117 protein-coding genes, 1 pseudogene and 3 riboswitches (1 of these 121 running past the window's edge) are annotated in these 115343 nt (G+C 36.1%); of the genes and pseudogenes, 34 read left to right on the top strand and 84 right to left on the bottom strand.

What is annotated here, in order from left to right; genetic code table 11:
• The 12 genes from H0173_RS00580 to H0173_RS00525 form a co-directional block, all read right to left on the bottom strand.
• Positions 1–80: the start of a Ger(x)C family spore germination protein gene (locus H0173_RS00580; protein WP_221843981.1), read on the bottom strand. The gene continues 1030 nt to the left of window position 1, outside the view; 80 of the gene's 1110 nt are visible here — the first part of the coding sequence; it begins with the start codon at positions 78–80; the stop codon falls past the left edge of the window.
• Positions 70–1170 (bottom strand): GerAB/ArcD/ProY family transporter, encoded by a 1101-nt coding sequence (locus tag H0173_RS00575; protein WP_221843980.1) that lies wholly within the window; start codon positions 1168–1170, stop codon positions 70–72. Before H0173_RS00575 ends, H0173_RS00580 begins: the two co-directional genes overlap by 11 nt.
• Positions 1160–2614, bottom strand: a complete 1455-nt coding sequence (locus H0173_RS00570) for a spore germination protein (protein WP_221843979.1) — start codon at positions 2612–2614, stop codon at positions 1160–1162. Before H0173_RS00570 ends, H0173_RS00575 begins: the two co-directional genes overlap by 11 nt.
• A 167-nt stretch (positions 2615–2781) precedes the next feature.
• Positions 2782–3258: a (2Fe-2S)-binding protein gene (locus H0173_RS00565; protein WP_313770586.1), complete on the bottom strand. Its 477-nt coding sequence runs from the start codon at positions 3256–3258 to the stop codon at positions 2782–2784.
• Complete coding sequence (locus tag H0173_RS00560) at positions 3259–4092, bottom strand: FAD binding domain-containing protein (protein ID WP_221843978.1); 834 nt, start codon at positions 4090–4092, stop codon at positions 3259–3261.
• A complete protein-coding gene (locus H0173_RS00555; RefSeq protein ID WP_221843977.1) occupies positions 4089–6413 on the bottom strand; it encodes a xanthine dehydrogenase family protein molybdopterin-binding subunit in 2325 nt (774 codons plus the stop codon). Before H0173_RS00555 ends, H0173_RS00560 begins: the two co-directional genes overlap by 4 nt.
• A 175-nt stretch (positions 6414–6588) precedes the next feature.
• A complete protein-coding gene (locus tag H0173_RS00550; RefSeq protein ID WP_221843976.1) occupies positions 6589–7299 on the bottom strand; it encodes an ABC transporter ATP-binding protein in 711 nt (236 codons plus the stop codon).
• Complete coding sequence (locus H0173_RS00545) at positions 7292–8065, bottom strand: ABC transporter ATP-binding protein (protein ID WP_221843975.1); 774 nt, start codon at positions 8063–8065, stop codon at positions 7292–7294. Before H0173_RS00545 ends, H0173_RS00550 begins: the two co-directional genes overlap by 8 nt.
• The gene (locus tag H0173_RS00540) at positions 8037–9017 is read right to left on the bottom strand and encodes a branched-chain amino acid ABC transporter permease (protein ID WP_221843974.1); all 981 of its coding nucleotides are present in this window, start codon (positions 9015–9017) and stop codon (positions 8037–8039) included. The genes H0173_RS00545 and H0173_RS00540 overlap by 29 nt, the downstream gene beginning before the upstream one ends.
• A gap of 4 nt (positions 9018–9021) precedes the next feature.
• Positions 9022–9906, bottom strand: coding sequence for a branched-chain amino acid ABC transporter permease (locus tag H0173_RS00535; RefSeq protein ID WP_221843973.1), 885 nt, complete (start codon positions 9904–9906; stop codon positions 9022–9024).
• Positions 9907–9928: 22 nt separating this feature from the next.
• Positions 9929–11089: an ABC transporter substrate-binding protein gene (locus H0173_RS00530; protein WP_221843972.1), complete on the bottom strand. Its 1161-nt coding sequence runs from the start codon at positions 11087–11089 to the stop codon at positions 9929–9931.
• A gap of 176 nt (positions 11090–11265) precedes the next feature.
• A complete protein-coding gene (locus H0173_RS00525; RefSeq protein ID WP_221843971.1) occupies positions 11266–11901 on the bottom strand; it encodes a spore coat protein in 636 nt (211 codons plus the stop codon).
• Between the two features lie 204 nt (positions 11902–12105).
• Here H0173_RS00525 and H0173_RS00520 point away from each other — a divergent pair, with 204 nt between their 5' ends.
• Positions 12106–13239: a zinc-dependent alcohol dehydrogenase gene (locus H0173_RS00520; protein WP_221843970.1), complete on the top strand. Its 1134-nt coding sequence runs from the start codon at positions 12106–12108 to the stop codon at positions 13237–13239.
• 51 nt (positions 13240–13290) lie between these two features.
• On the opposite strand, the gene H0173_RS00515 is transcribed toward H0173_RS00520, so the two are convergent.
• Positions 13291–15849 carry a DEAD/DEAH box helicase gene (locus H0173_RS00515; protein WP_221843969.1) on the bottom strand — a complete coding sequence of 853 codons (2559 nt, stop codon included), beginning with the start codon at positions 15847–15849 and terminating at the stop codon, positions 13291–13293.
• 189 nt (positions 15850–16038) lie between these two features.
• Between H0173_RS00515 and H0173_RS00510 the strand changes: the two genes are divergently transcribed.
• Positions 16039–16569 (top strand): YceI family protein, encoded by a 531-nt coding sequence (locus tag H0173_RS00510; RefSeq protein ID WP_221843968.1) that lies wholly within the window; start codon positions 16039–16041, stop codon positions 16567–16569.
• 50 nt (positions 16570–16619) lie between these two features.
• On the opposite strand, the gene dacB is transcribed toward H0173_RS00510, so the two are convergent.
• The 11 genes from dacB to H0173_RS00455 all read right to left on the bottom strand — a co-directional run bounded on the left by dacB (position 16620) and on the right by H0173_RS00455 (position 26787).
• Positions 16620–18104, bottom strand: coding sequence for a D-alanyl-D-alanine carboxypeptidase/D-alanyl-D-alanine endopeptidase (dacB, locus tag H0173_RS00505; RefSeq protein ID WP_221843967.1), 1485 nt, complete (start codon positions 18102–18104; stop codon positions 16620–16622).
• A 214-nt stretch (positions 18105–18318) separates the two neighbouring features.
• Positions 18319–18630 carry an MGMT family protein gene (locus H0173_RS00500; protein WP_221843966.1) on the bottom strand — a complete coding sequence of 104 codons (312 nt, stop codon included), beginning with the start codon at positions 18628–18630 and terminating at the stop codon, positions 18319–18321.
• A gap of 97 nt (positions 18631–18727) precedes the next feature.
• Positions 18728–19687, bottom strand: a complete 960-nt coding sequence (locus H0173_RS00495; RefSeq protein ID WP_221843965.1) for a S8 family peptidase — start codon at positions 19685–19687, stop codon at positions 18728–18730.
• Between the two features lie 128 nt (positions 19688–19815).
• Positions 19816–20337, bottom strand: a complete 522-nt coding sequence (gene mug, locus H0173_RS00490) for a G/U mismatch-specific DNA glycosylase (protein WP_221843964.1) — start codon at positions 20335–20337, stop codon at positions 19816–19818.
• Positions 20338–20389: 52 nt separating this feature from the next.
• Positions 20390–20581, bottom strand: coding sequence for a YbxH family protein (locus H0173_RS00485; RefSeq protein ID WP_221843963.1), 192 nt, complete (start codon positions 20579–20581; stop codon positions 20390–20392).
• A gap of 111 nt (positions 20582–20692) precedes the next feature.
• Positions 20693–21130 (bottom strand): peptidylprolyl isomerase, encoded by a 438-nt coding sequence (locus tag H0173_RS00480; RefSeq protein ID WP_221843962.1) that lies wholly within the window; start codon positions 21128–21130, stop codon positions 20693–20695.
• Between the two features lie 310 nt (positions 21131–21440).
• On the bottom strand, positions 21441–21635 hold the full coding sequence (locus tag H0173_RS00475; protein ID WP_221843961.1) for a hypothetical protein: 195 nt from the start codon (positions 21633–21635) through the stop codon (positions 21441–21443).
• Positions 21636–21812: 177 nt separating this feature from the next.
• Complete coding sequence (locus tag H0173_RS00470; RefSeq protein WP_221843960.1) at positions 21813–23903, bottom strand: transglycosylase domain-containing protein; 2091 nt, start codon at positions 23901–23903, stop codon at positions 21813–21815.
• Between the two features lie 253 nt (positions 23904–24156).
• Entirely contained in the window at positions 24157–25419 is a 1263-nt protein-coding gene (locus tag H0173_RS00465) for a glycosyl hydrolase family 18 protein (RefSeq protein ID WP_221843959.1), read from the bottom strand.
• A gap of 149 nt (positions 25420–25568) precedes the next feature.
• Positions 25569–26147, bottom strand: a complete 579-nt coding sequence (locus H0173_RS00460) for a TerD family protein (protein ID WP_221843958.1) — start codon at positions 26145–26147, stop codon at positions 25569–25571.
• A 58-nt stretch (positions 26148–26205) separates the two neighbouring features.
• A complete protein-coding gene (locus H0173_RS00455) occupies positions 26206–26787 on the bottom strand; it encodes a TerD family protein (RefSeq protein WP_221843957.1) in 582 nt (193 codons plus the stop codon).
• A gap of 359 nt (positions 26788–27146) precedes the next feature.
• On the opposite strand from H0173_RS00455, the gene H0173_RS00450 reads away from it, so the two are divergent.
• Positions 27147–27920, top strand: a complete 774-nt coding sequence (locus tag H0173_RS00450) for a hypothetical protein (RefSeq protein WP_221843956.1) — start codon at positions 27147–27149, stop codon at positions 27918–27920.
• A 38-nt stretch (positions 27921–27958) separates the two neighbouring features.
• On the opposite strand, the gene H0173_RS00445 is transcribed toward H0173_RS00450, so the two are convergent.
• On the bottom strand, positions 27959–30115 hold the full coding sequence (locus H0173_RS00445) for a PAS domain S-box protein (RefSeq protein WP_221843955.1): 2157 nt from the start codon (positions 30113–30115) through the stop codon (positions 27959–27961).
• 258 nt (positions 30116–30373) lie between these two features.
• Here H0173_RS00445 and yhfH point away from each other — a divergent pair, with 258 nt between their 5' ends.
• Positions 30374–30508: a protein YhfH gene (yhfH, locus tag H0173_RS00440; RefSeq protein ID WP_221843954.1), complete on the top strand. Its 135-nt coding sequence runs from the start codon at positions 30374–30376 to the stop codon at positions 30506–30508.
• A gap of 123 nt (positions 30509–30631) precedes the next feature.
• Positions 30632–30796, top strand: coding sequence for a hypothetical protein (locus tag H0173_RS00435; RefSeq protein ID WP_221843953.1), 165 nt, complete (start codon positions 30632–30634; stop codon positions 30794–30796).
• A 64-nt stretch (positions 30797–30860) separates the two neighbouring features.
• On the opposite strand, the gene H0173_RS00430 is transcribed toward H0173_RS00435, so the two are convergent.
• Positions 30861–31076, bottom strand: coding sequence for a cold-inducible protein YdjO-related protein (locus tag H0173_RS00430; protein ID WP_260630956.1), 216 nt, complete (start codon positions 31074–31076; stop codon positions 30861–30863).
• A 68-nt stretch (positions 31077–31144) separates the two neighbouring features.
• Between H0173_RS00430 and H0173_RS00425 the strand changes: the two genes are divergently transcribed.
• The 3 genes from H0173_RS00425 (at position 31145) to H0173_RS00415 (ending at position 33892) form a co-directional block, all read left to right on the top strand.
• Positions 31145–31291 (top strand): hypothetical protein, encoded by a 147-nt coding sequence (locus H0173_RS00425; protein ID WP_221844841.1) that lies wholly within the window; start codon positions 31145–31147, stop codon positions 31289–31291.
• A 371-nt stretch (positions 31292–31662) separates the two neighbouring features.
• The gene (locus tag H0173_RS00420) at positions 31663–33147 is read left to right on the top strand and encodes an aldehyde dehydrogenase family protein (protein ID WP_221843952.1); all 1485 of its coding nucleotides are present in this window, start codon (positions 31663–31665) and stop codon (positions 33145–33147) included.
• 145 nt (positions 33148–33292) lie between these two features.
• On the top strand, positions 33293–33892 hold the full coding sequence (locus H0173_RS00415; RefSeq protein ID WP_221843951.1) for an SCO family protein: 600 nt from the start codon (positions 33293–33295) through the stop codon (positions 33890–33892).
• A gap of 67 nt (positions 33893–33959) precedes the next feature.
• On the opposite strand, the gene H0173_RS22105 is transcribed toward H0173_RS00415, so the two are convergent.
• Complete coding sequence (locus H0173_RS22105) at positions 33960–34094, bottom strand: hypothetical protein (protein ID WP_260630955.1); 135 nt, start codon at positions 34092–34094, stop codon at positions 33960–33962.
• A 297-nt stretch (positions 34095–34391) separates the two neighbouring features.
• Here H0173_RS22105 and H0173_RS00410 point away from each other — a divergent pair, with 297 nt between their 5' ends.
• A complete protein-coding gene (locus tag H0173_RS00410) occupies positions 34392–36011 on the top strand; it encodes an ABC-F family ATP-binding cassette domain-containing protein (RefSeq protein ID WP_221843950.1) in 1620 nt (539 codons plus the stop codon).
• Between the two features lie 66 nt (positions 36012–36077).
• Here H0173_RS00410 and H0173_RS00405 read toward each other — a convergent pair whose 3' ends face one another.
• Positions 36078–36206, bottom strand: a complete 129-nt coding sequence (locus H0173_RS00405; RefSeq protein ID WP_221843949.1) for a YuzL family protein — start codon at positions 36204–36206, stop codon at positions 36078–36080.
• 112 nt (positions 36207–36318) lie between these two features.
• On the opposite strand from H0173_RS00405, the gene H0173_RS00400 reads away from it, so the two are divergent.
• Positions 36319–36561 carry a YkuS family protein gene (locus H0173_RS00400; RefSeq protein ID WP_221843948.1) on the top strand — a complete coding sequence of 81 codons (243 nt, stop codon included), beginning with the start codon at positions 36319–36321 and terminating at the stop codon, positions 36559–36561.
• An 80-nt stretch (positions 36562–36641) separates the two neighbouring features.
• Here H0173_RS00400 and H0173_RS00395 read toward each other — a convergent pair whose 3' ends face one another.
• Genes H0173_RS00395 through H0173_RS00365 form a run of 7 tightly spaced genes read right to left on the bottom strand, consistent with a single transcriptional unit; the run spans position 36642 to position 41620 of the window.
• Positions 36642–37466: an urease accessory protein UreD gene (locus tag H0173_RS00395; protein WP_221843947.1), complete on the bottom strand. Its 825-nt coding sequence runs from the start codon at positions 37464–37466 to the stop codon at positions 36642–36644.
• 1 nt (position 37467) lies between these two features.
• Positions 37468–38079, bottom strand: a complete 612-nt coding sequence (gene ureG / locus H0173_RS00390) for an urease accessory protein UreG (protein ID WP_221843946.1) — start codon at positions 38077–38079, stop codon at positions 37468–37470.
• Between the two features lie 24 nt (positions 38080–38103).
• On the bottom strand, positions 38104–38790 hold the full coding sequence (locus tag H0173_RS00385) for an urease accessory protein UreF (RefSeq protein ID WP_221843945.1): 687 nt from the start codon (positions 38788–38790) through the stop codon (positions 38104–38106).
• Positions 38783–39238 (bottom strand): urease accessory protein UreE, encoded by a 456-nt coding sequence (ureE, locus tag H0173_RS00380; protein ID WP_221843944.1) that lies wholly within the window; start codon positions 39236–39238, stop codon positions 38783–38785. The genes H0173_RS00385 and ureE overlap by 8 nt, the downstream gene beginning before the upstream one ends.
• Before the next feature lie 9 nt (positions 39239–39247).
• A complete protein-coding gene (ureC, locus tag H0173_RS00375) occupies positions 39248–40960 on the bottom strand; it encodes an urease subunit alpha (RefSeq protein WP_221843943.1) in 1713 nt (570 codons plus the stop codon).
• Complete coding sequence (gene ureB, locus H0173_RS00370; protein WP_221843942.1) at positions 40957–41280, bottom strand: urease subunit beta; 324 nt, start codon at positions 41278–41280, stop codon at positions 40957–40959. Before ureB ends, ureC begins: the two co-directional genes overlap by 4 nt.
• Before the next feature lie 37 nt (positions 41281–41317).
• Complete coding sequence (locus H0173_RS00365; RefSeq protein WP_221843941.1) at positions 41318–41620, bottom strand: urease subunit gamma; 303 nt, start codon at positions 41618–41620, stop codon at positions 41318–41320.
• 201 nt (positions 41621–41821) lie between these two features.
• Between H0173_RS00365 and H0173_RS00360 the strand changes: the two genes are divergently transcribed.
• Entirely contained in the window at positions 41822–42787 is a 966-nt protein-coding gene (locus H0173_RS00360) for an urea transporter (RefSeq protein WP_221843940.1), read from the top strand.
• A gap of 48 nt (positions 42788–42835) precedes the next feature.
• On the opposite strand, the gene H0173_RS00355 is transcribed toward H0173_RS00360, so the two are convergent.
• Together H0173_RS00355 and H0173_RS00350 are read right to left on the bottom strand one after the other, a co-directional pair.
• Positions 42836–43051, bottom strand: a complete 216-nt coding sequence (locus H0173_RS00355) for a DUF5342 family protein (RefSeq protein ID WP_221843939.1) — start codon at positions 43049–43051, stop codon at positions 42836–42838.
• A 77-nt stretch (positions 43052–43128) separates the two neighbouring features.
• The gene (locus H0173_RS00350; RefSeq protein ID WP_221843938.1) at positions 43129–44064 is read right to left on the bottom strand and encodes a helix-turn-helix transcriptional regulator; all 936 of its coding nucleotides are present in this window, start codon (positions 44062–44064) and stop codon (positions 43129–43131) included.
• 117 nt (positions 44065–44181) lie between these two features.
• Here H0173_RS00350 and modA point away from each other — a divergent pair, with 117 nt between their 5' ends.
• Together modA and modB are read left to right on the top strand one after the other, a co-directional pair.
• On the top strand, positions 44182–45006 hold the full coding sequence (gene modA / locus H0173_RS00345) for a molybdate ABC transporter substrate-binding protein (RefSeq protein WP_221844743.1): 825 nt from the start codon (positions 44182–44184) through the stop codon (positions 45004–45006).
• A gap of 5 nt (positions 45007–45011) precedes the next feature.
• A complete protein-coding gene (gene modB, locus H0173_RS00340) occupies positions 45012–45665 on the top strand; it encodes a molybdate ABC transporter permease subunit (protein WP_221843937.1) in 654 nt (217 codons plus the stop codon).
• Positions 45666–45692: 27 nt separating this feature from the next.
• Here modB and H0173_RS00335 read toward each other — a convergent pair whose 3' ends face one another.
• The gene (locus tag H0173_RS00335) at positions 45693–46841 is read right to left on the bottom strand and encodes a D-alanyl-D-alanine carboxypeptidase family protein (RefSeq protein WP_221843936.1); all 1149 of its coding nucleotides are present in this window, start codon (positions 46839–46841) and stop codon (positions 45693–45695) included.
• A 163-nt stretch (positions 46842–47004) separates the two neighbouring features.
• Complete coding sequence (locus H0173_RS00330; RefSeq protein WP_221843935.1) at positions 47005–47166, bottom strand: hypothetical protein; 162 nt, start codon at positions 47164–47166, stop codon at positions 47005–47007.
• Between the two features lie 178 nt (positions 47167–47344).
• Here H0173_RS00330 and H0173_RS00325 point away from each other — a divergent pair, with 178 nt between their 5' ends.
• On the top strand, positions 47345–47797 hold the full coding sequence (locus tag H0173_RS00325) for a cupredoxin domain-containing protein (protein ID WP_221843934.1): 453 nt from the start codon (positions 47345–47347) through the stop codon (positions 47795–47797).
• Between the two features lie 39 nt (positions 47798–47836).
• Here H0173_RS00325 and nadE read toward each other — a convergent pair whose 3' ends face one another.
• The 3 genes from nadE to H0173_RS00310 all read right to left on the bottom strand — a co-directional run bounded on the left by nadE (position 47837) and on the right by H0173_RS00310 (position 51238).
• The gene (gene nadE / locus H0173_RS00320; RefSeq protein WP_221843933.1) at positions 47837–48658 is read right to left on the bottom strand and encodes an ammonia-dependent NAD(+) synthetase; all 822 of its coding nucleotides are present in this window, start codon (positions 48656–48658) and stop codon (positions 47837–47839) included.
• Between the two features lie 42 nt (positions 48659–48700).
• Complete coding sequence (locus H0173_RS00315) at positions 48701–50161, bottom strand: nicotinate phosphoribosyltransferase (protein ID WP_221843932.1); 1461 nt, start codon at positions 50159–50161, stop codon at positions 48701–48703.
• A gap of 129 nt (positions 50162–50290) precedes the next feature.
• Positions 50291–51238, bottom strand: a complete 948-nt coding sequence (locus H0173_RS00310; protein WP_260630954.1) for a lysylphosphatidylglycerol synthase domain-containing protein — start codon at positions 51236–51238, stop codon at positions 50291–50293.
• A 465-nt stretch (positions 51239–51703) separates the two neighbouring features.
• Here H0173_RS00310 and yidC point away from each other — a divergent pair, with 465 nt between their 5' ends.
• Positions 51704–52495 (top strand): membrane protein insertase YidC, encoded by a 792-nt coding sequence (gene yidC / locus H0173_RS00305; RefSeq protein ID WP_221843931.1) that lies wholly within the window; start codon positions 51704–51706, stop codon positions 52493–52495.
• Positions 52496–52826: 331 nt separating this feature from the next.
• On the opposite strand, the gene crcB (H0173_RS00300) is transcribed toward yidC, so the two are convergent.
• Together crcB (H0173_RS00300) and crcB (H0173_RS00295) are read right to left on the bottom strand one after the other, a co-directional pair.
• Positions 52827–53189, bottom strand: a complete 363-nt coding sequence (crcB, locus tag H0173_RS00300) for a fluoride efflux transporter CrcB (RefSeq protein ID WP_221843930.1) — start codon at positions 53187–53189, stop codon at positions 52827–52829.
• Positions 53186–53575, bottom strand: a complete 390-nt coding sequence (gene crcB / locus H0173_RS00295; protein ID WP_221843929.1) for a fluoride efflux transporter CrcB — start codon at positions 53573–53575, stop codon at positions 53186–53188. The genes crcB (H0173_RS00300) and crcB (H0173_RS00295) overlap by 4 nt, the downstream gene beginning before the upstream one ends.
• A 175-nt stretch (positions 53576–53750) precedes the next feature.
• Between crcB (H0173_RS00295) and H0173_RS00290 the strand changes: the two genes are divergently transcribed.
• Positions 53751–54359: a YhcN/YlaJ family sporulation lipoprotein gene (locus tag H0173_RS00290; RefSeq protein ID WP_221843928.1), complete on the top strand. Its 609-nt coding sequence runs from the start codon at positions 53751–53753 to the stop codon at positions 54357–54359.
• A gap of 86 nt (positions 54360–54445) precedes the next feature.
• Here the strand turns inward: H0173_RS00290 and H0173_RS00285 are convergent, their stop codons facing one another.
• The 4 genes from H0173_RS00285 to H0173_RS00270 form a co-directional block, all read right to left on the bottom strand.
• Positions 54446–54649, bottom strand: coding sequence for a DUF6501 family protein (locus H0173_RS00285; protein ID WP_221843927.1), 204 nt, complete (start codon positions 54647–54649; stop codon positions 54446–54448).
• 43 nt (positions 54650–54692) lie between these two features.
• Positions 54693–54932 (bottom strand): hypothetical protein, encoded by a 240-nt coding sequence (locus H0173_RS00280; protein WP_221843926.1) that lies wholly within the window; start codon positions 54930–54932, stop codon positions 54693–54695.
• Positions 54933–55105: 173 nt separating this feature from the next.
• Positions 55106–55279 carry a hypothetical protein gene (locus tag H0173_RS00275; protein WP_221843925.1) on the bottom strand — a complete coding sequence of 58 codons (174 nt, stop codon included), beginning with the start codon at positions 55277–55279 and terminating at the stop codon, positions 55106–55108.
• Between the two features lie 405 nt (positions 55280–55684).
• Positions 55685–56482: a VOC family protein gene (locus H0173_RS00270; RefSeq protein WP_221843924.1), complete on the bottom strand. Its 798-nt coding sequence runs from the start codon at positions 56480–56482 to the stop codon at positions 55685–55687.
• Between the two features lie 193 nt (positions 56483–56675).
• Here H0173_RS00270 and sda point away from each other — a divergent pair, with 193 nt between their 5' ends.
• Positions 56676–56807: a sporulation histidine kinase inhibitor Sda gene (gene sda / locus H0173_RS00265; protein WP_221843923.1), complete on the top strand. Its 132-nt coding sequence runs from the start codon at positions 56676–56678 to the stop codon at positions 56805–56807.
• 88 nt (positions 56808–56895) lie between these two features.
• Here the strand turns inward: sda and odhB are convergent, their stop codons facing one another.
• Positions 56896–58152, bottom strand: a complete 1257-nt coding sequence (gene odhB, locus H0173_RS00260) for a 2-oxoglutarate dehydrogenase complex dihydrolipoyllysine-residue succinyltransferase (RefSeq protein WP_221843922.1) — start codon at positions 58150–58152, stop codon at positions 56896–56898.
• Position 58153: 1 nt separating this feature from the next.
• The gene (locus H0173_RS00255; RefSeq protein ID WP_221843921.1) at positions 58154–60997 is read right to left on the bottom strand and encodes a 2-oxoglutarate dehydrogenase E1 component; all 2844 of its coding nucleotides are present in this window, start codon (positions 60995–60997) and stop codon (positions 58154–58156) included.
• Between the two features lie 528 nt (positions 60998–61525).
• Positions 61526–61639: riboswitch (SAM riboswitch) on the top strand.
• A 105-nt stretch (positions 61640–61744) separates the two neighbouring features.
• Between H0173_RS00255 and H0173_RS00250 the strand changes: the two genes are divergently transcribed.
• From H0173_RS00250 to metH, 4 genes are read left to right on the top strand one after another with little or no spacing between them, the layout of a single operon-like run.
• The gene (locus H0173_RS00250; protein WP_221843920.1) at positions 61745–62857 is read left to right on the top strand and encodes a methionine biosynthesis PLP-dependent protein; all 1113 of its coding nucleotides are present in this window, start codon (positions 61745–61747) and stop codon (positions 62855–62857) included.
• Positions 62854–64038, top strand: a complete 1185-nt coding sequence (gene metC / locus H0173_RS00245) for a cystathionine beta-lyase (protein ID WP_221843919.1) — start codon at positions 62854–62856, stop codon at positions 64036–64038. Before H0173_RS00250 ends, metC begins: the two co-directional genes overlap by 4 nt.
• Positions 64039–64049: 11 nt before the next feature.
• The gene (locus tag H0173_RS00240) at positions 64050–65915 is read left to right on the top strand and encodes a bifunctional homocysteine S-methyltransferase/methylenetetrahydrofolate reductase (RefSeq protein ID WP_221843918.1); all 1866 of its coding nucleotides are present in this window, start codon (positions 64050–64052) and stop codon (positions 65913–65915) included.
• Positions 65893–69345 carry a methionine synthase gene (gene metH / locus H0173_RS00235; protein ID WP_221843917.1) on the top strand — a complete coding sequence of 1151 codons (3453 nt, stop codon included), beginning with the start codon at positions 65893–65895 and terminating at the stop codon, positions 69343–69345. Before H0173_RS00240 ends, metH begins: the two co-directional genes overlap by 23 nt.
• Before the next feature lie 48 nt (positions 69346–69393).
• On the opposite strand, the gene H0173_RS00230 is transcribed toward metH, so the two are convergent.
• Both H0173_RS00230 and H0173_RS00225 read right to left on the bottom strand, forming a co-directional pair.
• A complete protein-coding gene (locus tag H0173_RS00230; RefSeq protein WP_260630952.1) occupies positions 69394–69717 on the bottom strand; it encodes a YqzG/YhdC family protein in 324 nt (107 codons plus the stop codon).
• Complete coding sequence (locus tag H0173_RS00225; RefSeq protein WP_221843916.1) at positions 69717–69857, bottom strand: hypothetical protein; 141 nt, start codon at positions 69855–69857, stop codon at positions 69717–69719. The genes H0173_RS00230 and H0173_RS00225 overlap by 1 nt, the downstream gene beginning before the upstream one ends.
• Positions 69858–69987: 130 nt before the next feature.
• Here H0173_RS00225 and H0173_RS00220 point away from each other — a divergent pair, with 130 nt between their 5' ends.
• Positions 69988–70158, top strand: coding sequence for a hypothetical protein (locus tag H0173_RS00220; RefSeq protein WP_221843915.1), 171 nt, complete (start codon positions 69988–69990; stop codon positions 70156–70158).
• 130 nt (positions 70159–70288) lie between these two features.
• Here the strand turns inward: H0173_RS00220 and H0173_RS00215 are convergent, their stop codons facing one another.
• The 3 genes from H0173_RS00215 to H0173_RS22100 form a co-directional block, all read right to left on the bottom strand.
• The gene (locus H0173_RS00215) at positions 70289–70855 is read right to left on the bottom strand and encodes a glycerol-3-phosphate acyltransferase (protein WP_221843914.1); all 567 of its coding nucleotides are present in this window, start codon (positions 70853–70855) and stop codon (positions 70289–70291) included.
• A gap of 158 nt (positions 70856–71013) precedes the next feature.
• On the bottom strand, positions 71014–72909 hold the full coding sequence (locus tag H0173_RS00210) for a beta-propeller domain-containing protein (protein WP_313770594.1): 1896 nt from the start codon (positions 72907–72909) through the stop codon (positions 71014–71016).
• Positions 72910–73049: 140 nt separating this feature from the next.
• The gene (locus tag H0173_RS22100) at positions 73050–73175 is read right to left on the bottom strand and encodes a hypothetical protein (protein ID WP_260630951.1); all 126 of its coding nucleotides are present in this window, start codon (positions 73173–73175) and stop codon (positions 73050–73052) included.
• A 253-nt stretch (positions 73176–73428) separates the two neighbouring features.
• Between H0173_RS22100 and H0173_RS00205 the strand changes: the two genes are divergently transcribed.
• From H0173_RS00205 to qoxD, 6 genes and pseudogenes are all read left to right on the top strand, one after another.
• The gene (locus H0173_RS00205) at positions 73429–73575 is read left to right on the top strand and encodes a YwzD family small protein (RefSeq protein ID WP_221843912.1); all 147 of its coding nucleotides are present in this window, start codon (positions 73429–73431) and stop codon (positions 73573–73575) included.
• Positions 73576–73748: 173 nt separating this feature from the next.
• Positions 73749–74516: a thermonuclease family protein gene (locus H0173_RS00200; RefSeq protein WP_221843911.1), complete on the top strand. Its 768-nt coding sequence runs from the start codon at positions 73749–73751 to the stop codon at positions 74514–74516.
• A 356-nt stretch (positions 74517–74872) separates the two neighbouring features.
• Positions 74873–75862, top strand: a complete 990-nt coding sequence (qoxA, locus tag H0173_RS00195) for a cytochrome aa3 quinol oxidase subunit II (protein ID WP_221843910.1) — start codon at positions 74873–74875, stop codon at positions 75860–75862.
• The gene (gene qoxB, locus H0173_RS00190) at positions 75852–77828 is read left to right on the top strand and encodes a cytochrome aa3 quinol oxidase subunit I (RefSeq protein ID WP_221843909.1); all 1977 of its coding nucleotides are present in this window, start codon (positions 75852–75854) and stop codon (positions 77826–77828) included. The genes qoxA and qoxB overlap by 11 nt, the downstream gene beginning before the upstream one ends.
• Positions 77818–78423 carry a cytochrome aa3 quinol oxidase subunit III gene (gene qoxC, locus H0173_RS00185; protein WP_221843908.1) on the top strand — a complete coding sequence of 202 codons (606 nt, stop codon included), beginning with the start codon at positions 77818–77820 and terminating at the stop codon, positions 78421–78423. The genes qoxB and qoxC overlap by 11 nt, the downstream gene beginning before the upstream one ends.
• A pseudogene (qoxD, locus tag H0173_RS00180) lies at positions 78424–78723 on the top strand (cytochrome aa3 quinol oxidase subunit IV); the annotation flags it as partial.
• Between the two features lie 148 nt (positions 78724–78871).
• Here qoxD and H0173_RS00175 read toward each other — a convergent pair.
• The 7 genes from H0173_RS00175 to thiT form a co-directional block, all read right to left on the bottom strand.
• On the bottom strand, positions 78872–79102 hold the full coding sequence (locus H0173_RS00175) for a hypothetical protein (protein ID WP_221843906.1): 231 nt from the start codon (positions 79100–79102) through the stop codon (positions 78872–78874).
• A 130-nt stretch (positions 79103–79232) separates the two neighbouring features.
• Entirely contained in the window at positions 79233–80714 is a 1482-nt protein-coding gene (locus tag H0173_RS00170) for an APC family permease (protein WP_221843905.1), read from the bottom strand.
• 178 nt (positions 80715–80892) lie between these two features.
• Positions 80893–82665, bottom strand: coding sequence for a sulfoacetaldehyde acetyltransferase (gene xsc, locus H0173_RS00165; protein ID WP_221843904.1), 1773 nt, complete (start codon positions 82663–82665; stop codon positions 80893–80895).
• 35 nt (positions 82666–82700) lie between these two features.
• Positions 82701–84071 carry an aminotransferase gene (locus tag H0173_RS00160; protein ID WP_396021172.1) on the bottom strand — a complete coding sequence of 457 codons (1371 nt, stop codon included), beginning with the start codon at positions 84069–84071 and terminating at the stop codon, positions 82701–82703.
• 7 nt (positions 84072–84078) lie between these two features.
• A complete protein-coding gene (ald, locus tag H0173_RS00155; RefSeq protein WP_221843902.1) occupies positions 84079–85209 on the bottom strand; it encodes an alanine dehydrogenase in 1131 nt (376 codons plus the stop codon).
• 232 nt (positions 85210–85441) lie between these two features.
• Positions 85442–86164: a GntR family transcriptional regulator gene (locus H0173_RS00150; protein ID WP_221843901.1), complete on the bottom strand. Its 723-nt coding sequence runs from the start codon at positions 86162–86164 to the stop codon at positions 85442–85444.
• A 216-nt stretch (positions 86165–86380) separates the two neighbouring features.
• Complete coding sequence (gene thiT / locus H0173_RS00145) at positions 86381–86980, bottom strand: energy-coupled thiamine transporter ThiT (protein ID WP_221843900.1); 600 nt, start codon at positions 86978–86980, stop codon at positions 86381–86383.
• Positions 86981–87046: 66 nt separating this feature from the next.
• Positions 87047–87149, bottom strand: a riboswitch (TPP riboswitch).
• A 269-nt stretch (positions 87150–87418) separates the two neighbouring features.
• Between thiT and H0173_RS00140 the strand changes: the two genes are divergently transcribed.
• Positions 87419–89140, top strand: coding sequence for an AAA family ATPase (locus tag H0173_RS00140; protein ID WP_221843899.1), 1722 nt, complete (start codon positions 87419–87421; stop codon positions 89138–89140).
• 423 nt (positions 89141–89563) lie between these two features.
• Here the strand turns inward: H0173_RS00140 and H0173_RS00135 are convergent, their stop codons facing one another.
• The 11 genes from H0173_RS00135 to H0173_RS00085 all read right to left on the bottom strand — a co-directional run bounded on the left by H0173_RS00135 (position 89564) and on the right by H0173_RS00085 (position 99429).
• Positions 89564–90271, bottom strand: coding sequence for a cytoplasmic protein (locus H0173_RS00135; protein ID WP_221843898.1), 708 nt, complete (start codon positions 90269–90271; stop codon positions 89564–89566).
• An 18-nt stretch (positions 90272–90289) separates the two neighbouring features.
• The gene (locus H0173_RS00130; RefSeq protein WP_221843897.1) at positions 90290–91009 is read right to left on the bottom strand and encodes a polymer-forming cytoskeletal protein; all 720 of its coding nucleotides are present in this window, start codon (positions 91007–91009) and stop codon (positions 90290–90292) included.
• A 15-nt stretch (positions 91010–91024) separates the two neighbouring features.
• Positions 91025–91651 carry a YhbD family protein gene (locus H0173_RS00125; RefSeq protein WP_221843896.1) on the bottom strand — a complete coding sequence of 209 codons (627 nt, stop codon included), beginning with the start codon at positions 91649–91651 and terminating at the stop codon, positions 91025–91027.
• A gap of 139 nt (positions 91652–91790) precedes the next feature.
• Complete coding sequence (locus H0173_RS00120; RefSeq protein WP_221843895.1) at positions 91791–92561, bottom strand: divergent polysaccharide deacetylase family protein; 771 nt, start codon at positions 92559–92561, stop codon at positions 91791–91793.
• A 97-nt stretch (positions 92562–92658) separates the two neighbouring features.
• Positions 92659–93732 carry an ABC transporter substrate-binding protein gene (locus H0173_RS00115; protein ID WP_221843894.1) on the bottom strand — a complete coding sequence of 358 codons (1074 nt, stop codon included), beginning with the start codon at positions 93730–93732 and terminating at the stop codon, positions 92659–92661.
• A complete protein-coding gene (locus tag H0173_RS00110; RefSeq protein ID WP_221843893.1) occupies positions 93729–94532 on the bottom strand; it encodes an ABC transporter permease in 804 nt (267 codons plus the stop codon). Before H0173_RS00110 ends, H0173_RS00115 begins: the two co-directional genes overlap by 4 nt.
• Entirely contained in the window at positions 94529–95332 is an 804-nt protein-coding gene (locus tag H0173_RS00105) for an ABC transporter permease (RefSeq protein ID WP_221843892.1), read from the bottom strand. The genes H0173_RS00110 and H0173_RS00105 overlap by 4 nt, the downstream gene beginning before the upstream one ends.
• On the bottom strand, positions 95322–96428 hold the full coding sequence (locus H0173_RS00100; protein ID WP_221843891.1) for an ABC transporter ATP-binding protein: 1107 nt from the start codon (positions 96426–96428) through the stop codon (positions 95322–95324). Before H0173_RS00100 ends, H0173_RS00105 begins: the two co-directional genes overlap by 11 nt.
• Positions 96429–96629: 201 nt before the next feature.
• Positions 96630–97760 carry a metallophosphoesterase gene (locus tag H0173_RS00095; RefSeq protein WP_221843890.1) on the bottom strand — a complete coding sequence of 377 codons (1131 nt, stop codon included), beginning with the start codon at positions 97758–97760 and terminating at the stop codon, positions 96630–96632.
• A gap of 126 nt (positions 97761–97886) precedes the next feature.
• The gene (locus H0173_RS00090; RefSeq protein WP_221843889.1) at positions 97887–98729 is read right to left on the bottom strand and encodes an oxidoreductase; all 843 of its coding nucleotides are present in this window, start codon (positions 98727–98729) and stop codon (positions 97887–97889) included.
• A 16-nt stretch (positions 98730–98745) separates the two neighbouring features.
• Complete coding sequence (locus tag H0173_RS00085; RefSeq protein ID WP_260630950.1) at positions 98746–99429, bottom strand: M50 family metallopeptidase; 684 nt, start codon at positions 99427–99429, stop codon at positions 98746–98748.
• Between the two features lie 211 nt (positions 99430–99640).
• Here H0173_RS00085 and H0173_RS00080 point away from each other — a divergent pair, with 211 nt between their 5' ends.
• Complete coding sequence (locus H0173_RS00080; RefSeq protein ID WP_221843888.1) at positions 99641–100645, top strand: AI-2E family transporter; 1005 nt, start codon at positions 99641–99643, stop codon at positions 100643–100645.
• Positions 100646–100688: 43 nt separating this feature from the next.
• Here the strand turns inward: H0173_RS00080 and H0173_RS00075 are convergent, their stop codons facing one another.
• Positions 100689–101180, bottom strand: coding sequence for a GNAT family N-acetyltransferase (locus H0173_RS00075; RefSeq protein WP_221843887.1), 492 nt, complete (start codon positions 101178–101180; stop codon positions 100689–100691).
• A gap of 221 nt (positions 101181–101401) precedes the next feature.
• Between H0173_RS00075 and H0173_RS00070 the strand changes: the two genes are divergently transcribed.
• The gene (locus H0173_RS00070; RefSeq protein ID WP_221843886.1) at positions 101402–101857 is read left to right on the top strand and encodes a hypothetical protein; all 456 of its coding nucleotides are present in this window, start codon (positions 101402–101404) and stop codon (positions 101855–101857) included.
• 19 nt (positions 101858–101876) lie between these two features.
• Here the strand turns inward: H0173_RS00070 and H0173_RS00065 are convergent, their stop codons facing one another.
• The 3 genes from H0173_RS00065 to htpG all read right to left on the bottom strand — a co-directional run bounded on the left by H0173_RS00065 (position 101877) and on the right by htpG (position 105276).
• The gene (locus H0173_RS00065; protein WP_221843885.1) at positions 101877–102929 is read right to left on the bottom strand and encodes an ATP synthase beta subunit C-terminal domain-containing protein; all 1053 of its coding nucleotides are present in this window, start codon (positions 102927–102929) and stop codon (positions 101877–101879) included.
• Positions 102930–103058: 129 nt separating this feature from the next.
• Complete coding sequence (locus H0173_RS00060; RefSeq protein ID WP_221843884.1) at positions 103059–103280, bottom strand: hypothetical protein; 222 nt, start codon at positions 103278–103280, stop codon at positions 103059–103061.
• Positions 103281–103401: 121 nt separating this feature from the next.
• Positions 103402–105276: a molecular chaperone HtpG gene (htpG, locus tag H0173_RS00055; RefSeq protein WP_221843883.1), complete on the bottom strand. Its 1875-nt coding sequence runs from the start codon at positions 105274–105276 to the stop codon at positions 103402–103404.
• A 207-nt stretch (positions 105277–105483) separates the two neighbouring features.
• Here htpG and H0173_RS00050 point away from each other — a divergent pair, with 207 nt between their 5' ends.
• A complete protein-coding gene (locus tag H0173_RS00050; protein WP_221843882.1) occupies positions 105484–106188 on the top strand; it encodes an NAD-dependent protein deacylase in 705 nt (234 codons plus the stop codon).
• 84 nt (positions 106189–106272) lie between these two features.
• Here the strand turns inward: H0173_RS00050 and corA are convergent, their stop codons facing one another.
• The 4 genes from corA to H0173_RS00030 all read right to left on the bottom strand — a co-directional run bounded on the left by corA (position 106273) and on the right by H0173_RS00030 (position 110403).
• On the bottom strand, positions 106273–107214 hold the full coding sequence (gene corA, locus H0173_RS00045) for a magnesium/cobalt transporter CorA (RefSeq protein WP_221843881.1): 942 nt from the start codon (positions 107212–107214) through the stop codon (positions 106273–106275).
• A gap of 386 nt (positions 107215–107600) precedes the next feature.
• A complete protein-coding gene (locus tag H0173_RS00040; RefSeq protein ID WP_221843880.1) occupies positions 107601–108788 on the bottom strand; it encodes a DHH family phosphoesterase in 1188 nt (395 codons plus the stop codon).
• A 104-nt stretch (positions 108789–108892) separates the two neighbouring features.
• Positions 108893–109669 carry a nucleotidyltransferase domain-containing protein gene (locus H0173_RS00035; RefSeq protein WP_260630949.1) on the bottom strand — a complete coding sequence of 259 codons (777 nt, stop codon included), beginning with the start codon at positions 109667–109669 and terminating at the stop codon, positions 108893–108895.
• A 107-nt stretch (positions 109670–109776) separates the two neighbouring features.
• Entirely contained in the window at positions 109777–110403 is a 627-nt protein-coding gene (locus H0173_RS00030; RefSeq protein ID WP_221843878.1) for an NUDIX hydrolase, read from the bottom strand.
• A 131-nt stretch (positions 110404–110534) separates the two neighbouring features.
• On the opposite strand from H0173_RS00030, the gene H0173_RS00025 reads away from it, so the two are divergent.
• Complete coding sequence (locus H0173_RS00025) at positions 110535–111020, top strand: GNAT family N-acetyltransferase (RefSeq protein WP_221843877.1); 486 nt, start codon at positions 110535–110537, stop codon at positions 111018–111020.
• A 21-nt stretch (positions 111021–111041) separates the two neighbouring features.
• Here H0173_RS00025 and H0173_RS00020 read toward each other — a convergent pair whose 3' ends face one another.
• The 3 genes from H0173_RS00020 to H0173_RS00010 form a co-directional block, all read right to left on the bottom strand.
• Positions 111042–111356 (bottom strand): DMT family transporter, encoded by a 315-nt coding sequence (locus tag H0173_RS00020; protein ID WP_221843876.1) that lies wholly within the window; start codon positions 111354–111356, stop codon positions 111042–111044.
• Positions 111353–111694: a DMT family transporter gene (locus H0173_RS00015; protein ID WP_221843875.1), complete on the bottom strand. Its 342-nt coding sequence runs from the start codon at positions 111692–111694 to the stop codon at positions 111353–111355. Before H0173_RS00015 ends, H0173_RS00020 begins: the two co-directional genes overlap by 4 nt.
• A 67-nt stretch (positions 111695–111761) precedes the next feature.
• Positions 111762–111857, bottom strand: a riboswitch (guanidine-I (ykkC/yxkD leader).
• A gap of 126 nt (positions 111858–111983) precedes the next feature.
• Positions 111984–113219, bottom strand: coding sequence for a dicarboxylate/amino acid:cation symporter (locus H0173_RS00010; protein ID WP_221843874.1), 1236 nt, complete (start codon positions 113217–113219; stop codon positions 111984–111986).
• 487 nt (positions 113220–113706) lie between these two features.
• Between H0173_RS00010 and H0173_RS00005 the strand changes: the two genes are divergently transcribed.
• Complete coding sequence (locus tag H0173_RS00005) at positions 113707–115275, top strand: GNAT family N-acetyltransferase (protein ID WP_221843873.1); 1569 nt, start codon at positions 113707–113709, stop codon at positions 115273–115275.
• Positions 115276–115343 lie beyond the last annotated feature (68 nt).

The raw sequence follows: 115343 nt of genomic DNA, 5'->3' as shown, positions 1-115343 counted from the left end.
AAACTCACATCTTTTAACAAATTCTGATCCCAACAACCTGATAATAGAGGTATGGATAAAAGCAATCCTTTAATCTTCATTAATTTGCACCTTCCCTTTTCTGCTTAAAAGTACAAACGGTAAAATAATCAAAGGAATGGAAATGATTGAGTATCCTGCATAGGAGGCAATCTTTTTTAAATAATCCATTGATTGGTCTGTATCAAATGGTAATTGTCCGAGAAAATAAATAATTGCTAACATAAGCAAAGTATTTCTTGAGGGCTTTTTACTATTAAATACCCCTTTTACACAATCTGCTCCCCAATAAATATAGGATACGAAGGATGTAAAGACGGAGACAATCCAAATTGATAAAAATAAAATATCTGTGCGTTCAATGATTTTAAATGAAAAAGCTTTGATTAAATAAAGTAATGGTTCAGGTATTAATTGAATATCGACAGGACTAAAAAACAAAAAGGAAGCGATAGTTGCAAACAAATAAAATAAAGTCACAAAAATATTAGCAGCAGTAATAAATTTGATCTTTTGCTTTAAAGTCCCCGTTGTCATGGCGGATAGAAACATAATAATTTCAAATCCCAAGAGAGCGATGATGGCATCCTTAGTACCAAAAAGAATGCTCTTCCAGCCAGTGTTAGCAATTGGCATAATATAATAGATATTCGCATCTTTTAATGAATAAATAATTAGTACTAGAAAAATAAGCAAAAATGAGGAAACAATAACATTAAATCTTGCTATGACACGCAGCTTTTCTTTAGCTAGAAAATAAGAACAAACAACCAATAACAATGAAATGATCCAGTTTGGCGTTTCCGGCAATATCCATCTATCAAGGATTCTAGTGTATAAATTTAGAATTAGGACACCAATGATGATGGAATATAGTATGAGACAAGCTTCGAACACTTTTCCGATTGTATGACCAAATACCTCAACAATTATTTCCTTTACTATTTTATTTGGAAACTTTTTCATAATCATGTAATATATCAGGATGAAAAATTGAACAGCAATTCCGCCAAGAGCTAATGAAATCCAGCCGTCCATTTTGGATGCTTTAGCCATTGTATATGGTAATGATAAAACCCCAACACCTATTTGGGTTTGAATAATCATAAAGAATAATTGAGCAGGTGATATTTTCTTAGAGCTATTGATCATGATTGTCCCAGCCTCTGATCAATTTCATTTTTTTCTTCCTTTTGGCCATTGTATCTTGTGGACGTTCTTTCATTAGCCATAGAGGCAATCTAATAACAGAATCCTTCAAGCCATTAATCCTAAATGGTGCAAGCGGATAAAAATATGGAACACCAAATGATTCCTGTTTACATAGCTTAATTAGAATGACAATAAAGCCAAAAACTAATCCGATAAAACCAAATGTTGCTGCAATTAGCATAAGCGGAAATCTTAACATTCTAACAGCTGCACTTAATTCATTAGAAGGGACAACAAAGGATGAAATTGCAGTTATGGCAACCACAACAATCATGACATTAGATACTAGACCTGCTTTTACAACTGCATCCCCTATCACTAATCCCCCTACGATTCCAATTGTCTGACTGATAGGCGTAGGAAGCCGAATTCCAGCCTCTCGAATTAATTCAATCGTTACTTCCATAACAATTGCCTCAATGATAGGTGGATAAGGGATATTTTCAACTGCATTTTTCATCGGAATAATTAACTTATTCGGTAATACTTCTAAATGAAAGGAAACAATTCCGATATAAATGGATGGGAAGGTGATCGCAATTATAAGACTAACCATTCTTAATATTCGTATAAATGAAGCGGTTGTCCATCTGCTATTATAATCATCTGGGGATTGATAAAATGAAAAGAAATTAACTGGAACTATTAATGCGGCGGGACTTCCTTCCGTCATAATCGCAATACGCCCATCCATTATATTCTCACCGACACGATCCGGTCGTTCTGTATATAAAATTTGCGGAAAAACAGAAAATGGATCATCCTCAATAAACTCTTCAATAAAACCTGGAGTAATAAGAATGTCTGTCTCGATATTAATATAGGATAGCCTTCTTTTTACTTCTGCTAATATTGCTGAATTAACTAAATCCTCCCGATATATAATAGCTGTGCTCGTTTTTGTTTTTGTGCCAAGCTGTATAATATGTACAACTAAATTTCTATCAATAATAAAATTTCGGATGATTTGAATATTTGTTGATAAATGTTCGACAAAGCCCGCATGAGATCCCCTAACAATTAATTCAGATTTTGGTTCATCAATTGAACGTTTAATAGGATCGGATAAATAAATAAGAAATAAAACGTCTGCATCTTCAACAGCCAAAGCAATATACCCTTTTAAAAGTGACTCTATTACTTCATCCAATTCCTTTGTATGTCTTGTTGTAATATTATAAAGGTAATCTTGAAATTGGCTATCCTCAAGTTTAGTTAAATATGGCACAATATTTTCAATTAATTTATCCGAAGAAGCCAAGCTTGAAAAGTAAAGGAGTTCAAGCTTTATTTCATTACTTAGTAATGTTTTATTTGTGAAATCACTTGATTCTAAAAAGATGTTTTTAACTTGATTGATTAGATTTTTTGTTTGATAAGTCATTTTTAATCCCTGCCAAAGATGTCATAAGTTTATTTTAAACAATGAGACCAAAAGTGAAATTGCCTACTATTTCATTGTTAATTTCCCCATTAATTTCCTGTTTATACAATGAAAATAAAGGAGAGCAGGGAAATGAGTGGTTGGTTTACTCATTTCTCTGCTCTCTTTTATTCTTTATTTTGTTGAATAACAGACATGACTGCATTTTCAATTTCTTCATAGCAAGTACAGCGGCAAATATTAGATGATAGCCATTCTTTTATTGTTTCGCTCGATGGATTTTTATATTTGGATACCAATGAATGACAATTCATTATGAATCCTGATGTACAATACCCGCATTGAAATGCAAAATGTTCAATAAAGGCTTGCTGAATAGGTGCATTTTTTAAACCTTCAATAGTCGTTATTTTCTTTCCTGCTGCTTCAACGCAAAGAATAATACATGATTTATAAGGAAGTTCATCTATCATTACTGTACATGCCCCGCAATCACCATTTAGACAACCTGGTTTTGCGCCAGTTAATCCTAATTGCTGGCGTAGCACACTTAATAAAGTGCTTAACGGTCTTACTTCTGTCTGATATATTTCCTCATTAATATTAAGTGTGATGAATTGCTTATTAACTGGAGCAACATCCACCTACAATCCCTCCAATTCTATTAATATATCAAGAACTGTATTTTTGAAGACAAACATCCGATATTCCTTTGAGCCTTCTACATCATCAAGAATTGGATTTGGCAAATGAAAAATAGCTTGATTGATTCTTTCTTCGAAAGGCAATTGCCGATTATTTAACTCTTTTTCAACCTCAGGAGAACGAAATGGAAAAGGGCATAAACCACTGAAGGCAATTCTTATTCCATCGTCAGCTTTCATGGCAGCAAAGGTAATTAAAGGGTATCCTGTTTCCCATTGCTGTCTCTTCTTGATAACAAGATGAGGCATTTCTAGATACCGTTTTTCTGTTGCTAATTGAACGAGTAATTGCCCTTCCATCAAGTTCATTTTTTGATCAAATATTGAATGTATAGGAACTGTTTTAATCCCGTCAAAGCCAGCAGTAATAATATAGCTATCTGTTAATAGGAATGGCAAAACGGCCTCCCGATAGAAGATCTGCCCACAAATATTGCCGCCTAAAGTAATTTTATTACGTGCTGTATGGTCTGCTACACCTTTTGCTGTTTTAGTCAGCATTGGAAAGTAATTAATCTCTTCTAATAGTGTTAAGGGGATGGCAGATCCCATTATAAGGAAATCTTTGTTAAATTCGTAAGTATTGCACTCAGGGATACCTTTGATATCAATGACTGCGTTTGGATTAATGAGGTTTAACCTGCGAAGGGTAATGATTTCTGTCCCGCCAGAATAATACATTGGGTGTATATCGTTTTGGCTTAGTTGATAAAACAGCTTGGTTGCTTCATCTAGGCTTTCAGGTTTATAGTATTCCGACTCTGAGATGATCATTGGCGGGAGCCCCCTTCCTTCATTTTCCAAAGTAATTCTGGAATTATCGGCAAATGATTGATTGGAACAGCAAGTGCTGTGGAAAGACTATTTCCGAGAGCTGCAGGCATCCCAAGTAAACCATGTTCACCAACTCCACGAGCTCCATATGGTGCATCAATTTGGGGAGTTTCAACAAAATCTACTATATATTGTGGTTGCTCGCCGTAACGGATTGGACGATATGTTCTAAATTGATGATTCAGCACTCTTCCAATTGAATCAAATAGGAAGGTTTCTCTGCCAGCAAAAGAGAGACCCATACTCATGGCGCCTTTCACTTGGCCTAGAGCTGTTTCACGGTTTAATACTTTTCCTAAATCAATAACTGATACAGCTTTTAGAATTTTATACGTGTAGTTTTTTATATCAACTTCCACTTCAACACCTTGGGCTCCTACTGTCCATTCTGGTCCAGGCTTTCCTGCAGAAGTTTCTTTATCTAAAAATGTAATATGCCTTAAAGTATACGTTCCATGTCCAATAACTTGACCGCCGATTGTGTTTCCATTGGGAAAGGTATAGCCGTATGCAATATCTCTCACTGGAATCCTTATCGTTGGATCATCCCGAACATAAACATAGCCATAACCAACCTCAAGATCTTCGATCGGTGAGCGCAAAAGAAAAGCAGCAAGCTTTTTTAATTGATGTATGACATCTTCAGCAGCGTCTAGTAATGCACGGCCAGCCATAAACGTAGCTCTGCTTGCAACTGTTTTCCAATGTTCAGGTGTACTTTGGGTATTAACCTTCATTTGAACATGAATATCCTTCATATCCATTTTTAGTTTTTCTGCAAGCATTTGTGCTAAAATTGTTTTAGTTCCAGTTCCAATTTCGATTACACCACTAATTATATTTATGGATCCATCGGAATTGAAAGTGAGAATGACCCCTGAGCTAGCATTAGAATCAATGGTTGAGGTTTTCCATATACAGCTAACGCCTTTTACACGTAATATATTATTTCCAATATCAATGATCTGGCCCTCATCCCATTTTATTAATTCCTTTAATCTGGAAATACATTTAGGAAGATTTCCTACGTTGCTAGAATTTAATAAAACCTGAGTTGGGGTTGTGTCTCCTGGCATAATGGAATTTCGCAGTCGGAGTTCAAGAGGATCCATGTTCAGCTTTTTTGCCAGCATATCCATCGATCTTTCGAATGCAAACAGCACTTCTGAATGCCCGAATCCACGAAATGGAGAAGCATAGGGATGATTAGTATACATGCATAAGGAATCACACCAAATATTTTCAATATTATATGGACCTGTACAATCAACAGCCCCTGCTCTGCTTACATCTGTAGCCTTATCAGCATAAGCTCCCCCATCGAATAAGTATAGGATTTCTGCAGCTTTAAGAATACCATCCTGCGTACAGCCGAGCTTTACTGTTGCCTCTAGCCCGATGTGACAAGGAGATGTTAGAATATCTTCCTCTCTGCTGTTTGTTAGTTTTACAAGCCTGCCTCCTACTGCTTGTGAGGCAATATAGCATAGAATTTCTAGTAGAATGGATGCTTTGCCGCCAAATGCCCCTCCTACATAGGGGGTATTAACGATAATGTTGCCATTAGGTATACCGAAATATGCTCCTATCATTTTTTTTATCATAAAAGGAGCTTGAGAGGATGATGTAATTTCGACCTCTCCATTAGCATGTATTTGAGCGAATGAGCTTCTTGTTTCCATAGCTACATGGTCCGATGGACGGAATGAAAATTTTCCTTCTACAGTTACTGAACTTTCTTCCCATCCTTGAGAAATATTCCCCTTTCGCACCTTTGTACGATTTGCAATATTTGTGCCGGGCTCGGGATAGGCACTAGGAATTTTTTGATAATATCCTAGATTTTCATGTAAGATGGGGGCATTAGGCATTAAAGCTTCAGATGGGGAATTAACAACAGGCAGCGGCTCATATTGAACTAGAATCAAAGAAGCTGCGCGAGCAGCAATAAAGGGAGTATCTGCAACAACCAAGGCAACCACTTCACCATGGTATCTTACCCGATCAACAGCAATCGGCGGCCTATCTCTTATCTCTTCACCCGTCAATGGAAAGTTGTTTCCTAATACAATTGCTCTAACTCCAGGAAGCTTTCTTGCAGCAGAATAATCGATATTTTTTATTAATGCATGTGCTAAAGGGCTTGTAACCATTTTTATATGCAACATATTGGTTGTTTCTATATCATTTGTGTATTTTGCTTTCCCTGTTACTTTCTCGAAGGATTCTTTTCGATAATAACCTTTCCCTATTACGTCCATAACTTCATCCCCCTTCATAATGCAATATTTACTGAAGAGTTTTTTTCTTGCCACGGTATTAAATTTATGAAATGAATAGAGAAAAGATGTTAAGCATTGGGTATATTGCTTTGGTTTTAGGAATTAAATTAGGAATAGAAAAACCCCGATTTTTATTCGGGGCTTTACATATTGATTAACTTGTTTTTTTACCTAAGTATGCTTCAACAACTCTTGGGTCTTCAAGTAAATCAGTAGCTTTTCCGCTAATAATTATTTTTCCGGTTTCCATGACATATCCATAATCAGCAATTTTCAAAGCTTGTTTCGCATTTTGCTCAACTAACAGAACGGTTGTTCCACTGTCTTTAATTTCCTTAATAATTTTAAAGATATCAGCGACAATTAACGGAGCAAGTCCCATCGATGGCTCATCAAGAAGCAGCAGCTTTGGGCGTGAAAGCAATGCCCGTGCTATTGCTAACATTTGTTGTTGCCCGCCGGAAAGAGTTCCTCCCAGTTGTTCCTTTCTTTCTCTTAAAATCGGAAAATGATCCATGACATTATCAATATCTTTGGAAATTTCATTATCCTTTCGCTGGTATGCTCCCATTTCAAGATTTTCCATGACAGTCATGCTGCTTAGAATAGCTCTGCCCTCTGGAACAAGAGAAATCCCTTTTCCAAGGAGCTGATCAGGTCTTAAACCGGTTACGTCCTCCCCTAGAAATTCAATTTTTCCCGATTGAGGTGTCAACAGTCCTGAGATCGTCTTCATGGTTGTCGTTTTACCAGCTCCATTTGCACCTAGCAATGTGACAATTTTGCCTTGTTCAACTTCTAAATTAATTCCTTTTAAAGCTTGAATTTTTCCATAGAATGTCTCGATATTTGAGATATTAAGCACTTTGTTCATCCTCCTCTGAACCGAGGTAGGCTTCAATGACTTCTTCATTATTCTGAATTTCTGCCGGTGTTCCCTCTGCAAGCTTTTTCCCAAAATTCAAAACCATAATTCGATCACATAGCCTCATAACTAAGGGCATGTCATGCTCAATGATTAAAACGGTAATTTCTTTTGCTTGAATTTTTTTTATTAAGTCAAACAAGCTGTCCGTCTCAGTTTCGTTCATCCCTGCCGCAGGTTCATCAAGGAGTAATAGCTGAGGATTACTAGCTAATGCTCTTGCGATTTCAAGTCGCCTTTGCTGACCGTAAGCTAAATTTTCTGCAGCATTCTCCATTTCTTCGGTTAAGCCAACTAATTCTAATAATTCTTTCGCACTTTCTTCCAGTTTTAGTTCCTCATTTCGCTGTGCCTTCGTACGGAAAACACTGCTGAATACGCCTGACTTTATGCGGCAATGTCCCCCAACCATTACATTTTCTAAAGCAGTCATTTGTGGGAAAAGCCGGATATTTTGAAAAGTACGGCAAATCCCCTTTTCTGTGATTAAATGAGGCTTTATGCCAGTAATTGTATCACCGGCAAAGGTAATATTCCCAGATGTTGGCGGGAACAGATTTGTAATCATATTAAACATTGTTGTCTTTCCTGCACCATTAGGACCAATTAAGCTAAAGATCTCTCCTTTTTCTACGGAAAAAGAAACATCTGTTAATGCAGCGATCCCGCCAAAATTTTTAGAGATGTTTTTGATTTCTAGAACCATGCTGAATCCCCCTTTTTGGCAGTTTGAACTTTTGGAACCAATGCAGTACATGTATATCGATAATTCCTTGCGGTCGGAATGCCATCATTAAGATTAGGATTAGACCATAAATCATATATCGATATTCACTGATAAATCTTAAAACCTCTGGCATTAGGGTCATGAAAGTAGCTCCAAAAATAGCCCCGACGATAACTTCACTGCCGCCAAAGACAGCAAAAATTAAAATTTCAACAGCTCGATGATAAGAAAAATCTGCAGGGCTTATGTATGCCATGACGTGGGCAAATAATGCACCGGCAAAACCGGAAATCACCGCACCTTGAACGAAAGCAAGCACCTTATAGTAAGTAATATTGATTCCCATTGCTTCTGCGGCTTTTTCATCCATTTTAATGGAGGCAAAGGCTCTTCCGATTCTAGAGTGATTTTGTCTAATAATAAACCAAACAACAAGAATATTAATAATCAGCAATATAATAAATACTGTTAAGAATACAAATTCATTATTTTTTAAGCCAATCGAGGCTGGATCAAAGCCAGCATCTTTTAATACTCTAAAAACCTCTCTCCCCATTTGAGGAATGCCTGAAATACCAACAGCGCCCTTTGTAACAGATTCCCAATTGACAAAAAAGACCCTGATTACCTCCCCGAATCCAAGGGTTGCGATCGCTAAGTAAACCCCTTGCAGCCTTAGAGATGGAATGCCGACAATTAGACCTAATAAACCTGCAGCTAATGCTCCCGCAATGATTCCAATGATAATGGGAACATCATAATTTAAAGTTAGTAAGGCAGAAGTGTATGCACCAATCCCCATAAATCCCGCATTTCCAAGAGAAAGCTGTCCAGAAGAGAGAGTAACATAGATGCTTAGTCCGAGAATAATATTGATTAATATAAAGGAGCCAACTTGTAAATAATAAGGATTAATTAATTCTCCAAGCATAGTGTCACCTTCCCGCAGCTGTCGTCTTTTGGCCAAACAATCCTTGTGGCCTTAGTAATAGGATGACGATAATCGTAATAAATGCAACCGCATCACGATAACCTGAATCTCCGTATGCAACAATAAGAGTTTCAGATAATCCGAGTAATAGTCCACCTGCCATTGCACCCTTCACATTGCCCATTCCGCCTAATATAATAATGGCTAACCCTTTTAGCCCCATTGATAGCCCCATTTGCGGGTTAACAGCATTAAAGGCCATTCCAACGAGGATTCCCGCAATACCACCCATTGCAGAAGCAATGACAACTGTTAAAATAATAATTCGCTTTGTGTTAACTCCTAGAATACTGGCAGTTTCAATGTTTTCAGCTGTTGCTCTTAGCGCTTTTCCAGCCTTCGTTTTTTGCAGCCAATAAGATAAAACAATCATTAAAATTACTGATATAACAAAAATTAAGATTTGCACTAAATAAACGGTGATAGAACCAATTTGAAAATTTATTTCGGCAAATGCGTTTTTAAACGGATGATTACCGGCACCAAATAAGTGGTGTGATAGATTTTCCAGTAAAATAGAAGCTCCGATCGTACTAATTAAAGGAGCAAGGTGTGAAACACCTTGCTTTCCTCTTAAAGGACGCAGAGCAAATCTTTCTAGCAGATAACCAAGGATTGCCGTTACAATGATGGCTGCCAGAAATGCAACCCAAAGCGGCAAACCTAAAGTACTAGTGACAATAACACCAATAAAGGCTCCAAACATAAAGATTTCGCCATGCGCCATGTTAATGATGCCTAGAACACCAAAAACAAGTGTGAATCCTAGGGCTACGATGGCATAGATGCTTCCTAGTGTAATTCCGTTAATTAACTGCTCTAATAGCAAGACATCTCACCCTTTGCAATAATTATTCGAAGATTTTGAATTTTCCCTCGTCAATGATAAGTACAGTTGGTTCCATTACGACGTCACCGTCTTTATCAAAAGAGAATTTGCCAAGGATTCCTTCAAGATCTTTAATTTCAAGAAGTGCATCTTTTAACTTATCTCGATCTGCTTCGCCGGCATTTTTAAGTGCCTCTGCCACAATATAAAGGGCATCATAAGCTTGAGCTGCGAATTGGTCTGGCTTCTTTTTATATTCAGCTTCGTATTTTTTATTAAAGTCTTGTACTTTTGGATCATCTTTTTCTCCAAACCATGGTGTTGCAACAATTAATCCATTTGCTGCTTTGCCAGCAATTTCAATAACCTGTGGTGAGTTAAAGCCGTTGCCTCCAACAAACGGGACATCAATACCCATTTTTCTTGCTTGATCCATGATGACTGCACCTTCGTTATATAGCGCAGAACATAAAATTAAGTCTGGATTCAAACCTTTAATTTTTGTTAACTGAGCATTGTAATCAGCTTGTCCTTTTTGAAAAGTTTCGATAGCTAAAATTTCGAGACCCATATCCTTTGCTACCTTCTCCATCGTATCAAAACCAGACTTCGTAAATACATCATCATTTCCGTATAGAATCGCTACCTTTTTGACATCATATTTCTCAACAGCTTTATTAATTGAAGCAGGAATAGCTAGTGCTTCAGGAATTGAGTTTCTAAATACATATTCACCAATTTGCGGTATTCCCTCGGCAGTAGTTGAAGTGCCTATAATCGGGATTCCATTTAGATCGGCTTCCGGTCCCACTACATTCATTTCTGTACTTAAAGTAGGTCCTAATAGTGCTACGATGTTATCGTCACTCATTAATTTTTGAGCAGCTGATAATGCTTGCTCCTGCTTTCCAGCAGAATCTTCTATTACAAGATTAATATTGACATCACCTTTTTCATTAATTTCCTTTTGAGCTAATTTAAACCCATTTGTAATAGCTTCTCCATATGCGGCACCTGGTCCAGTTATGTAGGAGATAACACCAATTTTTGCGTTAACTGTACCTCCTCCTTTAGAAGAATTGCTTGCTCCTGATGTTTCTGTGCTTTTCCCACTGCAAGCAGTAAGCAATACCAGCATAAGTACAGCGACTGCAAGAAACGGTTTTTTTAAGACATGACTCATTTTTGCTTCCTCCTATTTTCTGATGATTTAAACATATATCTATTAAATACCACTTAATTTACAAAGTAAATATATTTTTTCAATTTTTAGAAAATGAAAACGTTTTCCAACAATGTTTAGAGGTGGAAAAAATAGAAAAAGACGATTCCTATAAAAAGAATCGTCTTTTTCTATTTTTAATGTGTTTGATTAGGCATTTGCCCGTTCATAGGGGCTTGCGCATATGCATTTGTCATTTGCTGCATATCTTGTGCTGATAGCTGCGGTACTTGGTAATAATGATTATTGTTTTGGTAAATAGAAAGCTCATAGCACATTTCAATGCAGTTTGGCACCGAATCAGCTAATACGCGTCGAACAACTGGGTTTGTTACTTCAAGAGCAGCCATTGTTTTTGCTCCTGCCATCGATTTTAAGGATCCAAGCATCATACCAGAAATACATTCATCTGTTAATTCAGAAGCAGCATTTACTGGTTTTTTTGGCTGAGATGGTTTTAAACCATATACAAAATTATTGTCCTGAGTCATTTTGTAGCTTTGCGTTGGTACTGCCGGGTCCTGACCGGTTTTAAAGCAATCAACAGTTGTGTTATATTCCTGCTTAATAAATTGAGATTGTCTATCAAGTATACTCGCTAATTCCTGATCCTTTACTAAAGGACGCAATAGCGTATACTGGTCAAGTATTCCAATTGTGCCAGATAATACTTCATGAACATCAAATACCTCATGACCGCCATGATTCATTTGTTGATTAATCATGCCAGTGTGCATATTTTGATGCATTTGACCTTGCTGTTGGTTTTGCATTCAAATTCCTCCTTTAATAAAATCAAAATTATTTTGCAACCGAAAATATTATTTATTCCTATTATGTTTAAGTTTATTTTTTCTGCTATTGGAAATTAATAAATCCTCTTAATTAACGAGTTTTTAGGGAATGTAAATGTCTCTCAGCATCATACTACAGAGAGAGTAATGTTTTATTTTTGAAAATATTAAGGAGTGGAACAAATGAAGGCAGTAACATATCAAGGTCCGAATAATGTAGCCGTTGACAATGTTGAAGATCCGAGAATTGAAAAGAACAATGATATTATTATTCGAATAACTTCTACCGCTATTTGTGGTTCTGATTTACATCTATATAAAGGCAACTTTCCTTTGCCGAGAGGATATGTAATTGGGCATGAGCCAATGGGAATTGTTGAAGAGGCTGGTTCGAGTGTGACGAAATTAAAAAAAGGAGATAGAGTGATCATCCCCTTCAACGTTTCATGCGGACACTGTGTGTATTGTGAACAAGATTTAACAAGCCAATGCGAAAATTCGAACCCTCACTATGATTCTGGAGGCTATTTTGGATACTCTGAGAAATATGGAAACTATCCAGGTGGACAAGCCGAATATCTAAGAGTTCCGTTTGGAAATTTCACGCCATTTTTGGTTCCAGAATCGTGTGAAATGGAGGATGAGTCGCTGTTATTCTTATCGGATGTATTGCCAACTGCCTACTGGAGTGTAGTTAACGCGGGAGTAAAAAAGGGCGATACAGTTGTTGTATTAGGATGTGGACCAGTTGGATTAATGACACAGAAGTTTGCGTGGATGGAAGGAGCAGAACGCGTTATTGCTATTGATTATCTAAATTATCGAATGGATTATGCCAAGAAAATTAACAATGTAGAGGTTTATGAATTTACTAAATTTCCTGATATGGGTGAGCACATAAAAGAAATTACAAAAGGCGGAGCGGATGTTGTCATCGATTGTGTAGGGATGGATGGAAAAAAGTCACCTCTTGAGTTTTTGGAACAAAAGCTGAAGCTTCAAGGAGGGACTCTTGGTCCGATTCAAATTTCCACCAAGGCTGTGAAAAGGGGCGGCAATGTTCAACTAACTGGAGTTTATGGAGGAAATTACAATCTGTTTCCGTTAGGAGCCTTTTTTGCGAGAAATATAAATATAAAGATGGGACAAGCTCCTGTTATCCCATATATGCAGACGCTTTATGACAAGATTAAAGATGGTAAGTTCGATCCTAAAGAAATTATTACGCATAAAATCCCTTTAGCTGAGGCTGATCACGGGTATCGAATTTTTAATAATCATGAGGATGACTGTATTAAAGTTGTGCTGAAACCATAGACAAAAGACCTGGACATTCCCGTATGCCCAGGTCTTTTGTTTTCATTGTTTTTATCTATATGAATAGCTTCTTCGATATTTTCTCTCATGGCACTGATCACAAATTTGGAATCTAAGATCCCAAGGTAACTTTCTACCGCAGCTTTTGCATTTTTTCGACATGTTTTTAATGTCTGTTCTTAGTCGATCATGAACCTTGTCACTAATTTGCTCTCGAACCCGTTCCCAGTATAGCGCTTCTGTTCTACGGTCTAATCGATATAAAAATAAGAGATGCAAGCCAATTGCTTTATAGGTCAATTCCAATTCTTCTAGATTACGATTTTTTATTCTTGGTTCAGGGAGATCCTCCCCAGCAATAATCGCAAGCATTGTCTGCTCCCATTGAAAAATTAATTCAGACTCTTTTTTAGAAAATGGCAGATGAAGAAATCCGTAAAGCTCCATAATAGGAAGTTTTGCTTCAATTTCTGTTCCTTGAATTTTTTCATATAATTCTCTTTCCTCAGATAGTGATGCTTTTTTCGTTCCGACAGGACTTTCAAACTTATCCCATAATTCAAAAAAGGTACCTAAATCACGATAATATCTTTGAAACCGTTCGAAGACTGTGTTTGTTGGTGCTACCGAAAAAGTTTGGATTGGCTGATCTTCACAAACTAAAAGGTCCCACATTTTTTTAATATTAGAAATGAAAGCAACCTTTCCTATATTATAAATCCCTTTTCTTCCTGCTCTTCCTGCTATTTGCTTAACTTCCTGAGATGTAAGCTGTCTTCTTTTTTGACCGTCAAATTTTTCATTTTCAAGAAAGACGACTCTTCGAATTGGAAGATTTAATCCCATGCCGATCGCATCGGTTGCGACAATAATTGAAGTTTCCCCTTTGTTAAAACGCTGAACCTGTTTTTTTCTCGTTTCTGGTGGCATACTTCCATAGATCATACTGACAGATTGGCCAGAGTTCTCTAATCTAGATGCAGTTTCAAGCACTTTTTTTCTTGAAAAACAAATTAGTGCATCCCCTCTATCAACACGGCTGAATTTAAACTCTCTTTTTTCTACCTCTAATGGTATATCTCGATTATATTCAATAATTTCAATATCTGCCTCAGCACCTAATAATTGAAGAATAATTTCCTTTACATTATGACTGCCAATAATGTGAACTTCATCTGCATTTGCTTTCGTAATAGCTTTATACCAAGAAAAGCCTCGATCTTTATCGGTAATCATTTGTGCTTCATCAATTACAATACATTTGTAAAACTCTTTTTCATGAAACATTTCTACTGTACAGGAAATATGACGGGCGCCTGCAGTAATTTTCTCTTCTTCTCCTGTCTTTAATGAACAAGGTGTGCCCTCCTCATTCAGTTTGTCAAAAACCTCTAGAGCTAACAGGCGTAATGGTGCTAAATATATGCCACTAGACGCTGATTTCATTTTTTCAAGTGCGTGATGTGTTTTGCCGGTATTTGTTTCCCCTATATGAAGTTTATATCGAATGTTTCTATTTATATAAGGCTGGTACTCCTGTTCGAAAATTTCATTTAGGATGCGCTTTTCCTCTTCTTTTTTCCTTTCGAGTTCTGCCTGCTCTTCTTCTATTCTCCGCTTTCTTTCTTCTATATCTTTTTTATAAATTTCAGCATGCTTTTCAATTTCAAATGGAACAGCTGCAAGCCTAATAAGGTCAGTCAAGTATTCTTCCTGTGCAATTCGTATAAAGTGATCGGCTAAATCCTCACAAGTTTCAAGAATAATCTCTTCTGCAATAGATTGAGTCATAACCATTGATAGGTTTTCATTATCTTTACTTGATTGCATTAACTCTAATTTTGAAAATACTTCTTTTAGATATTCCGTGGTTTGCTGGATATAGCGATCAAAATATGTCTCGTATTCAAAATATTGACGGCCCCAATGCAAAGATTTATGAATATCGCCAGTCAATTCTTCGAGAAATTCACCTAGAATAGTATAAGAATCAGGGGTGAATTCGCCGATTGTTTCCAGCTTCTCTTCGAGGGCAAAAGTGTCAATTTTTTTATATTTAGACTGCTTATTCATATCCACAATTAATTGTTTAGAAATAAAATGTCGGACATGTAAATACATTTCTTCTTCATTTCCCTCAATAAACCGATCGATTTTTTGAATGAAATCCTCCTGAAAATGGTCGAGTTCTTTATGTAGCCTTTCCTCTTCTTCTTTCTGCAAAAATTCAGCCCTAGCTTCTCGATATTTTTCCTCCCAGTTAATTTCATCATGTTGCCATTTATTTTTGAGCCACCCGATTGCATCAAATGGGATATATGTACGCATTTCTGTCCGGAATAATTGATTAATTAATTTCCGGTCTACATTTTCTGTTTCGAAGCCTCTTTCCTGTAAAAATTGCTTTTTCACCGCTTTAGAAATACTGCTCGTAGATTTGTTTAGCCAGACATTTAACCATAATTCACCAATATAGCTTTCACGATCTGAAAGGTAGTTCTCAAAAGACGGTATACTTTCTTTGCTTCCTAAATAATGGTTCAAATCTTTAAAGATTTTAGCTTTAGTCGTTTCAACCGCATTCTTGTAGGTAAGCTCTAGATGGTTCATGATAGTCCCCCTTTAGTAGTAGATATCAGGCAATAAATTATCTATATTGTAACACTTCCTAAGAAAAATCATGAAAAGTACTATTTTATATTGACAAAGCAGGAGCACCTTCATATAATTTATTTAGAATTAAATTATCTTGAATTCGAAATAAATGAATTCAAAAGACTTTCTAGGAGGAAATAAAAAATGACAAATACAAAATGGGCACTTGATCCAGTACACAGCAGTGTTGATTTTTCAATCAAACATATGATGATTGCAAATGTGAAAGGGACTTTTAATAAATTTGATGCTGTCATTGAGGCAGATCCAGCTGACTTAACTTCTGCCAATATTGAGTTTACTATTGATTTAGCTAGTATTGATACTCGAAATGGAGATCGTGATAACCATCTTCGTTCAGCAGACTTCTTTGATGTAGAAAATCATCCTTCAATGACTTTCAAAGCGACTAAGTTTGTAAATAATGGTGATGGGGAATATGATGTAACTGGTGATTTAACTCTACATGGAGTAACAAAATCAGAAACGTTTGAAGTGACTTTTGAAGGATCAGGCAAAGATCCATGGGGAAATGAAAAAGTTGGCTTTACTGTTGAAGGATCTATTAAGAGAAGTGATTATGGTTTAACTTGGAATTCAGCATTAGAAACTGGTGGAGTTCTTGTTGGAGATAAAGTGAAAATCTCTTTAGATGTTCAAGCTGCTAAAGCATAATGTTAAAAAAGGCGGATCAATCAGCTTTATTCAAATTGATCCGCCTTTTTTCATTGTTCTGCTAAAATAACAGCAATTTTATCTTCTATTACTTTTCCTTTCGAGCCATTTACGAGATTATTGAGGACTATAGAAAAAATAAGCCTCTCTCCGCTTTTCGTATTAACATAACCGGATAATGAGCTGACTGTAGCGATGGAACCGGTCTTTGCTTGGACATTACCCTCTGCTCCTGAGTTAATCATCCGATTTCGCAATGTTCCGCCCACCATCCGATCAGATGCCCCTGCTATAGGTAATGAATTCAAAAATGTTGGGTACCATTCTTTACTTTGCACCTCAAATAAAAGCTTTGAAATTTCATTTGCCGGAATTAAATTAATATGGGAGATGCCTGATCCATCTCGAAGGACAAGTGTTTCCGTATTGATACCTAGTTTATTAAGTTCATTATTCATGATTTCCATGCCTTTTTCCCAGCTGCCTTCTCCTTTAACGACTTTCCCCATTTCTTTAATGAGTGACTCTGCGTGTCCGTTGTTGCTCAATTTCATAAATGGAATCAATAATTCTGATAATGGCATAGAGTGGTGAATGTATAATTTTTTTGCTCCTTCTGGTGATTGTGCGTTTTTTAGCTTTCCGTTCAGCTTAATCCCTTGTTCTATTAGCGATTGTTGCAATAAGTCGAGAGCATAGCCAGCCGGCTCCCAAACTGCAATCCATTCCCTTACTCTAGAGGCTTCCATGGGGATCGTGCCTTTAACGAAGATTGTATTTGTACCATGCTCTTTTTCGATTGTTATATCTTTTTTTCCATTTTCTGCAACAGTTTTAGTAAGATTAATAATTTTTACATAATCAGTTTTTGGTTCTAATGTGACAAGCGATTCTCGACCAATATGTTTCCCTGGGTTTACTTCTACAATGATTGATCCAGCATCATAGTCTTCATTTGGAGATGCAGTTAATGCTGACACTTGAGCTCCATAATAATAAGTTTCATCGTTCCAGATTAGATCTTCAGAATAGCGGACATTATCATACCAAGAATCATCTGCAACTAAATCACCATGTATAAATTGGATTCCTAAACTTTTTATCTCTTTCGCAAATTGATCAAAGTCTGACTTTAAAAGTGTTGGATCTCCCTTTCCTTTTAAGAAAAGATTTCCTTGAAGTGTCTTCCCCTTTACTGAACCGTCCGTTAGTAATTCAGTTGTAAATTTGTAGTTTTCACCTAATGCTGATAAAGCAGCGGCCGCAGTGAAAAGCTTCATATTCGAAGCCGGCCTTAAGCGGACATCACCGATATTTTCATAAAGCAGTTCACCTGTTTCCGCTGAGCGTACACTAATACCAGCTAGCGCGCCTTTTAAATCAGGATCATTCATTAACAGCTGATTGAGTTCCTGAACCCAAGGCTCTCCTGATACAGTAGCCTGAACAGGTGTAAGTGAATCGTTCCCCTGTGGTGTAAATGACAGCATAACAATGAGTAAAATACTAAAACCTAATTTCAATGCTTTCTTCATTCATTCTTCCACCTTTCTTCCATATTCTTACTAGATCAATTCTTCGTTGAAAGGTGATTTCCTCTTTTACCAGTATGAGGAAAAAGTGTTGTTTTTTTATGAATAATATTGTGTTCAAATAAAACTAATAGTATGAAGGAATTCTTTATTATTTAGGCAATTAAGTTTCTGGATAGAAAAAGGAAGGCGTTTTCAGCCTTCCTTTTTGCTACGATCAAATATCTGGGTGATATAAATAGGTTTGTAATTCAATTTTCCCATCTATTAAAAATTCAACGCCTTCACTTTCAAGTGAAAGCCTTTGGATTGAATAATACTCGTCCTCTTTTAATCCAATTTCCCCTTTTGAATTGATAACCCGATGCCAAGGTAATTTGTGTTTTTTGCTCATTGAATGAAGAATCCTTACAACTTGCCTGGCCCCTCTTGGACTTCCTGCCAGTTTGGCTATTTGACCATAGGTCATTACCCTGCCCTCAGGGATTCTCTTGATTATTTGAATAACATTCTGGGTGAACGGCTGCAATTGATAGTCCTCCTACTAATTAATACCTATTTTAAGAATAAAGAAAAGCTTGGAATTTTCCAAGCTTTAACTGAGGTCTATTAATTGTTAACTCTATTTATATGAACAGCATTGCTTTAAATTCTAGATCGAAAATATTAGCTAGATGCTCTGGCACAGTCAAATAGATGAGACCATTTCCCTCTAATTTTGGTGAATATCCTAGAGGAATCGTTCTCTTTATTAATTGTGCGTAAAGCTCTGGTTCGGAGAGATTGCGTTCAAATTGCCGATTTGCTATATCTTTTATTAAGGCTAGTGCACCCGAAACATGGGGGGCCGCCATCGATGTTCCGCTTAAAGTAGCATATCTTCCGTTTAAATAGGTAGAGAGTATTCCTTCTCCAGGTGCAACAACATCAATCTCATTATGTGAATTGCTGAACTTCGATGATCTTCGCTCTAAATCAATTGCACCTACACTAATGACCTCGTTATAGGAGCCTGGAAACGCAAATTCATCTGTCGCTTCATCACCGTCACCTTCATTGCCAGCAGCACAAACCACGAGGATATTTTGATCTACAGCCTTTTTAATTGCTTGATGAAGTTCAGGAACATCATTTGGTCCGCCAAGAGACATTGAAATAATATCTGCTTTTTGTTCGATAGCGTAATGAATTCCTTTGATAATCCAATCATACTGTCCTGAGCCCTGTTTATTTAATACCTTCACAATGAGCAAATTTGCTTCTGGAGCAACACCTGCAACACCCTTATTATTCAATTGTGCTGCTATCGTACCAGAAACATGAGTCCCGTGACCATTATAATCCAAATATAGATCCGGGTTGCCTCGATCATCGTTTGTAAAATTTCGCCCACCGATAATACGCTCCCTAAGATCAGGGTGAGTTGTATCACAGCCAGTATCTAAAACAGCAACCGTAACACCTTTGCCTTTCGTTTCCTTCCAAATATTGGGAGCTTGGATTAATTTAACTCCCTTTGGAATTTCACTTGCTCCATCTGTTTCATGAATCAATTTAAACGGAATTACACGAACATTTTGCTCCATTTCTTTCCCTCCTTAAGAGTTTAAGTTGAAGCTAGCTCTAGGTGTTATTTATTATTTTAATAATTTTCGGAATATTTTAATAGTTTCATTTGAACTGTTTTTACCTGAGTGGATATATGACTTTTCTATTATTTTTTACGATTTATGGCTGATATCAGATTAGGGATTTCGGAATAAATTTTGATAATGTCTTCTATTTTCATTCTTACGAGGCCACTAGAAGAGGGTGCAACAAAGTCGACAGTACCACGCACAACAGCTTCTGGCTGCTGGCCCCAAGGAATAGATTTTTTATTACTATACTCCTGGTAAACTCCCTTCCCAACAAAACAGACTATTTTGGGTTTATAATGGTTTATTTTATTGATTAATTCATATCTTCCAGCTTTGTACTCTTCTTTTGTTATTTCATCTGCAGTCTTTGTCGGTCTAGCAACAATGTTGGTCATGCCGTAACCTAATTCTAATAATTGATTATCTTCTTCAGCTGTAAATTTTCTCGGAGTTAAACCAGATTCATAGAGTATCTTCCAAAATCGATTGTTTGGATTAGCGAAATGATGACCCGTTACGGAAGAACGGATACTTGGATTAAAGCCAACAAAGATAAGATCTAGGTCTTCCTTTAAGTGATCAGGAATTGGTTTCACGAAATTACCTCCATATGAGTGTGGTGCTAGAGTTGGGAGAATAAGCCAGGGGTTAAATTCCGTTTTCAAAACAATAATGATTTACAAGTTCCTCAATTAAGTCATGCTCCGGAAATTCACCTGAGAATACAAAAGGAATTTCTTCAAGGAATTCCCCTCTATTATACACATGTATCGCTCCATCTTGATTCACTACACTAAATTCAGGCTTGAATTGATATCCATTTCTTTCGATCGCACCCATTTTTTATCACCTTCTGAATATTTTTTTTTATTGTTCCCTGGTTTATTGAATAGATGCTCAGAAAGATGGTAGAAATAGAAAAAGAGCCGAATGGCCCTTTTTCAATGTAAATTATGCTTCTGTAACTTCTACTTTCTCCATTACATCGCCGTTTTTCATTTTTAAAACAGTATCCATACCTGAAGTAACTTTACCGAAAACTGTATGAACTCCATTTAAGTGCGGCTGAGGCGCGTGTACGATGAAGAATTGGCTACCGCCGGTATTGCGTCCTGCATGAGCCATTGATAAAGAACCTACTTCATGCTTATGCGGGTTGCCTTCTGTTTCACAGTTAATTGTGTAGCCAGGGCCACCAGTTCCTGTGCCATGAGGGCATCCCCCTTGGCTTACAAAGCCAGGAATAACACGGTGGAAAGTCAGGCCATTATAATAACCTTCGTTTGCAAGCTTTTCAAAGTTTGCAACAGTTCCAGGTGCAGCATCTGGATATAATTCAAATTCAACTTTTTCACCGTTTTGCATTAATATGTATCCTTTTTTCGACATAATGTCATCTCCTTCTGTAAAAATCAATCTTTATCATACCATTAATGATTACTGAAATAAAAGCAATTGATATTTTTCTAAATCAACTAAAAAGTTCAATGAATAAAACCAAAATAAAAACAATGAGCCCATAAAATGATACATGCAGAAAAATGGTTGTTATCCCAAACTTAACATCTTCAAGAGAAATCCCGCGTCTACGGATTCTAGGCCGCATAATATCACCATCCTTATTAAAATATTATCCATTTCTAACTATTTTGACAATATTCTACCAAGAATTCGTAAAAATAATAAAGAAAATTTTAAATTAGTACTGTCTAGTCATCTTTTTCTGTTTGTTCATAACTTCATAAGATTTTTCGATAATATCTGATAAAACATCGCCCTTATACACTCTGCCAAGCTTCATGTTTTCTTGATAATATTGGACGATTTCATCTAATTTTTGCGAGGTTTCTTTTGTTATTCTCACATTAAGCTGAATCCTTTTTTCATCGTTCATAGCGGGAATATAGCCTCCTGTCAGGTTTTGTTTATTATGCTATCAAGTGCTAGCGAACTGATATCTTCTAGATAGTATATGCTATTTATTAACTATCATTATATCAACTATTAGTGAAATGGCAATTTTTGTTTTCGGATTATAAAAAAAAGAACCAGGCACCCTGGTTCTTATAACTTATCGATTTGTGATGTCCTTCCATTTACCTTTTAAATACTGACCAAATCCGTCAAGTTCTTGAACAACATCCATTAGGTTTTCCTTCCATTTCGGAAGCTCTTCTTTAATTTTATTAGTGGATTCCTTGATTTTTTCAGTTGATTCTTTAATAGTATCTTCTACTTCTTCTTGGAAATCCTTTTCCACCAGTTTTTCATTAACTGATTTTGTTGAAAACTCCGCTGGTTCAATATAAGGGATTGAGTTTTCCATTATCGCTCTAAATAGAGGTACGACGGTTTCTGAGCTGCTGCTTGATAAATAGTGTTCACGATCGGTTTTGTCATAACCAAGCCATACGGCACCAACTAGATTTGGGGTATAGCCGACAAACCATTGGTCCTTCGTACCGTTAATGTCTTTATACGGCAGCTGGGTAGACCCAGTTTTTCCAGCGATCTGAACACCGTTGATTTTCGTTCCTTTACCAGTACCGGATTCCACAACGTTTAGAAGCATTGAGGTCATTTGATTTGTAACCGCCTTTGATGTTACCTTTACAGTTTTTTTCTTTCGCTCGGCAATAATGCTGCCGGTTGGTCCGACAATTTTTGTTATTAAGTGGGCATCTCTTTTCTTTCCGCCATTCGGAAACGTGGAGTAAGCTTCAGCAAGCTGCATTGGGGATATTCCTTTATGCATACCTCCTAATGCGATTCCTAAATATTCATCTTCTTTTTCAAGTGGAATGCCAAATCGTTTTAGTGAATCGATTCCTTTTTCCAATCCAATTTGATCGAGCAGCCATACGGCTGGAACGTTGAGCGATTCTTCAATTGCCTTATACATAGGCACATCACCTGAATAACGTTTAGATGCATTTTCCGGCTGATATTTTTCAAAGGACATCGGTTCATCCTTGAGTATCGATGTGGCACTATAGCCTTCTTCTAAAGCTGGGGTGTATACAGCAAGAGGCTTTAAAGTTGAACCTGGCTGAGCTTTAATATGTGTAGCCCGGTTAAAGCCGCGGAACACATAATCACCTCTTCCTCCAACAAGTCCTCTCACACCGCCAGATTCAGGATCTAAAAGGACTGCACCGCTTTGTACAAGTACACCGTTTCGTCCGCGCGGAAATAGATTGTTATTATCATACACTTTTTCTAATCCAGTTTGAAGGTTCTGATCCATTTCAGTGTAGATTCTATAGCCTCTGGTGAAAATTTCTTCCTGTGTTAAGCCGTATTTATTAATTGCTTCATCAAGCACGGCATCGACATAATAAGGGTATTTCCTTTCGATAAAACTGCCTTTTCCTTCATTCAATTGAATTTTTTCATTGATAGCCTGTTTATATTCTTCAGTACTAATCATTGCATGTTCTTTCATTTTACCGAGCACGACATTTCTCCGTTCCATCGCACGATCATAATTTTTGAACGGATCAAGTGCTGAAGGAGCTTGTAATAAGCCGGCAAGAAGTGCTGATTCACTGATTGAAAGTTCCTTTGCATTTTTATTGAAATATTTATTGGCTGCTTGATCAATACCCCATGCGCCGCTGCCAAAATAGACTTGATTTAAATACATTTGCAAGATCTCGTCTTTTTTATATTTCTTTTCAATTTCGACAGCAAGGAAAAGCTCTTCAATCTTACGTTTATACGTTTTTTCAGAAGATAGTAAGGCATTCTTTGTTAGCTGCTGGGTAATCGTACTCCCACCGCCAGTTATTCTCCCAGCGAAAATATTTCTAAAGAAAGCACGGGCAATCCCTTTAATGTCAAAGCCATTATGCTGATAGAATCGTTCATCTTCGATTGCTACAACCGCATTTTTTACATAGTCTGGCAAATCTTCTATAGCAACTCCTTCCGAGCGATTCGTTGCTAAACTGCTAGCAATTTTGTCATCCTTATCATAGATGACGGTTGATTGCTTTAAGCCTTCCTTTAAAGATTCAACATTTGCCGTAGCTGCAATAAAAGCAAAAAATAAAATGGTTAGCAATAGAAATGTTAATACAATTAGCATGATAATTTTTGTAACATGCTTATTACGCCAAAATCTTTTTATAGCTTCCCATAATGGTTTTAATTTTTCCATTATATCTCCCTGCTTAATTATAGAATTTAGTTCATTGAATGTGCTTTTTATAAGCTTCAAATATTATACAGTTAATTAGTAGTTTCGCAAAGTATTATACTTTTATTGCTTATTACTATGAAACATGATATAGTATATTTTGCGATGAGCTAATTGCGTAAGACGATTCACCGTCCATTATGGAGTGCACGATGTGGCGTGCATGTTGAATCGCCGCAATACGTAAAAGGATGCCAATGAAGGCATCCTTTTTTTATTTTATCGTAAAATTCTTCTTCAAAAACGCCCAATTTTGAGGAAATGGCAGGCTAAGCTGCCAGTAAGTTGTTCCTAATAGCATATATTGGTCTATTAATTTATATTTTTCTGCAAAAGTTCGAATATCATCAAACCATACTATATGTGGTTCAGCACCAGACCAATAGGAATAATTAGGTGAAGCAGCTTTTTGATTATAGTTTATTGTCGCACCAGATGAAATCGCAAAATTTTGTGCATATTGTAGTGAAAAAGCCTTTGTTAAATTGTCTGTGACTCTCCAGTCATATCCATATAAGGGCAAAGCGATTTGCAGCTTTTTATGATCTATTAAACTTATTGAATATTTAATGACGTCTTCAATCCACCAAACAGGTGACACTGGATTAGGTGGCCCGGTTGGATATCCGTAATCAATCGTCATAACGGCAACGATATCTGCCGCACGGCCTATAGCTAAATAATCATAAGCACCAACAATGCGATTTGTAGGCAGGTCGGCTGTTTTCGCATGGACATTTACATGAAGTATGAGCTTACCAAGTGCTGACTTTAAGTCATTAAGAAACAAATTAAAATCTTGTCTTCTTGGCGGAGGAATAAACTCAAAGTCAATACTGACGCCTCCATATCCCTTTTGTTTAACAAAATTCATAATGCTCGAAATTAAATTTTTTCGATATACTGGATTTTCAAGCACCTTACCGATTAGCTCGGGGCTAAACTGCTGATTCTCAAAGTTTCTTATCATTAATAATGGTGTTATTTTTAATTTTTTACTTTCATTAACAATCAGAGTGTCATTTATAGCGGTATAGGCATACCCTTCACTTGTTAGTGAATATGAGACGATCGCAAGATATGTTAGCTCGTTAGCAATATTATTTAATATAGGGATTGATGTTTGAGGAGAAAATGGCATGATAAAGCCTAGAGTTGCTATCGACAATTTTAGAGGAGAGGGTATATTTATCTTTTTGCCAATTGTCAGTTTTTTAGGCTGGATACTTGGATTTGCTGAAATAATTGCATTTAGAGTTGTTCTATATTGTTGTGCCAGACCCCACAATGTATCACCTTTATTGATAATCTTTGATCTTATAAGTAGCGTATTATCTGGTATATATAGTGCTAATCCAGGAATTATATAACTATTTTCGGGTAGTCCGTTTACTGTAATGAGAGACTGAATAGAAATATGGTAGCGCTGTGAAATAGACCATAGAGATTCCCCGTTTTGGACGATGTGAATACTCATAATTAACACACCTCCTTACTTTACCCTCTTATATCTTATGGCCTGCTCCCTTATAATTAGTACTAATGAAAATGAATTACTAGCTAAAATATTTCAATTTCAAAGGAAAAACACCCCATTAAAATGGAGTGTTATCAAGTTGCAGATGATTACACCTGCAGGCCATAATTCCGGCATAAGGATGCTAGTCCACCAGAAAAACCGCTGCCAATGGCGTTGAATTTCCAATCATTGCCGTGCCGATATAATTCACAAACGACAACTGCAGTTTCAATTGAGAAGTCCTCGCCTAAATCGAAGCGCAATAGTTCCTGGTTATTAGAATCATCGACTAATCGAACAAATGCATTTGATACTTGGCCAAAATTTTGCTGACGGATCTCAGCATCATGAATCGTTACAGTAATACCAATACGATGTACATTGGAAGGAATCTTTGTGAAATCAACGACAAGCTGCTCGTCGTCTCCTTCTCCTTCCCCTGTACGGTTATCCCCTGTATGGATAACTGCACCGCTTGGATGTTGAAGGTTATTATAAAAAACGAAGTCAAGGTCATTTTGACAGCGATTATTTTCATCAACTAAGAATGCAGATGCATCTAAATCAAAATCATGCCCGCCTTGATATTTATTCGTATCCCAGCCTAAGCCAATGATAGCCTTTGTTAATCCGGGATTTGTTTTTGTTAGGTCAATTCTTTGTCCTTTGGCCAATTGAATTCCCATAAGAAACCCTCCCTTGTAATAAATTATTCACTAATGGATTATGGACAATCGTTATTTATTATCCAACCTGTAATCCAAAGTCAGTTGCAATTCGTGCGAGGCCACCTTGGTAACCAGATCCTACCGCAGAGAATTTCCACTCGCCGTTATGACGATATAATTCACCAACAATAATCGCTGTTTCGATGGAGAAATCTTCTCCAAGATCGTATCGGATTACTTCTTGGTTTGTTTCTTCATTAACTATACGTACAAATGCATTAGACACTTGTCCAAAGTTTTGTCCGCGGCTTTCGGCATCATGAATTGTGATAACGAAAGAAATTTTATCAATATTTGCAGGAACAGAGCTTAAGTTTACTTTGATTTGCTCATCATCTCCGTCGCCTTCTCCTGTACGGTTATCTCCTGTATGTACAACTGAGCCATTTCCGCCTTCTAACTGATTATAAAAGATAAAGTCTTTATCAGAAGAGCATTTACCAGATGCATCTAATAAAAATACGCTGGCGTCTAAATCAAAATCTTGTCCCCCATCATATTTATTCGTGTCCCAGCCAAGTCCAACAATCACTTTAGATAAACCAGGGTTTGTTTTTGTTAAATCAACCTTTTGTCCTTTGGATAATGAAATAGCCATCAAAAATCATCCTTTCCCTATAAAATTATTAGAACTTCCTTATTAGAGGAAGCTTCATCCACTGTATTGAATATTAAAAAGGAAATAATCAATTTCCCCTTCTATTATAGTGTAGCTTTTAGCAGGAAGAACGTAAACTAATATGATATTTTTATTGTACTAAAGACTAAAGCTACTTACTACTTTTAATATAAATAATTTTTCCATTAATGTAAAACCGAAGGGGGTAGAGAACTAAGTAGTAATGAACTGTTGATTCATTTATTTAAGTTATCGCCTAATATTGCAACCAATAGCCTGTTCTATTCATAGCATATAAATAATGCAGTTTAGATCAGGATATTAAGGGAGTGTTATACTTGGGTCTATATTCAAATGATCAGATTGTCCCCAATCTGTTTAATAAGCAGCCTCAAAAGGCAAGTAATTCGAATCAGGAATATTATCGTCTGAATTTCCTCCAAGAAATTCTGGAACAGCAGAAATTAGTAAACAGCCAGCTATCAGAGGCATATGGAGATATTGATGTTCAGGTGAGTGAATCATTTAAAGATTTTTCACAGACATTAAAGCGGACTTCAACAAAACAAAATAAGGATTTATTAAAACTTTTAAACCGATTAGATCAGCAAGAACAAGTTATCTTTCAATTTTTAGAGGTAATCAAACAGCAAGAAAATGGAAATGAAATGATCCTAGATCGTTTGGATGAGCTCGAAAGAAGAAATAATCTGATCTTGGAAAACTTTGAAAAGGAAAGTCTAATGAATCAAGCGCTGCTCGACCAAGTGTCCTTTCAGCATGCAACGACAGAAGCACTAACAGGGAAGCTTGAAAAATTTGAATCTTTTTCACAGGATTTATCGGAGCAATTAGATAAACAAGAAGATGTGTATGAAGAACTGTCTAAAAAACTTGAGGTACAGGAAATTTTCCATACAACGGTCATGGAACGGTTAAATGAACAAGAAGCTGTCGTACAAAAAATGACAAGACAGCTAGAAAATCTTCGCTCTACTCTATATGAAAGAGTCTCTCACTTAAGTGAAAAAATTGAAACTGGTTTCATGCATGTGCTAAAACCGGTACAAAGTTTCTTTATCCAAAATGGAGAAAAAAGTAAAAAAAATTAGTCAAAAAAGGAAGGTTTATAAACCTTCCTTTTACTTGGCTAAATGTACAAGGGTAACATAATTGTAAATATTGTACCCTTATTTATTTCACTCTCAACATGAACCTTTCCTCCATGGCTTTCAATAATTTGAAAGCTAACCATTAGGCCCAATCCATTCCCCTTTTTCTTAGTCGTAAAAAACGGCTCCCCAATTTTGTTTAGTTTTTCTGGAGGGATCCCAACTCCGGAATCAAGGATGGAAATATAGACTGTTTCATTTTTTACTGAAACACTCAGTTGGAGCTCACCGCCGTTCGGCATTGCATCGATAGCGTTTTTTATAAAATTAATAAAAACTTGTTTTAATCGATATTCGTCACATTTGATGAGAATGGATGGTTCACTGCTTTCAAAATATAAGTCAATTCGTTTAGATTTAATATCAAACTCGAACAATGACATCACATTTTTCATAATTAGGATGATATTTTTTTCTTTAAGATCGACAGATTTTGGCTTTGCAAGAAGCATAAAATCCTCAACAATATGATTTACACGGTCAATCTCATTTAGAATGATGTCAAAATACTCTAAGCGCTCACTATTCTTTTCATCCATTTGCAGAAATTCTGTGTAACCCTTCATAGATGTAAGTGGATTGCGAATCTCATGTGCGACTCCAGCAGCGAGCTGTCCCACTGTTGCTAACTTGTCCTGTCTATGCAGAGCTTCTTCTGTTTTCTTTTTTTCTGTAATATCGTTTCGAATCGCTAAATATTGGTATGGTTTACCGTCCTTATTCAAGAATGGAACGATTGTCGTGTCTACCCAATAAAACGTTCCATCTTTTGCAGCGTTACAAATATCTCCCTTCCACACCTCACCATGTTTAATCGTATGCCATAAATTTCGAAAAAACTCTTTAGAATGATAGCCTGAATTTAGAATCGAGTGACTGCACCCGATTAGCTCTTCCCTGCTGTACTTTGAGATTTCACAAAATTTATCGTTGACACTTGTGATTATACCTTTTTCATCTGTAATGGCTACAATGGAAGATTGATCAAGTGCAAATTTAATATCGCTAACCTCTTTGATTTTGTCTTTCAAATGGACTTCAGTTTCTTTAAGGGCTGTAACATCATTTCGGATTGAAACATATTGATATGGTTTGCCTTCACTATTTAAAAAAGGAACAATGGTTGTATTTACCCAATAAAATGTACCATCCTTCGTTACATTACGAATTTCACCTCTCCAAACTTCGCCAGAGGAGATTGTTTTCCAAAGGTCGCTAAAAAACTCTGGTGGATGGAATTTTGAATTTAAGACACGATGAGTTTTCCCTAAGATTTCTTCTTTGCTATACTTTGATATTTCAATGAATTTATCGTTCACATACGTAATGATCCCGTTCGAATCTGTAATGGCGACAATTGTTGATTCATCCAAAGCTGCTTCGATATATCGTAAATAGTGATCACTATCAGCTAAGCGTCTCCCAATTACCGTCCTTGAGCCGATAATTCCACTTAAGATAAGTAAAGAGATAAATAACACAAAATAAATGGTGAACGATTTTGGATTTGAATCAGTATGACCCATAATATCTGCAGCATCGATTGAAAATGTGCGTAAAAGTAATAAGTTCCCTTCAATAATGGCTCCTGTAACTATGATTGCACTGACAGGCTTTATCCAAACTTCATTATACGGTGAAAGGCTTTTTGAGAAAAATAACATCCAAAGTGCAAGGGAAAATGCCCCAAAAATAAATAGAACAGAAATGATAAATAAAACTAAGTGGAACCCTATGTTTAATTTAGTTCCATATAAACCAGTACTATGAATGGAAAATACGGCAGCAGTCATAAAGAAGCTGCTGATCCAGATCTGTTTTGTTTTAACTTCTTTTTCAACTACCCCGTAAAAAGCAATTCCAGTAAAAACAGTTCCGAATAGAAGAGAAAGTATGGTAATCATAATATGCAGATTACTGGATGAAGCTGTATTAACAGCTAGCATTCCAATAAAGTTCATAATCCACAGTCCTACCCCCAATGAAAAAGTACCGCCTAAAAATAAAAACTTTCGATTTCGTTCAGAAGCTATAACTAATGAAAATAAATCCATGCCCGTATATGTACAAATAAAAGTAAGAATAATAGCAACAAAGATTAACATTGGATTAATTAATTCTAATATTTCTAACATGTAAACCTCCCCTTTTTAAGGGCTTCTACCTTGTTGTTTATGCAACTTCATACTTATTGATTGTAATCTAATTTATTTTTAGTTGGAAGGGAATTCTTATTTTTCCATCCCATTGTAGTCCTTATCCCCACTGAAATTATTTTCCTCTTATTTTTTAAATTTTCAAAAAAGGGCTACACATATAAAAAAAATTCGTGTATACTGTTATATAACAAGATGAGTAATATAAATTCTGTATTATAAGAAGGGGCGGATCTTATGTTAAATTATCAAACCGAATCTTTAAGCATTTCTTCTAGAAAGATTTGTCAAGAATGCGGTCAAAGTATTAAAGAGCATGTAGAAACATATTTATTAGAATGTGATCGCTGTTTATCTAAAAAGTCTGAATAAAATAAAAAATGCTGTGGAATTCCATAGCATTTTTTATTTTATTGTTAATCAATATGAATAAGAAAAGGCCGTTTTTCAAAACTTATCTTTATAGCCATATTTATTTAAGAGGTGTTATTAGAAATGAAGCACAATGGCAGAGAAGCATTGGAGAAAGCAGTCGAATTCGAAAGTTCACTGAAGCAAAATAATTATCCGAGTGAATCAATTAACGAACACCGTGCAGTAGAAACAGGAAATATATTATTGGCTGAGAAGGAATTAGGTCAACAAAATGAAAATGGTTAATAATGCGGATTTCCATAAAATATTAAGACTGTTGTTAGGTTCAACAGTCTTAATATAGTAAGGATTATTCAATTTGCGGCAATTCCCTCATTTCCATAGCTGTCTCATTTCCGCATAATGGACATTTTAAATCAGCAGATGCAAATTCCTTACGCATCCAGCCATTACAGTTTCTGCAAGCATATACTTCAGTATCAATCATTACTACTTCTGGTTTATCATCTTGACCTCTTCTGTTGAAAAAAATAACAAACGCCCCCTTTTCTCCTAGTATGGACAAAAAGAGGGAAAATATCCTGAAAGTAACTTAAACATAAATAGGAATACTTTGGAATGGAGGCTGCCAAATTGGAACATCAAAACAGCAATAAAAAATATACAATTTCTGGAACAGATATAGAAGAAGTAAAACGCCTAAACAGCCAGTCTGGACTATCCTATAATGAAGTAAAAAGATTGCTTGCCAGGAAGTTTATGAATAAATATAGTGAATGAAGCAGAAAAAGAAGTTGCATTTCATCAGCAACTTCTTTTATCAGATTCAATTTTTTCCGTTAACATCTTCTATAACCGGAGTTATCTGTCCCATTAGTTACTGCCCCTATATTTTTTACATTTTTCCTTTTTACATACGCCCTTTTTTATCGGCAGACATTATTGATCCTATATTTCCCTTTAACGTAGCTAAAGTAGAGTTATAACGAGGTATGTTGGAAGGTGTCGAATATTATCAGAATATTTATTTAATTCTCACTTGATTGTTAATCTATGGAATTGTTAGGATAATATTGTAGGTGTTCGCGAAAGAATTCTACTAATGGGTGGCATCATGAAATACATAGATTACTATTCTAAGGAGGAGTTTTATGAGCCAGTTAACTGTCAATTTATTAGAGAAAGTAGAAAAGTTCTTAAGCGGTAAAAAACAATTGTTTATCAATGGAGAATTTGTGGAAAGCAAGTCTCAGAAAACATTTGAAACATACAACCCAGCAACAGGTGAAGTACTTGCACACGTATTTGAAGCTGGACCTGAAGATATTGATCTTGCAGTACGAGCAGCTAGAAAAGCGTTTGATGAAGGTCCATGGTCCAAAATGGGCACTGCAAAAAGAAGCAGGCTTATGTATAAGCTAGCAGATTTAATGGAAGAAAACGCTGCTGAGCTAGCACAATTAGAAACATTAGATAATGGTAAACCAATTCGTGAAACAACAAATGCTGATATACCGCTTGCTGTTGAGCATATGCGCTATTATGCAGGCTGGTCAACAAAGATTGTTGGTCAGACTATCCCGGTTAATGGCCCTTTCTTTAACTATACTCGTCATGAAGCTGTTGGTGTTGTTGGTCAGATTATTCCTTGGAACTTCCCGCTGTTAATGGCATTGTGGAAGTTAGGAGCTGCGCTTGCAACAGGCTGTACGGTTGTATTAAAGCCAGCAGAACAAACTCCGCTATCTGCACTATACTTAGCAGAATTAATTCAAGAAGCAGGCTTCCCTCCTGGTGTTGTAAATATCGTTCCTGGTTTTGGAGAAACTGCAGGTCAGCCGCTTGTCGATCATCCTTTAGTTGATAAGATTGCCTTTACTGGTTCAACTGAGGTAGGAAAGCTGATCATGGAAAGAGCTTCAAAAACTTTAAAGAGAGTAACACTTGAATTAGGCGGTAAATCACCTAATATCATTCTGCCTGATGCTGATTTATCTAAAGCAATCCCTGGAGCATTAAATGGTGTTATGTTTAACCAAGGGCAAGTATGCTGTGCAGGTTCTCGTGTGTTTATTCAGAAGAAGCATTTTGATAATGTTGTGGCAGATATGGCTAGTCATGCGAAGAATATTAAACAAGGTGCTGGTATTCATGCTGATACAGAAATCGGACCTCTAGTATCCATCGAACAGCAAAATCGCGTTTTAGGCTATATTGAAAAGGGCTTAAATGAAGGTGCGCAGTTAGTTGTTGGCGGCGAAAAGCCACAAGAGCAAGGTTACTTCGTCTCCCCTACAATCTTTGCAGATGTAAGTGACGATATGACAATCGCGAAAGAAGAAATTTTCGGACCTGTTATTTCTGCTTTGCCGTATGAAGATCTAGATGAGCTCATTAATCGTGCCAACAGCAGTGAGTATGGTCTTGCTGCTGGAGTGTGGACGCGTGATGTAGCGAATGCTCACTATATTGCGAACAAACTTCGTGCTGGAACGGTATGGGTTAACTGCTATAATGCATTTGATGCGGCTTCACCGTTTGGCGGATTTAAGCAATCAGGAATTGGCCGTGAAATGGGTTCCTATGCTCTAAACAACTATACAGAAGTAAAGAGTGTTTGGATCTCAATGAAATAATAGTATTGTACCATAGCCAAAGGAATTTACTTTCCTTTGGCTTTTTAATTGAATTAAATTATGCTCCCTTCCCTTACATAAGTTCACATATTATCCATAGGATTTTTCAGCTATTTTCATTATCCTTATAGCGGGAGGTGAAAACATGAAAAAAATATATATTATATGTGGACTTATTGTCTTACTGGGAATTTCAGCAGGCATTTCATTTTTTATAATCCGCGATGTAACATCTAAGATTCCCGACAACATTTCACTTGTAACGATGCATGAAGAAAAATATGATCTCTCAAAATCAAATAAGAAATTAAAACTAGTAGAATTTATGTACACCCATTGCCCTGATATTTGTCCTACAACAACGCAAAAAATGAAATTTTTGAAAAAGGATCTTGAAAAGGCTGGCGTTTATGGAAAGGATATTCAATTTATGACAATATCAATTGATCCATATCGGGATACACCTGCAAAAATGCTGCACTATATGAAAACGTTTGATATCGAAGATGATGGAAACTGGCTGCTCCTTACAGGAGACCAAAATAATATGAAGCAAGATCAAGAAAAAATCAAAGAATTAGCTGGCACTTTCCAATTCCAGTATAGAGACCCAGGGGATGGTTTTTATATTCATAGCACTTTTGTTTATTTAATTGATGAAAATAATAAATTTATTAAAAGGTTCCCAATGGGGGAAGATTTTAACGAAAAAGATGTGTTCAATAAAATTATGAAAGAAATTTAGAACAAAAGAAAAAGTTAAGCGAGTATGCTTAACTTTTTTAATTTATGTTGTTTATTCTGTCAGCCTCTTAGTTAGTAGTGGATGATAATCTTTTGTTTTGTGGAAAAGCTATGATCATTTTGGATCTTGGTTTTGTAAAGCTAACATTAATTCCAGCTTTCTTTAAACGGTTAACTAAATCAACGAGCTGTTTTTTGGCCACAATAAAAACTCCTTTATCCTGCCTGTATAGTTTCATTGTACACGAGAAATATGAAAAAACTATGAAAAATTATAGAAAGTCTTAAATTATTTGTGTTATTTTAATTGTCTTTTTTATAAATCTGAACAAGAATTTTCTCTTTAATTAAATTCTATATTTTCTTGTGAACTCCTGTATGATTTCGAAATAATTAAGTAGTTTATTCAAAATTTTTTTCAGTTTATTTCAAGTATTAGCGATTATGATAAAAAAGTGATATAATTTATAAGATTATGTGTTCTGGAGGAATAAATATTTATGCTAACAGTGAGTAATGTAAGTCTTCGTTATGGCGATCGTAAGCTTTTTGAAGACGTTAATATTAAATTTACACCGGGAAATTGTTATGGACTAATTGGTGCAAATGGCGCTGGAAAGTCTACTTTCCTAAAGATTTTGTCTGGCGAAATCGAATCACAATCAGGCAGTGTTCATTTAGGTCCTAATGAGCGTTTAGCTGTATTAAAGCAAAACCATTTTGAATATGAAGAGCATGAAGCATTAAAGGTTGTCATCATGGGGCATGCAAGACTGTATGAAGTCATGCAAGAAAAGGATGCCATCTATATGAAGGCTGATTTTACCGATGAGGACGGTATGAAAGCTGCAGAGCTTGAAGGTGAGTTTGCAGAGTTAAATGGTTGGGAAGCTGAATCCGAAGCAGCCATTTTATTAAAAGGCCTTGGTATCGGTGAAGAACTGCATTCGAAGAAAATGGCTGATCTTTCCGGTTCTGAGAAAGTTAAAGTTTTGCTTGCACAAGCTTTATTTGGCCAACCGGATGTTCTACTTTTGGACGAGCCGACAAACCATTTAGACATTAAAGCGATTCAATGGCTTGAAGAGTTTTTAATTAACTTTGAAAATACAGTTATTGTCGTATCCCATGACCGTCACTTCTTAAACAAAGTATGTACTCATATTGCAGATTTGGATTTTGGAAAGATCCAGATTTATGTCGGGAACTATGATTTCTGGTATGAATCAAGCCAGCTTGCCCAAAGAATGGCTTCAGATCAGAATAAGAAAAAAGAAGAGAAAATTAAAGAGCTTCAAGCGTTTATTGCTCGTTTTAGCGCCAATGCGTCTAAATCTAAACAAGCGACTTCCCGTAAAAAACTACTGGATAAAATTACACTTGATGACATTAGACCATCTTCAAGAAGGTACCCATATGTTGGATTTACACCTGAACGTGAAATAGGCAATGACTTGCTTCGCGTCGAAGGAATTAGCAAAACGATTGATGGAGTAAAAGTACTTGATAATATAAGCTTTATTATGAATAAAGATGATAAGATCGCACTTGTCGGAACAAATGAGATTGCCAAAACTACCCTTTTCAAAATTTTAATGGGTGAAATGGAAGCTGACAGTGGTACCTTTAAATGGGGAATCACTACATCTCAGGCTTATTTTCCAAAAGACAACTCGGAGTTCTTTGAAAATAGTGAGTTAAATCTTGTTGATTGGCTGCGTCAATTCTCCCCTAATGACCAAAGTGAAAGCTTCCTAAGAGGCTTCCTTGGAAGAATGTTATTCTCTGGAGAAGAAGTGTTAAAGAAAGCAAGTGTCCTTTCCGGAGGCGAAAAAGTTCGCTGTATGCTTTCTAAAATGATGTTAAGCGGTTCAAACGTATTATTGCTTGATGAGCCAACAAACCATTTAGACCTAGAATCGATTACTGCTGTAAACAATGGCTTAATTAATTTTAAAGGCTCACTTATTTTCGCATCGCATGACCACCAATTTATTCAAACAATCGCAAATCGAATTATTGAAATTACACCAAACGGATTTGTTGATAAGCAAATGACATATGATGAATATTTAGAGAATGCCGAGTTACAAAAGCAAGTAGCTGCGATGTATAAGTAAATTTGATTAGGAACAGGATGGATTTCTCCATCCTGTTTTTTATGCTATGTAAGCCATATACAAATCTTATTTTTTCTTTTTATGACTAGTTGAAGAGGACGTTGTTCCGCCTGTTTCAATATTTGTTGTTCCTTGCCCTTTCACATCAGATGCGCTTAACCCTGTTTTGGACGGGTCCTTTTTTCTCTTTGACATATTGCCTCACCTCCCTTCTTACTTTTTCTTAACGAGCGTAAATATATTCCAAATTCAAGAGAATAAAATGCCAGAGAAAAAGCCATTCTATCAACGGAGGAGGTGTTGACTGATGAAAAAAATTGCTGTGGAACAATCATTAACAAATGTTTCTGAAGCTCTTCGGGAAAAGGGATATGATGTCGTTGAACTAAAGTCTGCTCAAGATGCTGAAAACTGTTCAGCTTGTGTCGTAACTGGAATGGACTCGAACTTTATGGGAATGCATGATATTACGACGAAAGCCCCTGTTATTGAGGCGAGCGGATTATCCGCTGATGAAGTATGTCAAGAAATCGAGGAAAGAATTAGATAAAATTAAGCAATAAGAAAGACTAAAGAATTAATTCTTTAGTCTTATTTTTTCAGATTTTGAATCCTATGGGTCTCCATGTATTAATATTTTCTTAAAAAGCTAGGAGATGTTTGAAACCATTCTTCACTAATGAGCTTATGGCATTCATTAAAAATCCTTTCGATTGTTTGTGTTAAATTAGCTAATATTCGGATCGAAAAGCCGGGAACCGGCAGTAAGGACAGGCCAATTTTATACTCATTCTCCTCAGATTTTACTGCCTTGTATATACGATCAAGCAGCTCATTATTTGTTTGATCACATATAACAATCATGGAGCCTATATGTGTATAGCCTTCCATTATCCCGATTGTTTTCATATTTTTAACAGACGGGCTTAATTTTAAATGATCAAAGGTAATTAGCTCCTCATCCATATATATTTCATTTATTAATTGAAGCTGCTCATAACTGAAAAACTCTCCATCAGGTGACCATCCTGGGGTAATAATGTCTGAGTAAATTAATGTTGCTCCTTTTTCCATGCGAATTACATTTTTTTGTTTATATTTTGCATTTCGATAGGCTATAAGTGGATCTGGCAGATACTCTAAAAAACTGCCTTCTTTTAAATGAATTTCAGTCTCCTGATAAGCTAATGAATTTGGAGTTTTGTAAATTTTTGTTGCAGATTGTGTTGTTAGAGTAACTCTTGCCCTTTCGTTTAACGAGATATGTAAACGGTAGCGGTCGCCATCTAAATAGCCACCGCCAGGGTTTAATAAATAGTAGCAAACCTTACCTGAATCATCATGATAAATCGGGCGCATCAATTTTAAAGCGCCTTGAAAATATACATTTCTCGCTACTGTTCTGCCTCCCCTATCTTCTGCATCTAACTTTAAGACTCCAGTCCAATTGCTCATTCTAGGCAATTCCTTTTAGTAATGCATTTTTCTTTATCCATTCTATAACATCGTCTAATCCTGAATTATCTTTCAAATTTGTAAAGATAAACGGTTTATCTCCTCTAAAGACCTTAGTATCAGACTCCATTACATCTAATCTCGCGCCGACAAACGGTGCCAGATCTGTTTTATTAATAATAAATAAATCTGACTTTATCATTCCCTGCCCGCCTTTTCGCGGAATTTTTTCACCTTGTGCGACATCAATAATATAGATGGAAAAATCCACAAGCTCTGGACTAAAAGTCGCAGCCAGGTTGTCCCCACCGCTTTCAACAAATATCAGTTCTAAGTCTGGATGACTTTCCTTTAACTGATCAATGGCAGCGAAATTCATGGAAGCGTCTTCTCGAATGGCAGTATGTGGACACCCGCCTGTTTCTACTCCAATGATTCTATCCGCAGGAAGAACCCCGTTTTCCATTAAGAACTTGGCATCTTCCTTCGTGTAAATATCATTAGTAATTGCGGCCATACTGATTTCACCATTTAATTTACGAGTTAGTTTTTCAACTAACAACGTTTTTCCTGCACCAACAGGACCTCCTACCCCAATCTTTACTGGTTCCATAATAAACACACCTTTCCATATTTTTTAAGACATAAAAATTCTAATATTTACTCGTTCATGCAGCATTTGAGATAACTCAAGACCTGGTGATACAATACCGAAATCTTCCTCTTCCATTTCTCTGATTTTAGTAACGGCATCAACTAAGGAATCCTGTATTGAGTGAATAATTTTTTGTCCTGCTGTTTGGCCTAAAGGAATTGCTCTTACAGCATTTTGAACAATGCCTGAAACGGCAGAGTATAAATAATACAATATAGTTGAATCTGGAGTAATGCATAAGTGATGACCAATCATAGAGAATACAACTGCAGGATGCCCAAATGATTGCTTACTCTTTATTCGTTTAGCATATTCATTCAATACCTGAAAATCATAAAGAGATTGAATTAGCTTTGCCATGCTTTCTCCGATTCTCTTGGAACCTTCTCGGGTTTCCCGAGGCAGATTTTGAACCATCAGCATTCTGTCCAGCTTCCATACTTTTGTGTATTGTTCCATTTCTAATGCTTCATAAATAAGCTTACAAGCTAGACCGTCTGAATGGATTAACTGCTCATTTAAATAAATTTGGAGCCATTCTAGAAATGAATCTGCATCATGAACTTTATTTTCTTGTATATACGTCTCTAGACCATAGGAATGACTAAATGCTCCAGTCGGAAAATTAGAATCGCAAAGTTGTAAAATTGAAAGTAGCTGCTTATCCATGACTGTGACCTATATGTCTAAAAGCTTGTTTTACCTTCCGCTCTTCACGTTTATAAGGAATATGAAGCTCCTGAAGTAATTCCTCAACAAGATAATCGTATTGCACAAGCATTTCATTTTCCTCAAATTGAGCAGGCAAATGACGATTCCCAAGCTGATGGGCAATTGTCCCCATTTCTTTTAAACTGCGCGGCTTAATCACTAATAAATCATCTGATATAACATCAACGACGATTATATTTTTCTCATCCATAAACAGAACATCACCAGCTGCTAAATCACGTGGCTGCTTTAAACGTATGCCGATTTCTTTGCCGTGATCAGTTGTTACAAGCTGTATTCTTTTTACTAAGTTAGCACTTTCCATATAGACCTTTTCAATATGGCGTTTAATGATTTCTTCTTTTTCTAATTCTTCAATATTTGTAATAATATTTTCAACAATCATTTCTTCACCTCAAAACAGAAAATATCTTTGCCCCATTGGTACCTTGTCCACAGGCTCACACATAATTATTTCTCCATTTACCTTTACTTCGTAAGTTTGCGGATCTACTAAAATTTCCGGAGTTTCGGAATTATGCTTCATATGTTTTTTTGTTAATTTGCGAATACCATGAACAGGAAGAATTATTCTTTCGAGACCCAGTTTTTCATGTATTTTATCTTCAAATGCAGCCTGAGAAATAAAAGTAATTGAGCTTTTCATTAATGCTTTTCCAGTTGTAGCATACATTGGACGATGGATAATTGGCTGTGGTGTCGGAATTGATGCATTGGCATCTCCCATTAAGGCGTAGACAACAAATCCATTTTTTAGAACTAGTTCAGGCTTCACTCCAAAAAAAGATGGCTGCCATAGAACTAAATCGGCAATTTTGCCTACTTCTACAGACCCAACATAATCTGCAATCCCATGGGTAATAGCTGGATTAATCGTATATTTTGCAATATATCGTTTTGCCCGATTATTATCCGAAAGCTTACTATCACCTTGAAGTAATCCTCGTTGTTTTTTCATTTTATCTGCTGTCTGCCATGTCCGGATTACTACCTCTCCAATACGTCCCATTGCCTGTGCATCTGAGCTTGTCATGCTTAGAACACCCATATCTTGTAGGATATCTTCTGCTGCAATCGTTTCACGCCGAATCCTTGAATCAGCAAAAGCTATATCTTCTGGAACAGATGGATTTAAATGGTGACAAACCATTAACATGTCCATATGCTCATCTATTGTATTAACGGTATAGGGCAAAGTTGGATTTGTAGAGGACGGCAGTACATTCATATAGCCGGCTGACATTAATAGGTCAGGTGCATGGCCCCCTCCCGCTCCTTCAGTATGGTACATATGGATTGCACGGTCTTTGATGGCTGCCAATGTGTTTTCGACAAAGCCGCACTCATTTAATGTATCAGCATGCAATGCCACTTGAACATCGAATTTATCTGCTACCCTTAATGAATAATCAATTGCTGAAGCTGTTGCTCCCCAATCCTCGTGAACCTTTAATCCGATTGCACCTGCCCGAATTTGCTCAGCTAGAGGTTCTTCTGCTGCAGCTTGCCCTTTTCCAGTAAATCCCACATTAATCGGGAGTCCTTCAGCAGCTTCCAGCATTCGATGAATATTCCATTCTCCCGGAGTTACGGTTGTTGCTCTTGATCCGGCTGTTGGCCCTGTTCCACCGCCAATTAAAGTTGTTAAACCTGCAGTTAATGCTGTGCTAACTTGTTCAGGATTAATAAAATGAACGTGAGTATCGATTCCCCCAGCAGTGACGATCATGCCTTCTCCTGCGATAATTTCTGTTGATGCCCCAATAATGATGTCTACACCATCCATGACTAAAGGATTCCCAGCTTTTCCGATTCCGGCTATTTTCCCATCACGAATGGCAATATCAGCTTTAAATATGCCTGTATAATCAAGTATGACTGCATTTGTAATCACAAGATCCGGAATCCCATCACCGCGAGTAACAAGTGGATCTTGCCCCATTCCGTCCCGGATTACCTTCCCACCGCCGAAAACGACCTCTTCTCCATAGGTTGTATAATCTTTTTCAATTTGAATAATTATATCTGTATCCGCTAACCGGATGGAGTCACCTGTTGTTGGACCGAACATTTGAACATATTGCTTTCTCGACATGTTAAAACTCATGCTTGACCCCTCTTTTCTACAGATCCATCGACTTTATTATTGAAACCATAGATTCTCTGTTCTCCGCCATAGCTAACTAAGTCTACTTCTTTTTCATCGCCTGGCTCAAAACGTACAGCTGCGCCCGCCGGAATATTTAACCTTTTACCAAAGGCTTCATCGCGGTCAAATTGCAGCGCTTCGTTTACCTCATAAAAATGATAATGAGATCCAACCTGCACTGGTCGGTCACCAGTATTCGTTACGGAAATCTTTGTTTTACTTCTACCGGCATTACAAACAATTTCTTCTTCCTTTAAAAATAATTGTCCTGGTTCCAACTGAAAACCCTCCTGCCATTCTCATTATTTTTCCTATTTAGCGAATTGGATCATGAACAGTAACTAATTTTGTTCCATCAGGAAAAGTCGCTTCGACCTGGATATCATCAATCATTTCCGGAATCCCTTCCATTACATCATCACGCGACAAAACGGTTGCGCCATATTCCATCAACTGTGCAACAGTTTTTCCATCTCTGGCCCCTTCTAGAACTTCATGGGTAATAAGAGCTACGGCTTCGGGGTAATTTAATTTCAATCCTCTTTCTTTTCGCCGTCTTGCCAGATCAGCTGCGACAACTATCATAAGCTTGTCAATCTCACGTGGTACTAACTGCATAAATAGGCCTCCTTTATAGGTAGGGAAAAAGGTCTACCAATTATCCAAAAAAAATATTATTTGAACCCAAATTCATTATTTCCTAATATTTAACATTTAAACGGAAATTCTTCGTTAGCTAGCAAAAATTTTTATGATGGATTTTCGTAATGGATATTTGGAAAGCTAATGAAAGAATTAAATTAATAAGGGGTAAAAGGTATGAATAAAACAAATCAGTCATTCACATTAAGAGGGTCGGCATTATCGTTTATCACTGCCTCATTAAAAGGTATTTCTCAAGTCATATTAATTGAAAATGCGATATCAGGTTTGATTATATTGTTAGCGATAATGGTTTCTTCAATATTTGAAGGAATCATTGCATTATTATCTGCTTTTATTGGTACCTTTATCGGAAAAATAGGTGGGATGGAGGAACAAAAAGTCAATCAAGGTCTACTAGGGTATAATTCAGTATTAACTGGGATGGCTTTGATGCTGTTTCTAACAGGATCTAACAGATGGATATTTGCTCTCGGTGGAGCGGCAATTGCTGCAATCTTTACCGCTGCAATCGTATATTTAATGAGAAATACAGGAATCCCTATATTAACATTCCCTTTTATCGTTCTAACATGGATCATATTACTGACACCTTATAAATTACATGCGATTAATTTATCACCAGAACTCGAACCACAAAATCTATCTGTTTTAGGACCAGAATTAACGGAAAAAGTAGATTTCATTGAAGGAATTTTTAATGGAATCGGACAGATTTATCTGTTGGATGAACCACTTTCAGGGATATTACTTTTTGTCGCCGTCTTTTTTGCCGGTTGGAAGTTAGGGCTATATGCAATTTTAGGAAACATTACGGCTTTGATTTTTGCTTACTTTCTTGGAGCTGAACATACATTAATGATGTTAGGGCTTTATGGGTACAATGCCATCTTAACAATCTTGGCAGTATCAGCTGTTTTTAATGAAAAACAAAATTTTCTCACAGTTTTAATAGGAATCATTTCTGCTTGTTTAGCTGTTCTTATTACTGCTAGTGTGGACGCATTGCTTATTCCATTTGGACTTCCGGCTCTGACAATGCCTTTTGTATTAGCAACATGGATTATTCTATGTGCAAGAAAAGTAATGCCTTTCTCAAATATTAAGGAAAAGAAGTTCTAAAAAAATAAAAGCATCTAGTCAGCAATAGTGACAGATGCTTTTAATCCTTTACTGGAGATGTTCTCTCATTAAATCATGTACTTTATTTTCGATAGCTTCCACATGTTCTTGTTCAAGAGAATGCCCTGGTCGAGGATGAAACCAATGTATCTCTTCATCATGGTAGATTCCTGAATAATCATTTCCAGCGATATTAAATTTAAACTGATGACGTTCGTGGATTTGATCTTCAAATACTTGCTTAACTTCAAAGTTATCGAACATTTTAGTCCTCCTTTCATTAATACATTCTTAGTTATGTTCCATTAATGAAAGAGTTAACCGTAGTTTTTAAATTCATTTTAAAAGGTTTCAAATATTACTTTCCCGGTTTCAGTCAAATCATAATCTCCCATCATTTTTAGTTCCTTCTTTAATTCAGATGATGAAAGAGTTTCTTTTAGTTTCTCAATAATAGCAGCATTTTCTTCTGTTTTTAATAAAACCAAATCATATCTTTCCTTTATTAACGGTATAAAATCTAAATCGGTAATTTTCGCTGCATGTTCAATTCCAATTCCAACATCGGCTTTTTCCCCCTTAATGGCTGCAGCAACAGCTAAATGACTTGTTTCTTCTAAGCTGTATCCATTAACCTCCACTGATCGAATCCCATGTATTCGGAGCTGTTCGTCTAATAGTACCCTTGCGCCTGCTCCTTTTTCACGATTAATGATCGAAATATCGTCTCTATTTAAGTCCATCCATCCAGATATATTTTTTGGATTTCCTTTTTGCACATATAGTCCCGCCCATCTTGAGAGAAAGTTAATTACAATAAACGGAATTCCAGTCATGATTTTTTTTACATAAGGAATATTATAAGTGCCTGTATCACCATCAAAGAGATGTAGGCTGACTAAGTCGCATTGATTCTGGTACATAGAAATTAAACTGTTTAGACTACCGGTATATAACCTCAGCGGTCTAATGTTCATTTCCTCTTTTTCTAATTGTTTTGCTAATAAATCTAATGCAATGTCCTGTCCGCTTATAACAAATGTTCGCGGATTTAAAAGATTGTTTGAATCCTTATTGGAATGGGCTGCTTGGTGTACTCCTCTATTTTTTGTTCTCAATTTATAGCTTTCAAGATCAGTAGAATCGACGCGCATTTGCCTTCCTACTCGATAGGAAGTAAGTTCATTCTTCTTTATGAGATCATAGACGGTTAATTTAGAAACCTTTAAAAGAGCAGCTACCTCTTCAATCGTATATGAAATATTATGATCTGACATGTTATCAATCCTACCTTTATTTTTTTGGAAAAAATTACTTCTATAAGTAGTTATAAGTAGTTATAATTAGTTATAACTACTTATATTTAATTATAATGAGAGGAAAATGTGAAACATATGAGAATAAAAAAATATATTTTTATGCTGCTACTATTATTTCTTTTTGTTACTGGTTGTTCAACAGATAATACAGAGAGTCAATATAACAAACAACAGCAAGCCAAATCAAATGAACAGAAGCACGAAAAAATAGAATTAACTATTTCAGCCGCAGCAAGTTTAGAAGATGCTTTTAATGAAATTAAGCCTGTATTTGAAGAAGAGTACCCAAATATTAAACTATTATTTAACTTTGGCGGTTCTGGTGCTTTACAAAAGCAAATTATTCAAGGAGCTCCGGTAGACCTGTTCTTTTCCGCTGCAGAAGATAAATTTGATGAATTAGTTTCTAAAGGCTTGATCGATCAAAATCAAGGCAATGATATGTTAGGCAATACACTTGTATTAATCATACCAAAAGATTCAAAGGATTCTATAAAAGGATTTGAAGATCTTTTGCATTTAAATGACAAAAAATTTGCTCTCGGTACACCAGAGGCAGTTCCAGCAGGAAGCTATGGAAAGCAAACTCTAGAATTTTTAGGGCTATGGAAGCAAATTCAACCTAATCTTGTTTTTGCAAAAGATGTAAGGCAAGTGCTAACATATGTAGAAACCGGTAATGTTGCAGCCGGTATAGTTTATAAAACTGATGCTTTAACTTCAGATAAAGTGTTAGTTGTTAGTGAAGCGAGTGCAGATAGCCATGATCCAATTGTCTATCCGGTTGGAATTGTTAATTCGAATAAGCATATGAAAGAAGCAGAAATATTCTATCAGTACCTTCAAGAAAAAACTGCAAAGGACACATTTATAAAATATGGATTTAATGTATTGGATTGATATGAATGAATGAGCTATTTATTTCGCCAGTTATACTTTCATTAAAAGTTTCGTTCGTAACACTATGTTTAGTATTCGTTATCGGAACGCTGCTGGCCAAATTTATGACGTTAAAAAAATATAAAGGAAAAGTAGTGGCAGAGACGGTTCTGCTACTACCTCTTGTTCTGCCGCCAACTGTTGTGGGCTTTTTGCTAATTGTAATTTTCGGGAATACAAGCCCTGTCGGGAGATGGATACAAACTATCTTTAATCAATCTATTATGTTTTCTTGGTATGCTGCAGTTATTGCATCAACAATAGTGGCTCTTCCGCTTATGTATCAATCCGCGAAAACAGGATTTTCAGAAATTGATCTTGCAATTCAAGATGCTGCAAGAGTAGATGGTGCTGGAGAATGGGCAGTCTTTTTTCGGGTCACGATGCCGCTTGCCTATAAATCTCTTATTACAGGGGGCATTTTAAGTTTTGCAAGAGCACTGGGGGAGTTTGGGGCCACCTTGATGTTTGCTGGAAATATTCCAGGTAAAACACAAACAATGTCAACTGCTATTTATATGTCTCTTGAATCGGGAAATATGGAATTAGCCTGGATGCTAGTAGGAACAATGATCTTCATTTCTTTCCTCATGCTTTTGGCAGTATCAATCGTCAAATAAAAAAACGATAAACGAAAATAAGTTCGTTTATCGTTTTTTTAATTTTCTTATCCCGATAAGGAGTCCCGCAACAGCAGTAAGGATGATAGCATATTTTCCGTAAAAACCCATTGTTTTTCTATCTGACGGTTGTTCAACCTTTTCCTGTCGAGTGTCAGTTTTTTCAACCGGCTTTTCAACAAGAGTGACTGCTTGTATAATATTACCGTTTGTATTTGTTACTTGAAGCTGTCCATCTGAAGTAATAATATTTTCATAGGAGCTGGCCGGGACTGTGATCAATACATCATATAAACCTGTAGTAAAGGTTTTTCCTTCTTTTTGAAAGGTATCCGATTTTGGGATGTAAGTATGCTTGAACTGGTCAAAACCATAATCTAATAATGAAATGGTATCATCATATACTTCTTTATCATTTACCCCTTTCAAAACGATAGCAGTTAGCTCCATGTTATCTTTCTGGGCAGAAGTAGCCAGAGTAAATTTAGATTCGGGCACATATCCTGTTTTGCCGCCATTTACCGCTTCATATGGAATTTCACCCTTTAACATAAGGTGATGCGTTAAAAGAGTCGTATCCCAGGATTTTCCTATCCATTTTAATTCCTTCGTGCCATATATTTCTCTGAAGATGTCATTTTTAAGTGCATAGCTAGTAATTTTCGCCAAATCCTCAGCTGTTGTATAGTGATTTTCATCAAACAATCCATGAGGATTTGTAAAATGAGTATTGGACACATGTATTTTTGTTTTTAAATATTCATTGATTTTTTCTTCAAAATGGCTTCCATCCAAGTGCTCCGCAATAGCCGCCGCAGCATCGTTGCCTGAGTTAATAAGCATTCCTTGAATTAATTTCTTTAATGGAACCTGCTCGCCTTCTTCTAAGTAAACGCTTGTTCCATCTGTATTTGCCGCATTTTTACTTACTGTCACCATATCTTCTAAATTTCCGTTTTCAATTGCATAGATGGCCGTAGCAATTTTTGTTAAGCTTGCAGGATACATCCTTTGTTCTGCATTTTTTTCATATAAGACAGCCCCTGTTTCAGAATCAACAATGATGGCTGCTTCACTTCTAACCTCTGGGTTTGAAAGTTCTTCTGCATGGACAATTGTTCCAACTGGCACGCAAAAAGAAAAGATTATTAACATAATTAGAATTATCTTATTCATACATTACCTTCCAATTTTCTTGTTTTTGTCCATATAAGATTTTACCAAAACTATGCTTATTTAGGATAAAAGTCATGAAAATGTTACAAAAATGAAATTATCGCGCAAACTCTAAAATATACTATGCAAAAAAAATAAGCAATCCCAATGGATTACTTAATTATTAACTGCACCCGCCACCACAGATTTCCTTATCACTTGGCTTTAAAATTCCAAGATTAGTTGGCACTGATTCCGGTTTTAATTTGAACTGGTTTCTTTTTCTTTTCTTAAATAGGAATATAATTAGCCCAATCGCTGCTGCTAATAATATAATCCATTTCATTTTCCATCCCCTTCCCTTCTTGATTATATTATAGCTTCTAAATGTATATATTTTACAGTAAGAAAGAACAAATCAGTAGAAAGGAACTAGTTAAATAAATAAAAAATGTAGACAAGTTCTCCCCCTATGTCAGCATATCTATTGTAATGGACAAACATTTTAGAGGAGGAGAATGTAAATGCCGTTTCTAGTTTTGAAAAAAAGGTCTATCATCATGTTCTTAGTCATAATTCTATCTGTAACATCTGCATCCATTTGGCTGCTCGTTAACAATGATGCAGTAACGGTCTTTAGCGAAGATACTAAGGGAGAGGTTCGCGAAATACACATGGTGACAGGGGAATTTAAATCAAAGCTCCCAAATGGGAAAGAGATTGAATCATACCGTTGGGACCCTGGCACAATCTTTGTTCATCAAGGGGAAAAAGTGAATCTCGTGATTAGCGGAGTAAATGGGGCTGAACACCCATTTTCGATTGAAGGAACAGATATTAAAGGAATCGTCAAAAAAGGCGAGGATACGGTCGTACCTCTTCATTTCAAAAAAGAAGGTGTATACCGATTAATCTGTCATACACATCTTGAAAAAGAACAAAATGGTCCGATGATCGCTTATATAGTGGTTGATTAATGAAAAACAGCGTTAGGACTTATCCTGACGCTGTTCTTCTTATTTCCACCAATCGTCCTGCATAGAAGCCGGCATTCTTCTTTTGTGTTCAGACTGCAGGTAGCGTTTTTCGATTTTATCTGCCGCGTCTTGTGGAACTTGTTTGCCTTCTAAATAATCATCTAATTCATCATATGTGAGACCCAGTTCTGTTTCATCCGCTTGACCGGGTGTCATATCGAGGAGATCTGCTGTTGGCACTTTTAAATAAAGCCTTTCATCTGCGCCTAATTCCTGTAATAGCGCTTTACCTTGTCTCTTTGATAGCCCGGTTAGCGGAGTAACATCTGCACCGCCGTCGCCGAATTTCGTATAAAAACCTGTAATCGCTTCTGCAGCATGATCTGTGCCAATGACTAATAAACCGCCCATGCCGCCAAATGCATACTGAGCAATCATTCTCATTCTTGCTTTTACATTTCCTTTTTGATAATCGCTCAATGGCTGATCATTAACTAATGTATTATATTCTTTTTGAATCTCATCTACAGCTGCTTTAATATTAAAAACATACTCATGATCGGCATTAATAAAGGATAATGCCAACTTTGCGTCTTCTTCATCACCTTGAACACCATATGGAAGGCGGACAGCAATAAACTTTGCCGTTCTTCCTTCATTGCGGAGTTCTTCAACTGCGATCTGTGCAAGTCTGCCAGCAAGTGTGGAATCCTGGCCGCCACTTATGCCAAGTACATAACCTATTGCACCTGTTTTTTTAAGGTAATCCTTTAAGAAATCCACTCTCTTTCTAATTTCATTCTTAGGATCAATTGTTGATTTAACATGTAGTTTTTCTATAATTTCCCTTTGCGATGTCACTATTATACCTCCCTAAAGAAGCTGCTCATACTCATGCTTATTTTATAACTTTTTCACTTTTTCCTTCACCTTTTGAATATGCTCCATTTTATTATCCCAGCATTTTTGACTTAAGTCGACAGGATATTCTTCTGGATTTAAGGAACGACGGTATTCCTCCCAAAGTAAATTAAGATTTTCCTTCACAAATTTTTGAATATCTGTGAGTTTAGGCAATATGTAGACAAGATCTCCATTTACATATATATCCTTGTGCAGATCTCTAGCTTCGAAATCAGTGACATATTTTTTTATATATGTATGTACTGGGTGGAACATTTTCAAGCGTTTTTCTCCCTGTGGATTTTCATCCTCAAGTGCTATATAGTCTCCTTCGGATTTTTGGTTCGCTTTATTGATGATACGGTAAACCTTTTTTAATCCCGGTGTTGTTACTTTTTCAGGGTTGCCGCTAATTTTAATAGTATCCATCATTTTGCCTTCTTCGTTTTCAATGGAAACAAGCTTATAGACTGCCCCAAGAGCAGCTTGATCATAGGCAGTAATTAATTTAGTACCAACACCCCATGAGTCGATTTTTGCTCCCTGTCCCTTTAAATGCAAAATAGTATATTCATCAAGATCATTAGAAGCGATAATTTTGGCATGCGGAAATCCGGCAGCATCCAGCATTTTTCTAGCCTCTTTAGATAGGTAGGCTAGGTCGCCGCTATCAAGCCGAATTCCAATGAAATTTATTCTATCTCCGAGCTCCTTTGCCACTTTTATCGCATTAGGCACACCTGATTTTAGTGTATCGTATGTATCAACAAGGAAAACACAATCTTTATGTCTTCTAGCGTACTTATGAAAGGCTGTATATTCATCGTGGTAGGCTTGTACAAGTGCATGGGCATGAGTACCCGAAACTGGAATGCCAAATTTCTTGCCCGCCCTCACGTTAGAGGTTGACTGAAACCCGCCGATAAATGCAGCTCTTGCTCCCCATATGGCAGCATCCATTTCTTGTGCTCTCCTTGTCCCAAATTCCATTGCTGTTTCATCACCAACAACCTCTTTAATTCGAGCCGCTTTTGTTGCAATTAATGTTTGATAATTAACGATATTTAGCAAGGCAGTTTCTATTAATTGTGCTTGTGCGAGCGTTGCCTCAATTCTCATAATCGGCTCATTGCCGAATACAAGCTCTCCTTCTTCTAGCGAACGAATAGAGCCGGTAAATGTTAAGGTTTTTAAATAGTCAAGAAAATCTTCCTTATACCCTAACTCTTCTTTTAAATAAGCTAAATCACTGTCTGAAAAACGAAATTGGTTAATATACTCTATCACTCTTTCCAATCCAGCAAAAATCCCATATCCATTTTTAAAGGGAAGTTTTCGAAAATACAGTTCGAAAACAGCTTTTCTATTATGAATGCCATCCTCCCAATACGTTTCAGCCATATTAATTTGATATAAATCCGTATGTAGCGTAAGACTGTCGTCAGGATATGAAGCAACCATAAAGATACCTCCAGTATTATTAATTGATACTTCCATTTTACCCGTTTTTTCTGCGATTACACGAAAATGATTGTTAGTACTGTCGTACCTTTAAAAAAACTAAACATGAATGCTGTTTTAGCAATTTGTTTAGTTTCTTTTCGTTTTTCTTTTTCCAAGCAGCTGTAGGATAACGTATGGGGTACTAATTAGGACAGGAAAAATATAATAGCTAAGGCGGTAAAACATAATTATTAATAAGCTTAATTCTGCTGGAATTCCATGTGTCTCCATCCCTATAAGAAACACTAAATCAAAGGAACCGATTCCGCCGGGGATTAAGCTAATAATTCCTGCACATGCCGAAATAATGACGATTGGAAAAATGATTGAAAATGGAACAGTCACACCTATTAGATGAGCAATCCCCCAAATACATACTCCGACAGAAAGCCATTCAAATATTGAAACGGCTATTAATTCAGCAATAAAGCCCCGCTTTAAATTTTCCAAATTCCAAAACTTTTTTCTAAATGAAAAAAGAAAAAGTAATACAGGCGTATAGGCTGCAATCCCCCAAACGGCAAACTTCATAAATTTAATTTCGGAGTACACATGTAAATCCGATAATGCTACTAGCCAAGAAAGAATAGATAAGCCCGTTAAATAAAAAAGGGACATTTTAGCGATAATCCTTATAAATGGAACTGTTTCAGGTACGTATTGCCGATAATAATATGACCGTAAAGTCGCTCCAGCTACTCCTCCGAATCCAACAAGGTTTGAAAAGGCATTAGCAGACAAGGAACACAGTATTAAATGCCTCTTAGCCAGCTTAGTTTCGAAAATTTGTAAAAGAATGACGTCATAAAAAAACATCGGTAAGAGGGCGGCCAACCCAAGTATAAGAATTATAATCATTCTCTGAAGCGATAGCTTGTCCAAATATAAATCAATTAGGTTCCAATTAAAATCTTTAAATAATCCTTTCGCTTCATAACTAATTATTAACAAAATCAATATCGGAATAATTACTTTTGCGATTGATAATAACGTTTTACGATTGATAAAAACCAAAATACCCCACCGTTCGATCAAATAGTCAGTCCATCCTATATTCTATTACTTCCTTATATTCAGTACAATGAAAAATATTCCAACTCATAATAATTGGATTGTGTTCACAATTGCAACAAGCATAAAAATCTATTATAATTTATCCATTGCCCTAAAGTATCGAGGTGAGTACATGTTAGACTTTTTTATGGATGCATCCAATATTCCCGCAGATTATGCCATCTATGTCAGTTTTATATTAGGGCTCATGATAAAATTTTTATGGGTTTGGAATATACAATATTCTTTTCATGAATCTTTAAACGATACGAAAAGTCTTGATTCAATTACTATAATTCCACCAAAACACTTGAAAAATAACTTGCAGTGGAATCCGCTTTTACATTGGATCACGAAGTGTATCAGGAAAAAAGACGGTCTTAGCGATGATCCTGACAGTGATTGCTCCTTTCTATTGAATTAAAACAATAATAGGAGGAGAAATTTATGAAAAACAAGAAAAACTTTATTCTTTTCATGCTTATATCTGCTTTAACTTTACTTTTATCGGCGTGTTCACAAGTTGGACAAAACAATGATGGATTTTTTCACAGAATGGTTGTTGAACCATTTGCATCATTGATCCATGGAACAGCTTCTGTATTTAATGATAATTATGGTATAGCAATTATTATCATTACCCTAGGCATTAGACTATTATTAATGCCCCTCATGTTAAAACAATATAAAAATCAGCGCATTATGAAAGAAAAAATGGATGTGCTGAAACCTGAAATGGATGAAATTCAAAAGAAATTAAAAGCGACTAAAGATCAAAAAGAACAGCAAAAGCTTCAGCAGGAATTAATGGGACTTTATAAAAAGCATGGTGTGAATCCGTTAAATATGGGATGTCTTCCGATATTAATTCAAATGCCTATCCTAATGGGCTTTTATTATGCCATTAGAGGATCTGAAGAAATAGCGACTCATTCATTCTTATGGTTTAATCTTGGTCACTCAGATATATGGATTACCGCTGCAGCGGGGATTGTATACTTTTTTCAATTTAAAGTTTCACAAGCAACAATGCCAATTCAACAGCAGCAGCAAATGAAATTTATGGGACTGTTATCGCCGATTATGATTGTTATGGTTTCCTTAAATGCACCGGCTGCATTACCGTTATATTGGACAGTTGGGGGTCTTTTCTTAACAATTCAAACGATTATAGGCAAAAGACTTTACCCATCAACTAAGCAAGTAGAAAAAACAAAAGAACCAATTAATCAGAAATAATGAAAGAGGTGTCCCAAAAGTATTAGGGGCACCTCATTTTTGTTTGGTCTATGAATATGTCCCGTCGATTTCCGTTCCAGGCGCTTCGCTTTCCGCGGGGCAAACGGTGAGCCTCCTCGTCGCTATGCTCCTGCGGGGTCTCACCTGTCCGCTTTTCCCGCAGGATAATGAGTGGTCATCCTTGAAATTACACCGCACGAACAAAATGCGTATGCATTTTGGAGGAGTCTTCGCGCCTTCCACTCCAATCAACTTAGTGCAAAAAAGTGAAAATTATTTCATTAATATAATGAAAGTCAATTTTAAAGTCCTTTTGGGTCAGCCTCTTCCTTTATATTATCTTTCCTATGTAATAGCCAATAAAAGCTAGTGTTATTCCGAAAATATAAGTGGAGAGAATATAGAAAACTGCTCGTTGTTTCGCATTTGACTGCAGCAGTTTCACGGCTTCTAGATTGAAGGTTGAAAATGTGGTAAAAGCACCCATAAATCCAGTGCCAAATAATAAATGAGCATTCTCACTGCTATCTAGTCCTAGGATTAATCCTAATAAAAAAGAGCCGGTTAAATTAACAAATAGTGTTCCTAGAGGGATTGTTCCTGATTTTTTACTATTTAATAGCAGTGACAGCTTGTACCTGCAAATAGCACCAATAAATCCTCCAATACTAATAAGCAATAACTTAATAATCATAATAGTTCCTCTCGTTCCTTGTGCTTATGATTTAGTCCGCTAATATAAATAGCACCAACTCCCCCTGTTAAGCTTAAAAACACGTATAAGTATGCCAATAAATATGTACCTTGATTCAATAATTGGACAACATCAGTACTTAATGTGGAAAGAGTTGTAAAAGAGCCAATTGCCCCCGTACTTATAGCAAGCTTTAGCTGGGGACTAATTTTATTTTGTGAAGCAAATTTATTAGTAAAAATCCCAAGCAGAAAAGCACCAATAATATTTGTGATAAGTGTACCCAATGGAAATGTATGTCCCCATAAAAAAACTGAAATGGAATAAAGAAAATATCTAAGGAGACTCCCAATCAGCCCCCCTATCCCTACATAAATGTATGTCAAATTAATCTCCTGCCTTCATTTATTAATTTATTTATTTTAACTCACAAAAGAACATGTTAAAACCTAGTATAGAAAATTAAATGGAATATCTCGCACATTACGGAAAAAATCACATGGATAACGAGGCTCAATATAAGGGAACCTATTTATGAAAAATCAAAGGAGGTTTTCTTTTATGAAAATAAAAGCAATAATAGCTGGGCTTTTTACAATGTCTCTCCTTGCAGGATGTGGCGTTAATAACAAAAATTTAGAAGATACAGCAATGGGAAATAGAGATAATAACGGTTTGACAAGGGTTAATAATCCTGGAGTAAATACAAACCCTGTATATGATAACAGAAATATGAGAGGAACTGATTTAACTCCAGTAGGTGATAATAATTATCGAGATGACAATTATCGTAATGACAATATGTTAAATAACAATTCACGTAATGATTCCCATAATATGCGAGTAGCTGATCGCGCAGCAGATCGTATTACTTCTTTAAAAGAAGTGGATTCTGCATATGTGATTGTAGTTGGGAATAATGCGTATGTAGCTGCAAAATTAGCTAACAATCGAAAGGATATCTCTCGTGATATTGAAGGAAAGATTTCAGATCAAGTAAAAAAAGAGGACAAGGATATCAATGATGTTTACGTATCTGTAAATCCTGATTTTTATGATCGCATGACTGGTTATTCAAATGATATTCGAAGTGGAAAACCTGTCGGTGGATTCTTTGATGAATTTACAAATACTGTTCGTCGTGTGTTCCCGACTCATTTTAATAAATGATGAAATTAAAGGAGGATCTAACAATTGTTAGATCCTCCCTTTTTAAGAAATTCATAAAAGAAAAAGCAAGCTGCCAAGCTTTTTGCTTATGCATCTTGAAAATAATCTTTGTAATAGCCGCCGACTTTTCCTGTATTATCAACTATAAAATAAAATTCCTCTGTTTCATTTTTTACATCGTACTCTTTACCAGCAGTTAAAGCTCGGTCAACTATATATTTAGCTGCATTTGTATGAATACATTTTACTTTTTTTGATGTCTCGCGGTCATTCCAGCTTAGATGGATCAATTGCTGCCACTCCTTTTACTTGATAATGATAGTATAAATAATTTTAGTGGCTAACTGCAATATGATTCTTCTTTTTTTTGGAGTTTTGAGGATATCGATAAAACTTTTTTCGCAAGCTTTTTATTTTATTTTGTTCGAATGTATAAACTGCTGAAGTAATTACATTTTTCAACGTAATATAGCAAACATCACAAATATGATCAATCCTTATAAATTCAAGATGCTCAAACAATATATCCTCATATACCAATTCAAATAATAGATGATCTGTGAAATATTCCATATGAAAACCCTCTTTCTAAGAAGATGGCAATTGTTCTTTACCACTTTCTTAGCATGTATTAAACATTTAGAAGGAATTATATCTCGATGGATAAGTATAATAGTCGAATCGTCATGTTTGTTCTGATTAATCTGAACATATTCATTAAAAAGAAAAATGACGGATTGGATCCGTCATCCTTTAAGTGCATTGCATTGGCATGGTGGAAGATAATTAATTATTGGGATGCTGCAAAGCTGTTTTTTTACTCCTTTTTCTCTAACATGATAGGTGTAATATGGTCTTCTATTTAACTCCTCTTGTCTGTATTTCTCTAGCTTTTCTATAACATAAACTTGATCGTACATTTTCCATTCTCCTCTCGCCTTATCTTCATTTTTATTTTAATTGATTTCGATAAGGAGCTCATTGACCATGAGAATGAAGAAAAAATACACCTTTAGTATGAAAAAACTCTCAATCTTTTCAAAATAAAAAAAAGCCTGTTTTTGTAAAGTTTGCTGTTTTTAGTCATGAAAATGGAACCGTTCCTTTCCGCTACAGGCACTTGCTCTCCGTGGGGAGGAAGTCGAGCCTCCTCGCCGTTCCGTCTGCGGGGTCTCGACTTTTCCTCTATCTCCCACTGGAGTCAAGTGCCTTTCGCTCCAATCCACTCTGCGTTAGCAATGTATTAAAAAACAATCTTATAGAAAACAGCCAAATAAAAAACGTGTTGATCACCATGCCAACACGTTATTACTTATACAAATACATTATTGATATAAAGAATCAAACAAGTAGAGAGGCTGAGTAAAAAGAAGCGGTTTAAAATGAAGCATAAAAGGTCTTTCGCCACGTTGTTGTAATGTATTGAAGACGATCCCTTCTTCTTCTATTGGCTCACAGAACACCAGTTTCGTCGTTCCGCATGATATTGTTGTGTTTTTTGATGATATTGATGTGTCTATTACTGTGTCTGATAATGGAAAATCAAATATCTGCGACCATTTTCTAGCTGTTTGTTCACCATTTTTTGAGGCAATATATATAAACTCTACAAAATGGTTTTCTAGTTTAGAGTCAATCATGCCACGCTGTTTTAGGTCTATAAAACGTTCTTCATCAGGTTGATCCCACTCGATAAAAAACGGGAATGGCATTGGCGAAATTTCATTTATGAAAAGCATTTTCCATTTAATTATAGATCCGTCTTCCCTTTTTCGACTGCCGGGAAAAATAGGAAATGTATTGTAGCCTTTTTGTTCAAGCATTGTTTTCACATTCATTATATCATTCGTTCGAAAACAGATTTGTCCAATACCTTCCCCTTTATTCAAATCATGAATTAGTTGAATGATTAATGGATTATTAGAGTTTTTAGCGATTTCCTTATTTTCAACCGCTAAATATTCAATATACGATGAGCCTGTATACAATAAGCTATTATGAGTTCCCCATTTTTCATGGCTTCCCCCCATTACGGCTTGAAATTGATGATCTTGCCATTTTCCAACTGCTTCCCTAGGATTTCTCTTAATATAATGAACGATATGATCCAGTTGTAATTCCATCACGGTTCTCCTTATTGAATAGTTAATTTTATCTTACAAGCTTTAATAAATATATTCCAATTTAATCTGAAATCTTTTCAAGATGATCTAGTGCTTTTTATCTTTTTTTAATAAATTGGGTTTTCAAACAGAAAGGAAACGTTTACAATGGAATGAATAGAAAGAATATTCAATCCATTAGGAGGTAATGCAAATGAAGATTATGAGTAATGAACAATTGGTCGTCTCGTATCGTGATGCATTAAAGTCTGGATCTGAGAAGGAATGGATATGGATATTGAAAAGAGAAATCATTAAACGTGGATTAAAGCCTATTAAAAAATAAAGATTTTAGTGATTGGGGCAGGAAGCATACCTGCTCCCTTTTTAAGCATAGAAAAGCAGGATGGGATAACCCACCCTGCAGTATATAATTAAGCTTCAAATAGAAGTGATTCAGGATCTTCAATAAGTTCCTTTACTCGTTTTAAGAAAGTAACTGCTTCTTTTCCGTCAACAATTCGGTGATCATATGATAATGCAATGTACATCATTGGACGGTTTTCCATTCTTTCTGCATCAATTGCAACAGGACGAAGGTTGATTGCATGCATACCTAAAATACCAACTTGAGGACCATTTAAGATTGGTGTTGATAATAATGATCCGAAAGTTCCTCCGTTAGTTATTGTAAATGTACCGCCTTGAAGATCTTGTAGTCCAAGCTTGTTGTTTCTAGCTTTTATGGCAAGATCCATAATATCTTTCTCGATTTCAGCAAAGTTCTTACGGTCCGCATCACGTACAACAGGAACAACTAGACCTTCTTCAGTTGAAACCGCTACACCGATATCATAGAACTTCTTCAATACGATTTCATCGCCTTGAATTTCTGCATTTAAGAATGGGTTTTTCTTAAGTGCAGCAACAACAGCCTTCGTGAAGAATGACATGAAGCCTAATTTTACATCATTCTCTGCAAAGAATTTGTCTTTGCGTTGTTTACGCAGATTCATCACATTTGTCATGTCCACTTCATTAAAAGTCGTTAACATTGCAGCTGTTTGTTGAACTTCTACAAGACGATTAGCAATCGTTTGACGGCGGCGAGACATGCGAATACGTTCTACACGCTTTTCTCCATCTTGCTTAGCTTGTGCAGGTGCAGGTGCAGCTTTTGGTGCTTGCGCTGGTGCTGCACTAGCTTGAGGATTGTAAGATGAAACATCTTGAGCTCTTACTCTTCCAAGTGGATCTACAGTAGGAACTTGATTTAAGTCAATCCCTTTTTCACGAGCCATTTTTCTCGCTGCTGGAGAAGCGATTGTGCGCTGCTGCTTGTCATCTGCAGCTTGCGCAGGTGTAGCTCCCTCTGCTGGTTTCGCTGTAGGCTCCCCGGCAGGAGCTTGTTCTTGAACTGGTGCAGCAGCTTGTGCTGGTTCTGCTCCTGCTTGACCGCTTTCATCAACAACTGCGATAACTTCACCAACATTTACATTATCGCCTTCTTGCGCCTTTACTTCTGTTAATACTCCTGTAAAGTCTGAAATAATTTCAACGTTAACTTTATCTGTTTCTAATTCAACCACATAATCGCCTTTATTAACGAAATCACCTGGTTTTTTTAACCATTGAGCAATTGTTCCTTCTGTAATTGATTCAGCTAATTCAGGTACTCTAATTTCTGCCACCTTAATTTCCTCCTTCTTGCTTTCGCGTATATGCTTCTTCAATGATGCGTGCCTGTTCGTGCTTATGGATAATTGGATCCCCTTCTGATGGGCTAGAACGACGGCGTCTGCCAACATAAGTAACCTCAACACTAGAATCAGCAAGTGTTCTTAGTCTTGGCTCAACAAATGTCCAAGCACCCATGTTTTTAGGTTCTTCCTGTACCCAGAAGATTTCTTTAAGGTTTGGATAACGGTTCATAATTTCTTTAATTGCATCCATTGGGAACGGATAAATTTCTTCTACACGAATAATATGGAACCAGTCTTTATTTTCCACATTTTTTAGCTGTTCTGCAAGATCAATTGCCATTTTTCCTGAAGCTAAAATTAATCTTGTCACTTTATCAGTTTCTTGCCCAAGTTCCGGCTGTTCAAGAACAGGCTGGAATTCACCTTCACTTAAGTCTTTAGCGCTAGATGCAACTAATTGATGACGAAGTAGGCTCTTTGGCGACATAATTACGAGCGGACGAACTTCCTCACGATTTAAAATCGCTGCCTGTCTGCGTAAAATATGGAAATATTGAGCAGATGACGAAAGGTTTGCTACAGTCCAGTTATTTTCAGCTGCTAAAGTAAGGAATCTCTCCAAACGGGCACTTGAGTGCTCTGGTCCTTGACCTTCATAGCCATGAGGAAGAAGCATAACTAAACCAGATTTTTGTCCCCATTTTGCACGTCCTGCCGCAATAAATTGATCAAACATAACTTGAGCGGAGTTTGCGAAATCTCCAAATTGTGCTTCCCAAAGTACAAGTGTTTCAGGAGCAAATACATTATAGCCATATTCGAATCCAAGTACAGCCATTTCTGATAATGGACTATTGTGTACAGCAAATGATGCTTTTGCTGATGATAGTAAATGAAGTGGAGAGTATGCTTTACCTGTTTCAGTGTCATGTAAAACAATGTTACGGTGCGCAAATGTTCCACGTTCTGAGTCTTGACCCGTTAAGCGAATAGGAGTTCCGTCGCTAATAATAGATGCATATGCTAATGTTTCAGCATGGCCCCAGTCAATTTTTGCTTCTCCATCAAGAGCTTCCAACCTTCTCTTCAAGATCTTGTCTAGTTTGTTAAAGACCTTAAAGTTTTCTGGGAATAATAGAAGTTCTTCATTTATTTGTTTCAAAGTCTCAATAGGGACAGCTGTTTGAATTTTTGGAAGGCCTTTTTCAATTATTTCAGGAACATCCATATCTTCAACAGGAATTTTTTTGTTTGGAACCTTTTCATACGCTGCTTTTAACTTATTAATTACATCTTCTTCTAATTGTGAAGCAGTTTCTTTTGTTATTGTTGATTGGTTAATAAGTTTTTCAGCATATAATTCTTTGATAGTTAAATGCTTTTGAATAATTTTATACATTAATGGGTTGGTCGTCATTGGTTCATCCATTTCATTATGGCCGAAACGACGGAACCCAATCAGATCGATTAAGAAGTCTTTTTGGAATTTCTCTCTATATTCACATGCTAATCTTGCTGCTGCAAGACATGCTTCCGGATCATTAGCATTAACATGTAAGATTGGAATCTCATATCCCTTTGCTAAATCACTTGCATATCTTGTTGAGCGTGAGTCATATGATTCTGTTGTAAATCCAATCGTATTATTAGCAATAATATGAATAGATCCACCTGTGTTATATCCTTTTAGCTGACCTAGGTTTAAAGTTTCAGCTACAACACCTTGACCTGGGAATGCCGCGTCACCATGAATAATAATCGAAAGTGCAGAACGGAAGTCTTCATTAGGATATCCTTTGTTAGTCCGATCATCCTGAGCAGCACGAGTATAGCCTTCAACAACGGCTCCAACGAATTCAAGGTGACTAGGGTTATTCGCAAGAGTAAGGCGAGCAATCGTTGTATTTTCGTCTTTAATTTGCTTATCAAGTCCAAGATGGTATTTTACATCCCCTGTCCATCCATAGCTGATTCCAATGGAACCTTCAGATGGAACTAGCTCTTTATTTGGAGCATGCTGGAATTCAGCAAAAATCATTTCATATGGTTTTCCGAGAACATGTGCTAGAACATTCAAACGTCCACGGTGAGCCATTCCGATGTTAATTGTCTTTGTGCCATTTGAAACAGATTCAGAAACGATTTCATCAAGTAAAGGAACCATTGTATCAAGTCCTTCAATTGAGAATCTCTTCTGTCCAACAAATGTTCTGTGAAGGAACTTTTCAAATTCATCTACTTCAGTAAGTCTTTTTAAGATTTTAGTTTTTTCTTCAGGGTGAAGCTTTAAGTGCAGATCGCTAGATTCTACTTTTTTACGCAGCCATTCTTTTTCATTCTCATCATCAACATGATGGAATTCAAAAGCAATTGTACCCATGTACACACTCTTCAAATATTCAATAGCTTCAAGACCATTTCTTAATGGAACTTTTGCTTCAGTACAGATAAGACTTGCTGGAATAGCCTTTAAATCTTCTTCAGTTAAACCATAACGAGATAGATCAAAAAGTTTATTCTCTGGTTCCTGGTTATTTAATGGATAAATATCCGCTGCACGGTGGCCATAGAATCTGATATTATCAGCCAAACGAATAGCCGCTAATGTTTTTTCTAACTGATTAGCGGATGTATAGGCTACATTTGTTTCAGTTCCAGAGAAATCCTTACTTTCTGCAACAGGTGATCCCGTAGAATCAAAATACGCTCTCATCTCTGGATCAACTGAATCAGGATTTTCTAAGTAGTTTTCATACAACTCGATGACATAGCCAAGGTTTGGACCGAAAAATCCTTGATTTAAAGGCCGTTCACCATTCAATGGCTTTTTCATGAAAAAAAACCTCCATCACTATATTTGAAAAGTTCAATATCAATTATTTTCTCCCTAATAAATGAATAAATGAGTAAATTGAATAAATAAAATAAACGAAATGGCTTGCATAAAAAGATATTCTGTTTCTAATAAAGATTCAAAATGATTATTCTATAGTATTAGTTCGTCTATTAAAAGAATTTGGATATTTGTGCATTTATTCAATTAACAATTAAGAATAATAATATTTTTAGGGGTTAAATAATTTCCAAAGCCATTTTAACACGTTAAAGTAGGTAATTCAAAGGTTTTAAACACAGATATAGTAGAAAATATTCGCTTCTATAAAAGAAATAAAATTCTATATTAGTAAAATGTTTACCATTTATGTCTAGAAATTGTTTTTCTTATAGTATATAAGCACTAATTATCGTTCCAAAGTGATTGCTTTATGTACTGTTTTACTAGGCTACTAATATATTTTCTTGAAAGGATTGACTTTTCTGAATGTTATGAGGTAAAGTTATAAGAAAATTGAAAAATGATTTCTTATCAAGAGAGGTCGAGGGTAAGGCCCGGTGACGCCTCAGCAACCATCAATCATAATGAGATTGAAAAGGTGCTAATTCCTGCAAGTTTTAAAAACTTGAGAGATAAGAAGATGGCTATATGAACGAAAAAAAGTCTTCTTCTTAAAGAAGGCTTTTTTATTTTTCTTCATATTTAAACAAATTAACGTGTTAAAGTTAAAAAGGAGTGTTCAATATGCATAAGCTAGATACGATACTTGCACAAATTGGCAACCGCAGTGAAACGGTTACAGGAACAGTGAATCCGCCTGTTTATTTCTCGACAGCCTATCGTCATGAAGGGATTGGCCAGTCTACTGGATTTGACTATATTCGGACTGGTAATCCGACACGGGTGCTTCTTGAAAAAGCAATAGCTAAGCTTGAGGACGGAGAGCAAGGTTATGCATGCAGCTCTGGCATGGCGGCTATTCTCACTGTTCTTTCTATTTTCAAATCAGGTGATGAGCTAATTGTTTCAAAGGATCTATATGGCGGAACATATCGTCTGTTTGAGCAAGGCTATAAAAAATGGGGATTAAACTGTAAATATACTCAATCATTTTGTCCAGATGAATTAGAGAAACATATAACACCAAATACAAAAGCATTATTTATTGAAACTCCTACGAATCCTTTAATGGAGCAAACTAATATTGAAGAAGTAGCTCAATTTGCAAAAAAGCATGAACTGCTACTCATTGTTGATAACACTTTTTATACCCCTATCCTCCAGCAGCCGTTAAAGCTTGGAGCAGATATTGTTATTCATAGTGCTACGAAATATTTAGGCGGCCATAATGATGTTCTTGCGGGATTAGTTGTAGCTAAGAGCAAAGAATTATGTGAATCTTTAGCACTTTACCACAATGCGGCAGGTGCGGTACTAAGCCCATTTGATTCTTGGCTGCTCATTCGAGGAATGAAAACACTTTCCCTGCGCATGGAGCGTCATGAAAAAAATGCAAAGGAACTTGTCCGCTACTTATCAAATCATGAAGCAGTTACAGATGTTCTCTATCCTGGACGTGGCGGAATGATTTCTTTCCGAATAAAAAATGAGGAATATGTAAATCCATTTTTACAAAGTCTTTCTCTGATAACTTTTGCGGAAAGCCTCGGCGGAGTAGAAAGCTTTATTACCTACCCTGCTACCCAGACACATGCAGATATTCCAGAACAAATTCGGATTGAAACGGGTGTTTGTAATCGATTATTACGCTTTTCTGTTGGGATTGAAAATACAGAAGATCTAATTCATGATTTGGAACATGCTTTCGCAGGTGTCTTAAAGGAGGTTTCAATATGAGTAATCAATATAGCTATTCATTTGAAACAAAGCTTTTGCATAATAGTCATAAATACGATCCTGTTACAGGTGCTGTTAGTGTGCCGATCAATCACGCCTCTACCTTTCATCAGACAGACTTTGATTCTTTCGGAAAATACGATTATGGCAGAAGTCTGAACCCTACACGTGAGGCACTTGAAACAGTCATTGCTGATTTAGAAGAAGGAACACATGGCTTTGCATTTGCTTCTGGAATGGCGGCAATTTCCACCTCTTTTCTTCTATTATCTCAAGGTGATCATGTTGTCATCACGGAGGATGTGTATGGAGGAACTTTCCGTTTCGTTACACAAGTGCTGAATCGCTTAGGTATTGAACATACTTTTGTCGATATGACGGATTTAGATGCAGTTCAGAAAGCAATTAAGCCTAATACAAGAGTGTTTTATGTAGAAACTCCTTCAAACCCGTTATTAAAAATTACTGATATTAAAGCGATATCGGAAATCGCCAAAAAGCACGGTGCCTTAACATTCGTTGATAACACGTTTTTAACCCCTGCTTTGCAAAAGCCCCTTACATTAGGTGCTGATGTTGTTTTACATAGTGCAACGAAATTTTTATCAGGTCATAGCGATGTCGTTGCTGGTCTTGCTGTTGTTAATGATGAGGAGCTGGCTAAAAAACTTGGATTCTTACAAAATTCGTTTGGAGCCGTTTTAGGTGTCCAGGATGCATGGCTCGTTCTAAGAGGGATTAAAACACTAAAGGTCAGGTTAGAACAGTCAATGAATGCTACGCGGAAAATCGCCTCTTTTTTAAAAGAACACCCAGCTATACAGAAAGTTCATTATCCAGGCTTTGAAGACCATCCACAGTATGATATTCAATTAAAACAAGCAAAAGGCCATGGAGCAGTTCTTTCATTCGAACTTGCGGACGAACTGGCCGTTAAGGATTTTGTTTCGAAGGTTCAAATTCCAGTATTTGCTGTTAGCCTCGGTGCAGTAGAGTCAATTCTTTCATATCCTGCAAAAATGTCACATGCAGCCATGTCAGAATCAGAACGTGAACAAAGAGGCATTCAGAGCGGACTCCTCAGGCTTTCTGTTGGACTGGAAAATCCTGAAGATATTATTAATGATTTTTCACAAGCTTTAGCTCAACATGCTACACAATTAGAAAAGGAGTACCGTTAAGGAGGATGAAAATGAGTTTCCTTGAAAAATTAAAAAATGAAATCATAATTGCTGATGGTGCGATGGGAACTCTTCTCTATTCCTATGGGACGGATAGCTGTTTTGAGAATTTAAATCTCACCCATGCAGAACAGATTCAGCAAATTCACGAAGCATATATACATGCTGGAGCAGATCTTATTCAAACCAACACGTATGCTGCAAACTATATTAAACTTCAAAGATATGGTCTAGAAGATAGTGTGAAAGAATTAAATACTTTTGCTGTTAGGAACGCTAGAAAAGCAGCAAAAAAGGATGTATATGTGGCGGGGACTATTGGCGGCATAAGAGGAATTAAACCTAATATGGTTGCCCTTGAGGAAATTAAACGGAGTTTTCGTGAACAGTTATACTGTCTACTGCTAGAAGGTGTCGATAGTATATTACTAGAAACGTATTATGATCTTGAAGAGCTGGAAAACGTCCTTGCTATTGCTAGGAAAGAAACCGATTTGCCAATCATAGCCCAAGTTTCTCTGCATGAAGCCGGAATATTACAAGATCAGACCCCAGTGGCCGATGCCCTTTCACGTCTAGAAACTTTAGGTGCGGATGTTGTTGGCCTAAATTGCCGCTTAGGTCCTTATCATATGCTTCTATCATTGGAAAATGTTCCTTTACCAAAGCAGGCATTCTTATCGGCATATCCGAATGCCAGTATTCCGGCTTACACGGATGGAAAGTTTCATTATGAAGGAGATTCAGAGTATTTTAGACAGTCAGCACGAGATTTCAGAAACCAAGGGGTTCGATTACTAGGTGGATGCTGTGGAACAACTCCTGATCATATCCGTGCATTTGCAACTGAGCTTAAAGGATTACCGCCGATTACAGAAAAAACGATCAAAAAACGCAGTGAAATAAAAATATCGAATCCGTCCGCAATCATACGAGAAAATCCGCCATTACAGGAAATCGTCAAAGACCGGCCTTCGATTATAGTAGAACTGGATCCTCCGAAAAAACTAAATACTGCTAAATTTTTTGAAGGTGCTAAGGCATTAAAGGATGCAGGCATTGATGCAATCACTCTTGCAGATAACTCGCTTGCTTCTCCAAGAGTATGCAACTCAGCTCTAGGATATCGTGTTAAAAAAGAAATTGGCTTAAGGCCCCTTGTCCATATTACTTGCCGAGACCGGAATATTATCGGTTTGCAATCTCATTTAATGGGGCTTCACACTCTAGGGCTTCATGATGTATTAGCGATAACGGGTGATCCTGCAAGAGTTGGAGATTTTCCTGGCGCCTCATCAGTTTATGATTTATCATCATTTGAGCTTATCCAAATGATAAAGCAATTAAATGAGGGCTTATCTATTTTAGGAAAAGACTTAGAAGAGAAAGCCGCTTTTTCTGTAGGAGCTGCCTTTAATCCAAATGTTCGGTCCGTTGAAAAAGCTGTTCAGCGACTAGAGAAAAAAATCGAATATGGGGCTGATTATTTTATTAGCCAGCCTGTTTTTTCAGAAGAAAAATTATTAGATGTTCATCAAGCAATAAAACATTTAGATCATCCAATATATATTGGACTTATGCCATTGATAAGCCATAAAAATGCAGAGTTTCTTCATAATGAAGTTCCGGGCATTAAGATTTCTGATTCAATTCGTGAAATTATGGCATCTTGTAAGGATGATCCTGCTAAAGCAGTCCGAGAAGGCATGGCGATTACAAAATCATTAATTGATACAGCGGCAGAATTATTTAACGGTATATATTTAATTACTCCGTTTATGAAATACGAGTTAACCGCGGAATTATCAGCATATGCCCATGAAGTAAGTGCCAAAATTGCAAGGAGGAACCTAAATGCAGAAGTTACCATTAACTGAACAGTTGAAGAAAAAGATTCTTATTATGGATGGCGCTATGGGAACAATGCTTCAAAACGCCAATTTAACACCAAATGATTTCGGCGGCGAAGAATATGACGGGTGTAATGAATATTTAAATATTACAGCTCCAGAAGTAATTGAACGAATTCACCGCGAGTATTTCCAGGCTGGTGCAGATATTGTAGAAACGAATACATTCGGTGCAACGAGCATTGTTCTGGATGAATATAATCTAGGTCATAAAGCTTATGAAATTAATAAAAAAGCCGCGCAAATTGCCCGTAAAGCAGCTGATGAATTATCCACTGCCGAATGGCCAAGATTCGTTGCAGGAGCAATGGGGCCAACGACGAAAACTTTAAGTGTGACTGGTGGGACTACGTTTGATGTGCTTATTGGATCGTATGAAGAGCAAGCTATTGGTTTAATCGATGGTCAGGTTGATCTATTATTGCTTGAAACAAGTCAAGATATGCTAAATGTAAAAGCTGGATTTATTGGGATTCAACAAGCATTCAAAAAAACAGGCAAGCAATTGCCGTTAATAATCTCAGGTACAATTGAACCGATGGGAACAACATTGGCAGGTCAGTCTATCGAAGCTTTTTATATTTCTTTAGAACATATGAAGCCTCTTGCGGTCGGGCTTAATTGTGCAACAGGGCCAGAATTCATGCAGGATCACATCCGTTCCCTTTCTAGTCTTGCCACTACTGCAGTTAGTTGTTATCCAAACGCCGGACTTCCTGATGAAGAAGGACAATATCATGAAACCCCAGAATCTCTTGCGCTGAAATTAGGCGGGTTTGCTTCAGAAGGCTGGCTAAACATTGTTGGCGGCTGCTGTGGAACGACACCTGCTCATATTCAAGCGATTGCTAATGAAATGGCAAAATATCAGCCGCGAACTATAGAAAAAAATCCAGTTCATAAAGTATCAGGAATTGAACCATTTATTTATGATGATCCCACCCTCCGACCTATTATGGTTGGTGAAAGAACGAATGTTATTGGTTCTCGAAAGTTTAAACGATTAATTAAGGAAGGGAAATTTGAAGAAGCGGCAGAGATTGCAAGGGCACAAATTAAAGGCGGTGCCCATGTTATTGATGTTTGTCTTGCAGACCCTGATCGTGAAGAAATTCAAGACATGGAAAACTTCATGAAAGAACTCGTCAAGAAAGTAAAGGCCCCTCTTGTTATCGATTCAACTGATGAACAAGTTATCGAAAAGGCTTTAACCTTTTCACAAGGTAAAGCAATTATTAATTCGATTAACTTAGAAGATGGAGAGGAAAGATTTGCAGCCATTTCCCCTCTTGTTCATAAATATGGAGCAGCGGTTGTTGTAGGAACGATTGATGAAAAGGGCATGGGTGTAACTGCTGAGAAAAAGCTTGAAATAGCTAAGCGATCTTATGAAGTACTAGTTCATAAATACGGAATTTCACCTGAAGATATAATTTTTGACCCGCTCGTCTTCCCTGTTGGTACAGGAGATGAACAATATATCGGAAGTGCGAAAGCGACAGTGGATGGAATTAGGTTAATTAAGAATGAGATGCCAGAGGTTCAAACGATTCTTGGAATAAGTAACGTATCATTTGGCCTCCCTCCTGTCGGCCGAGAAATATTAAATTCTGTTTTCCTTTATCATTGCACACAGGCTGGCCTTGATTATGCGATTGTTAATACAGAGAAGCTTGAAAGATTTGCCTCAATTCCGAAAGAAGAAGTGGAACTTGCCGAAAGACTGCTATTCGAAACGAAAGATGAAACTTTAGCTGCCTTTACAGAGTTTTACCGGGATAAGAAAAAAGAGCAAAAAAGCATTATGCCTGACATGACTCTTGAAGAACGTCTTGCTTACTATATTGTGGAAGGAACAAAAGAAGGGCTTATTCCTGATTTGGAGGAAGCATTGATTAACTACCCTGCCCCGCTTGATATTATTAATGGACCGCTTATGGATGGAATGAAGGAAGTTGGCCGCTTATTTAATGACAATCAGCTTATAGTCGCAGAGGTTCTTCAAAGTGCTGAAGTTATGAAAGCATCTGTTTCCTTCCTTGAACCTTACATGGAGAAAGATGACACAAGCGCAAATAAAGGAAAAATTGTACTGGCAACTGTTAAGGGTGATGTTCATGACATTGGGAAAAACCTAGTCGATATTATACTAAGTAATAATGGCTATGAAGTCATCGATCTAGGCATTAAGGTCCCTCCTTCTGAGCTGATTGAAACGATAAAGAAAGAAAATCCCGATATGGTCGGCTTATCCGGACTGCTTGTAAAATCTGCACAGCAAATGGTGATTACTGCTCATGATTTAAAGCAAGCCGGTATCGATATTCCAATTCTTGTTGGCGGAGCAGCACTTTCTCGTAAATTTACAGATACGAAAATTGCAAAGGAATACGATGGACTTGTGTTATATGCCAAGGATGCAATGAATGGCTTATCGATTGCCAACCAGATTCAAGACCCGATTGAATTTAAAAAATTAAAGAGCGACCAATTAGAAAAGCAGGATGCTGCACAAAACGCAGCTCCATTTGATCGAAGCTCCATTGCAATTTCAACAGCTGTAAAAGTAAGACCCAAACTAAATACAAATGTCCCAGTTTTCACTCCCAAGGATTTAAAAAGAAAGATTTTATCATCTATTTCGATTTCACATATTGAGCCATATATAAATAAACAAATGCTGATTGGACATCATTTAGGCTTAAAAGGCAAATTAGACAAGATGATTGCTGAAGGTGATGAGAAAGCAATAAAAATGAATGAAATGGTGAATAGTTTAATTGAGGATGCTAAAGTGAATGGCTGGATTACACCAGCTGCTGTTTATCAATTTTTCCCTGCACAGTCTGATGGTAATAAGGTTTTGATCTATAACGAAGAACAGACAAAAATTATTGAAACCTTTGAATTTCCTAGACAGGAAGTTGAGCCATATTTATGTCTTGCTGATTATTTAAAATCAAAAGAAAGCGGACAAATGGACTATGTTGCCTTCTTTACTGTAACTGCCGGTAGAGGCATTCGGCAAATTGCAGATGAAATGAAGGAACAAGGCCGTTTCCTTGAATGCCATGCTCTCCAATCACTGGCATTAGAAACTGCAGAAGGATTTGCTGAGCTTGTTCACAGACAAATTCGTGATCGCTGGGGCTTCCCTGATCCTGTTGATATGACGATGAAAGATCGATTTGCTACAAAGTATCAAGGACAGCGATTCTCATTTGGCTATCCAGCATGCCCAGATCTAGAGGACCAGCAAAAGCTGTTCAACTTAATTAAACCTACAGATATTGGCGTACATTTGACTGAAGGCTTTATGATGGAGCCAGAAGCGTCCGTATCCGCTATTGTTTTCGCTCACCCAGACGCCAGATATTTTAGTGTACTAAAAGTATAAATAGAAAAGCCAAAAACCTCATCACTTGGTTTTTGGCTTTTCTACAATTCAGGTTGCTGATTTTTTTAAATGAATTTGCTTGATTTGCTCATTGCTTGGATTAAAGTCAATATCAATAAATAAGCCGAATTCTTTGCCATCTTCTCTCAACCAGAGTTTAAATTTTTCTGTTGATACTCCTTCTTTCTCTACCTTGCCAATATGGAGATAATCGATAATATCTGCTCTTGGATATTTTTCTTTAGCGGTTTTCATGGCTAACTGTCCCCACTTAGCATATGGAGGTTCATCTGGCCGTGCCTGTGCAAATTGTGCAGAAGAACAAATCAGAATTGACAAGATGGCAATGATTCTTGTTAGTTGCCCAATCATTACATGTCTACCCCCTTTTTTAACTCCTCTCTCATCCGCTCTTCCTCTTCCTGTACAGATATATAAGTAATTTGTTCCTCCAAATAATGATGCAATAAATCTTTCTCATCCTGACATTCGATGTCTATCATTTTTTTCATTTTGGAAGCCCTCCTCTTTAAGTATTTCATTTAGAATTTGATAATTTTCACATCCCTATTCGCAAATGAATACCAAATTTTTGAATATTTTTCAGCATTAACTTCAAGCTAATAAGAGGAGGTGCTGAAATTGGAACAGGAAAAATCAATTCCGGATTTTACACAAATGGATCATCAGATGAATGATGCTGCCTATACAACAGAGTCTATCGTATCTGATTCTCAATTGGACTTAAACATTTATACAGAAGAACAAAACACTGTTGAGGTTGTTAATCCAAAAAATAGTTATGAAGATTAGAAAAGCATTGCCGGTTCATGAACTGGCAATGCCTTTTATCATTTCGTGATGTACAACCTGCTGTTGCAATATTCCATGACCGTTTTAAAAAGGTTGCGGCTATTATGGTTAATTCCCCTTATTCGTTGGATTAAGTGTGATTTATTTTCTTCAATAGATTATCTGAATGTGCAAAAATGAGGATCACAATCAATACAACAAGAACCCATAATAATTCTGTTGAATGGTATAAATAAGAAACCGCGAATGGAATGAAACAAAAAGCAGCTAAACCAGAGATCGTAAAACTTTTTGATAAAGAATAAAATAACAAAAATCCAATGATGATAACGAGTGCCAGCAATGGTTCAAAAGTAATGATGCCTCCGATAAACGTTGAGATTCCTTTACCGCCTTTCAATCGATAAAATATTGGTTTAATATGACCGATTACAGCAACTGTAAGGCAAGCTAGAATCTCAAATTCAGAAAAAAGGAAATACCGTCCAATTAATACTACAAGACAGCCCTTTAATGCATCACCGAGAAACGTAATGATAAAAGCCTTTTTACCATATAAGCGTCCTATATTACGTGCACCCGGATTCCCAGAGCCTTGATTGATAATATTTTCTTTTCGAAGTAATTTAATAAGAAGATGTGCTGTTAAGATATTTCCAATAAAATAAGAGGTAATTAAATAGGAAAGAAAATTCATATTGATCTCCAGCCTTTAATTTATATGGTCAAAAGGCAACTTCATTTCTAGTTATAAGCTTATGTACAAGTATACAGGAATATATCCAAATGATGGACAAGTTTAACAGCAAATAGAAATAAAAATAACACCCTCTAGGGTGTCATTTCTCAATGGATTTATTTCTTCAAGCTTAAGGCACCTTGCTGCTGATAGGTAGTCAAATCATAAGCAGATATCTTTTGAGGTGATAATGCATACAAGGAGTTTCCAATATAAAGAAGCCGATTAATTTGGTTTTCCCATTCTTCATACGGAGCTCTAGGGTTTTGATGAGTGAATTTTGTCTGTAAATGAAAACCTGTCTGAACATCAATATTGTAAACAAGTGCACCTTGAAAATCGTAAGTGGATTCATATTGACTATTTTGCTTATTCTGGTAAATGGTAATTGGAAATGCGAAAATATTTCTCTTTTTATCAAATAACAGTGCTTTATGATCATGATTTAAAGGTGAATAACTACCCCTGCCACTGATAATTTCTGTAAATTTCTCTTTTGGATTTTTCATATCACTTACATCAAATAGAGAAATTTTCACCCCATCAGTTTGAATAATTGGTCCATTTATTGAGCCTTTCCCACTTTGTACCTTAGTATCATAACCAAAGCCAATCAAATGATTTTCATCATATGGATGGAGATAGTTGCTAAAGCCTGGGATTTTTAATTCCCCTAGTACTTTCGGATTTTTCGGATCTTTCCCATCAATAACGAATAATGGATCAGTCTCTCTAAATGTAACGATGTAAATACGATTATTCATAAACCTTGCTGAATAAATTCTTTCCCCTCTGGCAAGATCCTCTAACTGACCTACTTGCTTTAAGTTCTTATCTAGAATATATAAGTTATTTGCCGATGGTTTGTTACTATTCCATACTTGACCTTTTGTAGTCGCAATTCGAAAATATTCATTGTATTCATCCATGGAAAATTGGTTAAGTACAGTTCCGGGAACTTCGACTGACACTTCAAAGTCAACATTTTTATCGTTGATTGAAAATTTATAAATTTTCGTTAATTCTTGATATGGCTTGCTGTTTTCAGGTTGATAATTTGTCACCGCTAGATATAGGGCATTTTTTGACATATATAGGTTATTTCCACTGCCTAAAAAAGAGGAAATATTCATTTTTTCTGTTGGCTTATCTAGATTAATGACAGCAATATTCGTAAAATTTGCCTCATTTGAATTCGGAACATATCGGATATCACTATAATTAATTGACTTCATTACTTCCTGATTTACTGAATCTGAATATTTTGGACGCATATCCACATCTGGATTGTCTCTTAATATCCAAACTTGAGGATGTTTATTGGCTATCATATACAAATTTCCATTCATTAGTCTTGAAGAAAGCATGGATCCTTCCATTTCAATCTCTCTTACTTTTTTAGGCTGCTGTTTATTTTTTATGTCATAAACATACACTTTTGTTGTTTCATCAAATGGAGCAATGCCGATCTTAGCAATTTCTTTTTGGCTATTCTGCTCTATTTTTCCGTAACTATGTCCCATAACAATCAATTGATCTTTATAATTGAAAAGCTGGTATGGTATAAACGAATGGTCAAATGCTATAACAGATTCTAAAGACATTGTATTTGCGGGTACTGCCCTAATAATTTGAATTTTTCCATCCATTATCTGATAAATATGAGAACCATCTGTCTTTACAATGTCAGCTTCATCGATTCCTTGAACTTGTACATTAGTTTCTGAATAGTTTCCAGATCCATCTGCCCCAATACTCTCTTGTGCAGCTTCTTTTTTATCTAATGATATAAATGTTTTATGATTCTTTTCTTCTTCCTTTAATCGGCTTAATAAAAGCTTATTTAATTCGCTTTTTGTTTTAATAGCTTGAAGTCCATCTTTTTCTACTGTTTGACTTTTGGCAGACAGGACTTTGCTTTCTGCTGGCCTATTATCAATGCCTACATACATTGTAAAAAATATAATTGTCAGAAATACAAATGCTCCACTGAAAATAATCCATTTTTTCACCAAAATCTTTCCCCCTTTATTACCTTTGACGAATTAAAATATCCATTTGTTACAAAATCATCCTGAAGATCCATACGTTTACTATAAGAGACATAAAAATATCCACCCTATTCGGGTGGATATTAGATATTCTATGGTATTTACCAATCCTGTGTTTTTTCAAGCAAAGAATCAATTTCAATTCGTCTGATTATAAAACTAAAGTCATCTTCCATATCTTCAGTAGCATCTAACAGTTTATCAATATCCGTATTTATTAATATCATAATCAGACCTCCTCTATTAAAAATATATCAAATAGTAAAATAGTTGTTCGTTCTTGCTACATATTTCGTACATAACTATTTCTTTGTGGGTGTATAAAAGTAATTTATTTATTAATTTACCCTAGTATAAATGAAATAAACATCATTTTATATGATACAAGTCACCAATATAATTAAGTTTTAATATACTGTAAAGTAAATTGATAAATTCTTAACAAATAGTTCATTAAATATTATTAGAAGGTGTTTATGTATGAGACCTAAAGTAAATTCATATGAGTTTGCAAAGGTTTTACAATCTGCTCTAAAAAAAGGACAAAATGAAAATCATTTGACTGTTAATGAATTATTAAGGGAAATTGTAAGTCAGCTTGAGCCTCTAATAAAAAGAAGAACATAGATAGAAATGAAATATGACCATAAAGAGATCGGTTTTATACCGATTTTTTTTGCATGCAAATCAATAAAGGTGCAGTATGTAATTTTTGAATTTATTTGGAATTAGAGTAAAATTAAATGAAATATGGTAATATATTTAATCGAATGATTGTCCTTAGTGGAGGTATCAATAAAGTGTTAAAAATATTACATAAGAAAATGTTTATATTTACCCTATGTCTATTGCTTTTTTTGTTGAATACAGCTGTTGGTGCTACTGAAACTGAAATAGTTGCTAATAATTTTACAGAGGAAATTATGTTAGGTGAAAAATATCCTGCCGAGCTTATGAAATGTATTGATGGGAAAAATGCAGAATTTGAAATAAATGGACAGGTTTATAAAACAAAATTTCTTTATATAGATACGCCTGAAAGCACAAATGAAATTAAACCTTTCGGAAAGGAAGCTAGTGTTTTTACATGCAATTTTCTTATGTCGGGAAAAATTACTATTGAAACAGATGGCGAAACTTTATTTGACCAGGACGGCAATTTATTAGCATGGATTTGGGTGGGAGACCAGCTTCATCAAGAAGCAATTACAAGAGCCGGATTTGTGGAAAGACTTTATGACGATGGGGATTATTTATATGAAGATCAAGTTATTGAGGCAATGGAAAGTGCAAAGAAATTATCAAAAGGCATTTTTGCCTCTAAAGAAACTTTTTATCCTAATACTTATGATGAAACAATGTATAATCATTCATTTGATGCAAATGTAGTAAATGAAGAAGAAATAATTGAAAAAATGCGTAAATCTAGTTCTGAAAACATTATGGAACCTGATAAGATTTCTAATAAAACAGAATCTAGAAGCTCTTCAAGCAATGTAATAACCGGTTTTATCATCCTTTGTCTATTGGTATTGATTGTTAAAAGAAGAAATAAGAGTAGGAAATAATCGATTTTTACAAGAAAGGCATCGTCATACTAATGATGGTGCCTTTTTCTATGGGTTACTTTTCCAGAATAATTGTTCAAAAAATGTTCAAAAAGTATGGTTATTTTCTTCAAGCCCACTATATCAATATTTTTTAAGTATTTTAGCCAAAAATCCCTTCTTTCCATAATCTAACTTCTTAATTTTGTCACAACAAAATAGCTGTCCATGTGTTATTATCATCATCACAGTGGAAATACATTAATAAACATTTTGTATTTTACCTTTCAATTACTATTGTTAAATAGCTTTTCATTTTTTAAAATGTTTGTGAAGTATTTAACAATGGTTTAATTTTTACAAGGAGATGGGAGCACATGAAGTTAAAAAAGGTGTTATTGCCCTTTTTAGCACTTTTAATACCGAGTGTCTTAAGTGGCTGTGATTTAGTTGTTTTTCAGCCGCAAGGACCGGTAGCAAGAAGCATCACAGAATTAATCGATTGGTCGTTACTCTGGATGCTGCTTGTCGTAGTTGTTGTTTTTGCACTATTTGGTGTAATTATTTGGAAATATCGAGAAAAGCCTGAGAATATGGATTATGAGCCACCTGAAGAACATGGCAATACTCTTCTAGAAATTATTTGGACGACTATTCCAATTCTTATTGTTATTGCATTAACAATTCCTACTGTAAATACTTTATACGATTTAGAAAAAGTCCCTAAAGGGTATGAAAATAAAAAGCCTATTACAATTAATGTAACCTCTGCTGATTGGAAGTGGATATTCAGCTACCCTGAGCAAGGTATTGAAACTGTAAACTATGTAAATATCCCTGAAGATCGTCCAGTGTTATTCAAACTGACTTCAGCAGGAACGATGCAATCTTTTTGGGTCCCTGCCCTTGCTGGTCAAAAATATACAATGAACAAAATGGAAACAGAAATGTATGTAGTCGCAGAAAACCCTGGTTCTTATTTAGGAAGAAATACGAACTTTAACGGTCGTGGCTATGCGGATATGGAATTTGAGGTGCTCGCTCAAACTGAGAAGGACTTTGACAAATGGGTGAAGGAAGCTCAAGATCGCGCACCAAAGTTAACTGAAGATAAATATTATGAACTCCTTAAGCCAACTGTTCTGGGCAGATTAACTTTCTCTAATACTCATTTAGCTTGGGTAAACCATGCTGATCATAATTCAAAAACTTATACGAACCCAGAATTATACAAAAACCATCAATATCCTGGAAAGATCTTTGAAGAGAAGGATAATTATAAAAATTCAAGTGAAGAATCATCTGAACAGCATAACATGAGTTCAGAAAACGGAAATAACCATGGAGGTGAACATGATGGACATTAAATGGGATAAATTCTTTATTACAGGTGACCCATTAATAGTAGGTTCACAGATTGCTATTGTTCTAACTATGCTTGGAATCATTGGCGGTGTGACTTACCTGAAGAAATGGAAATGGCTTTGGACAGAATGGTTAACAACCGTTGATCATAAAAAGATCGGTATCATGTATATTATTTCTGCGGTTCTTATGTTTTTCCGCGGTGGCATCGACGGTCTTTTAATGAAGGCGCAAACTGCCAGACCGGAAATGGGATTTTTAGATGCGCAGCATTATAATGAAGTCTTTACTACGCATGGCGTTATTATGATTCTTTTCATGGCTATGCCCTTCCTTATTGGTTTAATGAACGTCGTTATTCCTTTACAAATTGGTGCACGTGACGTAGCATTTCCACAATTAAATGCACTAAGTTTTTGGTTATTCTTTAGCGGTGCGATGTTATTTAATATTTCCTTTGTTATCGGGGGATCTCCGGATGCTGGTTGGACTGCCTACTTTCCATTAGCAGGCAAAGAATTTAGCCCGGGGATTGGAAATAACTATTATGCAATAGCACTTCAGATTGCCGGGATCGGTACACTGATGACAGGTATTAACTTCATCGTAACGATTTTAAAAATGAGAACTAAAGGCATGACTTTAATGAAAATGCCAATGTTCACATGGACTTCATTCGTTACATCTATCATTATCGTTGCAGCATTCCCTATCTTTACTGTTGCTCTTGCGTTAATGACATTTGATCGTTTATATGGAACACATTTCTTTACAGCTTCAGCAGGCGGTTTAGATATGCTGTGGGCAAACCTTTTTTGGTTATGGGGTCACCCTGAGGTGTATATTGTTGTTCTCCCTGCTTTCGGTATTTATTCTGAAATTATTGCAACCTTCTCAAGAAAATCACTGTTTGGCTATAAATCAATGGTTGCTTCAATTATCGGTATTGCGTTTTTAAGTATGCTTGTATGGGTCCACCACTTTTATACAATGGGTTCAGGCCCTGCTGTTAACTCGTTCTTCTCGATTACAACGATGGCTATCGCAGTGCCAACAGGTGTGAAAATGTTTAACTGGCTATTTACGATGCGTAAAGGCCGAATTAAGCTGACAACAGCTATGTTATGGTCTCTAGCGTTTGTGCCTACCTTCGTAATCGGTGGTGTAACAGGAGTTATGCTCGCGATGAGTGCGGCAGACTTCCAGTATCATAATACGTTATTCTTAGTCGCACACTTCCACTATGTATTAATTCCTGGTGTAGTGTATGCGGTATTTGCAGCTCTTTATTATTGGTGGCCAAAAATGTTTGGCTTTATGCTTAACGAAAAAATTGGTAAATGGCATTTCTGGTTATTTAACATTGGATTTAACGTAACCTTTATGCCGATGTTCTTCCTAGGTCTAAACGGAGCAGTTCGAAGAGCTTACACTTATTCTGCTGAATCTGGATTTGCACCATTATTCTTAGTATCAGCAATTGGTGCAGTTATTCTTGCCGCAGGCTTTGCTGTGTTCTGTTACAACATTTATTGGAGCATTCGTTATGCAGACCGTAATATTTCAAGTGATCCATGGGATGCTAGAACACTTGAATGGTCAACAGCTTCACCTGTTCAATTTTATAACTTTGCACAAACACCAGAAGTTGATGGATTAGATGCTTTCTGGCATATGAAGAAACAAAATAAAGGTCTAACTTTACAAGATAGTGAAATCGAAGAAATCCATATGCCAAGTAATTCCGGCCTCCCTATTATTATGGGTGTGATTTTTGGAATTGCAGGATTCTTCCTTGTATTTGAGTGGCATATTGCAGCGGCTGTAGCAGCTATTGGAATCTTTGCAGGTCTGATCATTCGTTCATTTGATTACAACGAAGGATACCATGTGAAGGTTGACGAAATTAAGAAAATCGAAAAGTCATGGAGAAATAAAGAAGGCGAGGTGCATAATCATGTCAGCTAATGTGAATACGTCATTGCCATTAGAGTATCAAACAGAGCAAAACCGTATGAATATACTTGGTTTCTGGGTGTTCCTTGGCGCTGAGATTATCCTTTTCTCTACCCTCTTTGGTGTATATGGTGTTCTAAATCAGCGTTATGCAGGTGGTCCTACTCATCATGATTTGATTGAAATTAACAGCGTCATGATTCAAACAATTTTACTTTTAACAAGCTCATTTACAATGGGTCTTGCGATTTTTGAAATGCGTCGTAACAACCTGAAGGCATTAATTTCATGGTTTGTCGTTACATTATTACTTGGTGGCGGCTTCCTGTTCATGGAAATTCATGAGTTTATCTCTTATGTCCATGAAGGAGCTACTATTCAAACAAGTGCCTTCTTGTCCAGCCTTTTTGTACTGCTTGGCACTCACGGAGCCCACGTTACACTAGGGATTGGCTGGGCAACTATGGTTATTATCCAATTAGCAAGAAGAGGCTTAACGCCAACAACGGCTCGTAAAACTTTTATTATCGGTCTTTACTGGCACTTCCTTGACGTTATTTGGATCTTTATCTTTACATTCGTTTATTTAAAAGGGTTGGTGGGATAAATGGCAAATAATCATCATAAATTTCCACTAAGTCATATTATTGGGTTTATCTTTTCGCTCATTCTTACTTTTGGTGCTGCTGGTATTGCATTAAAAACTGATTTATCCTTTAATGCGATTATGTGGATCATTGGAAGCCTTGCTATACTGCAAGCAGGTATTCAGCTATTCATGTTCATGCATCTACGTGAAGGTGAAGATGGTAGATCAAATGTTGTCAACATCGCTTACGCAGTATTCATGGCCGCTGTAATTGTTGCTGGTTCAATATGGGTTATGTCAGCTGGACATATGTCACATTCGAACCATAATAGCAGCGATATGGAAAACATGGATATGGATCATATGGATATGGATATGGATATGGATAAATAAAATCGTTGAAAAACCGGTTTCTGAATGGAAGCCGGTTTTTTATTTATCTTTAGTCCCGTAAAGAAGCTGAATACTATCTCACTCCCCTGCTTCCATCTGTCATTTCTTCCATTAGATGAATGAATAAGCTAAATCCAAATATTAACATTGAAGAAACCATTATACTAAGTCCAATTGATAGTACATATGGTGATATGTTACCGCTTACAAAAAAGCTAGATAAAAATAAAATAAAGCCAATTAATAATCCCGCAGCAGTGATTCTCTTAAAAGTAACAAGGACATTGTCAAGTTTTTTCGTCATATAATTTCATCCCCTTTTATTAAATATTCTAACTTTGTTCACAAAATTGTCAATTATTTTTTGAAAAAAGAGGAAAATGATCAAAAAGAAACTCCCCACTATCCTTTAGGGGAGAATTATTAGTTGAATATTATGCATCCAAATGCACTGGAGGGGTTTCACTTTCATTACTATCATTATTCGGCTGTGTTTTTCCTAAAATGTAATAATCCAATTTACTTTTTGAGATTTGGTGATACTCTTTTCTCTTAAATAAATAAAACACAATTCCTAGGACCGTCCAAATTGCAAGAGCAATTAATGATGGAGTTCCTAAAGCTGAAGATGATCCAGGGATCAGTAATAAACCGAGGAACGCTAAACCACTAATGGCGCCGATTAAAGCAAAAAATTTCTTTACTGGAGCCACTTCACGTTCTGATGGTCCGCTTTCATTCCATTTAAATAGTTTATATGCAGTAATGCATGTATAGAAATAGGCTATTGTAACTCCAGTTGCAGACATATCAACAATCCAAAGAAGGACTGGGCGGCCAAACCAAGGAGCAATTAAACAGACTGCACAAGTAAAGATAATTCCAACATATGGTGTTCCATATTTAGGGTGAAGCTTAGAAAATACGGCTGGGATGACCTTTGCTCGTCCCATTGCAAACATGAGCCTGCTAGTTGACACATAGAATCCATTTAAACCTGTAAAAATACCCATGCAAAGGGATATAGCAAGCAATAATATTCCAATAATGCCAAGAGTACTTGAAACTACATCACCAGTCCCCCATATCGGTTTGCCTTCAACGAGCTGCTGCCATGGCACCGCTACTGCTGTGGCGATAATCATAAATGAATATAAACCTGCAGCGACAATTAATGAATAAATAATTAGATTAAAAGCTTTCTTAGGAGGGAAATTAAATTCTTCTGCTGCCTGGGGAATATTATCAAATCCTACAAATGCCCATGGAGCAATGGCAATTATCGCAATAATCCCTGATAAAGTTGGGACACTGGGATTAAAAAGTGGCTTAAGATTACTCAAATCACTCGTTGGACTTAAGATCATACTTATTGTTAGCAGACTAACACCTGCCACGAGGATAATACAGAAAATATATTGAAGATTCCCTGACAGAGAAGCACCCTTCATATTAAGATAGGCAAAGACAATCAGGGCAACAGTTGCAATGATGATTTCACCAAGATAAACTTGCCAGCCATTAATTTCATATAGAAATACAAAGTTTGTAATCGAAGGAAGCAAAAACTTCCCTGCAAGGGCCAAAGCAGAGGCATTTAGAGCAACGATACAAATATAACCAAGTGTTAAAAACCATCCACATACAAAGGCATGATCGCGACCAAAGCCTAAATATGCATAAGCAAATTCTCCACCAGAAACAGGATACTTTTCGATTAACACTCCGTAGCTAATGGCAATAATCATCATGAGGATTGCACCGATGCCTAATCCGATAATGGCACCCAATGGTCCCGCCATCCCCATCCATTCCGTTGGCAGAATGAAGCATCCCCATCCGATTGCTGATCCTAGGGCAATAGCCCAAATCCATTGCGGTTTAAAGGTTTTCTCTAATTGCACCCTATTATCCATTAATTCATCCTCCACTAATTAATTAGCATTACAATACAGCAAAAGTATAATGAAAATTTGGAAAAACATTATGAGTGTTGTCCTAGTCTCAGTTAAATTAAAGAGTATATAACTTGTTATAGCTTGTTTCATTAAAAAAGGAGCTTAAAAATATGTATGTTTTAAGCTCCTCGAAAGGTTATTGCCAGTTCTTATGATCTAAATGAGCATATTTTGGCAAAAATCTCGTTGGCATTTGCAGCGCATCCTTTCGGAATGGCGGAGCAAGCTGTGTTCCATCTACTTGAATATCAATAACTACAGGTTTGTTCAGTTCAATGGCTTTTTGGATTGCTGGTCCGACTTCCTCTGGTTTATTCACACTCATTCCAACTGCACCCATTGAACGGGCAACTTCAGCGAAATCAGGGTTTTGAATATCAGCACCAACAAATCGGTTATTATAGAAATCGACTTGGTTCTTCTTCTCAGCACACCATGCATTATTATTAAATACACAAGCAACAACTGGAATGTTTTCTTCCACAGCTGTACTTACTTCATGAAGACTCATGCCCCATGCTCCATCCCCTACAATAGCAATTACCGGACTGTTCGGGTTAGCAAGCTTAGCACCTAATGCTGATGGATAAGCAAAGCCTGTATTTCCAAATGTCAAGGCAGCAATGTGCTGACGTGGATTGTTGAATTTCAAATAAGCATTAGCTGTTGAAGATACATTTCCTATATCCGTTGTGACAATTGCATTTTCAGGTAAAACCTTAGTCAGCTCTAAAAGTGCGCGGCGCGGATTAATAGGATTGCCTTCAACCATAGCAAGTTCAACAAGCTCCTTCTCCCACTTTTCCTTTTCCTTTGCTGCTTTCAGCAGTCTTTCTTGATTTGGTTCCTGATTAGGCAGCTTTTCTTTTAATCTCTTGGCAATTTCTTGAGCTGCTTCATTTGCATCCCCGATAATGCCTACTTCTACAGGATGAGTACGGGCAATGTTTCGTGGATTAATATCAATTTGAATAATCTTCGCATTTTTCGGGAAGTAATCGATATCATAGCAAGGAAGAGTACCAAAGACAGAAAGTCTAGTACCAATTGCTAATAAAACATCTGCCTCCTTTAGCGTATTCATAGCCGCTTTTGATCCCATATAGCCAATGGGACCAACTGCTAATGGGTGATTGGCTGGGAATGCATCATTATGCATATAAGAAACGGCAGTTGGAATTGTCAAGTATTCAGCAATTTCCTTTACTGCTTCAATACCATCTGAATCCACTACTCCCCTACCCGAAATAATGACTGGATTTTTTGCTGTCGCCAGTAATTCAACGGCACGATCAATGGATTCTAATGAGCCGCAGCCTCTATTATCTACACGATATTGATGAGGCTCAAGAATATAATCCTCAACCTCTCCATAGAAATAATCTCTCGGAATATCAAATAGTACAGGTCCACGCTCTGCATAAGCTATTCTAAATGCTGTTCTTAGACAATCAGCAACACGTTTCGGGTGGGTTACACGAACTGTCTCCTTCGTAATCGCTTTAAATATAGAAACTTGATCACATTCCTGGAAGCCATCCCAACCAACTGTTGGAGTTCCAGCAGATGGTGAAATAACAACCATTGGAGTATGAGCCTGATTGGCCGCAGCAACTGATGTCACCATATTTGTTATACCTGGTCCATTTTGCCCAATGACGACTCCTGCCACTCCACTCACTCTCGTATAGGCATCTTCCATATGTGCTGCACTTTGTTCATGGCGAACACCAATGAAACGAATTCCTGCTGTAGGCAGTAAATCTAGCAGATCCATAAAGGCAGATCCAAGAATTCCTGAAATATGAGTAACGCCCTCAGCTACTAATGTTTCTACAATTGCTTCACTTGGTGTCATTTTTAATTTTTTTGTTTTAATTGCTTCTAATTCTTTTTCTACTTTTGCCATTATCAGCACTTCCTTTTCAAAGTTTTATATTTTAATTAGATATTTTGAAGTACGTCTGTTACTGTCTCAACTACAAAATTTAAATCATCCTCAGTTGAAATAAGCGGCGGTGCAATAATAAGGACGTTATTAAAACCAGGAACTGTATCACCATTTCTGCCGATTATTAGCCCTTTTTCCTTACAGCGTGCAATAATATTAGCCATAAATTGATCTGATACAGGTGTTTTTGATTCTTTATCCTCTACCATTTCAATTCCATAAAGGAAACCAGTATGACGGACCTCTCCAACATTTTTATGGGAAATTAAATCTCTTAATCTACCTAATATACGTTCCCCAAGTTCTGCTACCCTACCGACAATATTCTCATTTTCAATAATTTCAATGTTTTTTAGTGCTACTGCACAGCTCGCAGGATGGCCGCCATAAGTGGAAACATGTCTTAAGTGATTAGAAGCTCCTTCTTCCTTAAACATTTCATAAATTCTTGAGTGAACGGCCGTTGCTCCTAATGGTAAATAACCGCTCGTTAATCCTTTAGCCATAGTGATGATATCAGGCTGAACACCTTCAGAATGCATGAACCCAAACATTTTTCCAGTTCTTCCGAATCCTGAAACAACTTCATCCATAATAAGAAGGACATCATGCTTTTTACAGATCTCAGCAACCCTCTGCAGGTAAGCAGGTGACGGAACAATGACGCCTCCTCCTGAAATGAAAGGCTCCATGATAACGGCAGCAACTGTTTCTGATCCCTCCCAGGCAATGATTTGGTCGATGAAATCAGCTGCTTGTTTATCACAGTCGGTTACTTCTTCACCAAACGGGCAGCGATAGCTGTATGGAGGTGGAACATGCAAGAAACCTGGCATACTAGGTCCATACTTATATCTTCTATTTGCTTGTGCTGTTGCACTTAGTGCACCCAATGTTGTCCCATGATAGGCACGGTAACGGGAAATAATTTTATGCTTTTCTGGATTACCATTTTGATAATGGTATTGTCGTGCAATTTTAAAAGCGGTTTCATTTGCTTCTGATCCGCTATTCGAGAAAAAAGTTGTGTATGAATCACCAAGAAGATCACTGATTTTTGCGGATAACTGGATGGCTGGAATGTGACTTAACGTAAGAGGAAAATAAGAAAGTTTCATCATTTGTTCTGCTGCAGCGTCAACAATTTCTTTTCGGCCGTGACCTAGGTTTAAGCACCATAATCCGGATACCCCATCTAAATAGCGGTTTCCTTCAATATCAGTAAACCAGGCACCTTCCCCGGACTCTGCAACCATTGGTTTGCCGCCTTTTACATATCTGCTCATTGCATGCCATAAATGATCATGATCTTGTTTCACTAATTGATCGTTTTCTATCATTTGAACTTTTGCCATTTTTTCCATGCCTCCTTTATAAAGTGGTCGCTGCTTTTGTCAAATCATAAACAGATGTAAATGGATAATTCTGTGCTTCAGAAACGGCTTTATATGTTACTTTTCCATTCATCGTATTGACTCCTTTAGCAATTGCCGGATGCTGTTCAATCGATTGATAAACTCCTTTATTCGCCAAGATTAATCCATAAGGTGCTGTCGTATTTGAAAGTGCAAAAGTTGCAGTTTTCGAAACGGCTCCTGGAATATTTGGAACAGCATAGTGTAAAACCCCGTGTTTTATATAAGTTGGAGAGTCATGTGATGATATCCTATTACATGTAGCGATAGACCCTCCTTGATCGATGGCTACATCAATAACGACTGAGCCTTCTTCCATTTCCTTAACCATTTCTTCAGTTACGAGCTGTGGCGCTTTTGCACCAGGAATTAGCACGGCCCCTATAACAAGATCTGCTTCCTTCACTTCCTGTGCAATATTGAATGGGTTTGACATGATTGTCTTCAGCCTTCCGCCAAATTGATCATCCAGCTGACGAAGACGTTCTGTACTAATGTCAATAATGGAAACATCTGCACCGAGTCCGATGGCCATTTTCGCTGCATTAGTTCCAACAACTCCACCGCCAATAATAACAACCTTGCCTGGCTTCACACCTGGCACGCCTCCAAGAAGGACCCCTTTTCCACCGTAAATCTTTTCTAGAAATTGGGCACCAATTTGAACAGACATCCGTCCAGCAATTTCGCTCATTGGTGTTAATAACGGAAGTGATCTGTTTTCAAGCTGGATCGTCTCATATGCGATCGCTGTTACTTTGCTTTCAATTAATGCCTTTGTTAGGTCTGGCTCAGCTGCTAGATGGAGATACGTGAACAGGATTAAATCTTCGCGAAAAAATGTATACTCTACCGGCTGCGGCTCCTTAACCTTCATTACCATATCTGCTCCCCATGCATCCTTTGCACTTGGAACGATTTGGGCACCGGCTTTTTCATACTGTTCATCTGTTATTCCACTTCCTAGGCCAGCTCCTTTCTCAATGATAATCTTATGTCCAGATTTTACGAATTGGGTAACACTGGCAGGGGTCATCGAGACACGGTTTTCATTGTTTTTTATTTCCTTTGGTACGCCAATTATCATGATTACCCGTCCTTTCTAGGAATTAATTTTTTTCCTTTTAAATTATTATCATCATGACATCATGTCGTCCGTACCAGTTGAGCTATGATGATCTTTAAATTTATTAAAACATAGATGTTTCTAATTTTCAATATATTCTAAATAAAAAAATAATATTTTTTGCAAAAAAAGTTAATCTACTTTCGGATGTAGACTAACTGTGCTTAAAATAAAGGGATTTTTACTAACTTCCCTAGGTAAACTTTTTCGATAAATTTATGCGGAAAGAATACAAATCTGCTCGAAAAGACGCAATATAATATTCAATTAAATTATCTTCCACATCCATTAATAGTCTTTCAGTATTTAATACATTATATTTTTCAGGTACTCCAAGTAATGCTGCATCCTCTTTTGATAAGAAACTGCTCGTAATAATTTGTTTTGCTTCTGACAGCTTTATGTTTAAATTATGTTCTAAAATATCAAAAAGTGTTCCTTTATCAATATCATATTTGGAGAGCTCTTCTCCTATTCCTACCGGGTAATATTGAATTTCTATTGCAAGCGGCTGATCATCTGCATACCGAATTCTTTTAATATAATAGGCTTCTTTAAAACCTGTTGTATCAATAATATCCTGAGTTGGAATGACCCTGCCATGCTCAATTAATTTAGCATCGGGCTTCATGCCCATTTTGCGGATTGTGTCCGTTGTACTCGTTAAGTTTCCAAGCCATTCTTCAATTGGTTTTGTTGATATAAAAGTTCCCTTACCATGAACCTTCTCTAATACCCCTTCCCGAACTAAATGAGATACAGCTTCCCTTACAGTACTCCTGCTCACTTTATATCGGTCCATTAACTCTCTTTCGCTCGGAATTTTTTCTTTATAATAGCCTTCGTTGATTAATGTTTGAATCCCGTCTTTTAATTGAATATGGAGGGGTATTGGACTTTTAGGATCTAATTCCATATGGTTTCATTCCTTCTAAAAGTATTTAAAATCCAATTATGGTTTTATAATTACTAATTATCATAAGACATTATGATAAAGTTTTAAAGTAAAAAAGTTACACTTTTTTACAAATTGTATTTATTATAATGGATTTTATAATGAGTTATACCTAGTGTTTTTATGTAAAAAATACGCTTCTTAGGTAACAAGAAGCGTAATACGAAATTGTAAAAATTATGATGCCTTATTATGTGTAATTAACAGAGTATCATCTTTTCTAATAATTATCCGAGGCGCAGTATTAATTAAAAGTACAACTACAATTGAGCAGAGAATCCCAGCGCCAAGCATTGTAGCTCCATTTGCTGCGAATGAAAACAGCAGCGGTGACATCCCTTCCGGCGCGTATTCCCCGAAGAAAATAACTCCTGCAATGAAGTGCCAGAAATATCTTGCGATGCTACCAGTGAAAACACCGGCAATGATCCAGCCAATCGCTTTTTTCTTTGATCCATATCTTAATTCCTTTTGAATGTAATTATAGAATAAGCCAGCAAACCCGATGCAGGCAAATGCTATAAAATATTCAATAAATGCTTGTACTGGCGTAGCTATCCATGCATCCCCCATCGCTATCTGGAGGACTCCCCAGAGCAAACCTGAAAGCAAGCTTACTTTAAACCCCCAACGAAATGCAAGAATAAAAATTGGCACCATTGCTATCGAAATTGAAACGGACGGCATTGGTTTAATCGAAGGCAATAAATCTAAGACGATGGCAAATGCTGCAAAAAATGACGCTTCGATTAATGCGAGCAAACCTAATTTTTTCATAAAAAAACTCCCCTTTTCGTAGATTCGTTACCTCAAGGGGAGAATAGAAAACGACAGAAAAAAGCCCATCTATTCATGCCACATTCCTGCGCTAGAATTATCTAACAGGTTCAAAGGGTCAGAACAGTAATCTGTTCACTCTCAGCGATCAGCTCCCCTTGTGGTTACGATTTATGCAATTATTCCAAAATCAGTATATAACAGTTTCCAACATTTGTGAAGGAGAATTATTTAATAGTCGTTAATAATCCTCCCTTATCTTCATTTTTTTCATGCCTGATGATGAGCCGGAAAGTTAATAAAACTTATTTCAATCCAATGATTTCCTTGTTAATTAAATCCCATTTTTTTCATCATTTTACATGAAAATTGACCTATTCCCGACCTTAAAACTTACTTATAATGGATAAGTACAGGAAACAGTAAGGAGGGATAAGGTTGAAAAATAAATTCAAGAAATCTTCAACGATCATAACAATTGTTGCATGTATTTTATTCGTCACAGCAGCTTTCATTTTGACTGTTCAACTTGGAAATAAAGCTACATCCATACCCTTTTCTTCTGTTGAAAAGCTTGTCGCCTCTCAAAATGGTGAATTAGTTACGATTAATGAAAATAAAAATGGAAAGTTGACTATTGTGACAAAAGATGGTGAATATAATTCTCAAGTTCCACCAAATAGTCAGATACTTGATAGATTAATAGAAAATTATCATGTTCAATATACATTCTCATCTACAAGTCCATTCGCATTATGGATAGTTGGTGGATTAGTTGTGTTACTAGCAGGGATTGGCATATATATATTTAAATCAGGCAAAGGTGGACTGGGTGCGGCGAACACAATGAAGGAAAGTGTATCAAAAGCAAGGCCGCTTCCAACGATTTCATTAGCAGACGTCGGCGGTATTCAAGGCGAAATGAAAGAAGAAATCATTCAAACTCTTTCAACTTTAAAAGAGCCGGAACGTTCACTTAAGATGGGCGTTAAACCGCCAAAAGGAATTTTATTATACGGTCCTCCGGGTACAGGCAAAACTTTGCTTGCTCAAGCTATTGCAAAGGAGCTTGGGGCTACCTTCTTCTCAACAAGCGGATCATCATTTAACGAAATGTTTGTTGGTGTTGGTGCTTCTCGTGTACGGACTTTGTTTCAAAATGCCAGAAAGCAAAAACCTGCTGTCATATTCATTGATGAGGTAGATGCTTTAGCCGGAAAAAGAAAGCAGCATGGCGGTGAAGAAAGTGAAAAAACTCTAACCGAGCTTCTCGTTCAACTTGATGGCGGTCACTCAAATGATGGCATTCTATTTATTGCCGCTACAAACCGAAAAGATATGCTCGATGATGCCTTTCTTCGTCCTGGAAGAATTGATTTCTCTTTCCATGTACCACTCCCAGACACAAAAGGAAGAAGAGAAATTATTGAGATTCATACGAAAAATAGAGTACTTGCAGCAGATATTTTGAACTCACTTGATGAGCTTGCCGAAAGCACATCCGGTTTTTCCGGTGCCGATCTTCATTCTCTCTTTGAAACTGCAAGCCGGAAAGCTGTTCGTCATGGGAAAGATATCATTTCTAAAGAAGATCTGGATTTTGCCTTAGACCGAACGATCTTAGGAAGTTCCACTCGAGCTCTGCAGGATCAGGATACAAAAAGACGGGTGGCTATTCATGAGGCTGGACATGCACTTGTGGCAGCCATTACTAAACCTGGCTCAGTACGGAAAGCGACGATTATTCCCCGCGGTCAGGCACTTGGATATGTGGCTCCGATTCCGAAAGAGATGCATTTATCGACAACAAGCGACATGCTTGACCAAGTTGCAATGATCCTCGCAGGCGGAGTCGCTGAGCGCATTTTTCTTGGTGAACATAGCATTGGGGTAAGTGGAGATGTTCATCAAGCTAAGCAGGTCATCGAGCAAATGGTTGATACTGGACTGCTGGAAGATGGTTTCACCCTCACCTTTAATAAAGTTGAAAAAGAATTGAAAATGCAGGAACTATTCCATAAGGCATTGGAAAAGTCTGAAGAACTAATAAAAAATAACCGTTCGCAATTTGAAATTTTAGTGCAATCCCTTATGAAAAAAGAGACATTGGAGGGTACTGAGGTTCAGGATATCGTGCTGCCTATTGCAGCAAATTGTTAATATATACTAACCAGTTCATCATTTGAGCTGGTTTTTTCATATATGAAAATGACAGTAAGTAACAGATAGATTTTTTTTTGAATAAAAATATTTAAATCTAAAATTAGACAGTCTTCCTCAAATTTAGCAAATTGCGATATTTTTTGACGGCGGAAATCAGGAAATGTCTGAAATTGCGCTTTCCCAAGAAATATTTATTGAATATTTCTATTTAGCTGACATGGAATCATAATTCAATTTATTAATCATTCATTTAGCAAAATAAAAAACAAGCCTGTTCGTAAAACAATTCGGGCTTGTTTTGCATTAATTTAAAAATAAAACATATACTATTTTCAAGGCCGTCCACCTCTTCTCATTTCGCTTCGTTGCGGGACTAACCAGATCGGAATGTGGGCGGTCTTTCTATTGGAAATATTTCCTTCATTTACTTTTGCGGTACTCTAATACTTTTGAAGTTGAATCGACTAGTAAGTCACTTTCATATTCGACTAATTTAATGACACAGCCAGTTCCAATATGAACCGATTTCCCTCTTACGATCTCTGCCATAGTATTTTCGAGAAAAATTTCATCCCCTTCAATGACACGAGTCTCAAGTTTTCCGTCTCCTCTAAAAGGAAAAATGGAGCTTTTCTTCTTCACCGTAATTTTATTTCCACCTATTTCATCTGTTTTGCTAATATCATATCGAAGGCTAATATCCACAATATCTGCATTTAATAATCCATTAATATTAAACGCTCCAGTTGAACAAAATTTCTCAAACTCTGCATCTTTTTTAACAGAGAGACTTCCCTTTAATATTATTTCTTCTCCATGAATGTTTTCCCCAACAGAGAGTGTTCCAAATATCCGAGCGTTTTGAATATTAGCTGAACCCCTAATATTAGAAGTACCCAGTATCTTCATTTCAGTACATTCCAAATTTCCATGAATATCAGATTCCCCAAAAATAATAAATTTGTCAGCTTTTCCACTTTTTAAAGCGGTGCTTGAGCCGAATGTTTTAAAAATTGAACAGTCGAAATCTGATGTAATTGTTCCCTCTCCTCGAATATTAATTTTCTCATAACCACCACCTCCATAGCTTCCTGAACCATTGATCGTAAGATTATGTCTATCTCCCATAAAATCACCTCATTTAATTTAAATTTGCATATACTTTGCAACATAGCCATTTTTCTCAATTTCGAAATTTCCCTTATATTCTACTAAATCAATTTCGCAATTTTCTCCGATAGTAACATTATTTCCACGGACAATATGAGCCTTTGTATTTTCAAGCCTTATTTCATCTCCTTCGATGACTTCTGCTTCAAATTTAAAGGACTTCACTTTCTTTAATAAGGACATGACCATACTTTTTTGCTGCTTAACGATGATTTCTTGTCCTCCCATTTCTTTCACCTTACAATCTCCAAATGTGTAGATATTAATATGTTCTGCACTTAATAAACCGTCAATTGAAAACTTCCCATCTGCATGAAAGCTTTCACATTCACAATCTCCCCCAACACTTAGTTTACCTTGGAGTTTGATTTCATCTCCTTTTACATTACCACCAACTGAGAGTAGTCCCGATACTACCATATTTTCTGATAAGGCATTCCCGCTTATGGAACCATTCCCTTCAATCTTTAAATTGCTGGATTCAACATCCCCCATTACTTTTCCAGTACCTTTAATCTCTAGTGAACGGCTCATAATATTTCCGTTTACAGTCCCTGCTCCGTTACATTCAAAGTATTGACACTGAATATCACCATTCAATGTTCCCTTGCCATTAATATAAACATTTGAAAATATGCCGCCATTCGAACTGCCAAAACCATTAATTGTTAAATCCCCTAGCTTTTCAAATTCCATGGAGTCTTTCCCCTCTCAACTATTCAGCTTTTCTTTTAATTCCTCTATACAGGTCTGTAGTGATAATTGAAAAATTATCTTCGTTCCCTTTTCGAAAAAAACGCCTTCAGGATTGCATACTACAAAACAAGAAGATACACCTAGTTTTCGGATAAAAAATAATTTGCACGTTTTTTGATTCATTTTGTCGCTAAAATCTGTTAGCACTTGAATAATCATTTTTCCTTCGTCAAGATTGATTTCTCCAGCTTGAAGAAGCTTTTCAAGTATATACACCTGTAATAAATTTTCAAAAGTAAAAAATTTGATGATTCCTTTTTGCTGTAAATAAAAATCCAAAATATTCGGTGCAACAATGTTACGGATAGATAATTCTTCCTGAGATAGTTGTACATTCCCTAATGTAGGAGATAAAAGATCAGCTAATTCATCTAATGATATATTGTCTTTCATCGCCTTAATTTTTTCAATCCTATCTAGGATTTTTTCCTTCGGAAAGAACGTTTCTTGCCCAGTAAATGTGGATTTTCTTATAAACCACTCATCTGGAATTAACCTTTTCCGTTTCCACCTGTATAGCTGTCCGTAAGAAATATCGGTTAAATCTAATAAATCTTTTTTGGAAATTAAGTCTGTATTCATGGATTTCTCCTTTCTTTTATTCAATGTAACATAACATTGTTACGTTTGTAAATCGATTTTTTAGGAAACACTCTTTTGGCTATAGGTTAATTTGTTAAATAAAACTAAGAAAAGCCGCACAAATTGGCGGCTTTAACCATTAAAATCTTTTATCAATGAATTTCAGTTCTGGAATAAGTACTGATAAGGGGACAATTTTTGCTTGGTTTTTATATACAGGAATATATTCCTGCAAAACATCTACCATCATAGGTCCAGAAACACCAACATGGCCAATGGCGATCAAACGATCTTTTTCTGATAGTTCCCCGGCAAGTAATTTGGCTTGCTTTGTAATATGCTGCTTCGTATAAATATCATCGAAGAAGAAGTTGTTTTCAAGATATGGAACATTCATCTCTTCTGCTAATTTTCCAACAACACTCTTTCCTGTTGTTTTGCTATCAAGATAGAATAAGCCATATTCTTTACATACACCCAGAACAATTCTCATTACACGTTCATCTTCTGTCGCTTTTGAACCCATATGGTGATTCATGCCAACTGCATGGGGAATATCCTTAATGGCTGCCACCACTCTCTTCCGAATTTCATCATCACTTAAGTCCGTTGTAATTGCACCTGGCCCTAGCCAGCTCTTCTTTCCCTTCTTCGGTTCCATTGGCATATGGACGATTACTTCATGACCATATTTTTTTGCTAATTCTGCATCCTGTTTAGATGTTGGCATAAAAGGCATAATAGCTGCTGTTAACGTAATTGGTAGTTTTAATATTTCTTCCGTGCCTTTCATATTATTGCCAAGATCATCTATAACAATTGCCAGTTCCTTCTTTTTTGTTTCTGATTCAGCTAAGTGAGGCTGGTGCATAGTAAAAATAAAAACGAATAGTATAATCAATCTCAGCATGTTATCACTCCTTAAAAATAGAATCTCCATTATTAAAAAAGACATGAATAGAAAAAACAAAAAAAACTGACAAGCCATCTGGCCAGTCAGTTTCTAGTCATTTACGATGCATTTTAAATTCTAAGAACAGATCATTATAGTAAGCGAGCATTCTTTTTCCAAGGTTTTTATACACTTCCAGCTTAGCTGTCATTTCTTCGTCCGGATAGAATCGTTCATCACTAGTAATTTCTTCATCCATAAATTGAAGCGCACCTTTGTTTGGTGTAGAATAGCCAACATATTCTGTATTTTGTGCAGCCACTTCAGGATCTAGCATAAAATTAATAAATTTATGTGCAGCCTCCGGATTTTTAGATGTCTTTGGAATTACCATATTATCGAACCATAAATTAGATCCTTCCTCAGGTATTACATATTCCACATCATCATTTTCCCACATAATTTCCTGAGCCGTTCCAGACCATACAAGTCCGATACTTGCTTCGCCATTTTCGAGAAGCATTCGAATTTCATCACCGACAATCGCTTTAATATTCGGTGTTAGTAAATCTAGCTTCTTCTTCGCCTCGAGCAAGTGCTCTTCATTCTTATCATTTAATGAATAGCCTAAACTATTCAGACCCATACCCATTACTTCACGTGCTCCGTCAACAATAAGAATTTGATTCTTAAATGCTGGATTCCATAAATCATCCCAGCTTGTGATCTCCATATCACCAAGCATGGCTTTATTATATAAGATTCCAACCGTTCCCCAGAAATAAGGAACGGAATATTCGTTTCCTGGATCGAATGGCAAATCCATAAAGCGGGGATCGATATACTTTAAATTAGGAACTTTACTATGATCAATCGGAAGTAATAGATCCTCTTCACGCATCTTTTCTATCATATATTCAGAAGGTATAGCAATATCATAAGACGTTCCGCCCTGCTCAATTTTCGTTAGCATGGCTTCATTCGAATCAAATGTTTCATATATGACTTTGATTCCGGTTTCTTTTTCAAATCTTTTAATTAAATCCTGGTCAATATAATCTCCCCAGTTAAAAATAGTTAAAGTGTTTCCACTAGAGTATCCTTGAGCAGAATTTAATTTATTAACTAAAAGAATTAAGCCAACTGAAACGATTACGACCGCTGCTAAAGCACGAATAAGCTGTTTCATTTCTTAACCCCCAATCCTGCGGAACGGTTATTACGCTGTGTGATAAAGTAATAACCCACCACCAATAACATGGTGAAAATAAACAATAATGTGGAAAGGGCATTAATACTTAAAGAAACTCCGCGTCTTGCAAGCGAGTAAATTTCAACTGATAAAGTGCTGAACCCATTTCCTGTTACAAAAAACGTAACAGCAAAATCATCTAAGGAATATGTTAATGCCATGAAAAATCCTGCAAAAATTCCCGGTGTAATAAATGGCAAAATAACCTTTGTTAAAACATCCCATCTTGATGCACCTAAATCGAGTGCTGCATATATCATCGATGTGCTCATCTCTTCGATTTTTGGCAATACCATTATGACGACAATGGGCACACTAAAAGCAATATGGGCTAATAAAACTGAAACAAACCCGAGCTTTATTCCGATAATAGTAAATAAAATTAAGAAAGATGCACCGATAATAACGTCTGGACTAACAATTAAAACATTGTTTAATGAAAGCAATGTATTTTTCACTTGTCTTCTTCGTGCATAATAAATGGCCAACGCACCGGCAACACCAAGAATTGTAGAAATTGCTGCAGATAAAAGAGCAATTATAATCGTATTTAAAACAATAATAAATAATCGAGTATCCCCAAACAGCTCTCGATACCAATCAAGGGTAAAACCCTCAAAATGATACATCGTTCCACTGCTATTAAATGAATAAAACACTAAGTAAAATATCGGGGCATACAGGATTACAAAGACTAAAGCTAAATATAATGCGGAAAGCTTCATCTTTTTCTTCATATTATCCCCCGCTTTCTCTTACCTGTTAACACCATGATTAGTACCATGGCAATAATTAAGAATACAGCAATCGTTGAACCCATTCCCCAGTCTTGAGTAACTAAGAAATGCTGTTCGATAGCTGTGCCTAGTGTAATAACACGGTTCCCGGCAATTAGTCTTGTTAGCATGAACAGTGATAGAGCAGGAATAAACACAACTTGACATCCAGATTTAACACCGTCAAGCGTTAACGGGAAAATGACACGTGTAAATGTCGTCCAAGGGGAAGCCCCAAGATCATTTGATGCATCAATCAATGATGGATTTAATTCATCCAAAGCATTAAAAATCGGTAAAATCATAAAAGGCAGAAAGATATAAACAGATACAAAAATAAAGCTGAAATCTGTAAACAAAAGCTGTTTGCTGCCAATGCCCATTACTTCAAGAAAACTATTCGCTGCCCCATAAGTGCCAAAAATGCCGATAAACGCATAAGCCTTCAGTAATAAATTAATCCAAGATGGAACAATAATGAGTAAAAGCCAAAGTTGCTTATGTTTAGTTTTTGTCAGTAAATAGGCAGTTGGATAAGCGATCAATAATGAGAAAAATGTAATTAAAAACGCGTACCAAAAAGAACTAGCCGTCATTTTCAAATAAACGGGAGTAAAGAACTTTTTGTAATTATCAAATGTAAAATGACCTTCAATATCAAAAAAAGAATAATAAACGACAAGGAGAATCGGCGTTACAACAAAAAGGAGAATCCAAATTACATAAGGAATAAGATAAAGGTTGCGAGAATTACTTTTCATAGCTTCCCTCTTCATATGCTTCTAATCGTTTGTCAAATTCCTCTTCTGTTTCTCCGTGTCTCATGACATGAATAGCTTCTGGGTCAAAATAAAGACCAATTTCTTCTCCGACGTTTGCCTTTTTCGTTGAATGTACAAGCCATTCATTGCCATCTTGGTCATAGCAGCTGATCTCATAATGAACACCGCGGAAAAGCTGTGTATCTACCTTCACACGAAGTTTTCCTAAATCAGGCTTTGTTATTTCTAAATCTTCCGGACGAATAACAACTTCTATCGCTTCATTCGGATTTAATCCTCCGTCTACACAATCAAAGGTTTTTCCAGTAAATTGAACTAAGAAATCTTCGATCATTACGCCTGGAACAATATTTGATTCTCCGATGAAATCTGCGACAAAACGGTTAATCGGTTCATCATAAATATCAGTTGGAGTCCCGCTCTGTTCGATCTTTCCATTATTTAATACGAATATTTCGTCTGACATCGCAAGGGCTTCTTCCTGATCATGCGTGACAAAAATAAAGGTAATTCCTAACCGGCGCTGAAGCTCACGCAGCTCATACTGCATTTCAGTTCGAAGCTTTAGATCAAGGGCAGATAATGGTTCGTCTAGAAGAATAACCTCAGGTTCATTGACAATGGCCCTTGCGATAGCCACACGCTGTCGCTGACCGCCTGACATTTCTCTAATTTCACGATTTTCATAGCCTTCTAGATTTACAAATCGAAGTGCTTCTTTTACTTTTTTCTCAATTTCAGTGTTTTTCATTTTCTTAATTCTTAATCCGAATGCTACATTTTCAAACACATTTAGATGAGGAAATAAAGCATAATCCTGAAACACCGTATTCACTTGACGTTTGTTCGCAGGTACTTCATTTACTAATTTTTCATTTATAAACACTTTCCCTGAAGAAGGTTCAATAAAGCCGGCAATTAATCGCAAGATGGTTGTTTTCCCGCACCCAGATGGACCAAGCAGCGTATAGAATTTCCCACGCTCAATCTCAAAGCTAACCTCTTTCAGAACTGGAGGGTCATCGTCATATTGTTTTGTCACATTCTCAAAACGAATAATAGTATTATTTGTCATTTTATCTCCTTCTATCAAAAAAATTTCTAATATCGTTTTTGCTATTAGTCGAAAAAAATCGAATGATTACATTTTGACATTCAAACGTAATAATACCATATTCCAAAGGATTCATGGAGAGATTTTTAGAAAATATTGTATAGGCAATTCCTGCACCTTGCCTAAATTATTGATTTTGGATGTGCAGGAATAACTTGCTTACTATTTATTCAAGTATTTAAGAGTTTCTTGGTGCAACAATTTTACAGACTCAATTATTCGTTGATCCTCATGAACTAATGGAATAAAGGTATTCTTATTTTGATGGTAAATGGGTCTATTCATTGATTGACTGCTCATCACTTCCCATTTTCCATTCTCTTTTTGCAGATCTAAATCAATTATTCCAAGATGATTCCCCCAGAAACCTGCTTGTACTGCAGGAATTCCGTTTATCGTCCCTAATCCATTGTTAATTTCTTTACTGCCAATACTGTTCTTATCCGGAAATAATAAATGAGTATGACCGTATAAAATCGCATCTATTCCCTCCACTTCACTTAATGCGTTAACAGAATTACCTTCCTGTTCTTTCAACCCTTTATCAGGTTCAAGACCAACATGTGCAAGTGCAATAACAATGTCTGTCCCCATATTTTTCATAATTGGAACAAAGTGCTGGGCTGTTTCTTTGATGTTTTTTATTTTTAGGTTTCCCTGAAAGTATTGCTTGTCCCATTCTGCTGTAATAGGAGTAACGAAACCAATAACTCCAACCTTTAATTTTTGCCTTTTACCATTATTATCGATAAATGTCCGCTCTAAAATGATGAATGGATTGAAATAGTTAAACTCATCTATACCATTTTCATTTTCTCCATCGAGATAAATATTGGCATTTACAAAAGGAAATTGAGCTCCTTCAATGCTTCTTTTCAAAAAATCTAACCCATGATTGAATTCGTGATTACCTACTGTTGCAGCATCATAGTTAAGTAAATTCATCGCTTTATAAACTGGATGTACTGTATGAAAATCCATATATTTCGTTTTCCATACATACTCATCTAATGCATTGCCTACTATCGCATCGCCAGTATCAAAGAGTAGTACATTAGGTTCTTCTTGACGAGCTTTGGCTATTAGTGATGCTGTTTTGGCTAATCCAAATTCGTTGCTAGATTTCCTGTTTTTATAGTCATACCCAATTATGCGTGCATGCAAATCTGTAGTTTCCAATATACGAACACGCATGCTTGCTTCTTTGATCTCTTCGGCATTTGTCTGATTTAAGACAAAGAGCATTAAACTGATGATTAAGATTAACTGTAATAGAACTCGCTTTCTTTTCATCTCATCACCCCTTACCTCTATATTGTCTTATTTTCTCTTAGTTAGTGGAGAATAATCATGTTTTGGCCAAAAATTCCTTTTGGAAGAAATGAAAAAAGATGATAGAATTCCCTATCATCTTGAATGTTATTTATTTAATATTTTTAAGAATGTCTTCTCCCATATTGGCCACTTTAGTGTGTTTTTTAAAAATATGTTTAAGCGGACACCTTTGCCAATTGGATACCTTAGTACGGGCTCTGCAGTTTTCGCAACTTCTGCAATCTTTAAGGCTACTTCATTTGGATCACCAAATGATTGTGACCCTTTATCAATATATTCTTGAATTTGAGTCATATAATGATAGTACGGTGAATCATGATTCAATGACCTTTCTGTTACGTACTTTCCGCTCGTCCAAATATTTGTTTTATAAGAACCAGGTTCAATTAGAACAACATGAATCCCAAATGGCTTCAGCTCAAGTCGGAGACATTCACTCCAGCCTTCAAGGGCATGCTTAGATGCTACGTAAGGAGACATCCCAGGAAAACCCATTCTTCCGCTGATGCTTGACATATTAATAATTGTTCCTCTTTTTTGGGCACGCATACGCGGCAGCAAAGCCTGGGTAACTGCAATCAAGCCAAAGAAATTCGTATCAAATTGCTTGCGATATTCATCTAATGGAATTTCCTCAACAAATCCAGCACTTGCATAGCCTGCATTGTTAACTAATAAATCGATTTGTCCGGCAGTCTCGGCATATTCTTTTAATTTATCAATTGACAACTGTGAAGTAACATCAAGCTCAAAGATGGATATGTTGTCCTCTATCTTATTTTTCTTTGCTCCCGCTAAGAGTGAGGTTCTTTTATTAATATCTCTCATCGTTGCGATAACATGATAATTGTTTTTTGCAAGTTCAATGGCCGCGAGAAGTCCAAATCCGCTTGATGCCCCAGTAATGACAGCTATTTTTCTTTTCAATCGATTCACCTTTTCATTATTTATCAATACGGTAGTTTCCATGTTTATAACCTAAAAGCAAAAAGAAAATAGCTTGTGCGAAAAAGAAAATCCCCCAAAACTGTGCAGGGATGAACATAGTTGATCTCGTCAATCCAGTTGCATCCCCTGCTGAATGCGGCTGTATAAAACTTAATAAAAGAATTGTAAAGGAAGAAGATAGTGATTCAACAAGTAAAATACTGGCTATAATAAGTAAACAGTTTTGAACAAATGTTGTCGAACCTTTGAATAATAACAATAGAAATAAAGCTCCAAAGGAAATAAGCCAAAATAGTCCATAAAAATTTCTTACCCAAAAAATTAAATTTAAGCCAATAAAAAGCAGCAGAATGAAAATAAGCGGCTTATACTGCTTCCTGCTAATAAACCAAAACGATAAAAAAGCGATTATAGATGAAAATACATAGCCAGCTATTCCAGTGAAAAAGCTTCCAAACCAGTTTAAATGGCTTGTATAGGTTACACCTTCTGTATTCATAAACAATGAAATTGTATGAACCTTACCTCCTAATAGGGCAATTACAGCATGACCTGATTCATGAATTAAAGTGTTGATCACACGGACATAACTTCCTAAAAACGGAATATTTGTTAGAATAATAGCTATGATCATAAATAAACAGAATTTCCAAGTAATATTTAGTTTAAGTACTCTCAAAATTTACTCTCCTTGATTTTGGCATTCGTAAAAAACAGCCATAGTAATTAGACGAATAGGGAAAGACTTAGGTTTCAATTATTTTTATGCTTTTGTTTAATTTATTGGTAAAAACATTATGAATATATATAAAAATATTATAGAATAAAATTAGCGAGAATGTTTTATACGAAATTTCGACATCAATGGCATTGGGGGAATTATATTAAAGATGGAAACGATCCGTTCGTTTTTTAATAACAATTCAGTAAAAAGGCTAGTAATTTTTTCGATCTTAGTATTTTTGTTTTACATGCTAAGAAGTATGATCAATTTGATCCTCATTACCTTTATTTTCTCATTTTTATTGGATCGGCTTGTGAATATTGTATCAAATAAGTTTAATCTCCATCGTAAGCTAACAGTAGTCATTTCCTATTTATTAATTATTGGACTGCTATCCATTGGTGTAATTAAATATTTACCGATTATTATTGTTGAAATTTCACAGCTTGTAACTCAGCTGCAGCTATTTCTCACTCAGCGGCATGATCATGTTCTTGTTAATTATGTTCTGAGCATGATAGAAACGAATCAAATTTCTAATTACTTAGAACAAGGCTTTACGTTTTTATTAAGATACTTTAGTGGAATGAGCAAAATTGGCATTCAAATCATGATGTCTCTTATTCTAAGCCTCTTCTTCCTACTTGAGAAACCAAAACTGGTTGAATTTACATCTAAATTTAAATACAGTAAAATTGCTCCATTTTATAATGAGATTGAATTTTTCGCGAAAAAATTCGTATTAACCTTTGGAAAAGTCATTGAGGCTCAATTTATTATTGCACTAGTGAACTGCGGTTTGACAACTCTTGCTCTATGGATTATGGATTTCCCACAGCTATTGGGTCTGTCAATCTTGATCTTCTTCCTAGGATTAATTCCTGTAGCAGGGGTTATAATCTCATTAATTCCATTAATTGCAATTGCCTACACAATCGGCGGAATTATGCAGGTAGTCTATATTTTAATCGTGATTATGATTATCCATTCTATTGAAGCGTATATATTAAATCCAAAGCTGATGTCATCAAAAACAGATTTACCTGTTTTCTACACATTTATAGTTTTAATTTTTTCAGAGCATTTCTTTGGAATATGGGGGCTTATCGTAGGTATCCCTGTGTTTGTTTTCCTATTGGATGTACTTGATGTTCGGAATAAAAATAAATGAAAAAGCAGAGATATTAGATTCTCTGCTTTATTTTTGTAAATAATTATGATTTTGAAAGCGCTTGATATTCCTTTACTACTAGTTTATATATAGGTTCTGGGTGATGCCCTTTTTCAATTTCACCTGTTGGCTTAAATCCCGCCTTCTCATATACACGAATTGCAGCATCATTATTATAAATTACAGATAGGTATATTTCTTCACACGAATACATTTCAATCATTTCTTCTATTACTTTTCTTAAAATGGGCATTCCATATCCCTTTTTTTGGTAGGCGTGACCCAGCATAATGCTAATTAATTCGAATCGATTGGTTTCCCTGTGAAAACCATGTGAAGTAAAGCCAATTAGTGTTTCACTATCATAAATGGCTTTTGGCGTAAATCTATATACTTGGCAGACTGCAAGAAAGAATGCATTTGAACCTACCCATCTTTCAAAAATTTGAATTCGTTTCTCCTGATCCAAATCAGACTTTAAATTAATCACATCCCAAAAATTGCTCTCGGTTACTTCTACTAGTTTAATATTCATATACAGGTTCCTCTACATTATTGATATATAATCTTGAAGTAATTAAATTCGCTAATAAATTTATTTTTCCTGCCATGATTTCTAAACTGGTTTGTTAATATTACAAAAGCTGAGAAGAACTCCGTCATCATTTTGTTGTATGTCTGCTTTTAAAAGGTATTCTCATGATATATGACGAATATGTTTAATTAATAGGTTATTTTTAAGGGGGGAGTTTCCGTTTGCTAACTCAGAATAATCGCAATCCTGTTTCTATTCTTCTGCTCATTTACTTTTCATTTCAGATTGCATTATTAATGTTAACTTATTTAACCCAATTTAATATGGTTGGGCTGCAATATGCAGTGAACGAAGTAGATAATACAGTTTCCTTCGATCAAGGAGTCTTTCAAAAAGAATCAAAAAATATTCAAATCACCAAGGAAAATTCACTGCAAATTATGCATTTAGCTTTACCGATTATACGTGCAAACAATTTGTGGGAAGTGAATATCTTTTTAATTCCCCTTCTAGCAGCAGGGTTTATCAGCTTACTTCTATTTAAAAGTAAACATAAAAAATGGTATACAGCCCTTTATGTCTTATTACTAATTGGTATGTTCACATGGAATACTGCTACATTAATAGAAATCAGAAATGAAATTAGACTGCATTCTTCTTTGCTAGAACAGCCATAGTATAGGAACTTTTAGTTATTTATACACCCATCAACTGCCCCGAATACGTTAATTGATCAATTTCCATAGAATCAGCGGCTCCTTCTATTATTCTTCTCACATCATTTAAGGTAATTTGCAAGCTGACAGACTCGCCTTTTTTTCCTGTAAAAGCTTCTGCTACATAAAATGGCTGTGTCAAATATGCTTCTAGTCGTTCACCACGCTTAAATGTTTGTAGTTCAGAAGCTGGCAGGCGTTCCATTCCGCCAACATTTACTAAAGATCGAAGTTCACGGTAACGGCGAAGAAGTTTTTGGGCACGCTGCTGTATGTTTAGGTGGTTTTGATCAAGATATGCCCCTTCCAGTACAGATGAAGTGGAGTAGATTGGGTTGACTGCCGGAAATTTATGTCTAGCAGCCAGGTCTGCATCAAATTGCCAAATTGTTTCAAGTGGTCCATATGGAAGATCCTCATCAACTGCTTCCCCTTTTAAATCAACCAGAAACGTTGTGATAGATGAGATATCGGTAGATTGTAATTTTTCTTGAAGTTCATAAATATCTCCAGTTAGGACATGACTGCGATCTGCCGCAAATGCAATTTCCGCTGTTTTTCCTTGTTCCGCAATCTTTTCGTAAGCCTCTTCTATCGTGTGCACAATAATATCAGAATTTATTTTTACATCGTTTAATTCAGGATACTCCCCTTTTGGCATTAGAAGCATCGTTATAAACTGATCCTTCTTCAATCTAAAAAATATTTCCGAAAGCAAGACGAGCTGACCCATACCATGACGAGCCACTAGACCAATCGTTCCTCCTTTAGTAAGTGGAGCAAATAAATCAAGCGTTTTAATATTCGTCTCAATCATTTCTAGTTTCTCCCCTCTAATAATTAATTCATCCAAACTGCACTCAGCAAGATCTGCCAATGCCACTAATGTTCGAACCTCCGAACGTCCTACAGGAATTTTTCCAGTACATAAATTAGATACCGTAGCAGGCCGCAAGCCTACTGATTTGCACGCAGTGGTTAAATTCGGAACTCTTCTGCGTAAAAGTGAAACATTAAGTTTTAAATTTTCCAATATTTTCACCCCCTTACTTTATAAGGTAATATATATTACTTTTAAAAGCAATATATTTTTACTTTCAAAAGTAATTTTTTTTTCATCTCAAATAAAAAGAGGAGAACAATTGGTTCTCCCTTCACAAAATTATAAAATATTAGTTCGTCTTTTATCGTCAAGCTGCATTTGCTCAAGTTCTAGCCTCATCTTTTGTGTCTCAAGTAAATAATTCTCTTGCTTTAATTTTTCTAACTCAATTTGATCTTGTATGATTTTATGTTTAATCTTTGCTTGTTTTTGAAAATGACTTGTTAAAATAGCGATGATTGGGATTGAGAAAATCATGATACTTGTGATACTTCCAGTCATAAATCGATTCACCTCATTTTTCTAAAAAGAGTTTGGTTTTCTAAATAATACCATAAATAGTTAAAAGAAGTACTATTGCTAAAACAAAAAGAGCTGCAAAAGCAGCCCTTAATTTCATTAATTAAACCATCACTTTACATATATCATTTGTAAATTCAATCGGATCTTGAATTGGAAGACCTTCGATTAACAATGCCTGATTATAAAGCAGGTTCGTGTATAGTTTTAATTTGTCTTTATCATTTTCGAAGGCAGTCTTTAAGGAGTGGAAAACATCATGCTGGATATTGATCTCCAGTACTTTATCTGCTTTAATGTTTTGATTATCCGGCATAGTACTGAGGACTTTTTCCATTTCAATTGTCACTTCCCCGTCAGAAGAAAGACAAACAGGGTGAGATTTTAATCGTTTTGATGCTCTTACTTCCTTAACTTTTCCTTCCAAAATATTCTTCATAAAATCAAACAGGTCTTTATTTTCGTTATTGATCTCATCTTGACTCTCTTCGTTGGAATCAATTCCGAGATCCGCGCTTGAAACAGACTTAAATTCTTTTTCTTTATAAGACATAAGCATTTTAATTGCAAATTCGTCGATATCATCTGTAAAGTATAGTATTTCATATCCTTTTTCGGCAACTAGCTCAGCTTGCGGAAGTTTGGCAATTCTTTCATTCGACACACCAGCCGCATAGTAGATGTACTTCTGATCCTCTGGCATTCTTGATACGTATTCATCTAGAGTAACAAGTTTTTTTTCTGTTGAAGAATAGAACATGAGTAAATCCTGCAGAACATCTTTATGCATGCCAAAATCATTGTATACTCCGAACTTTAGCCCTCTGCCAAAAGATTGATAGAATATTTCGTATTTTTCTCTATCATTTTTCAGCAAGCTTTGAAGCTCACTCTTTATTTTTTTGTTAATGTTTTTTGCAATTAGCTTTAATTGGCGATCATGCTGCAGAATTTCTCTTGAGATATTTAAGGAAAGATCTTCTGAATCGACCATTCCCTTTACGAAACTGAAATAGTCTGGAAGCAGGTCAGAGCATTTATTCATAATGAGAACTCCATTAGAATATAACTCTAGTCCTTTTTCAAATTCCTTAGAATAATAATCAAACGGAATCTTCTCAGGGATATACAGAATCGCATTATAGCGGATCGTGCCGTCTACACTAATATGAATGTGTTTTAGTGGTTTATCAAATCCATAATGTTTTTCATTATAAAAGGCTGTGTAATCATCGTCAGTTAGTTCACTTTTGTTTTTTCTCCAGATTGGAACCATGCTGTTGATAATTTGTTCTTCCGTATATTCCTCATATTCGTTATCACTGCCCTCTTTTAGCCTGTTGCTTGTCATATCCATTTTTATTGGATAACGAATAAAGTCAGAGTATTTTTTTATGATTGATTTTAATCGATATTCCTCGAGATAATCGTCATATGTATCCTCTTCATTGTTTTCTTTGATTTTCAGAATTATTTCTGTACCTACTCCATCTTTTTCACATGGGACAATTGTGTAACCATCTGCTCCTTCAGATTCCCATTTGAAAGCCTGTTCACTGCCTAAAGCTTTACTAATAACCGTTACAACGTCAGCCGCCATAAACGCGGCATAGAAACCTACTCCGAATTGCCCAATAATATCGTGGCCATCTTTTATCTCATTTTCGGTTTTAAATGCTAAGGATCCGCTTTTTGCAATGATTCCCAAGTTCGTTTCCAATTCCTCTTTTGTCATTCCGATGCCAGTATCAATAATGGTAAGCGTGCGATTTTCTTTGTTAGGGACTATTTTTATATAGTAATCTTCTTTATTAAAGTTTAGGTTTTCATCCGTTAGTGTTTTGTAATAGATTTTATCTATGGCATCACTGGCATTAGAAATTAATTCTCGTAAGAACACTTCCTTTTGAGAATAAATGGAGTTAATCATCATTTCTAATAGCCGTTTGGATTCTGCCTGGAATTGAATCTTTTCCATTTTGCCCTCTCCTTCCAATCTCACTTTACTAGAATATTAAATTGAATAATTAGCACTCCGCGTGTTAGAGTGCTAACCACTAACAAATAAATACCATAACCTTTTTTTCTTGTCAATTAGGATAGTAGGAAAAGAATGAATATAGTATTTATGTTAAAATGGATTTAAATGTTAACTAATTAATTCAAAATAGGAGGCATCGGTAAATTGTTGAAAAAATGGTTAGAGGATTCAAATTATACAGTTATATTTACCGGGGCTGGCATGTCGACAGAAAGTGGTTTGCCAGATTTTCGTTCTTCAAAGCAAGGCATGTGGAATAAGAAGGATCCCAGTAAGATTGCCAGTGTGAGTTCATTAAATGAAAATGTCGATGAATTCATTGAATTTTATCGAGAACGTGTGCTAGGTGTAAAAGAGTATTATCCACATAAAGGACATTTTATTTTGGCTGATTGGGAAAAGCGCGGAATAATCCAATCGATTATTACTCAAAACGTGGATGGCTTTCATGAGCAAGCGGGAAGCAAAAGAGTTGCTGAACTTCATGGTACTTTACAGCAATTGCACTGCCAATCTTGCGGAAAGAAATACAGCAGCCAGGAATACATTAACCAGGAATATAACTGTCAGTGTGGCGGACTGCTGCGCCCCTCTATTGTATTGTTTGGTGAATCCTTACCTGAAGCTGCATTTCAATTTGCTTTAGAGGAATCGGAAAAAGCAGAACTTTTTATCGTACTAGGCTCATCCCTAACTGTCACACCCGCTAACCAATTTCCTTTAATCGCGAAAAAAAATGGAGCTAAGCTAGTAATTGTTAATTTGGAACGTACTGATTTTGATTATTACGCTGATGAGGTCATTAACGATAAGGAAATTGGCAAGCTGTTACAGGAATTAGATGAATAAATAAAATAAGTGCTGCCCGAGCATAAAGGACAGCACTTTATCATTTAATGAAATAGCTTTTGCAAATGGAGTCCTAAATATTTTTTATTTAAACCATCCCATCCTCCATAAAATAAATAGCAAGGTGGAACCAATTATAAACATTATGCCTAATACTCCGAAATAAGCCCACTTCCAAGTTAGTTCTGGCATATATTCAAAGTTCATCCCATAAATGCTTGCAATAAAGGTAAGTGGTATAAAAATGGACGACATGACAGTCAAGGTTTTCATAATATTATTCATCCGGTCTGAATTTAAAGAAATATAGCTGTCACGGATATCATTTGTCATTTCGCGATTGGATTCAATCATTTCGGAAAGCTTTAACAAATGATCATATATATCCATGAAATAAGCCCTTTCCTCCTTTGGAATAATTACTCTTTCTGAATTTAATACCCGATACAGCAGCTCACGCATTGGAAAGATCGTTCTCCTCAATTTCAAAAGCTGACTTCTTAATTTAAATACATTATTCATTAGATCTTGCTTTGCGTCCTCGAGCTCAATGTCATTTAATTCATCTTCAATTTTATAAACTGCTGGAAAATATTCATCCACTATTTTATCCATTAAATGATAAAACAAATGTAACGCACCTTTTTCATAATCAAAATTACTTGCAAGAAGCTTTTGTTTGACAATTGTTATTTCTGGAGATGGTACTAAATGGAAGGTTACAATGAAGTTTTTTCCAACAAAGACATCCACCTCATCCGGTAAAAGAGTTTGCTTGTTTAACGTATGAATGACAAAAAAATCATATCCATCATAATAATCTAATTTCGGACGCTGCAATAAATGCATGCAATCCTCAATTGCCAATGGATGAAAACCGAAATGCGTTTTTAGCAGCATGGTTTCCTCTGATAATGGTGCTTCAAAATCCATCCAAAACCATTTGATATTTTCTTGAAATAATTTTTCAATTGGCAAATCTTCAATTAGCTGATGGTCATTTGTAATAGCAAAAGAACGTATCATATGTATAGTTTCCCCTAATCATCATTAGTTTGTAAATTAAAGCCAATATGTATTTGTATTTTTTAGGAGGATGCCAATATTTATTATTGTGATTAAATGGCATCATATAACGTTAAACATCTATTATATGATATAACCCTTTCTGCTAATTGAAAAACATCATTTTTGTAGAAAAATTATTTAAACCTGTGATTTGGCGGCCTGTAATGCAGCCCTCAGCTCTATTTTATTACAACTTCTTTGTCAACTCAAAAATTTTCCAATGAAAGCCCACCCTTTTAAACTATTAATTTCTCTCCTACATGACTTCGAGAAAAAACTAAACAAAAAAAGAAAAGGATGATCTCTTTTTCTTTTTTTGATTGCATTTTCCGATATATGAACGTTTATTTTCCGTGCGTTTTTGCTTCTTTTATTAAATATTCTACAAATGTGTCATCCTTGACGAGCCAGGCTGCATATTTTCTTTTTAAGAAGTTTTCCGCTTCCTGAAAGCTGGAATAGTCATGATTTGTTTTTTTATTATTTTGTTTAATGCTCCAAGTCTGATTTTCATTAAGAAAAATTAGAAATAAATCTTCGTTCCGGCTTTTATAAAGAGAACCGAACGATGACGAATTTTTTAAGTTATATCGATTAAATTTTGCATCTTCTCTTAACGGCTCTAATTGAAAAGTTTCAGCAGCAAAATGGCGATAGGCTTCCTTGGTTAAGGAGCAGCCAGCTGCTTTTGCATGTCCGCCACCGCCATAGTGGCCAGCAACTTCAGAAACATCGACAGTATCATGAATCGTTCGGAAGCCTAGACGCTTGCCGCCAATATTTAATATAGCGATATAGTCTAAATGAGGATATTCCTTTCCTAATTCATTTCCAAGCTCGGAATGATAGGACTCTGCATAAACAATGCCAGCGAAATGATTTCCAATTTTCGTTTGGACTAGCTCTCGTCTTTTCCTGCGAATGTATCTTTCAATCTTCTCTTCTTCCATATCCAAAATCTTTTGTTCGAATTCATCGAACTGAAATTGATCACTACTTTTTAAGCGATGAATCATTTTTTCCTCAAATTCCTCAATGGAAACTAAAAAAAAGAGTGCATTTAATCTCTGAGCCTGCTGGTTATTGTTTTTTTCCCATTCCCAAGTGTCATATTGCCTGACTAGCTCAACAAACTCTGAAATGGCATCTGTTGGAGTGAGTAACTCTTTTGTTACAAGATAGTCAAATAATAATGAAGTTGCAGATGTTAATTTTCCTTCAGTATCTTCAACAATTACATGTCCCCACTCATAGTCATTATAATGCAAAGAGGTTTTATGGTGATCCAGGAGCTGCACCTTTCCCCCTGCTTGATAAAACGCTTCAATTCTCTCTTCATTTTCCTGATTAATAGATAAGTCAGTAATGAATAGAAATGTATCTCTGCTCTCGTTTTCCAAAAACCATTCTACTTCCCGATCGAGTCCTGAAATGGAGTTGTAACGAACCTTTACTCCCTTATCAAAGGCAAGCTTAGCCAATATTCCACAGCCAACCCCATCCAAATCATTATGTGACAATAGTTTATACATCTTCTTCACCTCTGAAAGTAGTATGGATTGAAATGGGGGAAAATATTGATGCTAAAGTACTAAGTAAAGCGAAATATTTTTAGTTTCATTTAAAAGCTATTCGATTATAAAACCATATCAATCATTTGTATTATCTTATCTTCATTGTCGGCTATTTCCGTCTTTAAGCTTAGAGCTTTATTTAGCTTCAAAAATTCTGGGACAATCTTTTCAATCGTGGTCATGATTCGACCCGTATCTCGCTGGCAGTCCCAGCTAGTTAAAAGGAATAATTGAGAGTTGCTTAACTCACTTCTATTTCCTTCTAACTTAGACCAATCGCCATATGATCCATCTACATGTATATTCTTTTCCATATACCAGCCATAAACCATGAGCCAACGAATTCGATCAAGATTAGCCATTGCATAATTTAATTCATTTCTCATTACCGCACGATAAGTTTGGTGAATAAATGCTACTATTTTCGTTCTCCAAAACTCAACATTTGCGTCATCTGGTTCATACCTTATAGAATTTGAAGCTTGAATTAATTTTTTTATGATGCTTTGTGGATCATATAATGCCTGAATATTTTTCAGCCATATCGATGGAGTAGTTTCATTTGGAGTATGATACCAAGAATCTACCTTCACAAAGCACTTAAAATGTGTGACAACGACAGGTGAAGATTGTGAAGAGTTTTCAAAGAATAGTACCTCTCCCCAGTTTTGCGGGAAAATACATTTTTGATTAATAAAATCCTGTTTGCTTTCAGGTTTAACAATAACATGTAAATCAATATCTGAATAATGATCAAAATTCCCATTAGCTAAAGATCCCGCTAAATAAATCCCTAACACATTAGGATTATTTTTCAAATCATATACTGCGTTTTGCAATAATTTTTCTCGATGTAAAGGCAATAGATTATCCCTTAAACTATGTCTAGATACAAATCCCACTCACTATATACCATCTCCTTAATAAAATTTGCAGATTTCGCTGCTCAGTCTTTCAAGTAATCATTTATTAATTGCAAAATTTCCTCATAATAACAATGTTCATGGGGAACCAGGTCGTTTCTACTTACCTGTTTATTTATTCTCTCTTTTTTTCCTAGCTGATTTACTTCAAAGCCTTCAACTGAAATTGAACTTACCTCTCCTAATAACAGTTTAGTGAAATCAGTTAATTTTGCCTTAAAGATTCCTGAAACTTCCTCTTCCTGCAAAATAAAATTATCTAATTCAAACTGGCTTTTATATAAAAAAACATGAGCAAACTCATTATCGATGAGTAAATCTCTTGTTACACTATAATCAACGACACCAAGTGGAATTAATTTCTCGAATGCAACATCTACTCCTAATTCCTCTTTTATTTCTCTAACGCCGTCAAAAATCGTTTCTTCAGCAAGTAAATGTCCAGCAGCTGTTATATCTAGAAGATTAGGATAGTCCTTTTTTAAGTGACTTCTTTTTTGCAGAAAGATATAGCGAGTACCCTCTACTTCACTGACAAACCAACAATGAAATGTTTCATGCCAATATCCTTGTTTATGTATCTCTTCTCGTGATGATACGCCAATTGGATGTCGATCCCGATTAAAAATTTTAATTAATTCATCTTCCATTTTGGACTCCTTTATATTAAATTTCCTATAAAACTCATTATATCTATTTTCGTTGTTTAATTGTATTTTTTTTCCTCCATTTAGGAAAAATATGATACTATTAAAAAAATATTTACAGGGAGGTAAATTGAATGGATTTTATCATTAGGGATATGAGAGTTGAAGATATTCCCGAAGTTCAAAATGTAGCGAAAACTAGCTGGAACCATACTTATAAAGGGATTATCCCACTCCACATTCAAGAGAATTTTTTGAAATCTGCCTATAGTGATGAAATGATGGTGAGGAGATTAGAGCTGTCTCACATGTTTGTTGCTATTGCAGATAATAAAGTTACAGGTTTTGCGAATTTTTCTCCATTAAAGGAGAATGGAGAAATTGAATTAGGATCTATTTATCTTTATCCTGAATATCAGGGAAACGGGATTGGAACTGCTCTGCTGCAAGAAGCGATTGAAAAAATTGAGGGAATTAAAGAGGTTTATATAAATGTAGAAAAGGAAAATCAAACAGGCAGAAATTTCTATGATAAAAGAGGTTTTAAAATCGTTTCTGAATTTGATGATCATTTCGATGGTCATATTCTAAAAACTGTAAGAATGGTATTAATGGTATGAAGCTCGCAAATATTGCGAGCTTCATACTATTAGCTTTAATCCTATCGCTGCCCCTAAAACCATACCGATAAATAAAATTCTCTTCCAATCCTTTTGTTCTCCATATAGCATAATGCCTAATATTGCCCCGCCAGACGCACCAATCCCTGTCCAAATCGCATATGCTGTTCCCATCGGCAATTCCTTCATCGCAAGCGCCAGAAACAGAAAGCTCGCTCCGAAGCCTGATACAAGCATAACGAAAGATTGCCAGTTGCGATTTTTATGCAAGCTATTTATCATTGTAACGCCAATCATCTCAAAAAACCCTGCCAGTACAAGATAAAACCAGCTCATGAAACAGATCCCCCTTTCACAGAAGCTTCATCATTTGTAACAAGCTTCAATCCAATGACTCCACATAATAATATGAATACGAGAACCAATTTTGAAATTTTCAATGGCTCTCCAAAAAAAATGATTTCAGATAAAACAGTACCTGCTGTCCCTAATCCAACGAAAACTGCATAAACCGTACCAACAGGTAGCCTCTTTCCTGCCATAATAAGCATATAAAAACTGACAGCGATTGAAATAATCGTACCCGTCCAAGTCCAAAAATCATAAGCATGCTTTAACCCAATGACCCAAAACACTTCAAAAAATGCAGCAAAAAATACTTTCAACCAATTCATGTTGCTTCTTCCTCCATTAAAGTTTTTCAAAACAAAAAGCCTAAGAGATTTTCTGTTGTAAACAGTCATCTCCCAGGCTTTTATCCTTCCGTGGCACAGAATTATCTGTGAGTTTTCTCTCGGACCAGGCCAACATGATTGCGGAACCCTAGAAAACATTTTATTGATTTATTTTAATTATATTTGTTAAAGGTACTCTTGCAAGAAGAGTTAGGAACCATTTTCATTATATAAATGGGTATAGGTTCACTCAATCTTAGTTTTTCTTTCATATTCTTATATTTTCACTTTAAGCTTTAATACTATTTGTTCCATTTACATCTAAGCCGTCCTCAGAACGCTGTACAATGACAGCGCATACTGCATCTCCTGTTATGTTAACCGTTGTTCGGCACATATCAATTAACCGGTCTACACCTAACACTAACGCTATAGCTTCAACTGGTAGACCTACGGATGTTAATACCATGGAGAGCATGATCAAACCTACCCCTGGAACTCCTGCAGTCCCAATACTAGCAAGGGTTGCTGTTAAGATGACTGTAATGAGTTGACTAAAAGTTAAATCAACTCCTACAATCTGGGCAATGAAAATCGTCGCTACTCCCTGCATAATAGCGGTTCCATCCATATTAATGGTTGCTCCTAGCGGTTGAACGAAACCGCTTACAGTTTTGGAGACACCAAGATTATCTTGTGCGGCCCTCATAGAAACAGGAAGTGCAGCATTACTGCTTGAAGTACTGAACGCAACGATCATCGCTGGTGAAAACCCTTTTAAAAACTTAAGAAGATTCATTTTTCCAAGTAAGGATAATGCTGAACCGTAAACAATTACTAGATGAAGCAATAAAACGAATAAGACGACTAACATGTATTTACCCATTGCCATCACTGCGTCAATCCCCTGTCCCCCAATCGCATTTGCGATTAATGCAAAGGCTCCATATGGCGCAAATTTCATAATGACATTGACGAGGTACATTAAAACATCATTTGATTGTTCTACAAGACGAAGCAAACCATTTACCTTTTCACCTAATCGGGACAGTCCAAATCCAATAAAAATTGAAAAAACAATAATCTGAAGCATGGATTCCTGAACCATTGCATTAAATGGATTTGTTGGAATAATGTTTATTAAAGTATCAATAACAGGTGGCGCTTCTTTAGCCTCAAATTCTGCTCCATCCAATTGGAAATCGCCAGCGCCTGGCTGAAATAGAATCCCCATGCCTAAAGCTATAATAATGGCAATGGCTGTTGTAATAAGAAAGAATGAGATCGTTTTTCCGCCAATGCGTCCAAGCTTTTTTGGGTCACTAATTCCTGCAGTTCCAAGGATTAATGAAACTATTACAATCGGAATAACTAACATTTTTATTAAATTGACAAAAATCTTGCCTATCGGTACGAATACAAATTTTGAAACAGGATCAAAAACGCCTGGAAGAACTAAATTCAGGATTAGACCGACAATGACTCCCAAACCTAATCCCATCAAAATCTTTTTTGTTTGTGACATAATCAAACTCCTTTCTGACATTTACTGATAATTATAAATATTCAATTAAAATAATTCAATATTACTAAAGTATTGACAATTAAATTACCCTAGTAACTTAAATAGGTTTTCACCTCCTTAGGTATTGAAAAAATATTTGAAAATGTTATATTTCCACTGGGCGAAAAAGGAATATAGTTCAGTACGAGTTCGTTCATCCTTTGATGTATCATAAATAACGAAAACTCGGCCATTCGTATATATTTTTAATGACTTTATGATGAGAGTAATTAATATGATAATTATTAGAAGTATATTGTATTATCTCTCATTGTTATTAAACTCCTAATTTTTGAAAATATTAACCAATCTCGATTTTTACCATATATTTCTAATTGTATTCACTTTATTCCTAAATTTAGGGAAAAACATTTCTTTCAATCTAAAATTATGCGAAAATAAGATTTAATCAGTTTTTATAGAGCTTGAGCGAAGAGAGGTTTTCAAAATGTATTGGTGTAAAATTGCCAGGACGGAAAAAGAGTTTGCAGAAATTGCGAAGTTAAACTATGAAACCTTTGTTGAAGAGATTCCTCAGCATGAGCCTGATGACAACGGCATTCGTGTTGATCCCTTTCATAATGAAAATAAATATATTATTGTTCTTAAAGATCAAGAACTTGCTGGTATGATCGTAATTCGGGACCAACGTCCTTTTTCATTGGATAAAAAAGTTGGGCCAGTGGAAAGATTATTGCCGGAGGATGCCTTGCAAGGAAAGCTATGTGAGATTAGACTTTTGGCCGTAAGGAAAGATCATCGTAACGGGAGAGTATTTTTTATGCTTGTCGGTGCATTGTCTGACTATGCATACAAGCAAGGATATAGTGCAGCTGTCATTTCTGGAACAGTTCGGGAGATGAAGCTATATAAACAAATGGGGTTTGAAGCTTTTGCTGAAGCTGTTGGGTCAGAGAATGCCCAATTCGTTCCTATGGTGCTGACGAGAAAGCAGTTCGAACAATCAATTGCAGCAAGATTAAAACAAAAAAGATATTCATTTTATCCAGGACCAGTCTTATTAAGAGAGGAAATTAGCGCAGTTTTAACAGAGGAGCCTGTTTCTCACCGCTCATATGATTTTGAATTAACAATGGAAAAAGTAAAAAACATATTACTTACGATGAGTGGAGCAGCATATGTCCATTTATTAAGCGGCAGCGGGACTCTTGCAAACGAAGCGATGATTGCTCAGCTTAAGGAGCTTTCAGGTAAAGGTCTTATCCTTATTAATGGTGCCTTCGGGGAGCGTTTAATGAACCAAGCAGCGAGATGGGGTTTATCCTTTGATTATGTAGCCAATGAGTGGGGACAGCCTTTTGATGAGACCCAATTAAGAATGCAGATGGACGAAAGTCATTATGAATGGCTATTAATGGCTCATGGTGAAACGTCTACAGGAATGCTAAATGATTTAGAAATAATTAAACACTTATGTAAGCTAAATAATATAAAATTATGTCTTGATTGTGTCAGTTCCTTTGGTGCTCTGCCGTTTTCATTAGAAGATATATATTTAGCAACAGGTGTAAGCGGTAAAGCAATCGGAACGGTGAGTGGATTATCCTTTGTATTTTCAAACCATGCAATATTTGAAAATCCATCACTTCCCTCCTATCTTGATTTAGGATTGTATTCAAATGGCAATATTCCATTTACATATTCATCTCAAGCCCTAAGGAGCTTAGAAAGAGCTTTAGAATATTATAAATGCGGTGACCGGTACAATCTTCTGATGGATCGTTATGAATTAATATTAGCTGCTGAGAAGAATAAAGATATGGAATTTTTAACTCCAAATGGCTATCCGATGATCGTAACCTTAAAAGGAGAAGACAGCTGCTCTGACATGGCAGAAGATGCCGCACTCTCTGGTTTTGATTTGCATTATAAAAGTGCATATTTAGCGAAAAGAGCATGGGTTCAGCTTTCAATCATTCAGCCTAACTTTGAGGAAGCTTGGAGAAAATTTCATAAGTGGTATGTGAATTATAAGGAATATCAGAATAATAATTAGATTCTTATAAAAAAGGGGTATCCATTAGATTGAGATTGGTAGTGACCCCTTAAAGTTAGAGTTTTTAT

It is taken from the genome of Bacillus sp. S/N-304-OC-R1, from assembly GCF_019749375.1.
Classification (GTDB): Bacteria; Bacillota; Bacilli; order Bacillales; family Cytobacillaceae; genus Cytobacillus.
Note: the sequence above shows the minus strand (reverse complement) of the source record. Positions and strands in the feature narration are given on the sequence as shown.

Bases quoted from the DNA above. Each gene is read 5' to 3' on its own strand.
- H0173_RS00575 (WP_221843980.1), bottom strand. From the start codon at position 1,170: ATGATCAATAGCTCTAAGAAAATATCACCTGCTCAATTATTCTTTATG.
- H0173_RS00570 (WP_221843979.1), bottom strand. From the start codon at position 2,614: ATGACTTATCAAACAAAAAATCTAATCAATCAAGTTAAAAACATCTTT.
- H0173_RS00560 (WP_221843978.1), bottom strand. From the start codon at position 4,092: ATGATCATCTCAGAGTCGGAATACTATAAACCTGAAAGCCTAGATGAA.
- H0173_RS00555 (WP_221843977.1), bottom strand. From the start codon at position 6,413: ATGGACGTAATAGGGAAAGGTTATTATCGAAAAGAATCCTTCGAGAAA.
- H0173_RS00545 (WP_221843975.1), bottom strand. From the start codon at position 8,065: ATGGTTCTAGAAATCAAAAACATCTCTAAAAATTTTGGCGGGATCGCT.
- H0173_RS00540 (WP_221843974.1), bottom strand. From the start codon at position 9,017: ATGCTTGGAGAATTAATTAATCCTTATTATTTACAAGTTGGCTCCTTT.
- H0173_RS00530 (WP_221843972.1), bottom strand. From the start codon at position 11,089: ATGAGTCATGTCTTAAAAAAACCGTTTCTTGCAGTCGCTGTACTTATG.
- H0173_RS00525 (WP_221843971.1), bottom strand. From the start codon at position 11,901: ATGCAAAACCAACAGCAAGGTCAAATGCATCAAAATATGCACACTGGC.
- H0173_RS00520 (WP_221843970.1), top strand. From the start codon at position 12,106: ATGAAGGCAGTAACATATCAAGGTCCGAATAATGTAGCCGTTGACAAT.
- H0173_RS00515 (WP_221843969.1), bottom strand. From the start codon at position 15,849: ATGAACCATCTAGAGCTTACCTACAAGAATGCGGTTGAAACGACTAAA.
- H0173_RS00510 (WP_221843968.1), top strand. From the start codon at position 16,039: ATGACAAATACAAAATGGGCACTTGATCCAGTACACAGCAGTGTTGAT.
- dacB (WP_221843967.1), bottom strand. From the start codon at position 18,104: ATGAAGAAAGCATTGAAATTAGGTTTTAGTATTTTACTCATTGTTATG.
- H0173_RS00495 (WP_221843965.1), bottom strand. From the start codon at position 19,687: ATGGAGCAAAATGTTCGTGTAATTCCGTTTAAATTGATTCATGAAACA.
- H0173_RS00485 (WP_221843963.1), bottom strand. From the start codon at position 20,581: ATGGGTGCGATCGAAAGAAATGGATATCAATTCAAGCCTGAATTTAGT.
- H0173_RS00480 (WP_221843962.1), bottom strand. From the start codon at position 21,130: ATGTCGAAAAAAGGATACATATTAATGCAAAACGGTGAAAAAGTTGAA.
- H0173_RS00475 (WP_221843961.1), bottom strand. From the start codon at position 21,635: ATGAACGATGAAAAAAGGATTCAGCTTAATGTGAGAATAACAAAAGAA.
- H0173_RS00470 (WP_221843960.1), bottom strand. From the start codon at position 23,903: ATGGAAAAATTAAAACCATTATGGGAAGCTATAAAAAGATTTTGGCGT.
- H0173_RS00465 (WP_221843959.1), bottom strand. From the start codon at position 25,419: ATGAGTATTCACATCGTCCAAAACGGGGAATCTCTATGGTCTATTTCA.
- H0173_RS00460 (WP_221843958.1), bottom strand. From the start codon at position 26,147: ATGGGAATTCAATTGGCCAAAGGACAAAGAATTGACCTAACAAAAACA.
- H0173_RS00455 (WP_221843957.1), bottom strand. From the start codon at position 26,787: ATGGCTATTTCATTATCCAAAGGACAAAAGGTTGATTTAACAAAAACA.
- H0173_RS00445 (WP_221843955.1), bottom strand. From the start codon at position 30,115: ATGTTAGAAATATTAGAATTAATTAATCCAATGTTAATCTTTGTTGCT.
- yhfH (WP_221843954.1), top strand. From the start codon at position 30,374: ATGTTAAATTATCAAACCGAATCTTTAAGCATTTCTTCTAGAAAGATT.
- H0173_RS00435 (WP_221843953.1), top strand. From the start codon at position 30,632: ATGAAGCACAATGGCAGAGAAGCATTGGAGAAAGCAGTCGAATTCGAA.
- H0173_RS00420 (WP_221843952.1), top strand. From the start codon at position 31,663: ATGAGCCAGTTAACTGTCAATTTATTAGAGAAAGTAGAAAAGTTCTTA.
- H0173_RS00415 (WP_221843951.1), top strand. From the start codon at position 33,293: ATGAAAAAAATATATATTATATGTGGACTTATTGTCTTACTGGGAATT.
- H0173_RS00410 (WP_221843950.1), top strand. From the start codon at position 34,392: ATGCTAACAGTGAGTAATGTAAGTCTTCGTTATGGCGATCGTAAGCTT.
- H0173_RS00405 (WP_221843949.1), bottom strand. From the start codon at position 36,206: ATGTCAAAGAGAAAAAAGGACCCGTCCAAAACAGGGTTAAGCGCATCT.
- H0173_RS00400 (WP_221843948.1), top strand. From the start codon at position 36,319: ATGAAAAAAATTGCTGTGGAACAATCATTAACAAATGTTTCTGAAGCT.
- H0173_RS00395 (WP_221843947.1), bottom strand. From the start codon at position 37,466: ATGAGCAATTGGACTGGAGTCTTAAAGTTAGATGCAGAAGATAGGGGA.
- ureG (WP_221843946.1), bottom strand. From the start codon at position 38,079: ATGGAACCAGTAAAGATTGGGGTAGGAGGTCCTGTTGGTGCAGGAAAA.
- H0173_RS00385 (WP_221843945.1), bottom strand. From the start codon at position 38,790: ATGGATAAGCAGCTACTTTCAATTTTACAACTTTGCGATTCTAATTTT.
- ureE (WP_221843944.1), bottom strand. From the start codon at position 39,238: ATGATTGTTGAAAATATTATTACAAATATTGAAGAATTAGAAAAAGAA.
- ureC (WP_221843943.1), bottom strand. From the start codon at position 40,960: ATGAGTTTTAACATGTCGAGAAAGCAATATGTTCAAATGTTCGGTCCA.
- H0173_RS00365 (WP_221843941.1), bottom strand. From the start codon at position 41,620: ATGCAGTTAGTACCACGTGAGATTGACAAGCTTATGATAGTTGTCGCA.
- H0173_RS00360 (WP_221843940.1), top strand. From the start codon at position 41,822: ATGAATAAAACAAATCAGTCATTCACATTAAGAGGGTCGGCATTATCG.
- H0173_RS00355 (WP_221843939.1), bottom strand. From the start codon at position 43,051: ATGTTCGATAACTTTGAAGTTAAGCAAGTATTTGAAGATCAAATCCAC.
- H0173_RS00350 (WP_221843938.1), bottom strand. From the start codon at position 44,064: ATGTCAGATCATAATATTTCATATACGATTGAAGAGGTAGCTGCTCTT.
- modA (WP_221844743.1), top strand. From the start codon at position 44,182: ATGAGAATAAAAAAATATATTTTTATGCTGCTACTATTATTTCTTTTT.
- modB (WP_221843937.1), top strand. From the start codon at position 45,012: ATGAATGAGCTATTTATTTCGCCAGTTATACTTTCATTAAAAGTTTCG.
- H0173_RS00335 (WP_221843936.1), bottom strand. From the start codon at position 46,841: ATGAATAAGATAATTCTAATTATGTTAATAATCTTTTCTTTTTGCGTG.
- H0173_RS00330 (WP_221843935.1), bottom strand. From the start codon at position 47,166: ATGAAATGGATTATATTATTAGCAGCAGCGATTGGGCTAATTATATTC.
- H0173_RS00325 (WP_221843934.1), top strand. From the start codon at position 47,345: ATGCCGTTTCTAGTTTTGAAAAAAAGGTCTATCATCATGTTCTTAGTC.
- H0173_RS00315 (WP_221843932.1), bottom strand. From the start codon at position 50,161: ATGGTTGCTTCATATCCTGACGACAGTCTTACGCTACATACGGATTTA.
- yidC (WP_221843931.1), top strand. From the start codon at position 51,704: ATGAAAAACAAGAAAAACTTTATTCTTTTCATGCTTATATCTGCTTTA.
- crcB (WP_221843930.1), bottom strand. From the start codon at position 53,189: ATGATTATTAAGTTATTGCTTATTAGTATTGGAGGATTTATTGGTGCT.
- H0173_RS00290 (WP_221843928.1), top strand. From the start codon at position 53,751: ATGAAAATAAAAGCAATAATAGCTGGGCTTTTTACAATGTCTCTCCTT.
- H0173_RS00280 (WP_221843926.1), bottom strand. From the start codon at position 54,932: ATGGAATATTTCACAGATCATCTATTATTTGAATTGGTATATGAGGAT.
- H0173_RS00275 (WP_221843925.1), bottom strand. From the start codon at position 55,279: ATGTACGATCAAGTTTATGTTATAGAAAAGCTAGAGAAATACAGACAA.
- H0173_RS00270 (WP_221843924.1), bottom strand. From the start codon at position 56,482: ATGGAATTACAACTGGATCATATCGTTCATTATATTAAGAGAAATCCT.
- sda (WP_221843923.1), top strand. From the start codon at position 56,676: ATGAAGATTATGAGTAATGAACAATTGGTCGTCTCGTATCGTGATGCA.
- H0173_RS00255 (WP_221843921.1), bottom strand. From the start codon at position 60,997: ATGAAAAAGCCATTGAATGGTGAACGGCCTTTAAATCAAGGATTTTTC.
- H0173_RS00250 (WP_221843920.1), top strand. From the start codon at position 61,745: ATGCATAAGCTAGATACGATACTTGCACAAATTGGCAACCGCAGTGAA.
- metC (WP_221843919.1), top strand. From the start codon at position 62,854: ATGAGTAATCAATATAGCTATTCATTTGAAACAAAGCTTTTGCATAAT.
- H0173_RS00240 (WP_221843918.1), top strand. From the start codon at position 64,050: ATGAGTTTCCTTGAAAAATTAAAAAATGAAATCATAATTGCTGATGGT.
- metH (WP_221843917.1), top strand. From the start codon at position 65,893: ATGCAGAAGTTACCATTAACTGAACAGTTGAAGAAAAAGATTCTTATT.
- H0173_RS00230 (WP_260630952.1), bottom strand. From the start codon at position 69,717: ATGATTGGGCAACTAACAAGAATCATTGCCATCTTGTCAATTCTGATT.
- H0173_RS00225 (WP_221843916.1), bottom strand. From the start codon at position 69,857: ATGAAAAAAATGATAGACATCGAATGTCAGGATGAGAAAGATTTATTG.
- H0173_RS00215 (WP_221843914.1), bottom strand. From the start codon at position 70,855: ATGAATTTTCTTTCCTATTTAATTACCTCTTATTTTATTGGAAATATC.
- H0173_RS22100 (WP_260630951.1), bottom strand. From the start codon at position 73,175: ATGATATTAATAAATACGGATATTGATAAACTGTTAGATGCTACTGAA.
- H0173_RS00205 (WP_221843912.1), top strand. From the start codon at position 73,429: ATGAGACCTAAAGTAAATTCATATGAGTTTGCAAAGGTTTTACAATCT.
- qoxA (WP_221843910.1), top strand. From the start codon at position 74,873: ATGAAGTTAAAAAAGGTGTTATTGCCCTTTTTAGCACTTTTAATACCG.
- qoxB (WP_221843909.1), top strand. From the start codon at position 75,852: ATGGACATTAAATGGGATAAATTCTTTATTACAGGTGACCCATTAATA.
- qoxC (WP_221843908.1), top strand. From the start codon at position 77,818: ATGTCAGCTAATGTGAATACGTCATTGCCATTAGAGTATCAAACAGAG.
- H0173_RS00175 (WP_221843906.1), bottom strand. From the start codon at position 79,102: ATGACGAAAAAACTTGACAATGTCCTTGTTACTTTTAAGAGAATCACT.
- H0173_RS00170 (WP_221843905.1), bottom strand. From the start codon at position 80,714: ATGGATAATAGGGTGCAATTAGAGAAAACCTTTAAACCGCAATGGATT.
- xsc (WP_221843904.1), bottom strand. From the start codon at position 82,665: ATGGCAAAAGTAGAAAAAGAATTAGAAGCAATTAAAACAAAAAAATTA.
- H0173_RS00160 (WP_396021172.1), bottom strand. From the start codon at position 84,071: ATGGAAAAAATGGCAAAAGTTCAAATGATAGAAAACGATCAATTAGTG.
- ald (WP_221843902.1), bottom strand. From the start codon at position 85,209: ATGATAATTGGCGTACCAAAGGAAATAAAAAACAATGAAAACCGTGTC.
- H0173_RS00150 (WP_221843901.1), bottom strand. From the start codon at position 86,164: ATGGAATTAGATCCTAAAAGTCCAATACCCCTCCATATTCAATTAAAA.
- thiT (WP_221843900.1), bottom strand. From the start codon at position 86,980: ATGAAAAAATTAGGTTTGCTCGCATTAATCGAAGCGTCATTTTTTGCA.
- H0173_RS00135 (WP_221843898.1), bottom strand. From the start codon at position 90,271: ATGGGAGATAGACATAATCTTACGATCAATGGTTCAGGAAGCTATGGA.
- H0173_RS00130 (WP_221843897.1), bottom strand. From the start codon at position 91,009: ATGGAATTTGAAAAGCTAGGGGATTTAACAATTAATGGTTTTGGCAGT.
- H0173_RS00125 (WP_221843896.1), bottom strand. From the start codon at position 91,651: ATGAATACAGACTTAATTTCCAAAAAAGATTTATTAGATTTAACCGAT.
- H0173_RS00120 (WP_221843895.1), bottom strand. From the start codon at position 92,561: ATGCTGAGATTGATTATACTATTCGTTTTTATTTTTACTATGCACCAG.
- H0173_RS00115 (WP_221843894.1), bottom strand. From the start codon at position 93,732: ATGAAACAGCTTATTCGTGCTTTAGCAGCGGTCGTAATCGTTTCAGTT.
- H0173_RS00110 (WP_221843893.1), bottom strand. From the start codon at position 94,532: ATGAAGAAAAAGATGAAGCTTTCCGCATTATATTTAGCTTTAGTCTTT.
- H0173_RS00105 (WP_221843892.1), bottom strand. From the start codon at position 95,332: ATGAAAAGTAATTCTCGCAACCTTTATCTTATTCCTTATGTAATTTGG.
- H0173_RS00100 (WP_221843891.1), bottom strand. From the start codon at position 96,428: ATGACAAATAATACTATTATTCGTTTTGAGAATGTGACAAAACAATAT.
- H0173_RS00095 (WP_221843890.1), bottom strand. From the start codon at position 97,760: ATGAAAAGAAAGCGAGTTCTATTACAGTTAATCTTAATCATCAGTTTA.
- H0173_RS00080 (WP_221843888.1), top strand. From the start codon at position 99,641: ATGGAAACGATCCGTTCGTTTTTTAATAACAATTCAGTAAAAAGGCTA.
- H0173_RS00075 (WP_221843887.1), bottom strand. From the start codon at position 101,180: ATGAATATTAAACTAGTAGAAGTAACCGAGAGCAATTTTTGGGATGTG.
- H0173_RS00060 (WP_221843884.1), bottom strand. From the start codon at position 103,280: ATGACTGGAAGTATCACAAGTATCATGATTTTCTCAATCCCAATCATC.
- htpG (WP_221843883.1), bottom strand. From the start codon at position 105,276: ATGGAAAAGATTCAATTCCAGGCAGAATCCAAACGGCTATTAGAAATG.
- corA (WP_221843881.1), bottom strand. From the start codon at position 107,214: ATGATACGTTCTTTTGCTATTACAAATGACCATCAGCTAATTGAAGAT.
- H0173_RS00040 (WP_221843880.1), bottom strand. From the start codon at position 108,788: ATGTATAAACTATTGTCACATAATGATTTGGATGGGGTTGGCTGTGGA.
- H0173_RS00030 (WP_221843878.1), bottom strand. From the start codon at position 110,403: ATGGAAGATGAATTAATTAAAATTTTTAATCGGGATCGACATCCAATT.
- H0173_RS00025 (WP_221843877.1), top strand. From the start codon at position 110,535: ATGGATTTTATCATTAGGGATATGAGAGTTGAAGATATTCCCGAAGTT.
- H0173_RS00020 (WP_221843876.1), bottom strand. From the start codon at position 111,356: ATGAGCTGGTTTTATCTTGTACTGGCAGGGTTTTTTGAGATGATTGGC.
- H0173_RS00015 (WP_221843875.1), bottom strand. From the start codon at position 111,694: ATGAATTGGTTGAAAGTATTTTTTGCTGCATTTTTTGAAGTGTTTTGG.
- H0173_RS00010 (WP_221843874.1), bottom strand. From the start codon at position 113,219: ATGTCACAAACAAAAAAGATTTTGATGGGATTAGGTTTGGGAGTCATT.
- H0173_RS00005 (WP_221843873.1), top strand. From the start codon at position 113,707: ATGTATTGGTGTAAAATTGCCAGGACGGAAAAAGAGTTTGCAGAAATT.